The sequence below is a fragment of the Streptomyces sp. NPDC048600 genome (genome assembly GCF_055587025.1).
On record NZ_JBVJGZ010000027.1, the window covers coordinates 1 to 82492 of the forward strand.

The 82492-nt window shown below is 72.6% G+C and carries 68 protein-coding genes and 1 pseudogene; 34 read left to right on the forward strand and 35 right to left on the reverse strand.

Going from position 1 to position 82492, the window contains the following annotated elements; all coding sequences use genetic code 11:
• Positions 1-197: 197 nt before the first annotated feature.
• A complete protein-coding gene (locus ACZ6SQ_RS29765) occupies positions 198-3941 on the reverse strand; it encodes a GH92 family glycosyl hydrolase (RefSeq protein WP_469567645.1) in 3744 nt (1247 codons plus the stop codon).
• Positions 3942-4357: 416 nt separating this feature from the next.
• Between ACZ6SQ_RS29765 and ngcE the strand changes: the two genes are divergently transcribed.
• The 9 genes from ngcE to ACZ6SQ_RS29810 all read left to right on the forward strand — a co-directional run bounded on the left by ngcE (position 4358) and on the right by ACZ6SQ_RS29810 (position 16728).
• Complete coding sequence (ngcE, locus tag ACZ6SQ_RS29770) at positions 4358-5812, forward strand: N-acetylglucosamine/diacetylchitobiose ABC transporter substrate-binding protein (protein WP_469567462.1); 1455 nt, start codon at positions 4358-4360, stop codon at positions 5810-5812.
• Positions 5813-5948: 136 nt separating this feature from the next.
• A complete protein-coding gene (locus ACZ6SQ_RS29775; protein WP_386380832.1) occupies positions 5949-6878 on the forward strand; it encodes a carbohydrate ABC transporter permease in 930 nt (309 codons plus the stop codon).
• A gap of 20 nt (positions 6879-6898) precedes the next feature.
• Positions 6899-7843 (forward strand): carbohydrate ABC transporter permease, encoded by a 945-nt coding sequence (locus ACZ6SQ_RS29780; RefSeq protein ID WP_469567464.1) that lies wholly within the window; start codon positions 6899-6901, stop codon positions 7841-7843.
• 371 nt (positions 7844-8214) lie between these two features.
• Complete coding sequence (locus ACZ6SQ_RS29785) at positions 8215-9414, forward strand: ROK family transcriptional regulator (RefSeq protein WP_469567647.1); 1200 nt, start codon at positions 8215-8217, stop codon at positions 9412-9414.
• 120 nt (positions 9415-9534) lie between these two features.
• The gene (locus tag ACZ6SQ_RS29790; RefSeq protein WP_386380834.1) at positions 9535-10647 is read left to right on the forward strand and encodes a sugar ABC transporter substrate-binding protein; all 1113 of its coding nucleotides are present in this window, start codon (positions 9535-9537) and stop codon (positions 10645-10647) included.
• Positions 10648-10834: 187 nt separating this feature from the next.
• Positions 10835-11626 (forward strand): ATP-binding cassette domain-containing protein, encoded by a 792-nt coding sequence (locus tag ACZ6SQ_RS29795; protein ID WP_386380835.1) that lies wholly within the window; start codon positions 10835-10837, stop codon positions 11624-11626.
• The gene (locus tag ACZ6SQ_RS29800; RefSeq protein WP_469567468.1) at positions 11623-12927 is read left to right on the forward strand and encodes a sugar ABC transporter permease; all 1305 of its coding nucleotides are present in this window, start codon (positions 11623-11625) and stop codon (positions 12925-12927) included. The genes ACZ6SQ_RS29795 and ACZ6SQ_RS29800 overlap by 4 nt, the downstream gene beginning before the upstream one ends.
• Before the next feature lie 229 nt (positions 12928-13156).
• A complete protein-coding gene (gene dxs, locus ACZ6SQ_RS29805) occupies positions 13157-15079 on the forward strand; it encodes a 1-deoxy-D-xylulose-5-phosphate synthase (RefSeq protein WP_469567470.1) in 1923 nt (640 codons plus the stop codon).
• Between the two features lie 140 nt (positions 15080-15219).
• Complete coding sequence (locus tag ACZ6SQ_RS29810; RefSeq protein WP_469567473.1) at positions 15220-16728, forward strand: amino acid permease; 1509 nt, start codon at positions 15220-15222, stop codon at positions 16726-16728.
• Positions 16729-16851: 123 nt separating this feature from the next.
• On the opposite strand, the gene ACZ6SQ_RS29815 is transcribed toward ACZ6SQ_RS29810, so the two are convergent.
• On the reverse strand, positions 16852-17214 hold the full coding sequence (locus tag ACZ6SQ_RS29815; protein WP_469567475.1) for a PIN domain-containing protein: 363 nt from the start codon (positions 17212-17214) through the stop codon (positions 16852-16854).
• A 67-nt stretch (positions 17215-17281) separates the two neighbouring features.
• Here ACZ6SQ_RS29815 and ACZ6SQ_RS29820 point away from each other — a divergent pair, with 67 nt between their 5' ends.
• Entirely contained in the window at positions 17282-18316 is a 1035-nt protein-coding gene (locus ACZ6SQ_RS29820; RefSeq protein WP_469567649.1) for a DUF8189 domain-containing protein, read from the forward strand.
• A gap of 152 nt (positions 18317-18468) precedes the next feature.
• Here ACZ6SQ_RS29820 and ACZ6SQ_RS29825 read toward each other — a convergent pair whose 3' ends face one another.
• The 5 genes from ACZ6SQ_RS29825 to ACZ6SQ_RS29845 all read right to left on the reverse strand — a co-directional run bounded on the left by ACZ6SQ_RS29825 (position 18469) and on the right by ACZ6SQ_RS29845 (position 25166).
• Positions 18469-20598, reverse strand: a complete 2130-nt coding sequence (locus ACZ6SQ_RS29825; RefSeq protein WP_469567477.1) for a 3-hydroxyacyl-CoA dehydrogenase NAD-binding domain-containing protein — start codon at positions 20596-20598, stop codon at positions 18469-18471.
• Positions 20595-21812, reverse strand: coding sequence for a thiolase family protein (locus ACZ6SQ_RS29830; protein WP_263213749.1), 1218 nt, complete (start codon positions 21810-21812; stop codon positions 20595-20597). The genes ACZ6SQ_RS29825 and ACZ6SQ_RS29830 overlap by 4 nt, the downstream gene beginning before the upstream one ends.
• 244 nt (positions 21813-22056) lie before the next feature.
• Positions 22057-23343: a ribonuclease D gene (locus ACZ6SQ_RS29835; protein ID WP_469567480.1), complete on the reverse strand. Its 1287-nt coding sequence runs from the start codon at positions 23341-23343 to the stop codon at positions 22057-22059.
• Between the two features lie 170 nt (positions 23344-23513).
• Entirely contained in the window at positions 23514-24176 is a 663-nt protein-coding gene (locus ACZ6SQ_RS29840) for a LuxR C-terminal-related transcriptional regulator (protein WP_386380843.1), read from the reverse strand.
• A gap of 312 nt (positions 24177-24488) precedes the next feature.
• Positions 24489-25166, reverse strand: coding sequence for a DUF3000 domain-containing protein (locus tag ACZ6SQ_RS29845; RefSeq protein WP_469567482.1), 678 nt, complete (start codon positions 25164-25166; stop codon positions 24489-24491).
• Positions 25167-25313: 147 nt separating this feature from the next.
• On the opposite strand from ACZ6SQ_RS29845, the gene hemE reads away from it, so the two are divergent.
• Complete coding sequence (gene hemE / locus ACZ6SQ_RS29850) at positions 25314-26381, forward strand: uroporphyrinogen decarboxylase (protein WP_469567485.1); 1068 nt, start codon at positions 25314-25316, stop codon at positions 26379-26381.
• A 17-nt stretch (positions 26382-26398) separates the two neighbouring features.
• Here hemE and ACZ6SQ_RS29855 read toward each other — a convergent pair whose 3' ends face one another.
• Entirely contained in the window at positions 26399-27205 is an 807-nt protein-coding gene (locus ACZ6SQ_RS29855; RefSeq protein ID WP_469567487.1) for a rhomboid family intramembrane serine protease, read from the reverse strand.
• Positions 27206-27282: 77 nt separating this feature from the next.
• Here ACZ6SQ_RS29855 and ACZ6SQ_RS29860 point away from each other — a divergent pair, with 77 nt between their 5' ends.
• On the forward strand, positions 27283-27543 hold the full coding sequence (locus ACZ6SQ_RS29860; protein WP_386380847.1) for a hypothetical protein: 261 nt from the start codon (positions 27283-27285) through the stop codon (positions 27541-27543).
• 49 nt (positions 27544-27592) lie between these two features.
• On the opposite strand, the gene ACZ6SQ_RS29865 is transcribed toward ACZ6SQ_RS29860, so the two are convergent.
• Positions 27593-28990: an FAD-dependent oxidoreductase gene (locus ACZ6SQ_RS29865; protein ID WP_469567490.1), complete on the reverse strand. Its 1398-nt coding sequence runs from the start codon at positions 28988-28990 to the stop codon at positions 27593-27595.
• 27 nt (positions 28991-29017) lie between these two features.
• Positions 29018-30001: a DUF4349 domain-containing protein gene (locus tag ACZ6SQ_RS29870; protein WP_469567493.1), complete on the reverse strand. Its 984-nt coding sequence runs from the start codon at positions 29999-30001 to the stop codon at positions 29018-29020.
• Between the two features lie 200 nt (positions 30002-30201).
• Between ACZ6SQ_RS29870 and hemG the strand changes: the two genes are divergently transcribed.
• Both hemG and hemQ read left to right on the forward strand, forming a co-directional pair.
• Entirely contained in the window at positions 30202-31653 is a 1452-nt protein-coding gene (gene hemG / locus ACZ6SQ_RS29875) for a protoporphyrinogen oxidase (RefSeq protein ID WP_469567495.1), read from the forward strand.
• Between the two features lie 5 nt (positions 31654-31658).
• Positions 31659-32390, forward strand: a complete 732-nt coding sequence (hemQ, locus tag ACZ6SQ_RS29880) for a hydrogen peroxide-dependent heme synthase (protein ID WP_386380851.1) — start codon at positions 31659-31661, stop codon at positions 32388-32390.
• Between the two features lie 88 nt (positions 32391-32478).
• On the opposite strand, the gene ACZ6SQ_RS29885 is transcribed toward hemQ, so the two are convergent.
• From ACZ6SQ_RS29885 to ACZ6SQ_RS29910, 6 genes are all read right to left on the reverse strand, one after another.
• On the reverse strand, positions 32479-34098 hold the full coding sequence (locus tag ACZ6SQ_RS29885; RefSeq protein ID WP_469567497.1) for an alpha/beta hydrolase: 1620 nt from the start codon (positions 34096-34098) through the stop codon (positions 32479-32481).
• A 125-nt stretch (positions 34099-34223) separates the two neighbouring features.
• On the reverse strand, positions 34224-35024 hold the full coding sequence (locus ACZ6SQ_RS29890; RefSeq protein ID WP_469567500.1) for a TIGR04222 domain-containing membrane protein: 801 nt from the start codon (positions 35022-35024) through the stop codon (positions 34224-34226).
• A gap of 95 nt (positions 35025-35119) precedes the next feature.
• Entirely contained in the window at positions 35120-35902 is a 783-nt protein-coding gene (locus ACZ6SQ_RS29895) for a DUF4142 domain-containing protein (RefSeq protein WP_469567502.1), read from the reverse strand.
• A 229-nt stretch (positions 35903-36131) separates the two neighbouring features.
• Entirely contained in the window at positions 36132-37457 is a 1326-nt protein-coding gene (locus tag ACZ6SQ_RS29900) for an MbnB/TglH/ChrH family RiPP precursor modification enzyme (protein ID WP_469567505.1), read from the reverse strand.
• Between the two features lie 158 nt (positions 37458-37615).
• Positions 37616-38404 carry a DUF4142 domain-containing protein gene (locus ACZ6SQ_RS29905; RefSeq protein ID WP_469567508.1) on the reverse strand — a complete coding sequence of 263 codons (789 nt, stop codon included), beginning with the start codon at positions 38402-38404 and terminating at the stop codon, positions 37616-37618.
• Positions 38405-38546: 142 nt separating this feature from the next.
• A complete protein-coding gene (locus ACZ6SQ_RS29910; protein ID WP_469567510.1) occupies positions 38547-39272 on the reverse strand; it encodes a peptidyl-tRNA hydrolase in 726 nt (241 codons plus the stop codon).
• A 102-nt stretch (positions 39273-39374) separates the two neighbouring features.
• Between ACZ6SQ_RS29910 and ACZ6SQ_RS29915 the strand changes: the two genes are divergently transcribed.
• Positions 39375-39554: a hypothetical protein gene (locus tag ACZ6SQ_RS29915; RefSeq protein WP_386380858.1), complete on the forward strand. Its 180-nt coding sequence runs from the start codon at positions 39375-39377 to the stop codon at positions 39552-39554.
• On the opposite strand, the pseudogene ACZ6SQ_RS29920 reads toward ACZ6SQ_RS29915, so the two are convergent.
• The 6 genes and pseudogenes from ACZ6SQ_RS29920 to zapE all read right to left on the reverse strand — a co-directional run bounded on the left by ACZ6SQ_RS29920 (position 39546) and on the right by zapE (position 46409).
• Positions 39546-40399, reverse strand: a pseudogene (locus tag ACZ6SQ_RS29920) (polysaccharide deacetylase family protein). The gene ACZ6SQ_RS29915 and the pseudogene ACZ6SQ_RS29920 overlap by 9 nt on opposite strands.
• Positions 40400-40510: 111 nt before the next feature.
• Positions 40511-41878: an alkaline phosphatase PhoX gene (locus ACZ6SQ_RS29925; protein ID WP_469567513.1), complete on the reverse strand. Its 1368-nt coding sequence runs from the start codon at positions 41876-41878 to the stop codon at positions 40511-40513.
• 86 nt (positions 41879-41964) lie between these two features.
• On the reverse strand, positions 41965-42741 hold the full coding sequence (locus tag ACZ6SQ_RS29930; RefSeq protein ID WP_469567515.1) for a slipin family protein: 777 nt from the start codon (positions 42739-42741) through the stop codon (positions 41965-41967).
• Positions 42742-42879: 138 nt separating this feature from the next.
• Entirely contained in the window at positions 42880-44391 is a 1512-nt protein-coding gene (locus tag ACZ6SQ_RS29935) for a SulP family inorganic anion transporter (protein WP_469567517.1), read from the reverse strand.
• Between the two features lie 7 nt (positions 44392-44398).
• The gene (locus ACZ6SQ_RS29940; protein ID WP_469567520.1) at positions 44399-44992 is read right to left on the reverse strand and encodes a carbonic anhydrase; all 594 of its coding nucleotides are present in this window, start codon (positions 44990-44992) and stop codon (positions 44399-44401) included.
• A 313-nt stretch (positions 44993-45305) separates the two neighbouring features.
• Positions 45306-46409: a cell division protein ZapE gene (gene zapE, locus ACZ6SQ_RS29945; protein WP_469567523.1), complete on the reverse strand. Its 1104-nt coding sequence runs from the start codon at positions 46407-46409 to the stop codon at positions 45306-45308.
• A 264-nt stretch (positions 46410-46673) separates the two neighbouring features.
• On the opposite strand from zapE, the gene ACZ6SQ_RS29950 reads away from it, so the two are divergent.
• The 6 genes from ACZ6SQ_RS29950 (at position 46674) to ACZ6SQ_RS29975 (ending at position 51771) form a co-directional block, all read left to right on the forward strand.
• The gene (locus tag ACZ6SQ_RS29950; protein WP_469567525.1) at positions 46674-47609 is read left to right on the forward strand and encodes a pyrimidine reductase family protein; all 936 of its coding nucleotides are present in this window, start codon (positions 46674-46676) and stop codon (positions 47607-47609) included.
• Between the two features lie 154 nt (positions 47610-47763).
• Positions 47764-48237 carry an indole-3-glycerol phosphate synthase gene (locus tag ACZ6SQ_RS29955; RefSeq protein WP_386380866.1) on the forward strand — a complete coding sequence of 158 codons (474 nt, stop codon included), beginning with the start codon at positions 47764-47766 and terminating at the stop codon, positions 48235-48237.
• Positions 48238-48467: 230 nt separating this feature from the next.
• Entirely contained in the window at positions 48468-49862 is a 1395-nt protein-coding gene (murC, locus tag ACZ6SQ_RS29960) for a UDP-N-acetylmuramate--L-alanine ligase (RefSeq protein WP_469567527.1), read from the forward strand.
• Positions 49863-49875: 13 nt separating this feature from the next.
• Positions 49876-50283: a peptide-methionine (R)-S-oxide reductase MsrB gene (gene msrB / locus ACZ6SQ_RS29965; protein WP_386380868.1), complete on the forward strand. Its 408-nt coding sequence runs from the start codon at positions 49876-49878 to the stop codon at positions 50281-50283.
• A gap of 10 nt (positions 50284-50293) precedes the next feature.
• Positions 50294-51058, forward strand: a complete 765-nt coding sequence (locus ACZ6SQ_RS29970) for a thioesterase II family protein (protein WP_469567530.1) — start codon at positions 50294-50296, stop codon at positions 51056-51058.
• A complete protein-coding gene (locus tag ACZ6SQ_RS29975) occupies positions 51055-51771 on the forward strand; it encodes a 4'-phosphopantetheinyl transferase family protein (RefSeq protein ID WP_469567533.1) in 717 nt (238 codons plus the stop codon). The genes ACZ6SQ_RS29970 and ACZ6SQ_RS29975 overlap by 4 nt, the downstream gene beginning before the upstream one ends.
• A 12-nt stretch (positions 51772-51783) precedes the next feature.
• Here the strand turns inward: ACZ6SQ_RS29975 and ACZ6SQ_RS29980 are convergent, their stop codons facing one another.
• Positions 51784-52776: a lysylphosphatidylglycerol synthase transmembrane domain-containing protein gene (locus ACZ6SQ_RS29980; RefSeq protein ID WP_469567535.1), complete on the reverse strand. Its 993-nt coding sequence runs from the start codon at positions 52774-52776 to the stop codon at positions 51784-51786.
• Positions 52777-53443: 667 nt separating this feature from the next.
• On the opposite strand from ACZ6SQ_RS29980, the gene ACZ6SQ_RS29985 reads away from it, so the two are divergent.
• From ACZ6SQ_RS29985 to ACZ6SQ_RS30000, 4 genes are all read left to right on the forward strand, one after another.
• On the forward strand, positions 53444-54631 hold the full coding sequence (locus tag ACZ6SQ_RS29985) for a PP2C family protein-serine/threonine phosphatase (RefSeq protein WP_469567538.1): 1188 nt from the start codon (positions 53444-53446) through the stop codon (positions 54629-54631).
• A gap of 192 nt (positions 54632-54823) precedes the next feature.
• On the forward strand, positions 54824-56026 hold the full coding sequence (locus ACZ6SQ_RS29990) for an ABC transporter ATP-binding protein (RefSeq protein ID WP_469567541.1): 1203 nt from the start codon (positions 54824-54826) through the stop codon (positions 56024-56026).
• Positions 56023-56772 carry an ABC transporter permease gene (locus ACZ6SQ_RS29995; protein ID WP_469567544.1) on the forward strand — a complete coding sequence of 250 codons (750 nt, stop codon included), beginning with the start codon at positions 56023-56025 and terminating at the stop codon, positions 56770-56772. Before ACZ6SQ_RS29990 ends, ACZ6SQ_RS29995 begins: the two co-directional genes overlap by 4 nt.
• Positions 56769-57443 (forward strand): ABC transporter permease, encoded by a 675-nt coding sequence (locus ACZ6SQ_RS30000; RefSeq protein ID WP_469567547.1) that lies wholly within the window; start codon positions 56769-56771, stop codon positions 57441-57443. Before ACZ6SQ_RS29995 ends, ACZ6SQ_RS30000 begins: the two co-directional genes overlap by 4 nt.
• A gap of 34 nt (positions 57444-57477) precedes the next feature.
• Here the strand turns inward: ACZ6SQ_RS30000 and ACZ6SQ_RS30005 are convergent, their stop codons facing one another.
• From ACZ6SQ_RS30005 to ACZ6SQ_RS30020, 4 genes are read right to left on the reverse strand one after another with little or no spacing between them, the layout of a single operon-like run.
• Positions 57478-58080 carry a GTP-binding protein gene (locus tag ACZ6SQ_RS30005; protein ID WP_469567549.1) on the reverse strand — a complete coding sequence of 201 codons (603 nt, stop codon included), beginning with the start codon at positions 58078-58080 and terminating at the stop codon, positions 57478-57480.
• A complete protein-coding gene (locus ACZ6SQ_RS30010; protein WP_469567551.1) occupies positions 58067-58507 on the reverse strand; it encodes a DUF742 domain-containing protein in 441 nt (146 codons plus the stop codon). Before ACZ6SQ_RS30010 ends, ACZ6SQ_RS30005 begins: the two co-directional genes overlap by 14 nt.
• A gap of 23 nt (positions 58508-58530) precedes the next feature.
• On the reverse strand, positions 58531-59007 hold the full coding sequence (locus ACZ6SQ_RS30015; RefSeq protein ID WP_469567553.1) for a roadblock/LC7 domain-containing protein: 477 nt from the start codon (positions 59005-59007) through the stop codon (positions 58531-58533).
• A complete protein-coding gene (locus tag ACZ6SQ_RS30020; protein ID WP_469567555.1) occupies positions 59004-61568 on the reverse strand; it encodes a sensor histidine kinase in 2565 nt (854 codons plus the stop codon). The genes ACZ6SQ_RS30015 and ACZ6SQ_RS30020 overlap by 4 nt, the downstream gene beginning before the upstream one ends.
• Before the next feature lie 339 nt (positions 61569-61907).
• Between ACZ6SQ_RS30020 and ACZ6SQ_RS30025 the strand changes: the two genes are divergently transcribed.
• The gene (locus ACZ6SQ_RS30025) at positions 61908-62861 is read left to right on the forward strand and encodes an ABC transporter substrate-binding protein (protein WP_469567557.1); all 954 of its coding nucleotides are present in this window, start codon (positions 61908-61910) and stop codon (positions 62859-62861) included.
• 70 nt (positions 62862-62931) lie between these two features.
• On the opposite strand, the gene ACZ6SQ_RS30030 is transcribed toward ACZ6SQ_RS30025, so the two are convergent.
• On the reverse strand, positions 62932-63339 hold the full coding sequence (locus ACZ6SQ_RS30030; RefSeq protein WP_469567651.1) for a DUF6114 domain-containing protein: 408 nt from the start codon (positions 63337-63339) through the stop codon (positions 62932-62934).
• A gap of 70 nt (positions 63340-63409) precedes the next feature.
• Positions 63410-64108: a DUF6230 family protein gene (locus tag ACZ6SQ_RS30035; RefSeq protein ID WP_469567559.1), complete on the reverse strand. Its 699-nt coding sequence runs from the start codon at positions 64106-64108 to the stop codon at positions 63410-63412.
• A gap of 362 nt (positions 64109-64470) precedes the next feature.
• Here ACZ6SQ_RS30035 and ACZ6SQ_RS30040 point away from each other — a divergent pair, with 362 nt between their 5' ends.
• Positions 64471-65118, forward strand: coding sequence for a Tat pathway signal sequence domain protein (locus ACZ6SQ_RS30040; RefSeq protein ID WP_469567561.1), 648 nt, complete (start codon positions 64471-64473; stop codon positions 65116-65118).
• 18 nt (positions 65119-65136) lie between these two features.
• Here ACZ6SQ_RS30040 and ACZ6SQ_RS30045 read toward each other — a convergent pair whose 3' ends face one another.
• Positions 65137-66216 carry a lytic polysaccharide monooxygenase gene (locus ACZ6SQ_RS30045; RefSeq protein ID WP_469567564.1) on the reverse strand — a complete coding sequence of 360 codons (1080 nt, stop codon included), beginning with the start codon at positions 66214-66216 and terminating at the stop codon, positions 65137-65139.
• 537 nt (positions 66217-66753) lie between these two features.
• Here ACZ6SQ_RS30045 and ACZ6SQ_RS30050 point away from each other — a divergent pair.
• The gene (locus ACZ6SQ_RS30050) at positions 66754-68559 is read left to right on the forward strand and encodes a S8 family peptidase (RefSeq protein ID WP_469567566.1); all 1806 of its coding nucleotides are present in this window, start codon (positions 66754-66756) and stop codon (positions 68557-68559) included.
• A 103-nt stretch (positions 68560-68662) separates the two neighbouring features.
• On the opposite strand, the gene ACZ6SQ_RS30055 is transcribed toward ACZ6SQ_RS30050, so the two are convergent.
• Positions 68663-69910 (reverse strand): cytochrome P450, encoded by a 1248-nt coding sequence (locus ACZ6SQ_RS30055; RefSeq protein WP_469567568.1) that lies wholly within the window; start codon positions 69908-69910, stop codon positions 68663-68665.
• 322 nt (positions 69911-70232) lie between these two features.
• On the opposite strand from ACZ6SQ_RS30055, the gene cyc2 reads away from it, so the two are divergent.
• Together cyc2 and ACZ6SQ_RS30065 are read left to right on the forward strand one after the other, a co-directional pair.
• Positions 70233-72398, forward strand: coding sequence for a germacradienol/geosmin synthase Cyc2 (gene cyc2 / locus ACZ6SQ_RS30060; protein ID WP_469567571.1), 2166 nt, complete (start codon positions 70233-70235; stop codon positions 72396-72398).
• 224 nt (positions 72399-72622) lie between these two features.
• Positions 72623-73192, forward strand: a complete 570-nt coding sequence (locus ACZ6SQ_RS30065; protein ID WP_469567574.1) for a PDZ domain-containing protein — start codon at positions 72623-72625, stop codon at positions 73190-73192.
• Between the two features lie 79 nt (positions 73193-73271).
• On the opposite strand, the gene ACZ6SQ_RS30070 is transcribed toward ACZ6SQ_RS30065, so the two are convergent.
• Entirely contained in the window at positions 73272-74027 is a 756-nt protein-coding gene (locus tag ACZ6SQ_RS30070; RefSeq protein ID WP_469567576.1) for a metallophosphoesterase, read from the reverse strand.
• 179 nt (positions 74028-74206) lie between these two features.
• Here ACZ6SQ_RS30070 and ACZ6SQ_RS30075 point away from each other — a divergent pair, with 179 nt between their 5' ends.
• Both ACZ6SQ_RS30075 and ACZ6SQ_RS30080 read left to right on the forward strand, forming a co-directional pair.
• Positions 74207-74383 carry a hypothetical protein gene (locus ACZ6SQ_RS30075; protein ID WP_469567578.1) on the forward strand — a complete coding sequence of 59 codons (177 nt, stop codon included), beginning with the start codon at positions 74207-74209 and terminating at the stop codon, positions 74381-74383.
• Positions 74384-74445: 62 nt separating this feature from the next.
• Positions 74446-75417: an aminoglycoside phosphotransferase family protein gene (locus tag ACZ6SQ_RS30080; RefSeq protein WP_469567580.1), complete on the forward strand. Its 972-nt coding sequence runs from the start codon at positions 74446-74448 to the stop codon at positions 75415-75417.
• Between the two features lie 130 nt (positions 75418-75547).
• Here ACZ6SQ_RS30080 and treZ read toward each other — a convergent pair whose 3' ends face one another.
• Positions 75548-77293, reverse strand: a complete 1746-nt coding sequence (gene treZ, locus ACZ6SQ_RS30085) for a malto-oligosyltrehalose trehalohydrolase (protein ID WP_469567582.1) — start codon at positions 77291-77293, stop codon at positions 75548-75550.
• A gap of 184 nt (positions 77294-77477) precedes the next feature.
• Between treZ and ACZ6SQ_RS30090 the strand changes: the two genes are divergently transcribed.
• A complete protein-coding gene (locus ACZ6SQ_RS30090) occupies positions 77478-78029 on the forward strand; it encodes an FHA domain-containing protein (RefSeq protein ID WP_386380890.1) in 552 nt (183 codons plus the stop codon).
• Between the two features lie 65 nt (positions 78030-78094).
• Positions 78095-78511, forward strand: coding sequence for an SSI family serine proteinase inhibitor (locus ACZ6SQ_RS30095; protein WP_469567585.1), 417 nt, complete (start codon positions 78095-78097; stop codon positions 78509-78511).
• 28 nt (positions 78512-78539) lie between these two features.
• Here the strand turns inward: ACZ6SQ_RS30095 and ACZ6SQ_RS30100 are convergent, their stop codons facing one another.
• Entirely contained in the window at positions 78540-79790 is a 1251-nt protein-coding gene (locus tag ACZ6SQ_RS30100; protein WP_469567587.1) for a M14 family zinc carboxypeptidase, read from the reverse strand.
• Between the two features lie 129 nt (positions 79791-79919).
• On the reverse strand, positions 79920-82277 hold the full coding sequence (gene treY / locus ACZ6SQ_RS30105; protein WP_469567589.1) for a malto-oligosyltrehalose synthase: 2358 nt from the start codon (positions 82275-82277) through the stop codon (positions 79920-79922).
• Positions 82278-82492: the final 215 nt, after the last annotated feature.

An 82492-nucleotide genomic window follows, 5' to 3' on the forward strand; every position in this document is an offset into this window, starting at 1 on the left:
CCCCCCCCCCCCCCCCCCCCCCCCCCCCCCCCCCCCCCCCCCCCCCCCCCCCCCCCCCCCCCCCCCCCCCCCCCCCCCCCCCCCCCCCCCCCCCCGGCCGCCGACCGCCCGGAAGGCAGTGGGGGCCGGCCAGACGGGTTCGGCACTCCCGGGCGGCCGGGACGCGGTGATCGGCACTGGGCTCCCGACTCCGCCGCTCAGGCGAGCAGTTCGACCTCCGAGACGGTCGCCCCGCCGTCGAGCACCAGCCGGTACTTCCCGTAGATACCCGGAGCGGCCACGGTGAACGCCCGGAGCTGCCGGTCCCACCGGAAGGTCTCCCCGGACCGCTCGTCCAGGGTCTTCCAGGTGGTGCCGTCGTCCGAGCCCTGGAGCGTCCAGGCGGCCGGCGCCCGGGTGTGGTCGGCGGGCGAGGTGAGCGTGTACTGCACGGCCCTGGTCCGCTCGCCGACCGGCAGGTCGACCGAGGTGACGGCCTCCTCGGTCGACGAGGTGTCGTCGAACAGGGCGCCGGAGCCCTTCAGGACGTCCGCGCGCGGTGACGGCACCTTGTCGTCCTGGGTGATCGAGACCGGCGCGGCCCCGCGTCCGGTACCCCAGGCGGACGGCCGCGGGCCCATCTCGAACTCCAGCTCACCGCCGCGCGCCAGCAGGGAGTGCGGCAGCGAGGTCGACCGCCACTTGACGCCGTTGAGGCGCACGTCCTGGACGTACACGTTGCGGGCGCTGTTGCGGGGCGCCCTGACCACGAGGTCACGGCCGTTCTCCAGGTGAACGGTGGCCTTGGTGAACAGCGGGGAGCCGATGGCGTACTCGCCGCTGCCCATCACCAGCGGGTAGAAGCCGAGCGCGGAGAACAGGAACCAGGCCGACTGCTCGCCGTTGTCCTCGTCGCCGTGGTAGCCCTGACCGATCTCGCTGCCGGTGTAGAGCCGGGCCAGCACCTCGCGGACCTTCTCCTGCGCCTTCCACGGCTGCCCGGCCGCGTCGTACATGTAGATCGCGTGGTGGGCGACCTGGTTGGAGTGCCCGTACATGCCCATGCGGACGTCCCTGGCCTCGGTCATCTCGTGGATGACACCGCCGTAGGAGCCGACGAACTCCGGTGAGGCCGTCTCGGGTGTGGCGAAGTACGTGTCGAGTTTGTCGGCGAGGCCGGAGCGGCCGCCGTAGAGGTTGGCCAGGCCCCGGCTGTCCTGCGGGGCGGTGAAGGCGTAGCCCCAGCCGTTGGTCTCCGTGTAGTCGTAGCCCCACACGCGGGCGTCGTACTTCGCGGAGTCGACCCGCCAGGCGCCCTTGGCGTCACGGCCCTGGAAGAAGCCGGCCCGGGTGTCGAAGAGGTTGACGTAGTCGCGGGCACGGTCGAGGAAGTACGCGGACTCCTCCTGGTAGCGCCGCTCGCCGGTCTCCCGGTAGAGGGCCTGGCCCATCCTCGCGATGCCGTAGTCGTTGAGATAGCCCTCCAGGGCCCAGGACAGGCCCTCGTGGGTGGCCGTGCTGGTGTAGCCGAGGAAGGGGGAGGTGGTCATGCCCTTGCGGCCGACGCCGGAGGACGGCGGCACGACCGTGGCGTTCTTCACCGCCGCGTCGTAGGCCGCTTTCGCGTCGAAGTCGACGCCCTTGACGTAGGCGTCGGCGAACGCCACGTCGGAGGAGGTGCCGGTCATCAGGTCGGCGTAGCCGGGGGAGGACCAGCGGGAGGTCCAACCGCCGTCCTTGTACTGCTGCACGAACCCGTCGGTCAGCTCGCCCGCCTGAGTGGGCGTCAGCAGCGAGTAGGCCGGCCAGGTGGTGCGATAGGTGTCCCAGAAGCCGTTGTTGACGTACACCTTGCCGTCCACGATCTTCGCGCCGGTGTGCGTCGGGGTGTCCGGGCTCGGCATCGGCGAGAACGGAGAGGCGTACTTGTACTGCGAACCGACCTTCTCGAAACCGGAGTTGGGGTACAGATACAGCCGGTACAGACTGGAGTACAGGGTGGTCAGCTGGTCCGGCGTGGCGCCCTCGACCTCGACCTTGCCGAGCAGCCGGTCCCAGGCGCGCCGTGCCGTGGAGCGTACGTCCTCGAAGGACGTGCCGTCCGGGATCTCCTGGCGCAGGTTGTCCTCGGCCTGGTCGACGCTGATCAGCGAGGTCGCCAGGCGCAGGGTGACGGTCCGGTCGGGTCCGGCGTCGAAGCGCAGATGTCCCTTGACCCCGGCGGCGGAGCCCTCCGTCACCGGCTTGTCGAACTCGCCGTACACGAACAGCCGGGTGGCGCCCGTGGACAGGCCGGACTTCACGTCGGAGTACCCGGTGAAGGTGCCGCTGTCCCGGTCGAGGGTGAGCCCCGCCTGGTCGGTGACGTTGTCGAACAGCACGCTCGCGTCGTCGCCGGGGTAGGTGAAGCGCAGCACCGCGGCGTGGTCGGTCGGGGTCATCTCGGCCTTGAGGCCGTTCTCGAAGGTCACACCGTAGTAGTGCGGCGTCGCGGTCTCGTTCTCGTGCCGGAAGGCCAGCTCACGGGCCTCGCGGCCGGGGTCAGGGGTGCCCGCGGCGGCGGACGGCATCACCTGGAAGGTCTGCCGGTCGCCCATCCAGGGGCTCGGCTCATGACTGGCGCTGAACGCCTGGATCGTGGGCAGATTGTCCGCGTTGTTCCCTCGGGCGTAGTCGTACAGCCAGCTCAGCGAGCCCGCGTTGGTCACCGGCGTCCAGAAGTTGAAGCCGTGCGGAACGGCCGTCGCGGGGAAGGTGTTGCCGCGCGAGAAGCCGCCGCTGGAGTTGGTGCCGCGGGTGGTGATCGCGTAGTCGGCCAGATGCGCCTTGGGGCGCTCGGGGGCGGCGGGCGCGATCCTGACGTCGTCGAGCCAGCCGCGGAACCGGGCCGGGCCCGCGGGGGAGTCGTAGGCGACGAGGACGCGGTCGATCGTGCGGCCCGCGGCGACCGAGCCGATCCGCGAGACGACATTGTTCCACTGGTTGACGTAGAGGATCTTCGCGGCGCCCTGTCCGCGCGGGCTCAGCGCGAAGCCGTGCTGGTCGGTCGCCTTCAGGTCGCTGAGATACGTGCCGTCGGTGAAGGCCAGGTCCACCGCGACGTGGGTGGCGTCGTAGTCGCGGTCGCCGTCGGCCATCGCCGGGAAGATCCGGTACGACAGCCGGGTGTCGCGGTGCACGGCCACGTCCACGTCGAAGACCTTGTTGGACGAGTACGCCCGGCCCTCGGAGGTGTGGCGGCCCGCGTAGCGCAGCGCCCGCTTCCCGGTGAAGCCGGCCGCCGACTTCGCCGTCGGTGAGCCGCTCGGGCCCCGGTCGACCAGCGACAGCATGTCCTGCGGCACCGGGCCGTCGCCGCCGCCGGTGGAGAACTGGACGTCGGCGAGCTGGGTGATGGCCAGGGCGCCGTTGTTGCGGGTGATCTCCAGCCGGAAGTACCGGTACTCGGCCGGTTCGGCGAGGTCGAAGGTCCGGGTCTGGAAGCGCTCGGCGAAGGTCTCGCCGCTCCGGCTGTCCAGGGTCTTCCAGTCGGTGCCGTCGGCGGAGCCCTTCAGGGTCCAGTCGCGCGGGTCCCGCTCGGCGAAGTCATTGGCCGAAGTCAGGGCGTAAGTAGCTAGTTTGACCGGTTTGTCCATCTCGAACTCGGCCCAGCCGGAAGGCTGGAAGACCAGCCACTTGCTGCTCGGCTCGCCGTCGACGAGGTTCTCCTTGACCTCGCCGGCGCCGGTGTTCTCGCCGCTCGCCCGGACGTCCGTGACATGGTCGGTCACATTGCCCGGGATGCCGCTGCTGTATCCGCCGTCCACGCCCGAGGCGCGCTCGGTGCCGTCGGGCGCGGTGTCGACCGTGTTCAGCCAGTCCGGTGCCGGTTCGCCCGCCTCGAAGGAGGAGGCGAACTCCCGGCCGGCGGCGTCGGGTTTCTCCGGCAGGGCGACCGCCACGCCCTGCGAGCCCACCGCCAGGGTGAGGACGGCGGTCAGCGCCACTGCCGGACCCCATCTGTGCCGAACTCTGTGCACGAGCCCTCCCTGCACTTTGGACAACGTTGTCAACTTCGTGCGCAGGGTCAAGTAGGGGCTCAAGTGGTCAGGCATGTCAAGGGTGTTGACTGTGGCGTCCGGGGGTATTGTCGCGAATTCCTCCGGTCGTGATCGATCGGGCGGCGGATATTTCCGTGAGGTCTCAACTCGGAAAAGACCAACGGCGAACCTTGCATTCGATCTTGCTCCGCTGGCGGGAAGTGGACTATACCTGTCGGCGATCCCGGACCTTCACCAGCGTCCCGGAGCAGTTCGTGCACGACCCAGCTTGACCCCACCGCGGTGCCGGCGAGGATCCGGTTCACCGCCTGAGTCCTGGAGAAGGCGAGGACTTGAGCATGGGATCCACTTCCGCCGAGAACAATGGTGCCGAGAACTCCGACGCGGGTGTCGGCCGCCGCGATCTGATCAAGCGGTCCGCCGCGCTCGGCCTGATCGCCGTGCCGTCGATGGGCGTGCTGTCCGCCTGTGCCAGCGGCGGCGGCGACGAAACGAGCGAGGACACCAAGGGCAAGACGACCAAGGACAACCCCTTCGGTGTGAAGAAGGGCAGCAAACTCGACGTCGTCATCTTCAAGGGCGGTTACGGCGACGAGTACGCCAAGGTGTGGGAGGCGAGCTTCCAGAAGAAGCGGGGCGTCACCTCCACCCACACCGGCACCCAGGAGATCACCGGAAAGCTCCAGCCGCGCTTCAACGGCGGCAATCCGCCGGACATCGTCGACAACTCCGGCGCGCAGAAGATCAAGATCGACGTCCTCTACAAGAACGGCCAGCTCCTCGACCTCGCCGCGGTCCTGGACGCGCCCTCGGTGGACGACCCCTCGAAGAAGGTCCGCGACACCCTGATCCCCGGCACGCTCGACGCGGGCATGCAGGAGGGCAAGATCGTCGCCCTCAACTACATCTACACGGTGTGGGGTCTGTGGTACTCCGGCAAGCTCTTCAAGGAGAAGGGCTGGGAGGAGCCCAAGACCTGGGACGACTTCCTCGCCATCTGCAAGGACGCCAAGTCCCAGGGCATCGGCGGCCTCGCGCACCAGGGCAAGTACCCGTACTACATCAACGTCGCCATCATGGACCTGATCGCCAAGACCGGCGGTCCGGAGGCCATGAAGGCGATCGACAACCTCGAGCCGAACGCGTTCGTCGGCTCCGACGCCGCGAAGGCCGCGGTCGAGGCGGTCTACGAGGTCGTCGAGAAGGGCTATCTGCTGCCCGGCACCAACGGCCTGACCCACACCGAGTCGCAGACCCGATGGAACCAGTACAAGGCCGCCTTCATCACCTGCGGTTCGTGGCTGGAGAACGAGCAGCTGAAGCAGACCCCGGCGGACTTCGACATGAGGTTCATGCCGATGCCGCTGCTGCCGGACAGCGCCCTGCCGTACGAGGCGATCCGGGCCGGCTCCGGCGAGCCGTTCATCATCCCCTCCAAGGCCAAGAACCTGGCCGGGGCGCAGGAGTTCATGCGGATGATGCTGTCCCGAGAGTGGTCGACGCTGTTCGCCAAGGAGGCGAACTCGCTGACCATCCTCAAGGACGGCGTGGACCCGAGCGTCCAGCTGCGGCCGGGCACGCAGTCCACGGTCGAGGCGTCCAAGGCCGCCGGTGACAACACCTTCCGGTTCCTGTACACGGAGTGGTACAGCGAGATGGACACCGCCATCCAGAACGCCTCCAACGAGCTGATGGCCAAGCGCATCCAGCCCGCGGAGTGGCTGAAGCGGGCGCAGGCGGCGGTGAACGAGGCCGCGAAGGATCCGGCGGCCAAGAACAACCGCCGGGAGTAGCGAATTCGGGTTTCGCCATGGGGGCGTGGGTGCTGTCCAGGGTGTGGTTCATCGCGGCGTGTCGCGCACACGCGGCGGCAGCCGCATATCGGGTACAGCCCCACGCCCCTTGGGGACGACAGGGGCAGGGTGTTCGATGCGTAAAGGGCAGCACCGGTTCGTAGCGGGGTTCTTGTTCGTCCCCGTGGCGTTGTATCTCGTCTTCGTGATCTGGCCTTATCTCCAGACGATCGGCTACTCGCTGACCGACTGGAAGGGCCAGTCCCAGACGTTCAAGTTCATCGGTCTGGACAACTACAAGGAGTTGTTCCAGGACGACATCTTCCTGGGTGCCATCTGGCACAACATCCTGTTCCTGGTGTTCATCCCGGTGATCACCATTCTGCTCGCGCTGTTCTTCGCGTTCATGCTGAACGCGGGCGGCCGCAGCCGGGCCGGCGGGGTCGCGGGCGTCGCGGGATCGAAGTTCTACAAGGTCGTGTACTTCTTTCCGCAGGTGCTGTCGCTGGCGATTCTCGCGGTGCTGTTCGGGGCCGTGTACCGCAGTGACAGCGGCGGCATGCTGAACGGCCTGCTGATGAAACTCGGCCTGGTCGACGAGAGCAGTCCGGTGGAATGGCTCAACGAGCCGAACATGGTGCTGTGGATGCTGATGCTGGTCGTCGTCTGGCACGGCGTCGGCTTCTATCTGGTGCTGTTCTCGGCGGCCATGCAGTCCATTCCGCGCGACATCTACGAGGCTGCCCTGATCGACGGCGCCGGGCGCGGCCAGTCCTTCTTCCGCATCACGCTGCCCCTGCTGTGGGACTCCGTGCAGACCGCCTGGGTGTACCTCGGTATCGCGGCCATGGACATGTTCATCCTGGTGTCCACGATGACCGCGGGTGAGTTCGGCGGCGGCCCCGACCATCACAGCGAGGTCATGGCGACCGCGATGATGCGCAACTTCCTCATCTACGGCAAGAGCGGCTACGCCTGCGCCATGGGCGTGGTGATGCTCGTGCTCACCCTGATCCTGTCCGTGGTCATGCTGCGGGCCACCCGCCGCGAGCGCATCGAGTTCTGAGCGGGAGAGAGACGACCGACATGAGCGCACCCATCGACGACACCAGCGCCCCCGTCAAGCAGGGCGCGGCCGTACCCGCCCAGCGGTCCCCGGACAAGATCCCCGTCCGCCCCGGCGGCGGGCGGGGCGAGGGCGTCGTGCTGAACGTCTTCTCGCACGGCTTCCTCGCCGTGTGGGCCCTGCTGATCGTGCTGCCCCTGCTGTGGCTGGTGCTCAGCTCCTTCAAGACCGACGCCCAGATCGGCGGCTCGGCCTTCGGCTGGCCGCAGAACTGGTCCCTGGACGTGTTCGCCCGCGCCTGGGACAAGGGCATCGGGGACTACTTCCTCAACACGGTCATCGTGCTCGCCTTCTCGGTGCCGCTGACCATGCTCTTCGGCTCCATGGCGGCCTACGTCCTGGCCCGCTACCAGTTCTGGGGCAACCGGTTCCTGTACTACTTCTTCGTCGCCGGCGCGATGTTCCCGGTGTTCCTGGCCCTGGTCCCGCTGTTCTTCATGGTCAAGCGGCTGGACATGCTGAACACCTACCAGGGTCTGATCCTGGTCTACGTCGCCTACTCGATGCCGTTCACCGTGTTCTTCATGCACGCGTTCTTCCGGACCCTGCCGACGGCGGTGTTCGAGGCGGCGATCCTGGACGGGGCCTCGCACGCGCGGACCTACTTCCAGGTGATGCTGCCGATGGCCAAGCCGGGCCTGATCAGCGTGGGCATCTTCAACACGCTGGGGCAGTGGAACCAGTTCATCCTGCCCACGGTCCTGATGCAGCCGCAGAGCGGTGACGACCCCGAGCGCTATGTCCTCACCCAGGGCCTGATCCAGCTCCAGCAGCAGCAGGGCTACGCCACCGACCTGCCGGTCCTGTTCGCCGGCGTGAGCATCGCCATGATCCCCATGCTGGTCGTGTACCTGTCCTTCCAGCGCCAGGTCCAGGCCGGACTGACCTCGGCGACCCTGAAGTGACCCGGGGAGACCGGACCGGCCGGAGCCGGGGCGACCGGGGGAGACCCACCCGGCCCGGGGAAGACCCGCCCGGGCCCCGGGGCGAGGCGAGATCACCCGAATGGCGTAACCCCGACCGACTTGTCCCGGCGCTCCCGGACCGGGCCGGGCCCGGCCCCGCAACGACACGGGGACCGCGCTTGAAGTAACCCAGAGCTTTCACCCGAACGCACGCCGTTCCCGCCCCAGGGAGCGGCGTGCTTCGCTGTGTCGCTGCCCCCTGAAATTGTTCAACCTCTTGACGGGAGGCAACCCGAACAGCTCAGCTTAGAGTTCACTAGTTGGACATTGACGGGGCCTCACTGAAGCGGTCCCGCGCGCAGGAGGTCGTCGTGGAGACTCCGGGGTCGCAGTCGTCGCTGCACCGAGCCAACCTGGAGCGGGTGGTCCGAGCCGTCCGGCTGGCGGGATCCCTGACACAGGCGGAGATCGCGCGGACGACGGGCCTGTCGGCGGCGACGGTCTCCAACATCGTCCGTGAACTGAAGGACGGCGGAACCGTCGAGGTCACGCCGACCTCGGCCGGCGGCCGCAGGGCCCGCAGCGTCAGTCTGAGCGGGGACGCCGGGATCGTCATAGGAATCGACTTCGGGCATACCCACCTCCGGGTGGCGCTGGGCAATCTGGCCCATCAGGTGCTGGCCGAGGAGTCCGAGCCGCTGGACGTGGACGCGTCCGCCGAGCAGGGCTTCGACCGGGCGGAAGAGCTGGTCGGCCGCCTGGTCTCGGTCGCCGGCGTGGACCGGTCCAAGATCGCCGGAGTGGGCCTCGGTGTGCCCGGCCCGATCGACGTGGAGTCCGGTCAGCTGGGCTCCACCGCCATTCTGCCCGGCTGGAGCGGCACGCGCCCCGCGGAGGAGCTGCGCGGCCGTCTGGGCGTACCCGTGCACGTGGACAACGACGCCAACCTGGGCGCCCTCGGAGAGCTCGTCTGGGGGGCCGGCAAGGGCGTGCGGGACATGGCCTACATCAAGGTCTCCAGCGGTGTCGGGGCCGGTCTCGTGATCGACGGGAAGATCTATCGCGGGCCCGGCGGCACCGCAGGAGAAATCGGACATATTACACTCGATGAATCCGGCCCGGTCTGCCGCTGCGGTAATCGCGGCTGCCTGGAGACCTTCGCGGCGGCGCGCTATGTGCTGCCGCTCCTCCAGCCCAGTCACGGCACCGACCTCACCATGGAGGGTGTCGTACGGCTGGCCAGGGACGGAGATCCGGGCTGCCGTCGGGTGATCGCCGACGTCGGCCGACATATCGGCAGTGGAGTCGCCAATCTCTGCAACCTGCTGAACCCGAGCCGGGTCGTCCTGGGCGGTGATCTCGCCGAGGCCGGTGAGCTCGTCCTCGGGCCGATCAGGGAGTCTGTCGGCCGCTACGCGATCCCCAGCGCGGCGCGCCAACTGTCCGTTCTCCCGGGGGCACTTGGTGGCCGTGCGGAGGTACTCGGGGCGCTCGCCCTCGCACTCAGCGAGGTGGGCGATTCGACCCTTTTGGACGGCACGCTGCCGACCGCCACGCCTGCCTTCACTTAGAGAACGGATGGCACCGTTGCCATCTCGTTAAGGATTTACTTCTTGACGTCGCACGTGTGGCCGAGTTGACTTCCAGCCACCTCGGCCGCAACGACGCGGCCTCGTCAGGGAGGTTTCTGAATGAACACGCGTATGCGTCGTGCCGCCGTGGCCATCGCCGCCGGTGCAATGGCCGTATCCCTCGCCGCCTGTGGCAGCGCGGACAAGGCCGACGGTGGCAGCGACTCCTCGCCGTCGGCCGCCAAGGGCGACGACATCAAGGTCGGCCTTCTCCTCCCGGAGAACCAGACCGCTCGCTACGAGAAGTTCGACCGGCCGCTGATCGAGCAGAAGATCAAGGAGCTGACGAACGGCAAGGCGACCGTCGAGTACAACAACGCCAAGCAGGACGCGAACCTGCAGGCGCAGCAGGTCGACACCATGATCACCAACAAGGTGGACGTCCTCATCCTCGACGCCGTCGACGCCAAGGCGATCAAGAACTCGGTCCAGAAGGCCGTGGACGCCGGCATCAAGGTCGTCGCCTACGACCGCCTCGCCGAGGGCCCGATCAGCGCCTACACGTCCTTCGACAACGTCCAGGTCGGCAAGACCCAGGGCGAGGCGCTCCTCGCGGAGCTGGGCGACAAGGCCAAGAGCGGCCAGATCGTCATGATGAACGGCTCCGTCACCGACCCGAACGCCGCCAAGTTCAAGGAGGGCGCGCACTCCGTCCTCGACGGCAAGGTGAAGGTCGGCAAGGAGTACGACACCAAGGAGTGGAAGCCGGAGAACGCCAACGCCAACATGGAGGCGGCGATCTCGGCTCTCGGCAAGGACAAGATCGTCGGCGTCTACTCCGCCAACGACGGCATGGCGGGCGGCATCATCACCGCCCTGAACGCGGCCGGCATCGGCGGCATCCCGGTCACCGGCCAGGACGCCGAGCTCGCGGCCGTGCAGCGCATCGTCGCCGGTGAGCAGTTCATGAGCGTCTACAAGCCGTACGCTCCCGAGGCCGAGGCCGCCGCCGCGATGGCCGTCGCGCTCGCCAAGGGCGAGGACGTCACCACCGTCGCCAAGGACAAGGTCTCCAGCGACAGCGCCAAGGACGTTCCGTCCGTCCTGGTCCCCGTCACCTCGCTGACCGTCGAGAACATCAACGACACGGTCATCAAGGACGGCGTCTACACCGCCGCCGAGATCTGCACGGGCAAGTACAAGGCCGCCTGCGACAAGGCCGGCATCAAGTAGCACCCCCGAGGCACGGCAGGTCCACATGGGTACGGGAACCCAGCGTTGAGTTCCCGTACCGGACTGCCGCCTCCAAGGCTCCTCCGGCGCCCCGCTCATAACAGCCCCGCAAGCTCGCGCGGGGCGCCGGACGGAACATCCCCCCAACTCTTAGCACTACCTTCCGCCGGGTCAGGCGGCGAAGGAGATGGTTCACGTGTCCGCTACGCCTGTTCTGGCGTTGCGCGGGGTCTCCAAGCGATTCGGTGCCGTCCAGGCGCTCACCGACGTAGAGCTCGAGGTCCACGCCGGTGAGGTCGTCGCCCTGGTGGGCGACAACGGCGCCGGAAAGTCCACGCTGGTCAAGACGATCGCCGGCGTGCATCCCATCGATGAGGGCGTCATCGAGTGGGAAGGCAAGGCCGTTGCGATCAACCGGCCGCACGACGCCCAGTCCCTGGGCATTGCGACGGTCTACCAGGACCTCGCGCTGTGCGACAACATCGATGTCGTCGGCAACCTCTTCCTCGGTCGCGAGGTGAGCAAGCGCGGCGTCCTCGACGAGGTCGAGATGGAGCGCCGCTCCCTCGAACTGCTGAAGACCCTCTCGATCCGCATCCCCAGTGTGCGGATCCCGATCGCCTCTCTCTCCGGCGGGCAGCGCCAGACCGTGGCCATCGCCCGGTCCATGCTCGGAGAGCCGAAGCTGGTCATCCTCGACGAGCCCACCGCAGCCCTCGGTGTGGAGCAGACCGCCCAGGTCCTCGACCTCGTCGAGCGGCTGCGCGAGCGCGGCCACGCCGTCGTGCTCATCAGCCACAACATGGCCGACGTCAAGGCGGTCGCCGACAAGGTGGCCGTGCTGCGCCTCGGCCGCAACAACGGTGTGTTCGAGGTCAAGACGACCTCGCAGGAGGAGATCATCTCCGCCATCACCGGCGCCACCGACAACGCCGTGACCCGCCGTGCGGCGCGCACGAGTGGGGAGGTTTCCAAGTGAGCATCGACAAGACCTCCGCGGCAGAAACGACTCCGCAGGACCAGGGCCTCGTGGAGAACCCCGAGGCGGCCGCCGGTTCCGACGTCGCCGTCGACCCGCGCCTGCTGGTGCAGGAGCAGGGCCTGGCCGGCTACCTCGGTGAGTTCAAGCGCAAGATGAAGGCCGGTGAGCTCGGCTCGCTGCCCGTCATCCTCGGCCTGATCGTCATCTGCGTCGTCTTCCAGAGCCTGAACTCCGCGTTCCTCTCCGCGGAGAACCTGAACAACATCACGATCACGATGGTCGGCACCGGAATGATCTCGGTCGGCATCGTCTTCGTGCTGCTGCTCGGCGAGATCGACCTGTCGGTCGGCTCGGTCAGCGGCGCGGCCAGCGCCATCGCGGCCGTCCTGGCGGTCAACCAGGGCTGGCCCGAGTGGGCGGCCGTACTGTTCGCCGTCGCCGCGGGCGGTGCCATCGGTGCCCTGCACGGCTTCTTCTTCGCCGTCCTCGGCGCTCCGGCGTTCGCCGTCACCCTGGCGGGCCTGCTGTTCTGGCTCGGCTTCATGCTCCAGACGCTGGGCGAGAACGGCACGATCAACCTCGCCAGCGACGGCTTCATCGGCAAGCTGACCACGTACTACTTCAGCGACGTCGCCGCCGCGTACGGTCTGGCCGCCGTGGTCGTCGGGGTGTTCTTCCTCACCTCCTTCCTCGGCAACCGCCGTCGTGAGGCGGTGGGCATCCCGTTCCGTCCGCTGAGCGACACGCTGCTGCGCACCGGTCTGCTGGCGGTCATCGCCTTCGCCGCGGCTGCCATGTACAACCAGTACAAGGGCCTGCCGCTGGCCACGGTGATCTTCCTGGTCTTCCTGGTGGCGACCGACTTCCTGCTGCGTCGCACGGCGTACGGCCGCAAGGTCTTCGCGCTCGGTGGCAGCGTCGAGGCCTCCCGGCGTGCGGGTATCAACGTCACCGCGGTCCGGATCTCGGTGTTCGCGATCTCCGGCGGTTTCGCCGCCATCGGTGGTCTGTTCCTGGCCTCGAAGATCGCCTCCGCCAACCAGTCCGCCGGTACCGGTGACCTGCTGATGAACGCGATCGCCGCCGCCGTGATCGGTGGTACCTCGCTGTTCGGTGGCCGTGGCCGCACCTGGAACGCCCTGCTCGGTGTGCTGGTGATCGTCTCGATCCAGTACGGCCTCCAGCTGGAGTCCATCGCCGAGCCGGTGAAGTACATGATCACCGCCGGTGTTCTGCTCACCACGGTCGTCATCGACTCCATCACCCGCAAGACCCAGAAGACCGCGGGCCGCGCGTGATTCTGACGCCCTAGCGCCGACAGGGGCGTGGGTGGACCGGCGGCCGCCGCTCGAAGCGGGCGGCCGCGCGGTTCCCCGCGCCCCTTTCGGCGTTCCCTTGCTCCGTGTTCATGAGTAGAGCCGTTTGTGTGATCTGTGAAGCGCGGGCCGGGAACCAGTCGGCCGGGCGGAACATTAGACTCGACAAGCCCGGCAACAGCTCGATCAGCTCTACTGCAAGGAGGCACGGGTGCCGCTGCTGACCCGCATCAGGGGACCGCGCGATCTGGACCGGCTCAGCCTGGAGCAGCTCGACCAGCTGGCTGAGGAGATCCGGACCTTCCTGGTGGACGCGGTGTCCAAGACCGGCGGCCACCTCGGCCCCAACCTCGGTGTGGTGGAGCTGACCATCGCCCTGCACCGGGTCTTCGAGTCACCGAAGGACAAGGTCCTCTGGGACACCGGCCACCAGTCCTACGTCCACAAGCTGCTCACCGGCCGCCAGGACTTCTCCCGGCTGAAGATGAAGGACGGCCTGTCCGGCTACCCCTCGCAGGCCGAGTCCGAGCACGACGTCATCGAGAACAGCCACGCCTCCACGGTGCTCGGCTGGGCCGACGGCATCGCCAAGGCGAACCAGCTGATGAAGCGCGACGCCCACGTCGCCGCCGTCATCGGCGACGGCGCCCTCACCGGCGGCATGGCCTGGGAGGCGCTGAACAACATCGCCGAGGCCAAGGACCGCCCGCTGGTCATCGTCGTCAACGACAACGAGCGCTCCTACGCGCCCACCATCGGCGGTCTCGCCAACCACCTGGCCACCCTGCGCACCAGCGACGGCTACGAGCGCTTCCTCGCCCGGACCAAGGACCTCCTGGATCGCACCCCGGTCCTCGGCCGCCCCCTCTACGAGACCCTGCACGGCGCCAAGAAGGGCCTGAAGGACTTCATCGCCCCGCAGGGCATGTTCGAGGACCTCGGCCTGAAGTACGTCGGCCCGATCGACGGCCACGACATCGAGGCCCTGGAGTCCGCGCTGGCCCGCGCCAAGCGGTTCGGCGGGCCGGTCATCGTGCACTGCCTCACCGAGAAGGGCCGCGGCTACCAGCCCGCCCTCCAGGACGAGGCCGACCGCTTCCACGCCGTCGGCAAGATCCACCCCGACACCGGCCTGCCCATCGCCTCCTCCGGCGCCGACTGGACGTCCGTCTTCGGCGACGAGATGGTCAAGCTCGGCGAGGAGCGCGAGGACCTCGTCGCCATCACCGCGGCGATGCTCCAGCCGGTGGGCCTGGACCGCTTCGCCAAGCGCTTCCCCGACCGTGTCTACGACGTCGGCATCGCCGAGCAGCACGGCGCCGTCTCCGCGGCGGGCCTGGCCCACGCGGGCGTGCACCCCGTGTTCGCCGTGTACGCCACCTTCCTCAACCGGGCCTTCGACCAGGTCCTCATGGACGTCGCCCTGCACAAGTGCGGGGTGACCTTCGTCCTGGACCGGGCCGGTGTCACCGGCACCGACGGCGCCTCCCACAACGGCATGTGGGACATGTCGATCCTCCAGGTCGTGCCCGGCCTCAGGCTCGCCGCCCCGCGCGACGCCGAGCAGGTCCGCGCCCAGCTGCGCGAGGCCGTGCAGGTCGAGGACGCGCCGACCGTGGTCCGCTTCTCCAAGGGTGCCGTCGGCCCCGCCGTGCCCGCCGTGGGCCGGGTGGGCGGCATGGACGTGCTGCGCGAGCCCGGCACCGACACCCCGGACGTGCTGCTGGTCTCCGTCGGCGCCCTCGCGCCGATGTGCCTGGAGATCGCCGGTCTGCTCGACCGGCAGGGCATCACCACCACCGTCGTCGACCCGCGCTGGGTCAAGCCCGTGGACGAGGCCATGGCCCCGCTCGCGGACCGGCACCGCGTCGTCGTCACCGTCGAGGACAACTCCCGGGTCGGCGGAGTCGGCTCGGCCGTCGCCCAGGCCCTGCGCGACGCGGGCGTGGACGTGCCGCTGCGAGACTTCGGCATCCCGCCGCGCTTCCTCGACCACGCCTCCCGCGGCGAGGTCCTGGCCGAGATCGGCCTGACCGCGCCCGACATCGCCCGTCAGGTCACCGGCCTCGTGGCCCGGCTCGACGGCCGGTACGACGAGGCGGCCCCGGCCGAGGTCGAAGCCGCGCGCGACTGACCGCATGCACCCGGATGGGCCGGTTCTCACCACTGTCGGAGTGGTGAAACCGGCCCATCCGCGTGAAGGCGCTCGTGCCGGGGCATACGTGGTGCACCCCCTCTCGATCATGTCGAGGACGACAAGTGGGAGGTAAACCCGTGAGCAGTACCCTCTTCCGGACGAAGAAGGTCGAGCAGTCCATCCTCGACACCGAGGAACCCGAGCACGCACTCAAGAAATCCCTGTCGGCCCTGGACCTCACGGTCTTCGGCGTCGGCGTGATCATCGGCACCGGCATCTTCGTTCTGACCGGGACGGTGGCCAAGAACAACGCGGGGCCCGCGGTGGCCCTGGCCTTCGTCGCGGCGGGTGTCGTCTGCGCCCTCGCCGCGCTCTGCTACGCCGAGTTCGCCTCCACCGTCCCGGTGGCCGGCTCGGCCTACACCTTCTCCTACGCGTCCCTCGGCGAACTGCCCGCCTGGATCATCGGCTGGGACCTCGTCCTGGAGTTCGCGCTCGGCACGGCGGTGGTGGCGGTCGGCTGGTCCGGCTACATCGCCTCCCTGATGGACAACGCGGGCTGGCATCTGCCCGACGCGCTCGGCACCCGTGACGGCGCCGACGGCTTCGGCTTCGACATCCTCGCCGCCGCGCTCGTCCTGGTGCTCACCGCGATCCTCGTCCTCGGGACCAAGCTCTCCGCGCGCGTCACCTCGGTGGTCGTGGCGATCAAGGTGACCGTCGTGCTCACCGTGATCATCGCCGGTGCCTTCCTGATCGACGGCAACAACTACGACCCGTTCATCCCGAAGAGCCAGGAGGTGCCGGCCGGCGAGAGCCTCCAGGCGCCGCTGATCCAGCTGATCTTCGGCTGGGCCCCCTCCAACTTCGGTGTGATGGGCATCTTCACGGCCGCGTCCGTCGTCTTCTTCGCCTTCATCGGCTTCGACGTCGTCGCCACCGCCGCCGAGGAGACCCGCAACCCGCAGCGCGACATGCCGCGCGGCATCCTCGGCTCCCTCTTCATCTGCACCGCCCTGTACGTCGCCGTGTCGATCGTCGTGACGGGCATGCAGCACTACACCGACCTGTCGGTCACGGCCCCGCTCGCCGACGCCTTCAAGGCCACCGGACACCCCTGGTTCGCGGGCTTCATCAGCTTCGGCGCCGCCGTCGGCCTCACCACGGTCTGCATGATCCTGCTGCTCGGCCAGACCCGTGTCTTCTTCGCCATGAGCCGCGACGGACTGCTGCCGCGCTTCTTCTCCCGTGTACACCCGCGGTACAAGACGCCGCACCGGCCGACCATCCTGCTCGGCGGGATCATCGCGATCGTGGCCGGCTTCACCCCGCTGAGCGAACTCGCCGAACTGGTCAACATCGGCACCCTGTTCGCCTTCGTCGTCGTCGCCATCGGCGTGATCATCCTCCGCCGTACGCGCCCCGACCTGCCCCGCTCCTTCCGCACACCCTGGGTGCCGTTCCTGCCGATCGTCTCGGTCCTGGCCTCCCTGTGGCTGATGCTCAACCTCCCCACCGAGACCTGGCTCCGGTTCGCCGGCTGGATGGTCGTCGGCATCGTCGTCTACTTCCTCTACGGCCGCTCCCACAGCCGCCTCGGCCGCCACGAGGAGACGGTCAAGGCCCCGGGCCCCGGAGAGGCCTGACAACCGACGCCTGCTCTCGAGGGGCGCGGGGAACCGTGCGACCAGCCACGACCCACCCACGGCCGCAACACGAAGGACCGGGGCGGGTGGCCGGCCGCCGGGCCCGCGCCCCTTGTCACATGCTCAGCGCCGGACCGAGCGCGGCCCCACGACCTCCGCCCCCAGCTCCCCCACCCGCCCCCGCAACTCCCGGTCCGCGGTCACGACGAGACAGGACCGCCCCGCGGCGGCCACCAGCTCCACGATCCGATCGTCACCGCTCCCGTCCGAGGACTCCACCCGGACCCCCGGCACCGACGACACCCCGCGCGCGGCCCCCTCCACCACGAGCACGATCTCCAACGGCCCGTCCCGCCCCGGCACCCCGTCGGCCGCCAGCCGGTCCCGCAGCCGCTCCGCGGCCCCCCGCCGGTCGCGCCACCATCCGTCCGGCACGGACCCGACGACGTTCGCGCCGTCGACGATCACCAGCAAGGGGTCGCTCATGCCCTCAGCGTCCCACGCCCCGCGGGCGGGCGGACCTCCGCCGTCCGATTAGAGTGACTCCGTGCCCATGGTTCGCGCAGTGAACGGCAATTGGCTCATACGCGGCCGCGACGGCCGTCTGAGTGTCTATCTCTCCTCCGACGACGCGGTCCTGTGCCGGGCCGAGTTCGCCCCGGGAGGCTCCTGGCAGGCACCCCGCAGGATCGGCGGCGCCCAGCAGCTGCACGCCGGGTTCGCGGTGGGCCAGGGTGCCGACGGCTATGCCCATCTGGTCGCCTGGCGGCCCACTCGTTCGGGTGAGTCCGGCCTGGTGCACTCCACGCACTTCCGGCCCCTGCTCGCCGCACTGGACTGGGCCCCGGTCGGCCACCCCAACAAGCAGGGCGAGCGCACCGGAGAGCCCGCCGTCGCGGTCGACGCCGAGGGCCGCGCGTACCTCTTCGTGCGCAACCGCGGCAAGGGCGTGCAGACCGTCAACCAGAAGGAGCGCGGCGGCTGGAACACCTGGCACGACCTGCGCGGCTCCAGGGTGCACGAGCAAGTCGTCGCGGTCACGGGGGAGTCGGGCCGGATCGAGGTGTACGCCGGCAACCCCACGGGCGTCCTGCGCTGGCTCCAGCAGGAGCCGGGCGGCCGTCCGGTGGCGGCCGTTCCGCTGGCCGCCGACGTGGAGCCGGGCACGCTCGCCGCGCTGCCCACCTCCAAGGAGCACACGACCCTGTTCTACGCCGCCCCCGACGGCATGCTGTACGCCTGGCGGGAGGGCGGTGAGCCGGCCCCGCTGCTCACCGCGGCCGGTCCGGGCCCGGTGGCGCTGCTGCGCTGCGACATCGACGGCCACGACTGCACCGTGCTCGCCCAGCGCTCCGCCTCCGGCCGGGTCGCCTTCGCCGCCTACCCGACCGAGGGGGAGACGGCGGGCCTGTGGTGGACGGAGTCGGGCCCCCAGCTGCCGCCGGGCACCCGCGTGGCGCTGACGGTGGACGGCACCGGCCGCGTCACCGCCGCCACCCTCACCCCCGACGGCACCCTCCGCATCACCCGCCGCAAGGAAGAACCGGGCCTGGCCCTGGAACCGTGGCAGGAGTGCAGCGCCCCCTAAAGGGGCGCGGGGCTGTGTCATTGTGCGGCTCCGCCGCGCGGGCGCGACCAGCCTCATCCGACCTGCACCCGAAACACAGCCTGCGCCGAACACAAACACCGGTGCCCCGCACACCACCCAGGTGTGCGGGGCACCGGCGCCGAAGCCAAGCGCTACGCGGGCACGCTCGCCACGCCCTGCTCCAGGAACCGCTTGCCGTTCACCCGCTCGCTGACACCCTCACGGTCCAGGTACGGCGTGATGCCGCCCAGGTGGAAGGGCCAGCCGGCGCCGGTGATCAGGCAGAGGTCGATGTCCTGCGCCTCGGCGACGACACCCTCGTCGAGCATGAGCCCGATCTCCTGGGCCACAGCGTCGAGCACGCGGTCGCGCACCTGCTCCTCGGTCAGGACGACATCGCCCTGCTTGAGCAGCGCGGCGACCTCGGGGTCCAGCTCCGGCTTGCCGGAGTCGTAGACGTAGAAGCCGCGCTTGCCGGCCTCGACGACCGCCTTGAGGTTCGGGGAGACCGTGAAGCGCTCGGGGAAGGCCCGGTTGAGGGTCTCCGAGACGTGCAGGCCGATCGCGGGACCGACCAGCTCCAGCAGGACCAGCGGCGACATCGGCAGACCGAGGGGCTCGACGCCCTTCTCGGCGACGGCGACCGGGGTGCCCTCGTCGATGACGTTCTGGATCTCGCCCATGAAGCGGGTCAGGATGCGGTTCACGACGAACGCCGGGGCGTCCTTCGTCAGCACCGCGGTCTTCTTCAGCTTCTTGGCGACACCGAAGGCCGTGGCCAGGGAGGCGTCGTCGGTCTGCTCACCGCGGACGATCTCCAGCAGCGGGAGGATCGCGACGGGGTTGAAGAAGTGGAAGCCGACCACGCGCTCCGGGTGCTGGAGCTTGGAGGCCATCTCCGACACCGACAGCGAGGAGGTGTTGGTGGCGAGGATCGCGTGCGCCGGGGCGACCGCCTCGACCTCCGCGAACACCTTCTGCTTGACCGTCATCTCCTCGAACACGGCCTCGATGATGAAGTCCGCGTCCGCGAAGCCCTCGGCCTTGTCCAGGACACCGGTGACCAGGGCCTTCAGGCGGTTGGCCTTGTCCTGGTTGATCCGGCCCTTGCCGAGCAGCTTGTCGATCTCGGCGTGGACGTAGCCCACACCCTTGTCGACGCGCTCCTGGTCGATGTCGGTGAGGACCACCGGCACCTCGAGGCGGCGCAGGAACAGCAGCGCCAGCTGCGAGGCCATCAGGCCCGCGCCGACGACGCCGACCTTGGTGACCGGGCGCGCCAGGCTCTTGTCCGGGGCGCCGGCGGGGCGCTTGCCGCGCTTCTGCACCAGGTTGAAGGCGTAGATGCCGGAGCGCAGCTCGCCACCCATGATCAGGTCGGCGAGGGCGACGTCCTCGGCGTCGAAGCCCTTCTGGAGGTCGCCGTCCTTGGACGCCTCGATGATGTCCAGGGCGCGGTAGGCGGCCGGGGCGGCGCCGTGCACCTTGGAGTCCGCGATGAAGCGGCCCTTGGCGACGGCCTGGTCCCAGGCCTCGCCGCGGTCGATCGCCGGGCGCTCGACCACGACGTCGCCCTTGAGCACGGACGCGGTCCAGAGCAGGGACTGCTCGAGGAAGTCGGCACCCTCGAACAGGGCGTCGGCGATGCCCAGTTCGAAGACCTGCTTGCCCTTGAGCTGCTTGTTCTGGTTGAGGCTGTTCTCGATGATCACCGAGACGGCGTTCTCGGCACCGATCAGGTTCGGCAGGATGGTGCAGCCGCCCCAGCCCGGGACCAGACCGAGGAAGACCTCGGGCAGCGAGAAGGCCGGCAGGGCCTTCGACACGGTGCGGTAGGTGCAGTGCAGACCGACCTCGACGCCACCGCCCATGGCGGCACCGTTGTAGTACGCGAAGGTCGGCACGGCCAGACCGGCCAGACGCTTGAAGACGTCGTGGCCGCCCTTGCCGATGGCCAGGGCCTCCTCGTGCTTCTTCAGCAGCTCGACGCCCTTGAGGTCGGCGCCGACCGCGAAGATGAACGGCTTGCCGGTGATGCCGACGCCGACGATCGAGCCGTCCGCGGCCTCCTTCTCGACCTGGTCGATGGCGAGGTTGAGGTTCGCCAGCGACTGCGGGCCGAAGGTGGTCGGCTTGGTGTGGTCGAAGCCGTTGTCCAGCGTGATGAGCGCGAAGCGCCCGGCGCCGAACGGCAGGTCGAGGTGGCGGACGTGCGCGGACGTCACGACCTCGTCGGGGAACAGCTCGGCCGCACCCTTCAGAAGCTCAGCGGTGGTGCTCACTTGTCCCCCTCGAAGTGCGGGTTCTCCCAGATGACGGTGGCGCCCATGCCGAACCCGACACACATGGTGTTCAGGCCGTAGCGGACGTGCGGCTGCTCCTCGAACTGGCGGGCCAGCTGCGTCATCAGACGCACGCCGGAGGAGGCCAGCGGGTGGCCGTAGGCGATCGCGCCGCCGTACTGGTTGACGCGCGCGTCGTCGTCGGCGATGCCGTAGTGCTCCAGGAAGGCGAGGACCTGGACGGCGAAGGCCTCGTTGATCTCGAAGAGACCGATGTCGGAGATGGACAGGCCCGCCTGGGCGAGCGCCTTCTCCGTGGCCGGGATCGGGCCGTAGCCCATGACCTCGGGCTCCACGCCGGCGAAGGCGTAGGAGACCAGGCGCATCTTGACCGGCAGGTTGTTCTCGCGGGCGAAGTCCTCGCTCGCGATGATCGACGCGGTGGCGCCGTCGTTCAGACCGGCCGCGTTGCCGGCGGTGACCCGGCCGTGCACGCGGAAGGGGGTCTTGAGGCCCTGGAGGTTCTCCAGGGTCGTGCCCGGGCGCATCGGCTCGTCGGCGGTGACCAGGCCCCAGCCCGTCTCACCGGCCTCCGGGTTGGTGCGGCGCACCGAGATCGGCACCAGGTCCTGCTGGATCTTGCCGTCGGCGTACGCCTTGGCGGCCTTCTCCTGCGAGCGCACGGCGTACTCGTCGGCGCGCTGCTTGGTGATGGTCGGGTAGCGGTCGTGCAGGTTCTCGGCGGTCATGCCCATGAACAGGGCGGACTCGTCGACGAGCTTCTCCGACACGAAGCGCGGGTTCGGGTCGACGCCCTCGCCCATGGGGTGGCGGCCCATGTGCTCGACACCGCCGGCGATGACGGCGTCGTAGGCGCCGAAGGCGATCGAACCGGCCGTCGTGGTCACGGCGGTCAGGGCGCCGGCACACATACGGTCGATCGAGTAGCCCGGGACGGACTGCGGCAGACCCGCCAGGATGCCCGCCGTGCGGCCGAGGGTCAGGCCCTGGTCGCCGATCTGCGTGGTCGCGGCGATGGCGACCTCGTCGATCTTCTTGGGGTCAAGGCCGGGGTTGCGGCGCAGCAGCTCCCTGATCGCCTTGACGACCAGGTCGTCGGCCCGGGTCTCGTGGTAGATGCCCTTCGGGCCCGCCTTGCCGAACGGGGTGCGGACGCCGTCGACGAAAACGACGTCCCTGACGGTACGAGGCACGATGGCTCTCCTCCAGGGTGCGGGATGGCACTGCTGCGACACGCATGCACTGAGCGCGCGCTCAGACCCATGCTACTTACGAGTAACGTAGCTGCACAGCCCTGGAGGACGGAGCGGCGAAGGTCACACCCCACCGCCCCCGCGTCCTCCGGGGATCTTGGCCTGATCTCGACGCCACTGTTCCACTTGTGCGCCCTCGGTAATGCCACAACCGTCCCGCGAACGCCCGCCCCGGCGCCGGGTACTACTCGGGGACGGACAGCGCGTCCACCAGAACCGGCGTCACCTGCGCGACCTGCCAGGGCCGGGCTCCGTACCCCGCCAGCGCCGCCGCGACGGACTCGGCGTCCACCGCCTTCGGCGGCTCCCAGCAGATCCGCCGCACGGTGTCGGGGGTGATCAGGTTCTCCTGCGGCATGGCGAGCCGCTCGGCGAGCGCGGTCACGGCGGTCCGGGCCGCGGACAGCCGGGCCGCGGCGACGGGGTCCTTGTCGGCCCAGGCGCGCGGCGGCGGGGGACCCGCGACGGACTGCCCCTGCTGCGGAAGCTGCGACTCGGTCAGCGCCTTGGCCCGTTCGATGGCGGCCTGCCACTGCTCCAGCTGCCGCCGCCCCATCCGGTGCCCGAAGCCGTTGAGCGTGGCCAGGACGTGGGCGCCGGCGGGGACGGCCAGCGCGGCCTCCACGATGGCGGTGTCGGACAGCACCTTGCCGGGCGAGACGTCCCGCCGCTGCGCGATCCGGTCCCGTGTCTCCCACATCTCCCGTACGACGGCCAGCTGCCGCCGCCGCCGCACCTTGTGCATCCCGGACGTACGGCGCCAGGGGTCCTTGCGGGGCTCGGGCGGCGGCGCGGTCGCGATGGCGTCGAACTCCTCGCGGGCCCACTCCAGCTTGCCCTGCCGGTCCAGCTCCTTCTCCAGCGCGTCGCGCAGGTCGACCAGCAGCTCGACGTCCAGGGCGGCGTAGCGCAGCCAGGGCTCGGGCAGCGGGCGGGTGGACCAGTCGACGGCGGAGTGGCCCTTCTCCAGGACGTAGCCGAGGACGGACTCGACCATCGCGCCCAGGCCGACCCGAGGGAATCCGGCGAGGCGGCCGGCCAGCTCGGTGTCGAACAGCCGCTCGGGGACCATGCCTATCTCGCGCAGACAGGGCAGGTCCTGGGTGGCGGCGTGCAGCACCCACTCCACGCCCGACAGCGCCTCGCCGAGTCCGGACAGGTCGGGGCAGGCAACGGGGTCGATCAGCGCGGTGCCGGCGCCCTGGCGGCGCAGCTGCACCAGATAGGCCCGCTGTCCGTAGCGGTAGCCGGAGGCGCGCTCGGCGTCGACGGCGAGGGGGCCGGAGCCGGCCGCGAGGCGGGCGATCACATCGGCGAGGGCGGCGTCGTCCGCGACGACGGGCGGAATGCCCTCACGGGGTTCGAGGAGAGGGATCGGCGCCCCGGCAGCAGAAGATCCGTCGTCTTCCGGAGGGGCGCCCCCGGTGGTTCGCAGTGATGTGTCTGCTGCGGTCTCTTGGGCGTCGGTCACCTGTCAAGGGTATCCATGCGTGGACGGGGCCCGCCGACGGAACGTTCCGTCGACGGGCACCCAGGGGTCGTAAACCAGTCAGGCCGGGGAAACGACGGGTTCACATCGGCACGGCGGCCGGAGGAGGGCGGGGCCGGGCCGGGTGGCCGGGTCCCCGCGGGGCGGTCGGGTCAGTGGATGATTCCGGTGCGCAGGGCCACCGCCACCATCCCGGCACGGTCACCCGTGCCGAGCTTGCGGGCGATGCGGGCGAGGTGGCTCTTCACGGTCAGGGCGGACAGCCCCATCGAGACACCGATCGCCTTGTTCGACTGGCCCTCGGCGACCAGGCGCAGCACCTCGACCTCACGGCCCGACAGCTCGCGGTAGCCGCCCGGGTGGCTCGGGGCACCCGGGGGGCGGCGGTGGAGCCGGGCTGCCGCGGCGCCGATGGGGGCGGCACCGGGCCGGGTGGGGAGCCCGACGTTGGAGCGGGTGCCGGTGACGACGTAGCCCTTCACTCCGCCCGCGAGGGCGTTGCGGACGGCGCCGATGTCGTCGGCCGCCGACAGGGCGAGGCCGTTGGGCCAGCCCGCGGCGCGGGTCTCGGAGAGCAGGGTCAGGCCGGAGCCGTCGGGCAGATGGACGTCGGCGACACAGATGTCGCGGGGGTTGCCGATGCGGGGACGGGCCTCGGCCACGGACGACGCCTCGATCACGTCGCGCACACCGAGCGCCCACAGATGGCGGGTGACGGTGGAGCGGACGCGCGGATCGGCGACCACGACCATGGCGGTGGGCTTGTTCGGACGGTAGGCGACCAGGCTTGCGGGCTGCTCAAGAAGAACGGACACCGGGCCTCCTGGGGTGCGGGACGGCTGTCAAGGTCACAGTCGTCTTCGGCAGTAAACCCGGTGCCCTTTAGGAAATGATCACGATCTAGTGAGTAACAATTAGTGCAATTCGGACAGGCGATCGATCGTTCGGTGACCAAATCGGTTCGTTCGATCGATCGCTCGTGATTGAAAGTGGCCGTATCGACAAAGAGACGGCCACACGGGAGCCGGATCGAACCGTCGGCGCCCCCCGGAGGCGGCCGTGCGCGACGGCCGAAAGGGAGGGCGAAGGGGGGTCGGCCCGAGCCGCGAGCGGCCGGAGGGGGAGGGTCAGCGCGACTGCGGGCCGCGCCGCTGCGGCAGCGTCACCACCGACGCGTCGCCAGGACCGGCCGGCGGCAGCCCCGCGACCTGCGCCAGCAGATCGCACCAGGCCGTCAGATGCGCCCCCGTGTCCGGAACCCCGCCCAGGCCCTCGCGCGGTGTCCACGACGCCCGGATCTCGATCTGCGAGGCGGCCGGGCGGGCCGACAGCCCCCCGAAGTGATGAGAACTCGCCCGGGTGACCGTGCCGCTCGGCTCGCCGTACGTCAGCCCGCGCGCCTGGAGCGCGCCCGTCAGCCAGGTCCAGCAGACGTCCGGCAGCAGCGGGTCGGCCGCCATCTCCGGCTCCAGCTCCGCGCGCACCAGCGTCACCAGCCGGAACGTGCCGTGCCAGGCGTCGTGCCCGGCCGGGTCGTGCAGCAGCACCAGCCGCCCGTCGGCCAGGTCCTGGTCGCCGTCCACGACGGTGGCCTCCAGCGCGTACGCGAACGGCGCCAGCCGGCGGGGCGCCGGGGTCGGCTCCACCTCGAGCTGCGGGCGCAGCCGGGCCGCGCGCAGCGCGTCGACTGCGGCCCGGAAAGGCGGCGGTGGCCCTGTTTCCGTATGCCGCTCCGCCTCCTCGGTCCCCTTCGCCTCGTCCATTCCGCCAGCGTCGTCCGACAGTCGTCCCTGAGCCGCAGCCATGCGGGGAAGAGTAAGGGGAACGGGGGCCGCGCGCAGGGCAAGACACCCGGCCGGGGCGCGGCCGGTCACCTCGGGTGCGGTGCGGGCCGGGCCCCCGGCGTCCGGGCGCGGCCGTGTCCGCTCCGGGGCCGTGGGAGACTTTCCGGCGTGAGTGCCAACGGAAGCCCTGCGGGCCAGCAGCCGACAGCCACCTACGACTCCGCCTTCCTGAAGGCGTGCAGGCGTGAACCCGTACCGCACACGCCGGTGTGGTTCATGCGGCAGGCCGGGCGCTCGCTGCCGGAGTACCGCAAGGTCCGCGAGGGCGTCGGGATGCTCGACTCCTGCATGCGCCCCGACCTGGTCACCGAGATCACGCTCCAGCCGGTCCGTCGGCACGGCGTCGACGCGGCGATCTACTTCAGCGACATCGTCGTCCCGCTCAAGGCCATCGGCATCGACCTCGACATCAAGCCCGGTGTCGGCCCGGTCGTCGAGCGCCCCATCCGTACCCGCGAGGACCTCGCCCAGCTGCGCGACCTCACGCCCGAGGACGTCTCCTACGTCACCGAGGCCATCGGCATGCTCACCCGCGAGCTCGGCGCCACTCCGCTGATCGGTTTCGCCGGTGCCCCGTTCACCCTCGCGAGCTACCTGGTCGAGGGCGGTCCGTCGCGGACGTACGAGAACGCCAAGGCGATGATGTTCGGCGACCCCGAGCTCTGGGCCGACCTGCTCGACCGCCTCGCGGACATCACCGCCGGGTTCCTGAAGGTGCAGATCGAGGCGGGCGCCAGCGCCGTCCAGCTGTTCGACTCCTGGGCGGGTGCCCTCGCCCCCGCCGACTACCGGCGCTCCGTGCTGCCCGCCTCGGCGAAGGTCTTCCGGGCCGTCGAGTCCTACGGTGTGCCGCGCATCCACTTCGGTGTCGGCACCGGTGAACTGCTCGGTCCGATGGGCGAGGCCGGCGCGGACGTCGTCGGCGTCGACTGGCGGGTGCGCCTGGACGAGGCCGCCCGCCGCGTCGGCCCCGGCAAGGCCCTCCAGGGCAACCTGGACCCGACGGTCCTGTTCGCCACCCGCGAGGCCGTCGAGACCAAGGCTCAGGAGGTCCTCGACTCCGCCGCGAGTCTGGAGGGCCACGTCTTCAACCTCGGCCACGGCGTCATGCCGTCCACCGACCCCGACGCGCTCACCCGGCTGGTGGACTACGTCCACACCCGCACCGCCCGCTGACGAACGGCCTCCGGGCCTCACCAGGTCTGCCGGGGCCGGGCGTTCCTGCCGAACAGCAGGCCGCGCGGCTCCGGGGGCGGCGGGGTGCCGGGCCGCAGCGGCCAGGCCAGCAGCATGCCCGCCAGGAAGCCGGCGACATGCGCCGCGTACGCCACCGTGGCGGTGCCCTCGACGGCCTCCCCGGAGGAGTACACGGCCTGGAGCACGAACCAGAAGCCCAGCACGATCCAGGCGGGCAGCCGCAGCGGCAGGAAGATCAGGAAGGGCACGAGGACCCAGACACGGGCCCTCGGATACAGCACCAGGTACGCCCCCAGCACTCCGGCGACCGCCCCCGACGCCCCGATCAGCGGTTCGGCCGAATCCGCGTCGAGCACCGCGAAGCCGTAGGTGGCCGCGTAGCCGCAGGCGGCGTAGAACAGCGCGAAGCGCACGTGGCCCATGCGGTCCTCTATGTTGTTCCCGAAGATCATCAGGAACAGCATGTTGCCCAGCAGATGCAGCAGGCCGCCGTGCAGGAACATCGCCGTCAGCACGCTGAACTCCGGCGACTTGTCGTAGCCCGGCGGCGCGATCACACAGCCCGCGCCCCGCGCGCCCATGCCCACGTCCCCGGTCGGCACCAGCCGCGGCAGCTGGTGCTGGATCAGTTCCCGGGGGACCACCGCGTACTGGTCCAGGAACGCCCGCATGCCGCAGGTGTCCGCCAGGGTCCCGCCGCGGTAGGGCATGTAGAGGAACACGAGGACGTTCGTGGCGATCAGGGCGTACGTCACCCAGGGGGTGCGGCGCACCGGGTTCACGTCATGGACGGGGATGACCACGGTGGACTTCTGCCCTGGATCCGGGCGGTGAACCGGTGAACACGGGCGCGCGTGCGTGCGTATGACTCGGCATGGCGATGAACGAGCAAGTCGGTCCCACCATGCACGCCCTGCCCGACGGCGAGGCCGAGATCGCTCTGGTGGTGCGGTTGCCCTGGGAGGACGTGGCCCGGCTGGGCCAGGAGGCGGGCCGGCTGGCCATGCAGATGAAGCGGCCGGTGACCCTGGACGAGGCCGTCAGCCACCGGCTCCGCTCGCGGCCCGCGACGGCCGCGCACGCCAAGCCGAGCGAACCGGCCGCGGTGTCCACCCTGCCCAGGGTGTCCGGGTCGGCCTGACCCCCGCCCGGCCCCTCTCCCGGTCACCCCACCCCGTCACCCTTCCCCTTCACCCCTGCCGCACCTTCGCCGCCGCCTTGCGCGCCGCCACCAGCACCGGGTCCCACACGGGGCTGAACGGCGGGGCGTAGCCCAGGTCCAGGGCCGTCATCTGGTCCACCGTCATCCGCGCGGTCAGGGCGACGGCGGCGATGTCGACGCGCTTGGCGGCGCCCTCCCGGCCGACGATCTGGACGCCGAGCAGTCGGCCCGTGCCGTGCTCGGCGAGCATCTTGACGGTCATGGGAGAGGCGCCCGGGTAGTACCCCGCGCGGCTGGTGGACTCGACCGTGACCGTCTCGAACCGCAGTCCCGCCCGTCGGGCGTCCTTCTCCCGCAGGCCCGTGCGGGCGATCTCCAGGTCGCAGACCTTGCTGACCGCCGTGCCGACCACACCGGGGAAGGTGGCGTAACCGCCGCCGACGTTGGTGCCGATGACCTGGCCGTGCTTGTTGGCGTGGGTGCCCAGGGCGATATGGCGTTCGCGGCCCGAGACGAGGTCGAGGACCTCCACGCAGTCGCCGCCCGCCCAGATGTTCCCGTGGCCGCGCACTCGCATCGCGAGGTCGGTGAGCAGTCCGCCGTGCTCGCCCAGCGGCAGCCCCGCCGCGCGCGCCAGGGCCGTCTCCGGGCGGACACCGATGCCCAGGACCACCACGTCCGCCGGGTACTCGGCGTCGGCGGTGGTCACCGCGCGGACCCGGCCGTCCTCGCCGGTGGGGAACCCGGTGACCTCGGCGTCGTCGACCATGGTGATACCGAGGCCCGTCATCGCCCGGTGCACCAGACGGCCCATGTCCGGGTCGAGCGTCGACATCGGCTCGCTGCCCCGGTTCACGACCGTGACCTCGAACCCGCGGTTGATCAGCGCGTCGGCCATCTCCACGCCGATGTACCCGGCGCCGACCACCACCGCCCGCCGCCCGCGCGTGCGCTCCAGCGTGTCCAGCAGCGCCTGCCCGTCGTCCAGGGTCTGCACCCCGTGCACGCCCGGCGCGTATGCCCCCGGCATGTCCGGGCGGACCGGACGGGCCCCCGTGGCGATCACCAGATCGTCGTACGACGTCCAGTCCTCGGCCCCGGTGTCGACGTCACGCGCGCGTACCCGCCGCCCCGCCACGTCGATCTCCACGACCTCCGTGCGCAGCCGCAGACCGATGCCGCGCGCCCGGTGCTCCGCGGGGGAACGGGCGATCAGCTCGTCCCGGTCGGCCACGTCACCGCCCACCCAGTACGGGATCCCGCATGCCGAGTAGGAGGTGAAGGGGCCGCGCTCGAACGCCACGATCTCCAGCTCGTCCGGGCCCCTGAGCCGGCGTGCCCGGGACGCCGCGGACATGCCCGCCGCGTCCCCGCCGATCACGACCAGGCGCCTGCCCGCGTTCCCCGTCCCACCGTTCATGGTCATGCGAACACGCTACGGGGCCACAGCATTTCAGTCCCGCCCGTCCCCCTCCGTCGCGCCGCCGGGCCGCTCCCCGGCCGCGGGACGCGCGCCGAACGCGGGCAGCGGGCCGGGCGCGCCCGCCGTGGGCGCGGGCTCCGCCGCGCGGGGCAGCCGGGGCCGTACGACCCGCAGCCACAGCAGCGCGAGCAGACCCAGCGCCGCCGCGAACGGCAGCACCGCGCCCAGCACCAGCGCGATCCATCGCAGGGTCGTCAGAAACGCGTCCCAGCCGCCCGACAGGGCGTCGACGAAGCCCGGGTCGTCGTCCTCGGCCACCCGCTCCACCGGCGTCTCGCTCAGCGACACCGTGATCGTCGCGAGGCTCGTACGGTCCTTCAGGGACACCTGCCGCGCCAGCAGCGCCTCCAGGTCGGACTGGCGGGCACTCAGCTCGCCCTCCAGCTGCACGACGTCGGTGAGCCGGGTGGCCCGGTCCATCAGCTCCCGGATCCGGGCCACGCTCGCGCGCTGCGTCCTGATGCGGCTCTCCACGTCGACGACCTGGTCGGTGACGTCCTCCGCCCGGGCGGTGCGCTCCAGCAGCTTCCCCGAACCCTCCAGGTCGTCGAGCACCTCGGCGTAGGCCTCGACCGGCACCCGCAGCACCACACGGGTACGCTCGCGGCCCCCGGAGTCACGGGTGGTGCTCTCCCGGCCCACATAGCCGCCCGCGCCCTCGGCGACCGTTCGGGCCTCCTCCAGGGCTTTCGGGACGTCCTTGACCTGCACGGTCAGCGAGGCCGTGCGGATGATGTCGTTCACCGGAACGGGCGCGGGAGGCGCCGTGCGGCCGGACGCCGCGTCGGCGTTCTCGGGGCCCTGCCCGGCCGCCTGCTCGGGCTGGGCCTGAACCTTGGCGGCGTCGGACGACCCGCCGGAGTCGGACGCGCCGCTGCACCCGGTCATCGCCAGGGCCGCGGCGAGCAGGACCCCCGCGAGAACCTGCGCGGATCGTGCCGTACGTACGTGCATGGGCCTACCCCCCAAGGCTGAGAATGCTGACGCCCCTTTGACGCACCGGCCCGCCCGGCTCGTTCGCCCGCCGCGGTTCCGAACCCGTCACGGTCGGGACTCGGCGGGGCCACGAGACCCCGGGCGCGGGCCCGCCGGGGACCTTCGGCCGGGCCGGAGGGCCCGGCCGGAGCGCCGGTGCCGGATGAGAGGGTGGGGGCATGAGCGCACAAGGCACGCGGAACAGGCATGTCGTCGTCATCGGGGCCGGGATCGCCGGGCTGGCCGCCGCCCACCGGCTGCTCGGGCGCGGCGCGACGGTGACCGTGCTGGAGGCCTCCCACCGGGTCGGCGGCAAGCTGCTGCCCGGCGAGATCGCGGGCGCGCGGGTGGACCTCGGCGCCGAGTCGCTGCTGGCCCGCCGCCCCGAGGCGGTCGCCCTGGCCCGCGAGACCGGCCTCGCCGACAGCCTCCAGCCGCCCGCCACCGCCACCGCCTCGCTCTGGACCCGCGGCGCGCTGCGCCCCATGCCCAAGGGCCATGTCATGGGCGTCCCCGGCACCGCTGCCGCCCTGGCCGGAGTGCTGTCCGACGAGGGACTGAAGCGCATCGAGGCCGACGACGAACTGCCGCGCACCGAGACCGGCGACGACATCGCGGTCGGCGAGTTCGTCGCCGCCCGGCTCGGCCGCGAGGTCGTCGACCGGCTCGTCGAACCGCTCCTGGGCGGGGTGTACGCGGGCGACGCCTACCGCATCTCGATGCGCTCGGCCGTCCCGCAGCTGTTCCAGGCCGCCCAGCGGCACACCTCGCTGACCGAGGCCGTGCGCGAGATCCAGGCCGCCGCGGCCGCCGCGCAGCAGACCGGGCCCGTGTTCCTCGGCATCGCCGGAGGCGTGGGCCGGCTGCCCCTCGCGGTCGCCGAGTCGGTCCGCGCGCGCGGCGGCGAGATCCTCACCCACACGCGCGTGACGGAACTGCGCCGCGAGCAGGACGGCTGGCGCGTCGTCACCGCGGACCGGGCGCTGCACGCCGACGGCGTCGTCGTCGCCGTGCCTGCCCCCGCCGCCGCGGCGCTGCTGCGCGCCGAGGCCCCCGCCGCCGCGGCCGAGCTGACCGCCGTCGAGTACGCCTCGATGGCCCTGGTCACCCTCGCCTACCGGCGCGCCGACGTGCGCCTGCCCGAGGGCAGCGGCTTCCTGGTCCCGCCCGTCGACGGACGCACGATCAAGGCCTCCACCTTCGCCTCGCAGAAGTGGGGCTGGATCGACGCCGAGAACCCGGACGTGGCCGTGCTGCGCACCTCCGTCGGCCGGCACCGCGAGACCGAGATCCTCGACCGCCCCGACGCCGCCCTCGTCGACGTCTCCCGGCACGACCTGCGCGAGGCGACCGGGCTGGACGCCGTCCCGCTCGACACCCGCGTCACCCGCTGGACGGACGGTCTGCCCCAGTACCCGGTCGGCCACCACGCGCGCGTGGCCCGCATCCGCGAGCACGTCGCCGCGCTGCCCGCCCTCGCCGTGTGCGGCGCGGCCTACGACGGCGTCGGCGTCCCCGCCTGCGTCGCGAGCGCCCACGCGGCGGTCGACCAGCTGGACGGCGACCTCACCGCCGTGACCGCGCTGACGGCCGCCCCGGTGCAGAGTCTCCACGGCGGAGCGGGAGAATAGGGACCATGAGTGACGACGCCCCCACCACCGGCCCCGACCGGATCCCGAACAAGGGCAAGCTGGCCAAGGACCTCAACGAGGTCATCCGCTACACCCTGTGGTCCGTCTTCCAGCTGAAGGACGTGCTCCCCGAGGACCGCGCGGGCTACGCCGAAGAGGTCCAGGAGCTGTTCGACCAGCTCGCCGCCAAGGACGTCACCGTCCGCGGCACCTACGACGTCTCCGGCCTGCGCGCCGACGCCGACCTCATGATCTGGTGGCACGCCGAGACGGCCGACCAGCTCCAGGAGGCGTACAACCTCTTCCGCCGCACCAGGCTCGGCCGCGCGCTGAAGCCGGTGTGGTCGAACATGGCGCTGCACCGCCCCGCCGAGTTCAACCGCTCGCACATTCCGGCGTTCCTCGCCGACGAGACGCCGCGGAACTATGTCAGCGTCTACCCCTTCGTGCGGTCCTACGACTGGTACCTCCTGCCCGAGGAGGACCGCCGCCGGATGCTCGCCGACCACGGCAAGATGGCCCGCGGCTACCCCGACGTGCGCGCCAACACGGTCGCCTCGTTCTCGCTGGGCGACTACGAGTGGCTGCTGGCCTTCGAGGCGGACGAGCTGTACCGCATCGTCGACCTGATGCGTCACCTGCGGGCCTCCGAGGCTCGCCTGCACGTCCGCGAGGAGGTCCCCTTCTTCACCGGCAGGAGGAAGGACGTGGCCGAGCTGGTGGCGGGCCTGGCCTGAGCGCCCAGGGGCGCGGGGCCGCATCGATCGGCGGCTCCGCGCCCCGGGCGCGACCGGCATCGGGCGGGCGTCTTTTCCCCGCAGACCGTCACTCCGACGGCGAGGGAACAGGCTCCGCCCGCCCCGCGCACGCGGCACGCCGCGCCGGCGTCCGCCCCTCCAGCAGATACGCCTCCAGGTAGGCGTTGACGCACCGGTTCGGCCCGCCGGCCACCCCGTGGGACCCCGCGTCCCGCTCGGTCACCAGCACCGAACCGGCCAGCCGCCGGTGCAGCTCCAGCGCCCCCTCGTACGGCGCGGCCGCGTCCCGCTCCGCGGACAGGATCAGCAGCGGCGGCAGCTCACCCGGCCCGGTCCGCACGTCCAGGGCACGCTGCTGCGGCGCGGGCCAGTACGCGCAGGGCAGATTCGCCCAGACGTTGTCCCAGGTCTCGAACGGCGCCACCCGGGCCAGCCGGGTGTTGTCCCGGTCCCACACCTTCCAGTCCCGCGGCCAGGGCGCGTCGTTGCACTCCACGGCCGAGTACACCGCGGCCGAGTTCTCCGCCTCCGCGGCCGCCTCCCGGACCGGCCCGGCCACGTCGACCAGCAGCTGCGGATCGCCCTCGAGGTACGCCGACAGCGCCTCGGCCCGCAGCGGCCAGAAGTCGTCGTAGTAGCCGGCCTGGAGGAAGGCACCCTGCAGCTGGCCCGGCCCCACCTCGCCGCCCGCGGGCTCCGCCGACAGCCGGGCCCGGGCCCGTTCGTAGCTGCGCAGCACCTTCGCCGCGGTGTTCCCGAGGCCGTAGACCTTGTCGTGCCGGGCGATCCACTCCCGGAAGTCGGTCCAGCGGTCCTCGAACGCGGCCGACTGCGCGAGGTTGTTGCGGTACCAGATCCGCTCCGGGTCGGGGTTCACGGGGGAGTCGAACACCATCCGCCGCACGTGCGAGGGGAACATCGCCGCGTACAGCGCTCCGAAGTAGGTGCCGTAGGAGGCGCCCATGAAGGTCAGCCGGCTCTCGCCGAGGGCCGCGCGCAGGACGTCGAGGTCACGGGCGTTGTTGAGGGAGTGGTAGTGCCGCAGCGCGCTGCCGTTGCGCTCCGCGCAGCCGCGCGCGTAGGCCTTGGCCCGAGCGATGCGTTCCCGTTTGTACGACTCCGAGGGGTGGGTCGGGGCCGGGGAGGGCCCCTTGAAGTACCGCTTCGGGTCCTGGCAGGACAGCGGCGCGGAGCGGCCGACGCCGCGCGGGGCGTAGCCGACGAGGTCGTAGGCGGCGGCCAGGCGCTTCCACTCCGGCATCAGGCCGATCAGCGGGAAGTAGAAGCCGGAGGAGCCGGGACCGCCCGGGTTGAAGACCAGGGCGCCCTGGCGGGGCACCTTGTGCTTGCTGTTGAACGGGTCGCGCTGGGTGGCCCGGACCCGGCTGACGGTGAGCCGGATCTGTCTGCCGTCGGGCCGGGCGTAGTCGAGCGGGACGGTGACCGTGCCGCACTGCATGCTGCCGGGCATGTCCTGCGCCTCGGAGCATCTGCCGAACTCGATCCCGGCCGCGCCCGCGCGGGCGGCGGCGACGGCGGTGCCGCGCAGTTCGGCCGCCGGACGGGAGAGCGGCCCGGCGGCGCCGGGGCCGCCGGTGGCGCTCCCGGCCGGAGCCGCGGCGAGGGTGGTCAGCAGCAGCGCGGCGGCCGACGCTCCGGCGGCCGAGTGACGGACGGCAGCTCTCATCGCGGATCCCTTCGGTGCACGGCGGCGACACAAGGGATGGTTCGTTCGGCGGCCGGGCAAGGCAAGCACCGCCCGCCCGGTGTCGGCCCCGATGCCCCTTGTGCGCCCCGTACGGGTGCGCGCCGTCACCCGTCCTGGTCGCGCTCCCGCCCCAGGTACTCCTCACGGTGTTCGAACGCCGCGCGCAGATCCGGTTCGCCGACCGCCCGGACGCCGAGCATCGCGACGGAGGTAAGAAAGGCCCGGTCGCCGCTCCCGTCGCCGTGCCGGGCCAGCGCGCCGAGCAGACGCTGCCCGGCGGGGGAGGCCCAGCGGGAGTAGGGGTGCGTCTCGAACCGGGCTATCGCCAGACAGCCGAGGGCGAGCACGAGGGGCAGCGCGAACCACAGCGCCATCAGATGCCGCGGCATGTCCTCCGGTACGGGCAGCAGCAGCGCGGCCGCGCCGAGCACCGGCACCACCACGACGGCGGCCCACACCTGGCGCACGGCCGAGGCGACCGTGGAGCGGCCGGCGTCGGGCACCGCGAGTCCCGCGCCGACCAGGCGTTCGGACAGGGCGCGCACGGAGTCGGCGGCGGCCGCGGCGGTGCGGACCGGCGCTATCCGGGACTGGCCCCGCGGGCCGATCGCCCCGAGCACCGAACGCTCCATCTCGTCGCGTCCGCGCGGGTCGACCACCGTCGCCCAGCCGGTGTGCGCGAGCAGCAGCCGTCGCTGACGGGCCATCGACACCAGCGTCAGATCGGCGACCCGGCGGGGGCCGCCGGACAGGAACGCCGCCTCGTAGAGGGTCAGCTCATGGTGTCCGTCGGCGCGAGGGGCGCTCGCCTCCGCGGCCGCGGCGCGTACCGCGGCCAGGCACAGCCGGGTGCAGGTGAGGCCGGCGGCGGCCCAGGCCAACAGCAGGAAGAGGACCCAGAACATCCTGCGTTTCTATGCCAGAGGCCGAAGAATTGCCATGCCCCGTTCACCATCCGGACGCGGTGTGGCGGGTGGGTGACGTTCCGTTCGCCTGTCCGCTACGACTGCCGCGGTGTGGGCGGGCTGGTCGCCGCGGGCGGCAGCGCGTAGCTCGGCGAGTGCGGCGGGGTCATCGGCACGGCGGGCGCCGGGTCGGCGGTCGGGCCCGGCGGGGCGGGGGAGCTGGTGATCGGCGGGGTGCTGGTGGCCGCCATGTCGCGGGCCAGCTGGTCGAAGTCGACGTATCCCGTGGCCTCCAGGACCTTGATGTGGTCCAGCACGGTGGAGTTGGCGTCGTCGGCGAGCTGGCGCACCAGCGAGTTGCGGGTGCTCGCGCGGACCTGGGCGACCACGCCGAAGACCCTGCCGTGCGCGAGCCGCAGGATGTTGGCGAACTCGCGGTCGTACGTGGTGCCCTGCGCCGCGTCGAGCGTGCCGAGCCAGGCCTGCTGCTGCTCGTTGGGCTCGTTGGGCAGCTCCAGGCCGAGCCGCTTGGCCACGTCGCGCACCCGGTCGTCGAGGAACACATGGCCGTCGACCAGATGCTGTCCCGCGGTGCGGACGGCCTGGGTGGTGCCCTTCTCCTGTGCCTGCTGGCCGGCCGGCAGCTCCCACAGGCCCGCCAGGCGGACCTTGGTGACGAACTCCCGGTCCAGCGCGGACAACGGGCCGAACCGGGTCTGCACCGACTGGTCGGCGAGCACGTCGGGGCCGGTGCCCGAGCGGTCGGCGTACGACCAGAGCGGGAAGACGAGGGCCAGCAGCGTCGCGGTCAGACCCGCGACGATGAGCCCGGTGCCGTTGAACACGCCTCTGCCGGAGATGGGCGGTCGCGGTCGCATGGTGCCTCCTGTTGCGGCACCGCACGCTAGTACGTTTCTGGTGCGGGGTTGGCATATTACTGCGGACTTCAGGCCAACTTCCGTACGGGGACAGAACCTTGCAACTCGGTCATCGTGGAGCGAACAGGAGCTCCGGCGCGACGCCAAAGCGGGGCGGAGACGGCCGAAACAGGCGTACCGGCGAGGGTGTTAGCCGCGGCACATTTCAGCCACGGCCGAAAGGGCCAGGTCAGCGGCGCAGCAGCACCTTGCGCGTGGCCCGCGCGAGACGGGCGTGCGGGCGGGCCCGCGGGGCCGGGCCCGAGCGGTCGAGCCACCAGGTGCGCAGCTCCCGCCGCACGCGGGCGTCCTCGGCCCCGCCCTCGTTCAGCACATGCTCGGCGAAGGCCAGGGCGTCGTGCCGGTAGCCGCCGGTCATCGGGCGCCGCTGGGCGTAACCGAGGAACGCGGCACGGTAGCCCGCGCCGAGGATCTCCGGCAGCTCCGGCGCCACCTTCGCCACCACGTCCGCCCGCTTCGCGGCCAGTGCCCGCGCCTGTACCCGCAGCCGCGCCCGGTCGAACCCCTCGGGCACGGGCGTCCCGGCCACCAGCGCCGACAGCAGGGCCGCCTGCGCGAGCCCGAGACGCTGGCGGGGTGCCTCGTCGGACGAGGGGCCGCGGCCGGGGCGGTCCTCCGTGACTCCGGCTCCGGCGACATGACCGGCACTCCCGGCCGCCTCGCGTGCGGCGCGCCCCGCCTCCACCGCACCCCGGATCGACTCCAGTTCCCGCTCCAGCTCGCCCGGCCCGGGGAAGTTCTCGTCGCGCTCCAGCAGGACGCCCGGCGGCGAGACGCGGGAGGCGAGGTCCTCCAGGATGCCGAGGACGGGCCGGGGGACCGGGTGGGCGTGGCTGTCGTGCCAGACCCCGTCGCGCTCGAAACCGCCGGCGACATGCACGTACGCGATGGCTTCGAGGGGGAGCTCGGCGAGCGCCTTGGCGGGGTCCTCGCCGCGGTTGACGTGATTGGTGTGCAGGTTGGCCACGTCGATCAGCAGCCGTACGCCGGTGCGGTCGGCCAGGTCGTACAGGAACTGGCCCTCGGTCATCTCCTCGCCCGGCCAGCCGATCAGCGCGGCGATGTTCTCGACGGCCAGCGGCACGGGCAGCGCGTCCTGGGCGATACGGATGTTCTCGCACAGCACGTCGAGGGCGTCCCGGGTGCGCGGCACGGGCAGCAGGTGCCCGGCCTCCAGACGCGGGGACGCGGTCAGCGGCCCGCCCGCGCGGACGAACGCGATGTGCTCGGTGACCAGCGGCGAGCCCAGGGCCTCGGCCCGCTCGGCGAGCGCGGTCAGCCGCTCCTCGTCGGGCCGGTCCGCGCCGCCGAGGCCGAGCGCCACCCCGTGCGGGACGACGGTCACCCCGCGCTCGCGCAGCCGCAGCAGGGACTCGGGCAGATGCCCCGGGCAGACGTTCTCGGCGACCACCTCGACCCAGTCGATCCCCGGCATCGCTTCCACGGCGTCCGCGATCTCCGGCCGCCAGCCGATCCCCGTCCCCAGTCGCTCCACGGTCCCTCCCCCGTCGTTTCCGTGCAGGCCGCCGCTCCCGGCGTGTGTTGTGGGGGGTATGGCCCCGCGGCCGGGGCACGAACCCCGCCGCGGGCGCCTTCAGAGCAACATTTGAGGTTGGGGCACCGACCGGCGGTACCCCGGCCTCGGGGCGGGCACTATTGGAGGAAGCCCTCGGAGTCCACCGGGTCCGGCCGGCCCGTGTTGACCGTGCCGGGCGCGCCCGGCGAGGGCCGCGAGGTCGTCTGGATGTCCCCGGTCGGCCCGGCGACGGGCGCCGACGGCACGGGCTGGCCCGGCACCGGCGGCGGCGGACCCGTGGGGCTGGCGGTCGAGGCGTTCGCCGCGTCGTTGGCGATGGCGTCGAAGTCGACCTTGCCGGTCTTCTCCAGGATCGTGATGTGGTCGAGCACGGTCTGGTTGGCGTCGGACGCGAGCTGACGCACCAGGGTGTTGCGGGTGCTGTTCCGCACCGCGCCGATGGCCGGGAAGATCTTGCCGTGCGCGGACCGCAGCAGGTTGACGAACTTGTACTCGTACTCCGGGCCGGTCGCCGCGGTCATCTCCTGGAGCCAGCCCTGCTGCTGATCGGTGGGCTGGTTCGGCAGCGCGACGCCGAGCTGCGCCGCCACGATCCGCACCCGCTTGTCCAGGTCGGTGTGACCGACGATCAGGTGGTCGCCGGCCTCCTTGATCGCCGCGCTCGGCGCCCGCTCGATGGCCTGCTGCCCGGCCGGCAGCTCCCACAGCCCCGCCAGCCGCACCCGGACGATCAGATCCCGGTCGGAGGCCGTCAGCGGCCCCCACCGTGTGTTCACCGTCCCGGCGTCAAGGTTCGCCTGACCTGTCCCCGAGCGGTCCGCGTAGGACCATACGGGGAAGGCGAGCGCGCCGACGGTGGCGACAAGGGCCGCGATGATGAAGGCCGTACCGTTGATACGCCGCAAGGAAGCCTCCTGGGGAAACCGACTGGTCGCTGGGGCAGGTGATGCACGGCCAGCGCACAGGGGTACGTGCGGTGTCCCCGGAATGTTCAAGCGCGTGCCGGGCGATTCGGCGCCGGCCGCGCGAGGGCCCCGCCCCGCCCTTCTACGGCCGTGGCAGCCGCAGTCGGGAGCAGAAGCGGCTGCCGCCCTCCGCCACCACCGTGCAACTGCCCGGCGCCACCTCGGTGAAGCCCGCGTCCCGGACCAACGGCAGGCCGCCCGCGGTCAGTTCGCTCCACCGGTCCGGCTCGGCGGTGCGCACGGCGAGCGGGTGGCCGGCCTCGCGCCAGGCGGCGCGCTCCTCGCCGGACAGCTCCCACCAGGCGAGCTGGGCGCCGTGTCCGGCCTGGGCCATCGCCTTGCCGGCCGACATCTCCACCCCGGGGTTCATCCACAGCACGGGCGCGACCGGGTCCGCCGCGACCGGGGCCCCGGGATCGTCCAGGTCGGTGCCCGACACCTGGAGCCGGGCGAGGTCCTTCGGCCAGCCGTCCAGCGGCACCGGCGGGAACACCCGCACCTGCGCCGCCTTCCCCGTCACCGTGATCCCGTCCAGCGCCTCGGCCCGCCGCCACTCCGCGCCACGGGCCCGCCGCACGACCTTGCGGATACGGGCGTCCTGCCAGTCGCTCATGGCCCGCGCCCACTCCCCGTCGCCCGCCGACCGCTCGTCGGAGAGGATCGTGAGCACCGCGCGCGCCGCCGTCTCCAGCGCGTCCGTACGCGCGGGCGGATCACCCCGCTCGATGCGGACGACGAGGGGCAGCACGAACTGCGGCGCCAGGTCACGGTCACCGGGCGCGGTACGGAAGGGGCTCTCACTGGTCACGCCCACCAGTGTGCCAACCCCGGGCGCGTGGCCGATCACGTGATCGGCCACGCCGGAGGCATGGCCCCCGGGCACCTCGCGGCGGCGGCCTACCCTGGAGGCATGAGCGACGACAACTACTGTCTGATCGACGCCACGAAGCCCCCGAAGGCGGACGGCCCGCCCTACGCGGAGTGCGTGCAGTGCCGGGAGGCCACCGAGTACCCGGAGTCGTACAAGGGCATCACGCTGTGCCCGGTGTGCGAGTGGCAGGAGGCCCAGCGCACGGCCTGCTCAGGCTGACGGCCGCCCCGCGGCGGCGACCAGCTCCGAGACCTTCACGAAGCGGTAGCCCCGCCGCCGCAGCTCGGGGACGATCTCGCGCACGGCCCGTTCGGTGGCCGGGGCGGCGCTGCGCGTGCAGTGCAGCACGACGACGGAGCCCGGCCGCACCCCGTCCAGCACCTGCCGGGCCACGGCCCCGGAGTCCGTCGCGAACGCGTCCCCGCCGACCACGTCCCACTGCACGGCGGTGACCCCGGCGGGTGCCAGGGCGCGCAGGGCCGCGCGGTCGTAACAGCCGCCGGGGAAGCGGAAGTAGGGCATGGCGTCCTCGATCCCCGCCGTGCGGAAGGCGGTGTACGCGCGCTCCACGTCGGCCCGCATCCGGGCTGCGGGCAGGTCCGGCAGGCCGTAGCAGCCGCCGGTGAAGGCGTAGTGGCTGTAGGAGTGGTTGGCGACCTCGAAGAGCGGGTCGCGGCCGATGGCCCGGGCCTGGTCCGGGTACTGCTCCGCCCACCGGCCGGTCATGAACACGGTCGCCGGCACCCGGAGCGCGCGCAGGGCGGCGATCAGCGAGGGATTGTCGAAGCGCTCGCCCGCCGCGGCCCGGTCGCCCTGCCCGCGGTCATGTCGGCGTCGAAGGTCAGCGCGACCGTCCTGCCCCCGGTGCGGGGGCCGTTGCGGAAGACGGGCGTCAGGCCCGCCGGGCCCGGGGCGAGCGTGGGCGGCCGGGACGGCGCGGCGGAGGGGGCCGGGCGCACCGCCCCGGCCGGGCCGCGCGGTGCCTCGGGGGCGCCGCACGAGGCGAGGACCGAGGAGAGCACGCAGACGGCGGTGAGACGCCGGACGCGTCGTACGGAGGGGATCACCGTACGAACGTAGGAGTGACGATCGGGTGGTCGGACGATCCACGCCGCCCGTGCGCCCGATGGCGGGCCCGCGTCACCCGGGCGGGCCCCCCCGGCGGCCGGTGTCCGTCAGTGGTGCCAGGGGCCGGTCACGGCGAAGGTGGTGCCTGGGTCGTAGCAGTTGAGGTACATCGTCCGCCAGTCCGGGGAGAAGACGGCCCCGGCGAACTCGCCCCACTCGGGGGCCTCGGGAGTGCCGGTGTTCTGGCGGTTGCGGGCCACGGGGTAGACGTCGCCGCGCCGGTTGACACCGTAGACGTGCTGGGCGCCGCCGCCGTCCTCGCAGACCATCAGGCCGCCCGCGGGGGACAGGCAGATGTTGTCGGGGGACTCGCCCGGCAGCTGCACGTCCGTGTCCGGGCCGAAGACGATCACCAGGGTGAGGTGGTGGTGGGCCGGGTCGTAGCGCCAGACCTGGCCGTAGTGGTCGGCGCCCGAACCGGCGGCGCGGCGCGCGAAGGACGACACGAAGTAGACGGAGTGACGGCCCCAGTAACAGCCCTCCAGCTTCTGTGCGTGGGTGACACCGCGCGGGCCGAAGTCCTGGAACCGGATCGGGGTCCGGGCCGCCAGCGGGTCGGGGACGTCCACCCACTCGACCCGCTGGAAGCGGGTGCCCGCCTCCTGGATCACCGACAGGTCGGGCACCCCCGGCACCCGCATCGCCTGGAGCCGGCCGCCCGCGCGCAGCGAGCCGTGACCGCCGAGCGGCTTGTTGGGCAGGAAGCGGTAGAACAGGCCGAACGGCTTGTCGAAGGCGTCCTCGGTCTCGTAGACGATGCCGTGGCGCGGGTCGACGGCGATCGCCTCGTGCTGGAAGCGGCCCATGGCCTTCAGGGGGACCGCGCCGCTGCGGTGCGGGTCGGCGGGGTCCACCTCGAAGATGTAGCCGTGGTCCTTGGCGTACCCGTTGGTGCCGGCCCTGTCCTCGGTCTCCTCGCAGGTCAGCCAGGTGTGCCAGGGTGTGGGCCCGCCCGCGCAGTTGACGGCCGTGCCGGCGATCGCCACCCGCTCGGCCAGTACGTTCCCGCGCGCGTCCAGCGCCAGTGCGGTGCAGCCGCCCTTGCCGGCCGGGTCGTAGGTCAGGCCGGGGACGGTGGGGACGCCGATCGGGGCGGTGACGCGGTTCTCGTGGTTGCGGACGAGATGGACCCGGCCGCCCCGGCCGGGCAGTGCGGTCATGCCGTCGTGGTGGGAGGGCACCGGGCCCTCGCCGGAGCGCAGCGGGTCGCCCTCGCGGGAGAGCACCCGGTAGCGGAAACCTTCCGGCAGATCGAGCAGGCCCTGCGGGTCGGGCAGCAGGGGGCCGTAGCCGTGGCGGCCCGGACCGCCGGCGGCGGCCGAACCGGCGAACAGTTCCGAGAGAGCGCCGGTGAAGGCGATGCCGGCTCCCACGGCCCCGGACCGCGCGAGAGCCTGACGACGCGTCATGGACATGTACTGGCCTTCCTGTTGGCGGACAGGACTGACCAAGCGTGTGTACCACCGGCGGCGCCGCGCGGGAACGACACGCGTCGCGGAAGTCACCTTTCCGGCGGGGCCTGTTGGGCCCGTTCCAGGAAGCGCAGCAGCTCCACGGGGAACGGCAGCACCAGGGTGGAGTTCTTCTCGGCGGCCACGGCCACCACCGTCTGGAGCAGCCTCAGTTGGAGAGCCGCCGGGGTCTCGGACATCTGCTTGGCGGCCTCGGCCAGCTTCTTCGAGGCCTGGAGCTCGGCGTCGGCGTTGATGACCCGGGCGCGGCGCTCCCGGTCGGCCTCGGCCTGCCGGGCCATGGAGCGCTTCATGGACTCCGGCAGCGACACGTCCTTGATCTCCACGCGGTCGATCTGCACGCCCCAGCCGATGGCGGGGCTGTCGATCATCAGTTCCAGGCCCTCGTTGAGCTTCTCGCGGTTGGACAGCAGATCGTCCAGGTCGCTCTTGCCGATGATGGACCGCAGCGAGGTCTGCGCCATCTGGGAGACGGCGAACCGGTAGTCCTCGACGTTGACGATCGCGGCGGCGGCGTCCACCACCCTGAAGTACACGACCGCGTCGACGCGCACGGTGACGTTGTCGCGGGTGATGCCCTCCTGGGCGGGCACCGGCATGGTGACGATCTGGAGGTTGACCCGGCGGATGCGGTCCACGCCGGGCACGATCATCGTCAGCCCCGGGTTGCGGGCCGTCCCGCGCAACCGCCCGAGCCGGAAGACCACTCCGCGCTCGTACTGTTTGACCACCCGTGCCGCCGCCGCGAAGTACACCAGCCCGGCCGCACCGGCTCCCGCGAGCACCGCGAGCAGCTCCTGGACCATGACGACCTCCTCGTCGAGAGGCCCGTGTTTCCCTTCCTGTCACGATATGCCCGGTGCCCGGTCCGAGGCCATGAGCGGCCGTGGACCGGGCACCGGGGCGGGCTTCTGCGTTCGGAGCGGGACCGTCCGTACCGGGCGTTACGGCGTGGTGGTGGCCGTCGCCGGGCCCTGTGGAGCGGTGGCCGTGGCCGGGCCCTGCGGAGCGGTGACCTTCACCGGTTCCGTGCCCGCCGCGCTGTGCCGCTCGGCCCAGCCCTCCAGGGCCGTGCGGAAGGCGTGGTCCAGGTGGTGCAGGCCGGACAGGTCCAGCTCCACCGGGCGGTCCTTCGGCAGGGCCTCCAGGCTGTCGAGGATCCTCGGCAGCCGCAGGAAGGTCGCGTTGCCCGACAGGAACGCCTGGACCGGGCCCGCGCCCTTGTCGACGACGTCGAGACGGATGTGCGAGGCGTCCCACGCCGTCTTCACCACGGCCAGGCCCAGGCCGATGAGCACGCCCTCGAACATGCTGACCGCGACGATCGCCAGTGCCGTGACCGCGAGGATCACGGCCTCGCCCCGGTGCTCGCGCCACAGCGCCCCGATCGAGCGCAGCGGGATCAGCCTGGCTCCGGCGTGGATGAGGATGCCCGCCAGCGCCGGGAGGGGTATGTACGCCAGGGCCTGCGGCAGCAGCGCCGCGCACAGCAGCAGCCAGAGGCCGTGCAGCACACGGGAGGCCTTGGTGCGGGCGCCCGCCTGGACGTTGGCCGCGCTGCGCACGATCACGGCGGTCAGCGGCAGCGCGCCGAGCAGGCCGCTGACGGTGTTGCCCGCGCCCTGCGCGACCAGCTCCTTGTCGTACTCGGTGCGCGGCCCGGTGTGCAGCCGATCCACGGCGGCCGCGCTGAACAGCGACTCCGCGGAGGCGATCATGGTGAACGCCACGATGGTGGCGAGCACCCCGGGGTCGGCCAGCTCGCCGAGGGTGCCGGCGGACGGCAGGCTGATCGAGTCGAACAGCCCGCGCACCTCCACGGTGGCCACCGGCAGGTCCAGGACGAGGACGGCCAGGGTCGCCAGGCCGACCGCGGCGAGCGGCCCCGGCACCGCGCGCACCCGGTGCGGCAGACGGCGCCACAGCACCAGCACGGCGATGGTGCCGGTGCCGAGGAGCAGCGAGGCGAGCGCCCCGGTGTCCCGGAAGGCGCCGGCCAGCGCGCCGGGCGCGCCCGCGATCTTCGCCAGGCCGGAGGCGGGCGCCTCGGCGTCCGCGGCGGCGTACAACTGTCCGGCGATGAGCACCAGTCCGATTCCGGCCAGCATTCCCTCGACGACGGAGACGGAAATGGCCCGGAACCAGCGCCCGAGTCTCAGCGCGCCCATGAGCATCTGCAACAGACCGGTCGCCAGCACCATCACGGCGAGCACGGCGAGGCCGAAGTCGGAGACGGCCTCGAAGACCAGCACGGTCAGTCCGGCGGCGGGCCCGGACACCTGGAGGCTGCTGCCGCGCAGCACGCCGGTGACGAGGCCGCCCACGATGCCGGTGACCAGGCCGAGTTCGGCCGGGACCCCGGAGGCGACGGCCACGCCGACACATAACGGCAGGGCGACGAGGAACACCACGAGCGACGCCGCGAAGTCCTGCTTCACATGGGGGAACCTGGGCATCGGAGCCTCACAGGGCTTCGAACGCGTCGGTCCCGGAACGGTGTTCGCGCACCGCGCCGGTGTGCACCTCGTAGTACCAGCCGCGGACGCGCACGCGGCCTTCGGCCAGCGCTCTGCGCACGCACGGGTAGGAGCGCAGCCGCAGCAGCTGGGCGAGGACGTGGTGCTGCACGGCGTCGGCGACCGCGGGGTCGTCCCGCGTCGCGGGGTCCTGGCCGCGGTCGCGGTCGCCGGCGGCCTGCGCCAGCCAGTCGCGCACGGCGGGCACCGCGTCGAGGTCGTCGCCGCGCACCAGCGCGCCCACGGCCCCGCAGTGCGAGTGGCCGCACACCACGACGTCCTGGACGCCGAGCACGTCGACCGCGTATTCGATGGTGGCCGCCTCGGCGCTGGGGCGCGCCGGGTCGTGCGGCGGGACGATGTTGCCCGCGGTGCGCAGCTCGAACAGCTCGCCGGGGCGTGCTCCGGTGATCAGCGCCGGGACGACCCGGGAGTCGGAGCAGGTGATGAACAGGACGGTGGGCGACTGGCCCGCGGCCAGTCCGGCGAACTCCTCAGGGCGCTGTCCGAACCTGCGGGCGTTGTCGATGAGGGGCTGCATAGGGCGATTCCTCCTGGCGCGCCGGCGGGCGCGTCGGACGGACAGGACAGAGTGGTGGGGGCGCTCTGCTCTCCGGCTGTCAGGCCGTGGGTCCGCCGGGATCGCCGGAGACCGCAGGGATCGGCAGGGATCGGCATGGAGCAGTATGGGAACGCGTATGCGGCGCCCCAATGATTGGTCAACAGCAGGTCAAGAAACACGTTAACCCCGCGACGTCGTTCGCAGGGTCGACGCGCTGTTTCCGGCTGGAAAGAGGTGCCGATATGAGGGTGTATGGCGTGAACGAGTCCTTGACCCGGGAGGCTTTATGGGGTCAGGACTCCACGATCCGCTTGGCGTCGCGGGCCAGCGCGGTCAGTCGCGAGATGGCCCTGAAGTACTTCTTGCGGTACCCGCCCTTCAGCATCTCCTCGCTGAACAGCCGATCGAAGGGGAGTCCGGACGCCAGCACCGGTACCTCGCGGTCGTAGAGCCGGTCGGCCAGTACGACGAGTCGCAGCGCCGTCGACTGGTCGGGGGTCGGCGTCACGCCCGTCAGACACACCGCGTTCAGGCCATCGGTGAGCGCTCCGTAGCGGCTGGGGTGGACGCGGGCGAGGTGGTCCAGCAGATGCGGGAAGTCGTCGAGCGAGGCGCCCGGGGTGGCGTAGGCGGCCTTGGTGACCTGCTCGTCCGAGTACGGCGGCGGGGCCTCGGGCAGGCCGCGGTGACGGTAGTCCTCGCCGTCGATGCGCAGGGCCCGGAAGTGGGCCGACAGGCCCTGGATCTCGCGCAGGAAGTCCGCCGCCGCGAACCGGCCCTCGCCGAGCTTGCCCGGCAGGGTGTTCGAGGTGGCGGCGAGCGCGACGCCCGCGTCGACCAGCTTGCCCAGCAGGGTCGAGACGAGGACGGTGTCGCCGGGGTCGTCCAGTTCGAACTCGTCGATGCACAGCAGCCGGTGCCCGGACAGGGTCCGCACGGTCTGCTGGAAGCCGAGCGCGCCGACCAGGTTGGTCAGCTCCACGAAGGTGCCGAACGCCTTCAGCGACGGGTCGGCCGGGGTGGCGTGCCACAGGGAGGCCAGCAGGTGGGTCTTGCCGACGCCGTAGCCGCCGTCCAGGTAGACGCCGCGCGGGCCGGCAGGCGTCTTGGGCGCCTTGGCCCGGCCGAAGCCCAGGAAGCCGCGCTTGCCGGCGCCGGTGGCGTGCGCGCCGCCCAGTCCGGCCGCGAAGCCCTCCAGGACCCGGACGGCCTCGGTCTGGCTCGGCTGGTTCGGGTCCGGTATGTACGTACTGAAGCGCACCGAGTCGAACCGCGGCGGCGGCACCATCTCGGCGACGAGCCGGTCCGCGGGGACATGCGGCTCGCGGGCGCACAGGGACAGCGGGGCCGCGTCGGCTATCGGGTCGACGCCGGAGGCGGTGGTGGAGGACGACACGGTTCCCCAGCTTAGAGCCTGTCCGGGGGGCGGGGCCGGGCCGGGAGCCGCGGCCCCCGGTGGTGCGAGGGGGGCCGCCGCAGCGCGAGCCCGATCCTGGCGGGCCTGCGGGAGGTCTCCGGGCGGGTGCCCGGAGGGTGTACGGCGCGACGGGCCTGTGGGCGGGGACCAGCGACAGCGCCGCCGGGGGCGTGCGTGTGAGGCCCCCGCGACGCCGTCGCGATCCGCCGGGCAGGGCCCGGGGTGCGTGGAACACTGCGTGGTATGCGACGCCTGTTCCCTGTGACCGACGAAACAGCAGCCCCGGCCCCGCGGGGGACTCCTGAGGCCCACGGTGAAGGGGGCGGTCCCGAGGGGCCCTGGGCTCCCGGGACCCATGGTGCGGCCGACCGGGCCGCGGACACCGCCGCCGCTTCCGCCTCCGGCGCCGGTTCCGATTCCGGCGAGGGCGGGGCCGGACCCGTCGGCGACCGCGAGTGGAGCCTCGCCGAATTGGCCGCGGCCTACGCCTGTCCGGAGACCGGGCCCGGCGGACCGCGGGTGTGGGTGCGCGGCAACATGGTCTCCACGCTCGACGGCGCCGCCCAGCACGACGGCCGCTCCCAGCCCATCTCCTGCCCTGCTGACATGCGGATCTTCGGCACCCTGAGGGCACTCGCCGATGTGGTCCTGGTCGGTGCGGAAACGGTACGCCAGGAGGGTTACCGCCCGGCACGCGCGCGTGCCGAGTTCGCGGCCCGGCGCGAGGCCGCCGGACAGGGGCCGGCGCCCGCGGTCGCCGTGGTCTCCGCGAGCCTGGACCTCGACTTCTCGCTCCCGCTGTTCACCTCCCCGCTGGTCCCCACCGTCGTCCTCACCGGCGCCGAGGCGCCGGCCGACCGGGTGGCGGCCGCCGAGCGGGCCGGGGCGCGGGTGCTGATCGCCGGGGACGGGCGCGGGGTGGAGCCCGCGCGGGCCGTCGAGGCGCTGGCCGGACTCGGGTACACCCGGATCCTCACCGAGGGCGGCCCCCGGCTGCTGGGCCAGCTGATCGCCGCCGACGTGCTCGACGAACTGTGTCTGACGATCTCCCCGATGCTCACCGCGGGCGACGCGCAGCGCATCGCAGGCGGCCCCTCGGTCGGCGTACCGAGCCGCTTCGAACTCGTGTCCCTGCTGGAAGAGGCCGGGTTCCTGTTCGGTCGCTACCGTCGGTCGTGAAATCGGCGGAATCTACCGTTCCGTTTAGCTTCCGCTGGGCACACTAGGACCGGCAGCACCCGTGCGATCACGGGGCAGGATGGTTTCCGCAGGGCCTCGCACGGCCCACGCAGGACGGAGGGCCCACAAGGCCCTCGAACAAGAAGGGGCGCTGGTGTTCACAAGCGTTTTGATGATCGAGAAGGCCCTGACGTCCGCCGACGTGGAGTTCGTCACGACCTTGCACGGGGAGGAGCAGGTCTCCTTCCACGTACTCCTCCAGCCGCGCGGCGAGCAGGCGGACCGGCTGCTGCGCGCCATCGACGACATCGCCCTCGGGGAACTGGACGAGGCGGTGCGCGAGGGGGAGACGCCGGAGGGGGACGAGGCGATGACCGTCGGCGAGAAGGCGCTGGAGGTCTCGCTCGCCGCGCTGCGGGCGGCCGGGGCCCCGGCCGAGGGGCGGCTGGTCGACGACCATCCGCTGGACGCGCTGAAGGGGCTGGTGGGGGAGATCGGGGCCGACGAGGTCATCGTGCTGACCGACCCCCACTACGTGGAGGAGTTCTTCCACCGGGACTGGGCCTCCCGGGCCCGGCACAAGGTGGGGGTGCCGGTGCTGAAGCTGTTCTCGCACAGCAAGGCGTAGGCGCCGCCCGCCCGGCGGCCGGGGCACCCGTGGGCGGGGGCCGGGGCGCGGCACGGCCTTGCCGCGCAGATCGAGGAGACAGGCGCGCGTGCGCGAGGCCGGTCGCGGCCGCCACGCGGCGGAGCCGTGTACCGGTGCGGCGCCCGCGCCCCTCAGCCCGGTGCGGTCGCGGCAGGCAATAGGCTGGGTCCGCTCCACTCTCGTACGCACCGCATCTTGGGAGATCACGCATGGCACCCGGCATTCCTACCGCCATGGACCGACCGCACTTCATCGGTATCGGTGGTGCCGGGATGTCCGGGATCGCGAAGATCCTGGCGCAGCGCGGGGCGCGGGTGGCGGGCAGCGACGCCAAGGAGTCGGAGACCGCGCAGGCGCTGCGGGCTCTCGGGGCCACCGTGCACATCGGGCACGCGGCGGAGCACCTGGCCGACGACGCGAGCTGTGTCGTGGTGTCCTCGGCGATCCGCGCGGACAACCCGGAGCTGGCCCGCGCGGCGGAGCTGGGCGTCCCGGTGGTGCACCGCTCCGACGCGCTCGCCGCGCTGATGGACGGGCTGCGGCCGATCGCGGTGGCGGGCACCCACGGCAAGACCACCACCACCTCGATGCTGGCGGTGTCGCTGACCGCGCTGGGCCGCGAGCCCTCGTACGCGATCGGCGGCGACCTGGACGCGCCCGGCTCCAACGCCCTGCACGGCACGGGCGAGATCTTCGTCGCCGAGGCGGACGAGAGCGACCGCAGCTTCCACAAGTACGCCCCCGAGGTCGCGATCGTCCTCAACGTGGAGCTCGACCACCACGCCAACTACGCGTCCATGGACGAGATCTACGAGTCCTTCCAGACCTTCGCGGCCAGGATCGTGCCCGGCGGCACGCTGGTGATCAACGCCGACCACGAGGGCGCGCGGGAGCTGACCCGGCGGCTCGACGGGTCGGTGCGCACGGTGACGTACGGCGAGGCGCGGGACGCCGATGTGCGGGTGCTGTCCGTCGTCCCGCAGGGCCTCAGGAGCGAGGTCACCGTGGTGCTCGGCGGCGAGGAGCTGACCTTCACGGTCTCCGTGCCCGGCCGGCACTACGCCCACAACGCGGTCGCCGCCCTCGCCGCGGGCGTGGCGCTCGGCATCCCGGCCGCGGAGCTCGCGCCCGCGATCGCCGCGTACACCGGTGTGAAGCGCCGCCTCCAGCTCAAGGGCGAGGCGGCCGGGGTTCAGGTGATCGACTCCTACGCCCACCACCCGACCGAGATGACCGCGGACCTCGAGGCGATGCGGGCGGCCGCCGGGGACGCGCGCATCCTCGTCGTCTTCCAGCCCCACCTGTTCTCGCGCACCCAGGAGCTCGGCAAGGAGATGGGCGCCTCGCTGGCGCTCGCCGACGCCTCCGTGGTGCTCGACATCTACCCGGCCCGCGAGGACCCGATCCCCGGGGTGACCAGCGACCTGATCATCGAGGCCGCGCGGGCGGCGGGCGCGGACGTCACCGCCGTGCACGACAAGACCGAGGTGCCCGGTGTCGTCGCGGGAATGGCGAAGGCGGGCGATCTCGTTCTCACCATGGGAGCGGGCGATGTCACCGACCTCGGCCCGCGCATCCTGGACCGTCTGTCCCCGTCTGAGTGAGGAATGAGGGCTCATGTCGTACGACGTCGAGAAGCCGGACGAGCAGTGGCGTGCGGAGCTGACCCCGGCCGAGTACGCCGTGCTGCGGCAGGCCGCCACCGAGCCCGCGTTCACCGGTGAGTACACCGACACCAAGACCGAGGGCGTCTACTCCTGTCGTGCCTGCGGCGCCGAACTGTTCACCTCCGCCACGAAGTTCGACTCGCACTGCGGCTGGCCGAGCTTCTACGACCCGCGCGACACGGACGCGGTCGAACTGATCGAGGACCGCTCGCACGGGATGCTCCGCACCGAGGTGCGGTGCGCCCGCTGCGGGTCGCACCTCGGCCATGTGTTCGCAGGGGAGGGGTATCCCACGCCCACGGATCAGCGGTACTGCATCAACTCGATCTCCCTGAAGCTGGCGGCGGACGAGAGCTGAGGGCACGGGCATGGCGCCCTCGGGTGCGTGGATACGGCGTTACCTCCCGCTCGACGAGCCCCGGCAGCGGCTGATCTGCTTTCCGCACGCCGGGGGTTCGGCGAGCTACTACCGCACCCTCGCCCGGTCCCTGGGCGGTACGGGCACCGAGACGCTGGTCGTGCAGTACCCGGGTCGGCAGGAACGCATCGCGGAGCCCGCGGCCCGGGACGTGGACGAGATCCTCACGGGCGCCTGGGACGAACTGCTGGCCGCGCTGGGCGACGGCAGACCGTTCGGCCTGTTCGGGCACAGCATGGGGACGGTCCTCGCGTTCGAGGCGGCGCGGCGGCTGGAGCGCGAAGGGCCGTCGCCCGCGGCCCTGTTCGTGTCCGCCCGGGAGGCCCCCTCGGCCGCCCAGGAGACCGATCTGGCGGCGAGGCTCGCCGAGTACGACGACGAAGGACTCGTCACCGAGCTCCAGTTGCTCGGCGGACTCGCCCAGGAGCTGCTGGCCTACCCGGAGATGATCCGGATCGCCCTGTCCTGGCTGCGCTCGGACATCACCCTGCTCGCCGGTTACACGTACCGGCCCGGCCCACCGCTGCGGTGCCCGGTCGTCACCCTCGTCGGGGACGCCGACCCGCATGTGCCGGCCGAGTCGATGCGTTCCTGGCGCACGGAGACGGACGGGGCGTTCGAGACGAACGTCCTGGACGGCGGGCACTTCTACTTCGACGCAGAGGAGCGGCTGGCCGAGGTCTGCAAGATCGTGGACGCCGGGCTGCGGCGATGACCGGGGAGACCGTCGGGCTGTGGTCGCTGCGGGTGGGCGCGCTCGACGAGTCCGCCGTGGACACACGGGAACTCGACGCGGACGAGCGGGCCCGGCTGGAGCGGCTGCGCCACGCCGCGGACCGGGTGCGCTACGGGGCCGCGCATGTCGCCCTGCGGCGGCTGCTGGGGGCGCGCCTCGGGGTCGCGCCCGCCGAGGTCGCCTTCTTCCGGGAGCCCTGTCCGTGCTGCGGCGCGCCGCACGGCAGGCCCGGGGTGCTCGGAGCACCGCACTTCTCGCTCTCGCACGGCGGCGACCGGGTGCTGATCGCGCTGGCCGCGCAGCCGGTCGGTGTGGACGTCGAGCCGTACCCGGCCGCCTCCGACGTCCCCGGGCTGACGGGCACCCTGCATCCGGACGAGCGCCGGGAGATCGCCGAGAGCGGCTTCGCCCCGGCGGTGTTCACCCGGGTCTGGGCCCGCAAGGAGGCCTATCTCAAAGGCCTCGGCACGGGCCTCGGGCGGCCCCTCGACGCCGACTACCTCGGCGGGACGGACGCCGGGCCCGGCCCCGAGGGCTGGAGCGTGTCCGACGTACCGGTGGGCGCCGGCCACGCGGCGGCGGTGGCCGTGCGGGCGGTGGCGGCGCGGCCGCGGGTGGCTGAGCTGGAGACGGGGTTCGTGGCGGCGGGGTGGGACCGGTCGGGCGTGAGAGGGCCGGGTTCGACGGGGTGAGCCGGGCGGGCCTCAGAGCACCTTGCGCTGGACCAGGGCCGACAGGACGAGGGCGCCCGGCAGCAGGGGGATCCAGACCGTGAGCACGCGGTAGCCGATCACGGTCGCCGTGGCCAGGCCCACCGGGGCGCCGAACGCGGCCATGGTGAAGACGAGCGCCGCGTCCACGGGACCGATGCCGCCGGGCGCGGGCACGGCACCCACCGCCGTACTCGCCACCAGCAGGGCCAGCACCACCTGCGCCCACGACAGCGGCAGGCCCAGCGCGAACCCCACACAGGCGATCACACTGCCCTGGAGCAGCGGGGTCGCGGCGGCTCCGCCCCACAGCGGCAGATACCGGCCCGGCATGGTGTGCAGCAACCGCGCGTCGCTCAGGGCGGTGCGCAGGAAGCCGGCCACCGGCCGGCGCAGCGGGCGTACGACCGCGACGATCACCCCGGCCGCTGCCAGCCCGGCCAGCGCGCCGCCCGCGGTCAGCAGCAGCGCCCAGCTGTCCGGGACGAGGTCGCCGAATCGCAGCAGGTCCGGGGCGACCAGCACGAAGACCACCAGGACGACCGTCTTCGCGATGGGCCTGACCAGCGAGTACAGGGCGAGCGAGGCGGTCGCGCGGGCCAGCGGGACGCCGCGCTTCTGGAGAAAGCGCAGGGTCACGGCGTGCGCGCCCAGGGAGGCCGGCAGGACATGGTTCGCGGCGCCCGCGGCGAACTGCGAGGCCAGCAGCAGGCCGGGCGGCAGCCGCTCCGGTACGGCGCCCTGGCGGACGCAGGCGGCGGCCACCCAGCCGAGGCAGGTGAACAGGGACGCGGCCAGCAGCCAGCCGGGGTCGGCGGCGGCCAGCCGGGCCGTGCCCTCGCGCACGGTGCGCAGGTCGACCGCCGCCCACGCGGCGATCAGCAGCAGCGGCAGCAGACTCAGCGTGAGGCGCAGGGCGCGGGCGGAGGCGGGTGAGCGGACGGGGGCGGGGAGGGCGGGGGGAGGCCCGGTGAGCGGCAGGGTCACGGCGTACGTCGTCCTTCCGCGTCCCGCCCGCGCGGGGAACGCGGGGCGGACGAAGACAAACGGGGCGGGGGAGGCGCACCTTGGGGGAGGGCACCCGGGGAGGGGGACGACCGAAAGGTCCCCGCCCGGCATGACGCCACGGTGTCGCGCAGCGAAAGCGGCGCGGGCGGCTGGGCGACACGGTGACCCGCCCGGCCCGGGCCCGGGAGGGGCCGGGGTCCAGGCGGGGTCGGGCGGGGTCGGTGAGGCAGGGCGGGGCCTGTGGGGGACGGGGGCGGGCAGGAGGTACGGCAGCGGGACGGGAGCGCTGGAGGGACGGGGCGAGCAGGGGGTACGACAGGGGGAGGGGAGCGGTGGGGGCGTCGTGGTGTGGCCTCGGCCGGAGGAGCCGACGCCTCGGTCGTCGGAGTCGCCGTGTGGTCCGAGGCCCGGTATCCGCCCCCACGACCGTTCTGCCCGCGCGGGCGCCTTGCCACGCAGCCTGCACTCTTATGCGTTTTTAGTTCCGGTTTGCAACCCTTTTAGGGTGTTCAGTATCCCGCGTTGGATGCACGCGCCCCGAAGACCCGGAAGGGTGCTCTCCGGCGGCCGTCGGCGGCGCGGGGAAAGCCGGGAACGGGAGAGCGGCACGACGGCCGCGCCGGGGGTACCCACGGGAACGGCGGCCGTGCGGGACGCGCTCGCCGGGATCGGCACCACGCTCGACGAGGACGGCACCAGGGAGGAGCTGACCCGTGCGGCCGCCCGGTACGCCGGCTGCGCGGCCGCGCTGCTGACGGCCCCCGCCGAGAGCACGCCTCGGTACGAGGCGGTCCGGGGCGACGCGGACCTGCTGCCCGACCCCCGCTGGGTGGCCGCGGTGGCGGCGCAGGACGTCGGGCAGGGCCGCGGCTGGGCCGGCGCCGCACCCGGCGGCCGTGTCCGGCCCGCGCTGTGCGTGCCGGTCGCCACCGGCGACGCCTGCTTCGGCATGCTGGTCTGCGGCCGCCACGCCGCGCCCTTCACCCGCCCGGAGGCGGAGTTCCTCCAGCTGCTGGCCGAGCGGGCCGCCTCCCATCTGCGGCACGCCCGCGAACACGCCCGGATCAGCCGGATCGTCGGCGACCTCCAGCGCGCCCTGCTCGCCGAACCCGGCCGCCCGCACCCCAACCTGGACGTCGCCATCCGCTACCAGCCCATCGGACGGCGCAGCCTGGTGGGCGGCGACTGGTGCGAGACCGTCCGGCTGCACTTCGGCCGCACCCTGCTGGTCGTCGGCGACGTGATGGGACACGGCGTCGAGGCGGCCGTGGACATGACCGCCTACCGGCAGTCGCTGCGCTACATCGCCTCCGCCGACCTGCCCCCGCACCGAGTGCTGCGCCAACTCGACGACATCGTCTCGGGCGAGCCGGACCGCCGTCCCGCGACCTGTCTGATCGCCCGTGTCGACCCGGCGCGCGGGCAGATCACCCTCGCCAGCGCCGGGCACCTGCCGCCCGCCGTGATCGACGCCCACGGCGAGACGACCCTGCTGCCCGTGCCGGTCGGGCCACCGCTCGGCACCGGGCTCGGCGGGTACGAGGCGGGCACCTACCGGCTCGGGCAGGGCGAGACCCTGCTGCTGTTCACCGACGGGCTGGTCGAGCACCGGGGCGAGGACATCGACCGGTCCCTCGACCGGCTGGCCCGGCTCCGCTTCGTCGGCGAGCCGGACGTGGAGGCCGTCCTGGAGTCGGTCCTCACCCGGCTCGACGCCCGTCACGCCGAGGACGACGTGGCCGTCCTGGCGGCCCGACTGCGCTCGCGCGCGGACGCACCGGACGACGCCCCGGCCAGGCCTACCCCTGGCCCGCCCAACCCCCTGACGCCCTAGACGACCACCCCTCTGAAGGGGCGCGGGGAACTGCGCGAACAACCACGACGAACCCGCAGACACCCACGCGACGACACCCCCCTCAAGGGGCGCGGGGAACTGCGCGAAAGACCAGCCACACCCCGCAACACCCTCCGTCTAGACTTCCGGGCAGCGCCCCCCACCGCCCAACCACCGGAAGGCACCCCCGTCTTGATACGGATGGACGCAGTCACCAAGCGGTACCCGGACGGCACGGTGGCGGTCGACCGGCTCTCCCTGGAGATACCCGACCGCGCGGTCACCGTCCTCGTCGGCCCCTCCGGCTGCGGCAAGACGACGACCCTGCGCATGATCAACCGGATGGTCGAGCCGACCGAGGGCAGCATCCTCCTCGACGGCCAGGACATCCGGCAGCAGCCGGTCAACACCCTTCGCCGGTCCATGGGTTACGTCATCCAGAACGCCGGCCTCTTCCAGCACCGCACGATCCTCGACAACATCGCCACCGTCCCCCGTCTGCTGGGCTGGGGCCGGGCCAAGGCCCGGGACCGCGCCCGCGAACTCATGGAACGTGTCGGCCTGGACACCGCCCTGGCCCGCCGCTACCCCTACCAGCTCTCCGGAGGCCAGCAGCAACGCGTCGGCGTGGCAAGGGCGTTGGCCGCGGACCCGCCCGTGCTGCTGATGGACGAGCCGTTCTCCGCCGTCGACCCCGTGGTGCGCAAGCAGCTCCAGGACGAACTCCTGCGTCTCCAGGCGGAACTGGGCAAGACGATCGTCTTCGTCACCCATGACATCGACGAGGCGGTGAAGCTCGGCACCATGGTCGCCGTGCTGCGTACCGGCGGCCGCCTGGCCCAGTTCGCGCCGCCCGCGGAGCTGCTCTCGCAGCCCGCCGACGCATTCGTCGAGGACTTCCTCGGCGCCGACCGCGGCATCCGCCGGCTGTCCTTCTTCGGCTCCGCCGGACTGGAGCTGCTCTCCGCCCCGGTCGTGGCCGTCGACTCCACCGCCGAGCAGCTCGCCGCCCGCGCCACCGGGGAGTTCCCCTACCTGCTCGTCACCGACCTGGACGGCAGGCCGCTCGGCTGGAGCGAGCCCGGCGACCTGGCCGCCGGGGAGATCGACCCCGCGCGACTCCTGTCGTACGGGCGGCCGTTCGTCTCCGGCGAGGACTCGCTGCGGGCGGCCCTGGACTGTGCCGTGCTCTCGCCGACGGGCTGGGCGGTGGCCGTGGACGCGGAGGGGCGGGCCGTGGGGGTCGTCTCGCAGACGGTGATCGGGGAGGCCATCCGGGGCGCCCACGCCGCGGGCCGCCCGGGACCGGCGGGCGCCGGCGTCCCCCTGAGCCGGTCCGGGGAAACGAGCGCTTCCGGCAAGGCGGCCCACGCCGACGCCGAGGCCGCCCGGTGAACCGCTTCTTCGACATCCCCAGCGACCTCCAGCACAGCTGGGCCGGCCTGATCGGGCTGCATCTGCGCGAGGCGCTGCTGCCCGTCCTCGCCGGACTGCTGCTCGCCCTGCCGCTGGCCCAGCTGTGCGTACGGCTGCGGTGGTTGTACCCGCCCGTACTGGCCGTGACGACCGTGCTCTACGCCATCCCGTCGCTGGCGTTCTTCGTCGTCCTCATCGACTACACCGGCCAGACCGAGCTGACGGTGATGATCCCGCTCACCGTCTACACCCTCGTCGTGCTCGTCCCCGCGATCGTCGACGGTGTGCGCTCGGTGCCGCCGGAGACCCTCGCCGCCGCGCGGGCCATGGGCTTCGGACCCCTGCGCCGTTACGCGCAGGTGCAGTTGCCGATCGCCGTGCCCGCGATCATCGCCGGGCTGCGGGTGGCGACCGTCTCCAGCATCTCCCTGGTCAGCGTCGGCATGCTCATCGGCAACCAGGGCGCCCTCGGCAACCTGCTGCACGACGCCGCCATCTACAACCGGCCGGAGCTCGCCTGGAACGCCGTGCTCACCATGGCCGTCCTCGCGGTCCTGATCGACGCGCTGCTGGTCGGCGTACGGCTGCTGCTGACCCCCTGGATGCCGCGAGGCACCGCCTCCGGGAGAGGCACCGCCTCCGAGCGAGGCACCACATCCGGGGGAGACACCACGTCCAAGGGAGGCGCCACCCGCAGGCCGCCCGTGAAGGAGGACGCCCCGTGAGCATTCTCGACTTCGCGAACGCCTTCTTCGGCGACGGCACCCACTGGCACGGCTACGACGGCATCCCCACACGCGTGGCCGAGCACGTCGGCTACACCCTGGAGGCCCTCGGCCTCTCCGCCGCGATCGGCCTGCCGGTCGGCCTGGTCACCGGCCACTACGGCCGCGGCGGCAACGTCCTCGCCCTGATCGCCACCGCCGGGCGCGCCCTGCCCACCTTCGGTCTGCTGGTGCTGCTGACCATGCTGCTGGGCTTCGGCATGGCTCCGGTGATGATCCCGCTGGTCGTCCTCGCCGTACCGCCGATCCTGGTCACCACGTACGAGGCCGTGCGCTCGGTCGACCCGTCCCCGGTGGACGCGGCCCGCGGCATGGGCATGCGCGAGACGGACATCATGCTCCGGGTGGAACTGCCCCAGAGCCTGCCGCTGATCCTCGGCGGGCTGCGCACGGCGGCCGTGCAGATCGTGTCGACGGCCACCATCGCGGCGTACGTCGGCTTCGGCGGCCTCGGGCGGTACATCATCGACGGCCTCTACCAGCGCGACTACGAGAAGGTGGTCGGCGGCGCCACCCTGGTCGCGGGCCTGGCCCTGGTGACCCTGGCGGTGTTCTGGGCGGCCGGCCGGCTGACGGTCTCGGCGGGGGTGCGGCGAAGCGCCCAGGCGTGACCGGGAGGGCGGGGCCGCCCCTGCGCGGGGACGGTCACGGCCGCGCCTCCTGCCGGGCCAGGGCCAGTTCCAGCACCTCCAGCAGCGCGTCCCGCACGGAGCCGCGCTCGCGGGCGTCGAACACCACGACCGGGACGCCCGCGGAGACGTCGAGAGCCCAGCGGACCTCGTCCAGGGCGTGCTCGACCTGCCCGTCGAAGGCGTTGACGCCGACCGCGAAGGGGATGCCGCGGTGCTCGAAGTAGTCCACGGCCGCGTAGCAGTCGTCCAGACGGCGGGTGTCGACGACGACCAGCGCGCCGACCGCTCCCTCGACGATGTCGTCCCACATGAAGCCGAACCGTTCCTGCCCGGGAGTGCCGAACAGATACAGCGTCAGCGTGGGGTCGACGGTGATCCGGCCGAAGTCCATCGCGACGGTCGTCGTGGTCTTGCGCGGGGTGTGGGACAGGTCGTCCACGCCCGCCGCCACCTCGGTGATCGACGCCTCGGTGGTCAGCGGCTCGATCTCGGAGATCGAGCCGACGGCGGTGGTCTTGCCCACCCCGAAGCCGCCCGCGATCACCAGTTTCACCGGCAGCGGCGGGCGCTCGGCGGCCCCCTCGGCGGCGCCGCCGGACTGCTCAGTCGGAGTCACGCAGTACCCCTCGGGAGTCGGGGATGGCGCGCAGGCCCTCGATGACCCTGCGCAGGACGGACGAGTCGTGGACGGCGGCCGTGTCGGGCAGATGCACCGTCAGCTGGCCCGCCGTACGCAGGTCCTCGGCCAGGACGCGGACGACGTTCAGATGCAGCCGCAGCCGTGCCGCGATCTCCGCGATCGACTGCGGCCGCCGGCACGCGGCCACGATGTCGTGCCGCTCGAACGACAGCCGGTCCAGCGCGGCGAGTCCCTCGGCGGTGGCCACCACCTGGGTCTCGACGGGCATCGGCCGCCCCTCGGCGTCGGGCGCGACCCGGCCCGCGGTGACCAGGAACGGCCGGACGGCGGCGACCGGCCCGACCGGCTCGGGCGGGACCTCCCCCGCCCGGGGCCCGCCCGGGGTGCCGTCGTCCGCCGCCATGGTGATGCAGGTCCTCTCGGCCGTCAGCCGGACTGCGTGACGCCGACGCTGTTCTTCAGCTCCAGCACGAGCTGCGGACTGAGCGCGGCCCCGGCGCGGTTGGCGAACAGGGTCATCTCGTACGCGATGTTGCCGAGCTTGGCCCCCTTGTCGGCGACCACGCCGAGCACGGCGCCGGCGCCGATCGCGGAGACCAGCACATGACCGCCCTCCAGGTCGATGATGACCTTGTTCAGGGCGCCCAGGCCGTAGTTGCCGGACGCGCCGGCCGCGAGGCTGGTCAATCCGGAGACGATCGCCGCGAGCCGCTCGGAGTGGGCGCGTTCGCGCAACTGGGCCACCGCGATGAGCAGCCCGTCCGAGGACACGGCGATCGCGTCGACCACGCCCGCGGTCTCCGTCGCGAAACGGTTGAGCAGCCAGGTGAAGTCCGCCGCGGCCGCCCGCAGATCCTCGGGCCCGGCCCCTTCGGCCGGGGTGTCGTCTGTCGACGTGCTCACTGCTCCGCTCCTTCCGCGGGGGTGTCTGCGGGGTTGTGCCGCTCTGTGCCGTGCCGCTGTGTGCCGTGCCGTTCGTCGTCGGGCCGGTTCCCGGCGTCGCCGGGGCGCTCGCCGTCCTGTGCGCCGTCGCCGTCCCGTGCGCTGTCGTGGTGGGCGCGTGCCACCGCCGCCTCGAACTCCTCCAGCTCGCTGCGTACGGCGTCCGCGTCGGCGGGGGACGCCGCCCTGGCCGTGGCGGGCCGGCCGGTGTCCGGGGCGGTCGTCCCGAGGGTCGCGCCCCGGACCCGGCGGCGCAGGGGACGGCCGGAGGCGCGGCTGTCCGGGGTGCCCCCGACGGGGTCCGGACGCGGCTCGGTGCGGGCCCTGGGGACGAGCGGGGTCCCCTCCGGGGCCGGGCGGCGCGGGACGCGGCGGGGGAGCGGCGGCTGGGCCGACGGGTCGCCCGGGGGCGACGGGTCCTCGCGCACGGCCGCGGTCTCCCGTGGAATGCCGGCAGATGCGTCCGGGGCCTCCCGCGGGCCGTCGCCGTCCGTCACCGTCGCCGGACGGGGCCCGGGCGCGGGACCGGCCGCCGCCGCCCCGGCGGCCACCGCGGGCGCCGGGCCGGGTACGGGTGCCGCGGCCGGTCCGGTCGACGCCAGCAGCGACGCCGGTACGGTCACCTCGGCCGTGACCCCGCCGCCCCGGGTGCGCGACAGCAGGACCCCGATGCCCCAGCGGCGCGCCAGCGCGCCGACCACGAACAGGCCGAGCACCCGCGTGGGCACGAGGTCCAGCCGCTCACGCCGTACGAGACGGGCGTTCTCCTCGGCGAGGCGGTCGCGGCTCAGGCCCAGCCCGTGGTCGGTGACGGTGACCGTCGCCCCGTCCGCCCCGGCCACGACGGTCACCTCGACCGGTGTGTCCGCGGGGGAGAACTGCACGGCGTTGTCGAGGAGTTCGGCGACCATCAGGGTCAGGTCGCTCGTCACGTCGGGGACCAGCCGCGCCTCGGTCCCGGCGTGCAGTTCGACGCGCTGATAGCCCTCGATCTGGCCGAGAGCCGCGCGGACGACGGTGGTGAGTTCGGTCGGACCGGCGTTCAGCAGCGTCTCGCGCAGGCCGGCCAGCAGGATCAGGCTGTCGGCGTTGCGGCGCAGCCGGACCGCGATGTGGTCGATGCGGTAGAGGCGTTCGAGCAGCGCGGGGTCGGTCTCGCCGCGCTCGACGGCGTCGATCAGGGCGAGCTGGCGGGTGGTGAGGTTGCTGACGCGGCGGCCCACGTGGCCGAACATCTCGGCGACGTTGCGGCGGCTGAGCACCTGCCGCTCCAGCAGCGCGGCCGCGGTGGTCTGCACCCGGTTGAAGGCCTCCGCGAGCTCCCCGATCTCGTCCCGGGCCGTGACCGGCATCGCGCGCAGCCGGGGCGGGCCGTCGTCCTCGGTGTCGTCGTCGGCGACCCGGGCCAGCTCGCGCCCGGCGACCTCGGCCACCTCCCGCGCGGCCCCGGTGAGCGCTTGCACGGGCCGTACGACGGAGCGGCGCACCACGACCGACAGGGCCAGCCACGCGGCACAGCCGAACAGGGCGAGACCCAGCAGCAGTCCGGCGCGCAGCTGGGCGTCGGCGGAGGCGCCGTCGGCGCGGTCGGCGATCTCGCCGATCAGCGAGGTGGTGACGGCGAGCCGGATGCCGGCCTGGGCGCGGTAGTCGGGGTAGTCGGCCAGGGCCTGCCGGAACGCGGCCCGCACCTCCGCCAGATCGCCGGCCTGGAGGCCGCTGGGGTCGATCCGCAGCTCGGCGTACCGCTGGGCGATGGCGGCCTGCGCGGTGTTGTGCTCGACCGTGCGCAGCCGCTCGGCCTGCTCCTCGGTGGCCAGCCGGGTGAACCGCTCGGCCTGGTAGGTGTACTGCTCGTAGGAGCCGACCGCGCCGAGCAGCTGGATCAGCGCGTTGGAGTCGCGGGTGCCCGCGGCGAACACCCCGGTCTCGAAGGCGCCGTGGGCGGCCCCGGCGCGCAGCAGCGAGTCCAGCAGGCCGCCGGTGAAGGTGGCGGCGAGCACGGAGTCGCGGCTCAGGCCGAGCCCGTCGATCAGCCCCTGCGCGGCGCCCGCGTACGCCGGGTCGATGTTCTCGGCGGGCAGGTAGCCCCGCTCGACGGTGTCGCGCAACCCGTCCAGGGCCTCGACCTCGAGCAGGGCCTGGGACTCGGTCAGCGGCAGCCGGCCGCCGAAGGTCCGGCGCACCTCGTCGAGCTGCCGGTCGACGACGGCCTGGGCCTCGCGGTAGGCGGCGGTGGAGGGCCGGGCGACGCCCTCGGCGGCCTCGTGCCGCACCGACAGCAGGATCGCCTGCTGGTGCTCCGCCTCCAGCCGGTCCACCAGCCGGGCGACCTGGGTGCTGTCGCGCACCAGCCGGGCCGCCTCCCGTGCCCGCCGCGACTCCTGGAGCAGATCGGTGACGAGATACGTCAGCAGCAGGGCGATGACCGCGAGCGGGACGCCGAGCAGGACGTTGAGTTTGCGGCGGAACGGCCACCGGTCGGCGAAGCCGCGCAGAACGCTCCGCTCGTTCGGGGACACGGCGCCTCCTTCGGGGCGTGTCGGGGCACGGCGAGGCCCGAGGGGCAGCTGTGGTCCATGCCAACTTCCGGGAGGGTACCGCCATTTGACGGGCCGGATCGGTCGAGTCCCATCAAGAGTCCGTTACAACCAGCCATCGTGCGATGACGTTTCGTTCATCCCTCAATCACAACTGGTCACTCTTCGAAGCCAGATGGTGATCTGGACGCTCTTGACTCACCGAGAAGCCGCTGGATTGGATCGATGGGGGTGCGCGGGCCGCACCCCGCACACCCGTCGTGAACACCCAGATCTGCCCATCGAACTTCCGAGCCCGGAACGGGAATTGTGACTGCAATCGTGAAGAGCAGCTGGACCAGTCCGAGACGCCGCGGTGCGGCCGCCGCCCTGTTCGCCGTGACGGCGGTGCTCGTCGCGGGCTGTGGCTCGTCCGACGACGGCACCGACGACAACCCGCTCGCCGGCGGGGACAAGCCCGCCGGTGACACCGTCGTCGTCGGCTCCAACAACTTCGCCGAGAGCACCCTGCTCGCCGACATCTACGGCGAGGCCCTGAAGGCCAAGGGCATCAAGGTCACCTACAAGCCCAACATCGGCAGCCGCGAGACCACGTACGGCCTGCTCAAGAACGGCACGATCACCGTGCTGCCCGAGTACAACGGCTCGCTGCTGGCCTATCTCGACCCCAAGGCCGCGCAGGAGTCCGCGGAGGCGGTGAACTCCGCGGCCCAGGCCGAGCTGGACCCCAGGCTGACGCTGCTGGAGTCCTCGCCCGCGGAGGACAAGGACTCGGTGTCGCTGAACGCCGAGACCGCGAAGAAGTACGGCCTGACCGCGGAGTCCTCGCTCGCCGACCTCAAGGAGGCCGCGCCCGAGCTGGTCATCGGCGGGTCCCCGGAGTTCCAGACCCGTCACCAGGGCCTGGTCGGCCTGGAGTCCGAGTACGGCCTGAAGTTCAAGTCCTTCAAGGCGCTGGACGCCGGTGGCCCGCTCACCCAGGCGGCGCTGAAGAAGAACGCCGTGCAGGCCGCGGACATCTTCACCACCGACCCGACCATCACCAAGGAGAAGTTCGTCGTCCTGAAGGACCCGAAGAACCTCTTCGGGTTCGCCAACGTCACGCCGCTGGTCTACAAGAGCGGTCTGTCCGAGGAGGGCGTCGCCGCGCTCAACGCGGTCTCCGCCAAGCTCGACACCGCGACGCTGCTCGAACTGGACTCCCAGGTGCAGCTGGAGAACAAGGACCCGCTGGACGTGGCCAAGGCCTGGCTGAAGTCGGCCGGCCTCGGCTGATCCCGCCCGCCGGACGGACGGGGGCCGCGGGGAGCGAGGTGCGCACACCTCTCCCCGCGGCCCCTTCCGCTCAGCGCACGGCGGCGGCCGCGCGGCGACGGCGCCCGCGACCGCGGCGCGGTTCCTGGTCGGGCAGCCAGCCGAAGGCCAGACAGCTGCCGGTGGCCCCGAGGAGCATTCCCAGCAGGAAGCCGCCCAGGTTCGAGGTGACCCAGGTGCCCAGCGACAGCAGCAGGCCGGTCAGCGAGTAGAACAGGCGCTGGGCCGGGCTGAACAGGATCAGCAGCCCGCACAGCACCATCAGCACCGGCAGCAGATACCCGGCGAGTCCCTGCATCCCGACATGCAGCACGACCTCGAACGACGCCTTCATGGTCAGCAGGATCTCCGCCCCGGCCAGTGCCAGCAGCAGCCCGCCCCAGAAGGGCCGGGTACCCCGCCAGCGGCGGAAGGCGGCCCTGGGACCCTTCCGACGGATCTCGGCGGCGTCGCGACGCCCGGCCTGCACGGCCCTCGGCCCACCGCCCCGACGTTCGCCGGTCACCGGCTCAGCAACCCGAGTCGCTGAAACGGAGGTTCAGGCCGGGCAGCCTGAACACGGCCGCCGTGGTGGCGTAGTTGGTCTGCCGCAGACCGGTGATGCGCACGGAGTCGGCCTGCTGGCTGAACACGCCGATCGGCCCCTGCACCCCTCCCTTGGTCAGGGTGCTGGCGTCGTTGCCGATCTCGATGCCGCGGAAGTCGGCGTCGCCCGACAGCTGGGTCGAGTCGGTCGCCAGATCGGTCGCGGTGACCTTCTCGGCGCCGCTGCCCGCCGTGATCAGCAGATTCGTACCGCCGAGGTCGACGCTCTGGCAGAGATCGGACAGCGTGGCGTTCTTGATCACGGAGGTGACGATCAGCACCTGGCCGCCGGTGTCGCCCGCGTTGGGGCTGCCCTCCGCCATGTTGTCCAGCCCGCCGAACTGTTCGAAGCCGGTGCCCCGCAGCTCGGTCGCGGTGACCGTGAAGGGCATGCCGGAGATCGCGAACTGCACGCCCAGCGCGCCCTGCGCGGTGAGGATCACCATGCCCGCGACGGCCGCGACCGCCGCCATGGCGGGTACGGCGGCCCGGCGCAACCGCACCCGGCCGCGTCTTTCCGTGCCCTGGACGGCCGGACTCGCGCCGGACGCCGCGGTGGAATCGCTTTCCGGTGGCTCCGGTGTGGGGCCGGAGTGCGGGGTGTGGTCCGAGGACGAGGCCATGACTGCTCCCGGTGCGGGTGAATGCGGGGTGTCTTCCGTGGCGCGGTGTCCTGGCGCGGACTACGGCCACGGCGGTACGCCCGCTCGCGACTCCCGGCGGCCGCAAGGGCTTTCTCGCGGTCCGCAGTGGCCGTACCAGGAAGTTACCGGCGGTTACTTGCGGGGGTCAATGGTGTCCGCGCATTTATTGACGGCCAGTCAGTTTGCCTTTACAGCATTGACTTTGACGGAGCGTCACCCACTTGCGGAATGCTCCGTCGCTCCGTCCGGATCCGTGGCGCCGGATCCGGCCCGTCCCCGCGGCACGGCCGCGTGCCCGGACCGGCACGGCCGCCACCCCCGTTCGGAGAAGAGGCACCCGCATGCGTACTCGCACCCTGTTCACGCTCGCCGCGGCCGTCGCCGCGCTCACCCTGCCCGCCGTCGCCCCGGCCGGCGCCGCCGACACACCCGTGCTGACCACCGGCGGGCTCGGCGGCACACCCGTCGCCGCCGGGGACGTCCTGACCGCCTCCCTGTCCTCCGGCACCGCCGCCACGTTCTACTCCAGCGCCACCGGCACCAGCGGGGTCCGCTGCACGGCCTCGCAGTTCTCGGCCACCGTCACGGGTAACCCGGCCGCGCCGGGCACCGCCACCGAGTCGCTCGCCGCGCACACCTTCGACAGCTGCACCAGCAACGTCACCGGGGTCACCGGAGTCACCGGCATCACCGTGGAGAACCTGCCCTACGACACCACGGTGACCTCCGCCGGAGTCGTCACGGTCACCCCGCCGAGCGGCTCCTCCGTCCGCACCACCGTCAGGCTGCGCACCCTGCTGGGCTCCGTCACCTGCGTCTACCAGGGCCCCGGCCTGACCGGCACCGCGAGCAACACCGACAACAGCATCGCCTTCGCCGCCCAGCCCTTCGGCAAGGTGTCCGGCTCGTCCCTCTGCTTCGCGAGCGCCTACTTCTCGGCGAAGTACGCCCCGGTGACCGCCGCGGGTGCGGTGGTGTTCGTCAACTGAGCCCCTTCCAGGGCTGGTTCACGCTCCGCGGCGCAGTCGCAGGGCGAGGGTGATGCCGCCGGTGAGCAGCAGTACACCGGCGGCACCGCCCGCCACCCAGGGGGCGGAGGGCCCGGACTCGGCCTGTGCGACGGGTGTCGCGTCGACCGGCCGGCGCGTGCTCACGTCCGCGGGGTCCTTCACCGTCCCGGAGCTTTCCTCCGCGGTCGCCGGCGTCCGGGCCGCGGGAGGCTCGGAGGCCCCGGGCGTCCTCGTCGCGGCGCCGGCCGGATTCTTCCCGGATCCTGCCTCGGACGCGCCCTCGGCCGCGGCTGTCGGCGTCGGCCTCGCCGGCTTCGCGGCCGACGTGAACTCCACGTCCGAGCAGGAGTAGTAGGTGTCCGGCGTGCTGCTGTTCCGCCACACCGTGTACAGCACATGCCGCCCGGTCCGGTCCGACGGCAGCGTCGCGCGCATCCGGTAGGCGCCGTCCGTCAGCGCCGGGTCGCGGACCTCGGCGAACGGCCGCTCCGGCAGGTCCGACCAGGTGAGCGGCCGCGTCGGGTCGTAACCGGGCTTCGTCAGAAAGAACTTGAAGGACCCGGCGTGCGGGATCGTCGAGGCGTACGACACCGTGATCGTGCCGCCCGGGTTGAGCCGGGTCGTCGGCCAGTCGGCGCGGGCCAGGTCCAGGCCCCGGTAGCCGGGCAGTCCCGCACTGCACAGCCGGCCGTCGGGGACGGTCTGCCGGTCCCGGCCGCCGACGTCCGGCAGCCGCAGGTTGTCCCACGCGGCGATGGGCCCGCCGTTCGCCGCGACCGCCGCCCGGCAGGCCGCCGAACCGGCGCGTGCGCCGCCGTCGGGCGAACAGGCCACCGTCCGTGAGACGGGGTCCGTCGGCGCGCCGTGCGCGTGCGCCGGGGCCGACCCGGCCAGGGCCAGCGCGGGAAGCAGCAGGGCGACGGCGGCACCGGCGCCCGCGCGGGCGAGGGGTCTGCCGGTGGTGCCGCCGGGGAGAGGGGCGGTCGCGGTGCCGGTGCGGGCGGGGGCCTTGCCGGGGGCGGCGCTGGTGGGGGCCGCGGCCGTGGGGGTGGCCGCGGTGGTGGGGGCGCCGGGCATGCGGGCCTCCTCCGGCTCGTCGGGCGTACGGGGTTCCGAGGGCAGTACGCAGAGCGCGGCCCCAGCGTTCAATACCGGGCGGAACGAGCGTGGCCCCGGCGCTCACTACCGGCCGGAACGAGGCGGCTCGAGCTCTCGGCGTCGGCCGGATGGGACGGCTGGAACATGGCCGCCGGGGAGGCCCACGTCGGCCGGATCGGGGCGTCGGACACCGGCCGAGGGTGAGGGCGCGCATCGCGCCGACGGCCCGCCGCGAACGCGCGCTCCAAGCCAGGACCAAAGGGTGCATCCCTGTTCAAGTGCCCTACGGCGAGGGTGGGTTTCCGGCCTGATCAAGGGTTTCCCCTGTACCCCTACCCACGTCCCGTTCCCTATCGTTCCAGCACAGCTGACCCACAGGTAACCCCCACGACGGGTCGGTGCACCACGCCTGGCCGGCCACCGCTTTTCGCTTTTCGAACAGCCCCCACCGCTTCGACGAAGAAGCGCTCGACCGCCGCTCCGCGTGCCCGGAGTACGGCCACGAAAGGCAAGCCCTTGCGTACTTCTCCCTCCACCCGCCGGAGACTCATATCCGCCGCCGCGGTGTCCGCGGCGCTCTTCACCGCCGCCACCGCGACGGTCGCCGTCGCCCAGGACGGCTCCGCTCCGGCCGCCTCCGCCGACCTCGCGGCCCGCACCGAGGCCGCCCCGGGCGCCCCCGCCGAGCGTCTGATCGTCGGCTACAAGTCCGGCGCCACCGAGGCCACCTCCAACAAGGCCGCCGAGGCCGACGCCGTCGCCAAGGGCAAGGAGGCGGGCGAGAGCCTCGACTTCCAGCGCCGCCTCGGCACCGGTGCCGCCCTGGTCGACCTCGGCGAGGACCTCACCCGCACGGACGTCGCCGACGTCATCGCCGAGTTCCAGGCCGATCCGCAGGTCGCCTACGTCGTCCCGGACCGCCTGAACAAGGCCAAGGCCGACCCGAACGACACCGACTACGCCAAGCAGTGGGACCTGTTCGAGGCCACCGCCGGCATGAACGTGCCGGGCGCCTGGACCACCACCACCGGCACCGGCGTCACCGTCGCCGTCATCGACACCGGCTACGTCACCCACTCCGACCTCGCCGCGAACATCGTCGGCGGCTACGACTTCATCTCCGACACCGCGGTGTCGGTGGACGGCAACGGCCGCGACTCCAACCCGGCCGACCCGGGCGACTGGTACAACGCGGGCGACTGCGGCACGGGCGTCCCGGCCAGCAACTCCTCCTGGCACGGCACCCACGTGGCCGGCACCATCGCCGCGGCCACCAACAACAGCAAGGGCATGGCGGGCATCGCCTACGGCGCCAAGATCTCCCCGCTCCGCGTGCTCGGCAAGTGCGGCGGCTACGACTCCGACATCATCGACGCCATCACCTGGGCGTCCGGCGGCACCGTCTCCGGCGTGCCCGCCAACACCAACGTCGCCAAGGTCATCAACATGAGCCTCGGCGGCGACGGCGCCTGCACCTCCGCCACCCAGTCGGCCATCACCGCGGCCGTGAACCGCGGCACCACGGTCGTCGTGGCCGCGGGCAACGACAACGACAACGTGGCGAACCACTCGCCGGGCAACTGCAACAACGTCATCTCGGTCGCGGCCACCAGCCGCACCGGCGCCAAGGCGAGCTACTCCAACTACGGCTCCCTGGTGGACATCTCGGCCCCCGGCGGCCAGACCAGCACCGGCACCGCGAACGGCATCTACTCCACGCTGAACTCCGGTACCAAGACGCCGTCCACCGAGTCCTACGCCTACTACCAGGGCACCAGCATGGCCACCCCGCACATCGCGGGCCTGGTCGCGCTGATGAAGTCGGCGAACTCCTCGCTCACCCCGGCCCAGATCGAGTCGGCCATCAAGACCAACGCCCGTGCGCTGCCCGGCTCCTGCACCGGCGGCTGCGGCGCCGGTCTGGCCGACGCCGCCAAGACCGTCCAGGCGGTCACCGGCGGCTCCGGCGGCACCGGCACCGTGTTCTCCAGCACCGGCTCGGTGGCCATCCCGGACGGCGGCTCGGCGATCGAGTCCCCGATCAGCGTCACCGGCCGTACCGGCAACGCCCCCTCCGCCCTCCAGGTCGGTGTGAACATCACCCACACCTACCGCGGTGACCTGGTCATCGACCTCGTCGCCCCGGACGGCTCGACGTACCGGCTGAAGTCCTCCAGCTCCTCGGACTCCGCGGACAACGTCAACACCACCTACACGGTGAACGCCTCCAGCGAGGTCGCCAACGGCACCTGGAAGCTGCGCGTCCAGGACGTCTACTCGGCGGACAGCGGCACGCTGAACAGCTGGAAGCTGACCTTCTGAGGTCACCCGGGCAGGCGGGCCGACCGGTGCGGATGGGCACCGGCGGGTCCGCCCCCCGTCCTCCTCTCCCGGGCCCGGGGTGGGGAGGGCGGGGATCACGGCGTCAAGTCACTGACAGGGGGAGTGACTTGACGCCGTTGATGAAGTTGGAGACCAGTCGTATGGGCCGCCCCGCAGTCCACTCTCCGGGCAGCTCCCGCAGCGCCTCCCGGTACAGCACCCGCAGCTGGAGCCGCGCGAAGTGCGCGCCCAGGCAGACGTGCGGACCGTCCCCGAAGGAGACATGGGGGTTCGGCGCCCGGGACAGGTCCAGCCGGTCGGGGTCGTCGAAGACCCGCTCGTCCCGGTTGGCGGAGGCGTGGAACACCACGACCTTGTCGCCCGCCCGGATGCTCCGCCCCGCCAGTTCCGTGTCCCGTACGGCCGTACGCCGGAAGGTGAGCACCGGCGGATGCCACCGCAGCAACTCGTCGACCGCCGTGCCCAGTTCATGCTTGCCCGCCCGCAACTCCCGCAGCGTGTCCGGGTGCTCGGCCAGTGCCAGCACTCCGCCCGGGGCGGCGCCGCGCACCGTGTCGTTCCCCGCGACGGTGAGCAGGAAGAAGAACATCTCCAGTTCCGCGTCGGCGAGTTCGCCGTCGTGCGCGAGCACGGTCATGACGTCGTCGGCGGGCCGCCGCCGTTTGAGCTCCGCGAGTTCCTGCGCGTAGGCGAACATGTCCCGCAGCATCGCGGGGGAGCGCGGATTCACCGGACGGCCCTGTCCGTCCAGCACCGGCGGCCCCGCCTCGTCCGGGTCCTGGTAGCCGATCACCCGCTGCGTCCAGTGCAGCAGCAGCCCGCGGTCGCTCTCCGGCACGCCGAGCAGGTCGGCCAGGTTGAGCAGGGCGTAGTCGTCGGTGACCGCGGCCACGACGTCGACCGTGCCGCCGTCCTCCCGCGCCCGCCGCAGTGCCCCCGCCCACAGTGTGCGAGCCCGCTCCTCCACCACCGCCGTGAACCGCTCGATCCGCCCCGGCGTGAAGGCCCGGCTGACCAGCCGCCGCAGCCTGCCGTGCCCGGGCGGGTCCTGGTTGAGCATCATCCGCCGGATGAACGGCAGATCCTCGGGATCGGGGTCCCGGATCTGGGTCGCGCCGACGTACGACGAGAACGACGCGGAGTCCTTGAGCACCCGCACCACGTCCGCGTGCCGGGTCACCGCCCAGAACCCCGTCCCGCCCGGCCACCCCGCCACCTCCGGCTCCTCCTGCCACACCACCGGACACCGCTCCCGCAGCACCCGGTAGTCCCCGTAAGGCACCCCGTCGCCGTACACCCGCGGATCGAACACATCAGGAACAGACCCCACCGACTCCCCCTAGCAAAGACACCCAACGTGCGCGGTCAAAGGGCGCGGGAAACTGCGCGAACCGCGTAACCACCGCCCCGATCGGCCCGAGAATCCGCACGCCCACTCCCTCAGGGGCGCGGGGAACTGCGCGAACAGCCACGGACGGCCCGCACCCGACGCACGCCCCGGCAACCACCACCCCCGCACCCGACGCACGCCCCGGCCCCCACCGAACCCCCCACCCACCCGAAAGTTCCGCACACCAAAGGCAATTCACGCGATGGTGTGATGACATGAGCCCAGGCGGATGCACGGGAAAACGCATGGGTAAGGCCCGCCCATGACCCAGCCCTTCGAACTCCCGCACTTCTACATGCCCCACCCCGCCCGGCTGAACCCGCACCTGGACGAGGCCCGCGCCCACTCCACCACGTGGGCACGGGAGATGGGCATGCTGGAAGGCTCCGGGATCTGGGAGCAGGCCGACCTCGACGCGCACGACTACGGCCTGCTCTGCGCCTACACCCACCCCGACTGCGACGGCCCCGCCCTGTCGCTGATCACCGACTGGTACGTGTGGGTGTTCTTCTTCGACGACCACTTCCTGGAGACCTTCAAGCGCAGCCAGGACCGCGCGGGCGGCAAGGCCTATCTGGACCGGCTGCCGCTGTTCATGCCGATGGACCTGTCGGCCCCGATGCCCGAGCCGGCCAACCCGGTCGAGGCCGGCCTCGCCGACCTGTGGAGGCGGACCGTACCGGCGATGTCGGCCGACTGGCGCCACCGCTTCGCCGTGGCGACCGAGCATCTGCTGAACGAGTCCCTGTGGGAGCTGTCGAACATCAACGAGGGCCGGATCGCCAACCCGGTCGAATACATCGAGATGCGCCGCAAGGTCGGCGGCGCCCCCTGGTCCGCCGGACTCGTGGAGTACGCCACCGCCGAGGTGCCCGCGTCCGTCGCCGCGACCCGGCCCCTCAGGGTGCTGATGGAGACCTTCTCCGACGCCGTGCACCTGCGCAACGACCTGTTCTCCTACCAGCGGGAGGTCGAGGAGGAGGGCGAGCACAGCAACGGCGTGCTCGTCCTGGAGACCTTCTTCGGCTGTACCACCCAGGAGGCCGCCGACACCGTCAACGACGTCCTCACCTCCCGCCTCCACCAGTTCGAGCACACCGCGTTCACCGAGGTGCCCGCCGTCGCGCTGGAGAAGGGCCTCGCCCCCGACGAACTCGCCGCGGTCGCCGCGTACACCAAGGGGCTCCAGGACTGGCAGTCCGGCGGCCACGAGTGGCACATGCGCTCCAGCCGCTACATGAACGAGGGCGCCGCCTCCGTCTCGCCCTGGAACCGCCCCTTCGGCGGTGCCGCCGACATCCAGGCCCTGCTCGCCTCGACCGCGGCGGACCGGCTGCGCGCCCACAGCCACGTCCCCTTCCAGAAGGTCGGCCCGTCCGCGATCCCGGACATCCGCATGCCCTTCCCCCTGCGCCTCAACTCCGGTCTCGACGAGGCGCGCCGCGGCCTGGTCGCCTGGTCGCACCGCATGGGCATCCTCAGCGAGGGCGTCTGGGACGAGGACAAGCTCGACTCCTGCGACCTGGCGCTGTGCTCGGCCGGGCTCGACCCCGACGGCAGTCAGGAGGCGCTCGACCTCAGCGCCCACTGGCTGGCCTGGGGCACCTACGGCGACGACTACTACCCGCTCGTCTTCGGCCGGCGCCGCGACCTCGTCGCCGCCCGGCTGACCACCGAACGCCTCTCGGCCTGTATGCCCCTGGACGGCGAGCAACCGCCGCCCGCGGTGAACGGCATGGAACGCGGTCTCGCCGACCTGTGGCGGCGCACCACGGCGGACATGGACCGGGAGGCCCGGCGCACGCTGAAGGCCGCGGTCGACGTGATGACCGAGAGCTGGGTGTGGGAGCTGGCCAACCAGATCCACCACCGCGTCCCCGACCCCGTCGACTACCTGGAGATGCGCCGGGCCACCTTCGGCTCCGACCTCACCCTCAGCATGTGCCGCAGGGGCCACGCCCCCGGCATCGCGCCCGAGGTCTACCGCAGCGGCCCCGTCCGTTCCCTGGAGAACGCCGCGATCGACTTCGCCTGTCTGCTCAACGACGTCTTCTCGTACCAGAAGGAGATCGAGTACGAGGGCGAGGTCCACAACGCGATCCTGGTCGTGCAGAACTTCTTCGGCTGCGACTACCCGACCGGGCTGCGGATCGTCGCCGACCTGATGAACCAGCGCATGGAGCAGTTCGAGCATGTGGTGGCCGTCGAACTGCCCGTCGTCCATGAGGACTTCGCCCTCTCCACCGAGGACCGGGAGGCCATGGACGGCTATGTGGACGCGCTGCGCAACTGGATGTCCGGCATCCTGAACTGGCATCGCGCCGTGGACCGTTACAAGTCGGACTACCTGGCCCGCCGCACCCACGGATTCCGCCCGGACGGCGCGCCGGCCCCGGCCACCCTGCCCGTACCCGCCGGCCGGGCCTGAGCAGTCACGTCACCGCACGTGACGGCCCTCGCCGCGCCGGATCGCGGCGGGGGTGCCCGGGGCGGCGGCGCGCACGGTCGAGGCGCTGGTCGAAGAGTCCCTTCCGGCCCGCGACCCGGCCGGTGACCGGTAAGGCTTCCCGCTGCTGACCGCGGGTCAGTCTCACTCGTTCGGGGATCGTCGTGGCCGGGTGCGCCGGGTAGAGCACCAGCCGGAGGCGAACCATGGAACAGACTGCGCTGCGTCCCAAGCCGATGCCCGGCCAGGAGCCCGGTGGCGGCACCGCCCGGACACCCGTCCGGCGCCCGCACGCCGCCCGGCGCCGCGGCCGACGGCTCACCACCCTGCTGCTCGGCCTGCTCGCGGGGGCGGTCCTGGTGCTGTCCGGCGTGGGCCTCGGCACCGTCGGCGCCACCGTGATCGGTATGAGCCGGCTCGCCGAACTCCAGCGGCCGAGCGCCCCGCGGCCCCCCGCCCCCGTACCTGCGGCCTCGTCCGCCCCGGCCACGCCCGCCGCCCGGGCGCCCGCGGGCGCGACCCTGGGCGTGGAGGCGGTCGACGCCGAGAAGCCCGGCGCCCTGGTCGTCGGCGTGCACATCCCGGGACCCGGTCACGCGGCGGGCCTGGTCCGGGGTGACGTACTGCTCGACTTCGGCGGTACGCGCGTCGACACCGCCGCCGACCTGGCCCGCGCGGTGGCGGAGGCCCGGCCCGGCCAGGAGGTGAAGGTGACGGTGCGTCACGAGAGCGGCGGCTTCCAGCAGCTCACGGTCGTACCGGGCATCGTCACCTGACCGTCCGTCGCGATCTGGCCGTCCGTCGCGATCTGGCCGTCCGTCGCGATCTGGCCGTCCGTCGTGAACTGGCTGTCCGTCACGCGATCGTACGGAAATGGCTCGTCAGGCCCCCGGCGTCGTCCAGCACATGGAAGGCCAGCCCGACCGGCGCGTCCCGGTCGGCGACCTGCTCGCCCTCCCAGGGCAGCCGCAGCGTCCACGTCACACCCGGCCCCACGAGGACGGGCCGTCCGGCGAAGACGCCGGCGGCCGCCGTGTGCGCGTGGCCCGTGATCAGCCCGGCGATCCGCGGCCGGCGTTCCAGCAGCGCGGCCAGCCGTCCCGGGTCGCCCAGCCGGCAGGAGTCCGGCAGGGGGTGGTGCAGGGTGACCGGCGGGTGGTGGAACGCCAGGAGCGCCGGCAGGTCCGGGCCGAGTCCGTCGAGCGTCGTCTCGATCCAGTCGTACGTCTCGTCGTCCAGGGCTCCGTCGTCCTCTCCCGGGATGCTGGAGTCGCACATCAGCACGGCGGCGCCGTCGAGCACCCGGACGCTGTTGACCGGCCCTTCGGCGGCGGGCTCGCCCAGCAGCACCTTGCGGTAGGGACCCCGGCTGTCGTGGTTGCCGGGGCAGGTCAGCACCGGGAACGGCGTGTCGCCGTCGCGCAGCCCGAGCAGGCGGGCGGCCTCCTCGTATTCCGGCTCCGCGCCGTGATCGGCGATGTCCCCGGTGACCAGCAGGGCGTCCACCGGGCCCGGCAGCCCCCACAGGTGGTCCCGGACCCGCTGGGCACGCTCCGTCGCGCGCGTGGTGCCGTCCAGATGCAGATCGCTGATGTGTGCGAGTACGAGCACGGTTCCGTGTCCCCCAGTCATCGCCCTAACGGATAGAAATGATCAAACCATTAGGACTAATGGCTGTGCAAGAAGTGACCATTAACTTCCCATGTGGTGTGCCGAACCGGCTCGCGCCGCCCCCTCCGGGCGGGCAGGATGCTGCCCGTAGTCCCCTTCGTCCGCCCAGGGAGGCCCGGATGACCGGCCGTACGCCCGCGCCCTTCACCGACGACGACCACCGGGCCCGGACGGGGCGGGCAGCGCCGACGGTCGCGGGCGCGAGGCATGCCGGACCGCTCGCGGGGGACGCCGTCGTCGAGGACGGAGGCCGCCGGCTGAGCGGCACCACGCGCGAGATGGTCATAGTGGACTGACCGGGCGACCCGCCCGGAACCCGTCTCTGCCGACCACACCCCCGAGCGACAACGGCGTGACCATGACCCAGGCACCGACACCCAGCGCGGACACCGTCCGCAGAGCGCTCCACACCCTCGTCAAGGGCGGCGGGCAGGACCCCGCCGGCCCCGAGGTACGGCCGATCCCCGAAAGCGTGGGACGGACCACCTGGTGGGTGGGGAGCCGCCATGTGCTCCGCCTCGCCACCGACCCGGAGGCCACCACCCTGCTGCGCCGCGAGGTGCGGCTGCGGGACCTGGTCCGGGCGCACATCCCCGTCGCCGTACCGGTCAGCGTCGCCCAGGGCGAATGGGCGCCCGGCCTCGCCTGCACCCTCGACACCAAGGTGCCCGGCGGCTCGGGCGACCGGCAGGACGTCTCCGCGATCGGCGAGGCCGACCTCGCCGGGCTGCTCACCGGCCTGCGCGAGGTGCCCGCACGACAGGCCGAGGCCCTCGGCGTCCCGCGTGCCACACCGCGCTCCCTGGACTCGCTGCGCCGCGTGGCCGCACAGGCCGCCGAACGGATCGCGGCCGCCGACGAGTTCGACGCGGCCCGGCTGCACCAGCTCACCCCGCCCGCGGCCGTCCAGCTCGCCGCGCAGCCCGGCGGAGCCGTCCTCGTCCATCACTCCCTCACCGGCGACCACCTCGTGGTCAGCGCCGAGGGCCGGGTGCGCGGGGCCCTCGGCTGGGGCCTGGCGGTCCTGGGCGACCCCGCCGAGGACATCGCGGGCCTCGCCCTCGCCGTCGGTTCCCCCGCCGCAGTCCGCGCCGCCACCCTCGCCGGCTACGGCGCCCGCCCCTGCCTGCGCGGCCTCTGGCTGGCCCGCTGCGACACGGTGATCCGCCTCGCCGCCCACCTCGACGGGCGGGACACGACCGTCCCGCTGCCGCTGCTGCGCACCCAGCTGGGGCACGCCTGGGAGGCCATCCTGCTGGAACGGGTCACGGAGCTGCGGGCGGCGGACGAGGAGGACGAGAAGGACCTGCCGGGGGACGACGAGTACTAGGGCGTACCAGGGCACGTTCCGGCGCCCGGTACCGCCTCCCGTTCCGGCGCCCGGTACCGCCTCTCGCCCCGGCGCCCCGTACCGCCTCTCGCCCCGGCGCCCCGGTACCGCCTCTCGCCCCGGCGCCCCCTCAGTCCTGCGACAGCACCACGCACGACTCCCCGGGCAGCCGCAGCACCCCGTCCTCGCCCGGCGCCTCCACCGGCTCCCACGCGGCCAGGATGCGTACCGGGCGGGTGCCCAGCGGGATGGGCGCGGACTCCTTGGCGAGGTTCACGGCCACCCGGATGTCGCCGCGCCGGAAGGCCAGCCAGCGCGCCTCGGCGTCGTAGGCGACCTTGGTGTCCGCGAGGTCGGGATCGGTGAGGTCGGGCAGTTCGGCCCGCAGGGCGATCAGCGCCCGGTACCACTCCAGCACGCGCGCGTGGTGCGGGGCCCGCGGCTCGGACCAGTCGAGACAGGAGCGCTCACGGGTCGCCGGGTCCTGCGGGTCGGGAACGTCCTCCTCCGCCCACCCGTGCGCGGTGAACTCCCGCCGCCTGCCCCGCCGTACGGCCTCGGCCAGCTCCGGGTCGGTGTGGTCGGTGAAGAACTGCCAGGGCGTGCCCGCGGCCCACTCCTCGCCCATGAACAGCATCGGCGTGAACGGGGCCGTCAGCGTCAGCGTCGCCGCGCAGGCCAGCAGCCCGGGGGAGACCAGGGCCGACAGCCGGTCGCCCTGGGCGCGGTTGCCGATCTGGTCGTGCGTCTGGCTGTAGCCGAGCAGCCGGTACCCGGCGACCCGGGCGCGGTCCAGCGGGCGGCCGTGCCTACGTCCCCGGAAGCTCGAGTACGTGCCGTCGTGGAAGAACCCGCCGGTGAGCGTCTTGGCCAGGGCGGCGAACGGGTCCCGCGCGAAGTCCGCGTAGTAGCCCTGCGACTCGCCCGTCAGCGCGGTGTGCAGCGCGTGGTGGAAGTCGTCGCTCCACTGCGCGTGCAGACCGAGCCCGCCCTCCTCCCGCGTGGTGATGGTCCGCGGGTCGTTCAGATCGGACTCGGCGATCAGGAACAGCGGCCGTCCCAGCTCCGCCGCGAGCGCGTCCACGCCCGCCGACAGCTCCTCCAGGAACGGGTACGCGCGCGTGTCCGCCAGCGCGTGCACGGCGTCCAGCCGCAGCCCGTCCACCCGGTAGTCACGCAGCCAGGCCAGCGCGCTGCCCAGCAGGAACGCCCGCACCTCGTCCGAGCCGGACGCGTCCAGATTGACGGCCACGCCCCACGGCGTGTGATGCGTGTCCGTGAAGTACGGCCCGAACGCGGGCAGATAGTTGCCGTCCGGCCCCAGATGGTTGTGCACCACGTCCAGGACCACCCCGAGTCCCAGCCCGTGCGCCCGGTCGACAAAGCGCTTCAGCGCCTCGGGGCCGCCGTACGGCTCGTGCACCGCCCACAGCGACACCCCCTCGTACCCCCAGCCGTGCCGCCCGGGGAACGGGCACAACGGCATCAACTCGACGTGCGTGACGCCCAGTTCCACCAGATGCCCGAGCCGCTCCGCGGCCGCGTCCAGGGTGCCCCCGGGCGTGTACGTGCCCACGTGCAGCTCGTAGAGCACGGCCCCCTGGAGGGGACGGCCCTCCCACGCCGTGCGCCAGTCGTGGCGCCCCTGGTCGACGACCGCGCTCAGCCCGTGCGGCCCGTCCGGCTGGCGCCGCGAGCGCGGGTCCGGCAGCACGGGCCCGTCGTCCACCGCGAACCCGTAGCGCGAGCCGTCGTCCGCCTCCGCCTCGGCCGTCCACCACCCCTCGCGCCGCGGATCGCGCTCCATCGCCCGAGTGGCCCCGTCGCACTGGAGCGTCACACGGCCGGCCTGCGGTGCCCACACCTCGAACTGCACGGACGGTTCCCCTTCGTCTGCTCACCGTGATGTAGCTCCCCCATGGTGCGCCAACCGAGATCGATCCGGGGGCCGATCCGGCGCCGAAACCCTCCTTTCTCGCAGGTGCCGTGCGGTACGCGCGCGTGGCGGCCGTTTCCCCGTTTTCTGGACACCTGGGGTTCACTGACCGACAATCACCAGCGTGACGTCGTCCTTCGAGTTCCCCGCCTTTCCCGCGCGGCTGTCCGACGCGGAGCGCGACAAGGCGCTGAAGGCGCTGCGCGACGGCGTCGCCATGGGCCGGCTGTCGCACGACACCTTCATCCGCCGCATGGAGCTCGCGCTGGCCGCCCGCCGGTCCGACGAACTCGCCGCGCTCACCGCCGACCTGCCCCGGGAGAACAGGGTCGCCCGGCTGGTGTTCGGCAGCGTCGAGGCGGTGTCCGGGTTCACCGTACGGCTGCGCCGGGCCTGGCAGGCCGAGCGGCTGCCCAAGCTGCTGCTGCCCCACCAGAACACCGGGCACCCGCTGCGCATAGGCCGCGACCCCGCCTGCGGGCTGCGGCTCAACCACGAGACGGTCTCGCGCCTGCACGCCGAGCTGACCCGCCAGAGCGGGATGTGGGTCCTGCGCGACCTCGGCTCCACCAACGGCACGACCGTCAACGGCCGCCGGGTGATCGGCGCCGCCGTCGTCCGCGAGGGCGACCAGGTCGGCTTCGGGAACATGACGTTCAGACTGTCGGTGAACTGAGCGGAGGGCTCCCTTTCGGGTGAGCGGGGCTGGGGCGCGGGGGACGTCGTGCCGATGCTTCGGGCATGACCCACACGATCACAGCGAAAGCGGTGCGGGGCGGCCTGCTGGCGGCCGCTCTCCTCGTCGCCGCCGCCACCCCGGTCCAGGCGGCCCACCAGGAGTCCTTCCAGGCCAACTGGCTCTACGTCTCCGTCACCCACGGCGACAACCGGTCCGGCGACACCCGCGGCACCCTGCTGATGTGCGACCCGCCCCAGGGCCACTCCCGCGCCGCCGAGGCCTGCGAGCAGCTCACCGCCGTGGCGGGCCGCGTCGACCGGATGCCGGCCCGGGGCGAGGCCTGCCCCATGGTCTACGCGCCGGTCACGGCCCACGCGCGCGGGCGGTGGAACGGCATGTCCGTCGACTACACCAGGACCTTCGGCAACGAGTGCGAGCTGGCCGACCTGACGGGCTCGGTGTTCGCGATGGGCGACTGAGCCGCCGCCGCGCGCGTGCGGGCGGTGCTCAGGCCGCCCACACGCGCGCGTGCAGCGCCGCCGCGACCACCGTGCGGGACTGGTGCTCGATCTGGTGCTCCAGCGGCACCCAGCGGGCGTGGAAACGCTCGGCGAAGGCCTCGCTCCAGTCCACCACCAGCCGTTCGAGCAGCGGAGCGGAGCGGTCGTCCGTCGCGCGCAGCACCCGCAGCAGCATCGCCGCCGACCGCAGCGGAAGCCGCCGCGCGAAGGCCTCCACGCTGCCGATGTACGCCATCGAGACATCGGCGGGCGGGGTGTTGATCCAGTCCGCGGCCAGCCCCGGCACCAGCTCCAGCACCCACCGCCCGGCCCGCAGCAGGGGGCTGTCCACGCCCTCCAGCCGCGGCAGCGCCTCGCAGAGCACCCGCTCCACCTCCAGCGCGTCGCGCACCAGCCCCTCGGCCAGCACGCGCAGCGCCGCCGCCGGAGCGGGATGCGGGGCCACGTCGTCCACCAGGTCGCTCGCCCACATCGGCACCTCCACGACCGCCGTGAGGCCGCCGTAGCGATGGGCGTGGTACCAGGTGCTGTTGCGCGCGTCGTCCGGCATGCTCGGGTACGCGACCCCCGACTCGCCCGTCGGCATCACATGCACCCCGGGCCCGGACGTCGGCCAGCCCGCGGCGTCGGAAGCGCCCGCCTCCACCGGGATGCGCAGCTCGGCGGCCGACTTGGCGAACGGCTCCGCCAGCCCCGGGATGTCCCTCGTCAGCTGCACCCAGCTGCCGCCCAGATCGGTGCCGTGCAGTGTCACCTGGAGGTAGGGGCGCAGCTCGTCGATCACCCCGGTCAGGGTGCGCGTCTCGGGCGGCAGCCGGTCCGGCGGCAGCACCGACGGCGACCACTCCGGCTGCTCGGGCCCGGCCGGGCGGAAGAAGCCCCGGTGGTAGTCGAGCAGACTGCGCGGCGCGGGCGTCACATGCAGACTCGCCCCGTCCGGGTCCGCGCACAGCAGGAAGTGCCAGGACGTGCCGTCCCGCAGCACGCGCTCGTGCAGCACGCGTTCGGCGAGCGCGAGCAGGGTCGGGCCGCCCGCCGGTTCATTGGCGTGGGCGCCCGCGACGACCAGTACGGCCCGCCCGGCGCGGCCCACGGACAGCAGATGCAGCGGGCGCCCCTCCCGGGACACCCCCACCTGACGCAGGGCGCACAGACCGGGATGGCGCACGGCCAGGGCCCGGGCGGACGAGATCAGTTCGGGCAGGGTGGGGTAGCGCAGCTCCGGCAGGAGACTCACCCCCGTTTGGTCCGGCCGGCCCTCGCCTCCGCAGTACCCCACGGAGTTGAGACTCTGTCAAGAATGTGCGCCGGAGCCGCCCGGGGGCGCCCGGACGCACGGGCGCGGCCGCCCCCGCCCGTCGGCGGCTCACGGCTCCTCCCCGGCCCGTTCCAGCAGCGCCACCGGCAGCTCCCCGAACAGCTCCGCCACGCGCGCGTGACCGGCGAACTCCCGCCCGGGGGAGAGCACGTCGGCCCACCGGCCCGGCGGCAGCGGCAGCCGGGTGTCCCGCCAGCCGCCCGCCTCCGCCAGCCGCAGCGACAGCCGGGTCACGGCGGTGATCACCTCGCCGGAGCGCGCGAACGCCGCGCAGTGCCCGGCGGCCGGGCCCTGCGCCGCCAGCGGCGTGTACGTGGCACTCGCCCCGAACGCCTCCGGCCGCCGCGCCCGCAGCCGCAGCGCGGCCGTCGTCAGCGCCGCCTTCTCGCCGCCGTCCCGCGGCGGCAGCGCGGCCGGCCGCCGGTTGTCCGGGTCGACCAGCGCGCGGTACTCGGCCTCCGTGCCCTGGTAGACGTCCGGCACGCCCGGCATCGTCAGCTGCACCAGCGCCACCCCCAGCACGTTCGCCCGGATGTGCGACTCCAGGGACGCCCGGAACGCGGCCACGTGCTCCCCCGGCGCCCCGCAGGGCCCGGCCGCCACGAACGCCGCCACCGCCTCCTCGTACGGCGGCTCCCGCTCGGTCCAGCTCGTGAACATCCCGGCCTCGCGCACATGCTTCAGCAGCGCCCCCTGCACCCGCTCCGGCGCCGCGGGCCCGAGCCCGAACACCGTCTGCCAGGCCGCCCAGGCCAGCTGCCCGTCCGGCACCGCCTCCTCGGGGCGCGACAGGCCGTCCAGCAGCTCCGCCCAGCGCTCCGGACACTCGGTGAGCACGGCGAGCGCGGCGCGTACGTCGGCGCTGCGCTTGGTGTCGTGGGTGGTCACCACCGTGCCGGCGAGCGGCCAGTCGCGCTGCACGCGCGCGCAGTAGGCGTGGAAGTCCTCCGGCGACACCCCCGGCGATCCGGGATCGCCGCCCACCTCGGTCGCCGACAGCAGCGGCACATACCGGTAGAAGGCCGTGTCCTCGACGGACTTGGCCCGCAGCGCCGACGACAGCTGCGCGAACCGCGCGCGGAACTCCCGCTGCTCCGGCCCGTCCCCGTGCCGCCCGAGCAGCAGCTCCCGTACGACGTCCACGGCCCCGGCCTCCTCGGGCACCACGAAGGCGAGCCGGGCCTCGGCGGCGGCCTCCTCGGTGACCACACGGGCCGCGTCCGTGGAGGCGTAGGGGCGGTACACCTCCATGCGGACGAGCAGCTCGCGCAGCGCCGCGGCGAGCGCCCAGGGGGCACGGTCGCGCAGCTCCGGGCCGGGCGAGGACGCGCACACCCTGACCGCCACCCGGGTCAGCCGCTCCAGCTCGGCGGCCAGCTCGTGCCCGATCACCCCGTACGCCGCGCGCCGCACGGTCGCGTCCCAGGAGCCGCCCCGGTCGGTCTGGGGCGCCGCGAACCGCCGGTAGCGGGCGAGGAGTTCGCCCGCGCCCGCCGGGTCCGTGAACAGGCCGTCCACGCGGCGCAGCGCGTCGTAACCCGTGGTGCCCGCGACCGGCCAGGAGGGCGGCAGGTGCTCGGTGTCCGAGAGGATCTTCTCCACCACGGTCCAGCGCCCGCCGGTGGCCTCGTGCAGCCGCGCCAGATAGGCGTCCGGGTCGGCCAGTCCGTCCGGGTGGTCCACCCGCAGCCCGTCGATCACGCCCTCGTGCAGCAGTGCGAGGATCTTGCCGTGGGTGGCCTCGAAGACCTCCGGGTCCTCCACCCGCACCCCGATCAGCTCCGAGATGCTGAAGAACCGGCGGTAGTTGAGCTCGGTCCGGGCCAGCCGCCACCACACCGGGCGGTACCACTGGGCGTCCAGCAGCCGGGTCGGCGGCAGGTCCTCGGTGCCCTCGCGCAGCGGGAAGGCGTGGTCGTGGTAGCGCAGCACGTCGCCCTCGACCCGCAGGGCGTCCGCCTCCTCGCCCAGCGGGCCCCCGAGCACCGGCAGCAGCAGCTGCCCGCCCCCGGCCTCCCAGTCGATGTCGAACCAGCGCGCGTACGGCGACTTCGGGCCCTCGCGCAGCACCTCCCACAGGGCGCGGTTGTGGACCGGGGCCATGGCCATGTGGTTCGGCACGATGTCCACCACCAGGCCGAGCCCGTGCTCCCGGGCGGTCCGCGCGAGGGCGCGCAGGCCGTCCTCGCCGCCCAGTTCGCCGCGCACGCGCGCGTGGTCGACGACGTCGTACCCGTGCGCCGATCCGGGGACGGCCTCCAGGACGGGCGACAGATGCAGATGCGAGACGCCGAGCGAGGCCAGGTACGGCACCGTCGCCGCGGCGGCCGCGAACGGGAACGCGGGCTGGAGCTGGAGCCGGTAGGTGGACGTGGGCACCGGCGGGAGGGATCGCTCAGGTGTCATGCAGACCTACGTACCCGCCCCGCCGCCTTTCGTGTCATCCCGGGCCGCCGCAGGAGTGACCGGGCATGCCCCTGCCACCCCGTAGGGGTGGCCCGGGGGGGGGGGGGGGGGGGGGGGGGGGGGGGGGGGAGGGGGGAGGGGGAGGGGGGGGGGGGGGGGGGGGGGGGGGGGGGGGGGGGGGGGGGGGGGGGAGGAGGGGGGGGGGGGGGGGTGTG

Coding starts and splice junctions, on each gene's coding strand:
- ACZ6SQ_RS29940 (WP_469567520.1), bottom strand. CDS start 44,992: ATGCAGCCCCTCATCGACAACGCCCGCAGGTTCGGACAGCGCCCTGAG.
- ACZ6SQ_RS29890 (WP_469567500.1), bottom strand. CDS start 35,024: ATGTTCTGGGTCCTCTTCCTGCTGTTGGCCTGGGCCGCCGCCGGCCTC.
- ACZ6SQ_RS29930 (WP_469567515.1), bottom strand. CDS start 42,741: ATGGTCCAGGAGCTGCTCGCGGTGCTCGCGGGAGCCGGTGCGGCCGGG.
- ACZ6SQ_RS29925 (WP_469567513.1), bottom strand. CDS start 41,878: ATGTCCATGACGCGTCGTCAGGCTCTCGCGCGGTCCGGGGCCGTGGGA.
- ACZ6SQ_RS29845 (WP_469567482.1), bottom strand. CDS start 25,166: ATGGCTGCGGCTCAGGGACGACTGTCGGACGACGCTGGCGGAATGGAC.
- ACZ6SQ_RS29895 (WP_469567502.1), bottom strand. CDS start 35,902: ATGCGACCGCGACCGCCCATCTCCGGCAGAGGCGTGTTCAACGGCACC.
- msrB (WP_386380868.1), top strand. CDS start 49,876: ATGTCGTACGACGTCGAGAAGCCGGACGAGCAGTGGCGTGCGGAGCTG.
- treY (WP_469567589.1), bottom strand. CDS start 82,277: ATGACACCTGAGCGATCCCTCCCGCCGGTGCCCACGTCCACCTACCGG.
- ACZ6SQ_RS29885 (WP_469567497.1), bottom strand. CDS start 34,098: ATGAGAGCTGCCGTCCGTCACTCGGCCGCCGGAGCGTCGGCCGCCGCG.
- ACZ6SQ_RS30095 (WP_469567585.1), top strand. CDS start 78,095: ATGACCCACACGATCACAGCGAAAGCGGTGCGGGGCGGCCTGCTGGCG.
- ACZ6SQ_RS29935 (WP_469567517.1), bottom strand. CDS start 44,391: ATGCCCAGGTTCCCCCATGTGAAGCAGGACTTCGCGGCGTCGCTCGTG.
- ACZ6SQ_RS29815 (WP_469567475.1), bottom strand. CDS start 17,214: ATGAGCGACCCCTTGCTGGTGATCGTCGACGGCGCGAACGTCGTCGGG.
- ACZ6SQ_RS29860 (WP_386380847.1), top strand. CDS start 27,283: ATGAACGAGCAAGTCGGTCCCACCATGCACGCCCTGCCCGACGGCGAG.
- murC (WP_469567527.1), top strand. CDS start 48,468: ATGGCACCCGGCATTCCTACCGCCATGGACCGACCGCACTTCATCGGT.
- ACZ6SQ_RS29870 (WP_469567493.1), bottom strand. CDS start 30,001: ATGCACGTACGTACGGCACGATCCGCGCAGGTTCTCGCGGGGGTCCTG.
- hemG (WP_469567495.1), top strand. CDS start 30,202: ATGAGCGCACAAGGCACGCGGAACAGGCATGTCGTCGTCATCGGGGCC.
- ACZ6SQ_RS30080 (WP_469567580.1), top strand. CDS start 74,446: ATGACCCAGGCACCGACACCCAGCGCGGACACCGTCCGCAGAGCGCTC.
- ACZ6SQ_RS30075 (WP_469567578.1), top strand. CDS start 74,207: ATGACCGGCCGTACGCCCGCGCCCTTCACCGACGACGACCACCGGGCC.
- ACZ6SQ_RS29775 (WP_386380832.1), top strand. CDS start 5,949: ATGCGTAAAGGGCAGCACCGGTTCGTAGCGGGGTTCTTGTTCGTCCCC.
- ACZ6SQ_RS29970 (WP_469567530.1), top strand. CDS start 50,294: ATGGCGCCCTCGGGTGCGTGGATACGGCGTTACCTCCCGCTCGACGAG.
- ACZ6SQ_RS29950 (WP_469567525.1), top strand. CDS start 46,674: ATGCGACGCCTGTTCCCTGTGACCGACGAAACAGCAGCCCCGGCCCCG.
- hemQ (WP_386380851.1), top strand. CDS start 31,659: ATGAGTGACGACGCCCCCACCACCGGCCCCGACCGGATCCCGAACAAG.
- cyc2 (WP_469567571.1), top strand. CDS start 70,233: ATGACCCAGCCCTTCGAACTCCCGCACTTCTACATGCCCCACCCCGCC.
- ACZ6SQ_RS29790 (WP_386380834.1), top strand. CDS start 9,535: ATGAACACGCGTATGCGTCGTGCCGCCGTGGCCATCGCCGCCGGTGCA.
- ACZ6SQ_RS30040 (WP_469567561.1), top strand. CDS start 64,471: ATGCGTACTCGCACCCTGTTCACGCTCGCCGCGGCCGTCGCCGCGCTC.
- ACZ6SQ_RS30065 (WP_469567574.1), top strand. CDS start 72,623: ATGGAACAGACTGCGCTGCGTCCCAAGCCGATGCCCGGCCAGGAGCCC.
- ACZ6SQ_RS29780 (WP_469567464.1), top strand. CDS start 6,899: ATGAGCGCACCCATCGACGACACCAGCGCCCCCGTCAAGCAGGGCGCG.
- ACZ6SQ_RS29865 (WP_469567490.1), bottom strand. CDS start 28,990: ATGACCATGAACGGTGGGACGGGGAACGCGGGCAGGCGCCTGGTCGTG.
- ACZ6SQ_RS29820 (WP_469567649.1), top strand. CDS start 17,282: ATGGTTCGCGCAGTGAACGGCAATTGGCTCATACGCGGCCGCGACGGC.
- ACZ6SQ_RS30035 (WP_469567559.1), bottom strand. CDS start 64,108: ATGGCCTCGTCCTCGGACCACACCCCGCACTCCGGCCCCACACCGGAG.
- ACZ6SQ_RS29975 (WP_469567533.1), top strand. CDS start 51,055: ATGACCGGGGAGACCGTCGGGCTGTGGTCGCTGCGGGTGGGCGCGCTC.
- ACZ6SQ_RS29795 (WP_386380835.1), top strand. CDS start 10,835: ATGGTTCACGTGTCCGCTACGCCTGTTCTGGCGTTGCGCGGGGTCTCC.
- ngcE (WP_469567462.1), top strand. CDS start 4,358: ATGGGATCCACTTCCGCCGAGAACAATGGTGCCGAGAACTCCGACGCG.
- ACZ6SQ_RS30010 (WP_469567551.1), bottom strand. CDS start 58,507: ATGGCGGCGGACGACGGCACCCCGGGCGGGCCCCGGGCGGGGGAGGTC.
- ACZ6SQ_RS30045 (WP_469567564.1), bottom strand. CDS start 66,216: ATGCCCGGCGCCCCCACCACCGCGGCCACCCCCACGGCCGCGGCCCCC.
- ACZ6SQ_RS29915 (WP_386380858.1), top strand. CDS start 39,375: ATGAGCGACGACAACTACTGTCTGATCGACGCCACGAAGCCCCCGAAG.